Below are 115,343 nucleotides of genomic sequence, written 5' to 3'. Positions count from 1 at the left end.
AGAAATATCACGCCTCAATAAAGGTGAGCAACATCAGGAGTTTATGAACTATCCGCTTTTGGATAGACTTGAAATCTTTTCCTTTCTGGAAGTGGATGTTCAGTATACATTGATTAAATCAATGACAGAACAGGAACTGTCTGAATTGCTGAATAATCTAAAGCCTGATACCCGAAACGAACTGCTTTCTGAACTGCCGGATGAATTGATCAAATATTTGATCAACCTGCTGAATGAGCGTGAGAAACAGATGGCCCTAGAACTTATCGGATATAAGGAAGACAGCATTGCGCGGCTGATGACACCCATGTATGTGCAGGTACGACCATATTATACCGTGGATGATGTTTTCAGACATATTAAGGTGTTCGGAAGGAAAGCGGAGACCCTCAACTTCATTTATGTGGTGGACGAAAAAAATGTATTGATCGATGACCTGAAAATCGGTCAGCTCCTTCTTTCCGATGGCACCACTAAAATTTCAGACCTCATCGATTATAATTTTGCCGCCATCCGGGCCACAACACCGATGGAAGAGGCGTTCGAGATCTTTCAAAAATATGACCGAAGTGCCCTGCCCATCATTACCGATGCCGGCGTGCTGGTTGGAATTGTAACCTTCGACGATGTACTGGATCGGATCGAAGATCGAGATACTGAAGATATACAGCGATTCGGGGGAATGGAAGAGCTGGATCTGGCCTATACGAAGACGCCCTTGTTGCAGCTGATTCAGAAGCGGGCAGGCTGGCTGATTATTTTGTTTTTCAGTGAGATGTTGACGGCTTCGGCCATGGGGTTTTTCGAAGGCGAACTGGAGAAAGCTGTGGTGTTGGCCTTATTTGTTCCGTTGATCATTTCCAGCGGCGGGAATTCAGGTTCTCAAGCGGCTTCATTGATTATCCGTGCAATGGCGTTGGGCGAACTGAAGCTCAAAGACTGGTGGTACGTCATGAAACGAGAGGTGTCTTCCGGTCTGATCCTGGGCGGCATTCTGGGAGCTATCGGTTTTCTGCGCATACTGGCCTGGCATTTTCTCGGCCTGTACGATTATGGCCAGTATTGGGTAGCGATAGGCTTGACAGTGGCTGTCTCCCTGTTATTTATCGTTCTGTGGGGGACCCTTTCAGGTTCGTTTATACCTTTTATTTTGCGCAGGTTCGGTTTGGATCCTGCCACCGCGTCAGCGCCATTTGTTGCGACGCTGGTGGACGTGTCCGGTCTGATCATTTATTTTACCGTTGCCGCATTCTTCTTGCAGGGAAAATTGCTTTAATATTACCGTTAGCTTCAGGCGTCATCTGTGGCGTGCTATAAATTGAGCTTGCGGTATAAGGTTTCCTTTACTCCTCCTTTTTGTGCCTTATAAATACCTTTTTTGCCCGATGATATGAATGCAGCAAAGCAGGCAATGGCGATATACAGTATTGGCTGTAGACCGAACAGCTCATAGCCCATCACCATACAGGCCAGCGGTGTATTGGTTGCCCCGGAGAATACCCCTACAAAGCCCATGGCAGCCAGTAACCCCAATGGCAAGGGAATGACCAGACTTAATGCACTGCCCAGAGTGGCGCCGATAAAAAATAGTGGAGTCACCTCCCCGCCTTTAAAGCCAGCCGAAAGAGTGAAAGTGGTCAGCAATAATTTTAGAATAAAAGCTTCGTCAGGGGAAGGACTCCGAAAGGCCTCCTGAATCATCGGGATGCCCAAGCCAATGTATTTTGTGCTGCCCAACAGTGCAACAGCTATGATAATAACAATTCCACCAACGAAAGGTCTGGCAAGGGGAGATGCAATCCGTTTGAATTGGATGCTAAAAAAGTCACCTGCAAGCGTAAATAGCCACGCTGCCAGACCAAAGAGAACACCAGCAATCATGCTCCACAGGATACCGCTGGCAGAGAGTGCCGGTATTCGTTCATGGATCGGATAATGGGTGTGCGGTATGTTCCAGAGCTGGCAGCTCAGATGCGCAAGGTATGCCGTAACGAGACAGGGGAGGATACCGAGGTATCTTTTTCTCCCGATCAGCAATACTTCTAAGCCAAAAACGGCGCCTGCGAGTGGCGTACCAAAGACCGCTGCAAACCCCGCGCTGATGCCGATAGAAATAAGGATGCGGCGCTCCGTTTTGTCAAAGTCAAACCAACGGTTGAGCTGATCCGATATCGCACCGCCGATCTGCACTGCCGTACCTTCCCGTCCTGCCGAGCCGCCGAACAGATGGGTCAGCAGGGTTCCGAATAGCACGAGCGGTGCCATCACCAGAGGAATCCTTCGCTGCGGGTATAGATACTCCGTGATGAGCAAATTGTTACCTTGGCTTGCTGTATGGCCCCAGCGCTGATAGGATGCTGCAATGACAAGTCCCGCAAGGGGCAGTCCATATATAATCCAGGGCTGAGACTCTCGGTACTGTGTGACCCAGTTTAACGAGAATAAAAAAAAGGCACACACAGACCCCACTGCGAAGCCGATAGCGGCACAAGCAAAGAGCCATTTGAAAAAAAAACGAATAGTGGTGTTGTATTGGACTTTTGCAGCCATAATCTACTTGATATAAATAGTGCTTTTATATTATAAAGTAGACGTCATCAGCTTCTTAGGGCGGTTCAGGGCAGACATCATTGCCAGTATGTGGTACAAAATTATAAAAAACGAAGGATAATCGCAACCCATCCTGCTATCATCAGCAGGCCACCCAGAGGAGTTATAGGTCCCAAAAACTTTAGATTCTTTTTCCAATAAGCGGCAAAAGCCAGAAAATAGATACTTGTCGAAAACAGGAGAGTGCCTAAAGTGATCAGATAGAAGGCAATTCGTTCGGATTGATATTCAAAAGAAAAATTTAGCCCTAGAATTAACAGTGTGATGGCGGTGTACATCTGGTAGCGGACGCCTACTTCAAAAGACTCCAGTTTCTCGGACGGGAGAATCTTTTTGAAGGCATGGGCCCCGAAAGCGCCCAGGATAATAGCTAGGGAGCCTAGTAGGGCAGCAGTGATGATAACGATATTGTTCATAATGTAAATTACTTATCCATAGGTCTGGTCATGTCGATATGCAGAATTCCGTAGTCCGGATAGGGTTCAGAGTTCTGGACAAAACCCAATTTCTGATAAAATGATTTTAAATGGAACTGGGCGCCGATCTGAATTTCATGGGGTCCGAAAACTTCGCGGACCGTCTCAATTGATCTCTGCATCAGCGCCTGGCTTATTCCTGTGCCACGGGCCTCTTTAGCGACAATAACGCGTCCGATGGAGGGCTGCGGATAAGAGAGACCAGGAGGTACCAGACGGGTATAGGCAATGATCTCATAGTCCTGTTCGGTCCAAAGATGAAGACAGTATTGGTCTTTGCCATCCAATTCCGGATACAGGCATTCCTGCTCCAACACAAAGACGTCCTGCCGTAGTTTCAAAATACGATAAAGTTCGGTATTGGTCAGCTCGTCAAATTTCTTAAGTACCCATTGATGGTTGTTCATAGCAGTGAAAGAGTGGGGGACAAATGAAAAGGCTACACTGCAAGCGAGTCTCTCCATTTGTCCCATAGATAGGGATGATAACTATGCTAATAGACTTTTGACCACCTCTGAAATGGTTTTTCCATCGGCCTGACCAGCTAACTTTTGGTTGGCAGCGCCCATGACTTTGCCCATATCTTTAATAGAGGAAGCTCCTGTTTCTGCAATAATATCTTTGATGACTGATTCAACCTCTTCTTTGCTCAGTTGTTTAGGCAGGTAGGTTTCAATCACCTTTTCTTCTTCCAGTTCGATCTGATAGAGGTCTTCGCGATTCTGGCTTCTGTAGATTTCTGCAGATTCACGGCGCTGTTTGACCAGTTTTTGTAATACTTTGATTTCAGCATCCTGACTCAATTCGTCAGCGTGTCCTTTTTCTGTTTTTGCTAGTAGAATTGCCGCCTTAATAGCCCGCAGTCCGCGAAGCTTCGCTGCGTCTTTTGCGATCATTGCGGCTTTGATGTCTTGATTTATTTGAGTTTCTAATGACATAATACGTATTATTTTCGATTGACAATCGTGCCGGTAGCCTGTGCTGTCGGCATTATTAATAGATCGTTGATATTCACATGGGCAGGCCTTGTAATGACAAAAAGGATGGTTTCGGCCACGTCTGTGCCGGTCAGTGGCTGTACGCCGGTATATACCGCCTTGGCGCGGTCTCTATCGCCATGAAAACGCACTTCCGAGAATTCAGTTTCGACCATTCCCGGGTCGATGGAAGTGACTTTGATGCCACTGGAGAGTAGGTCAATGCGCATTGCTTTTGTCAGCGCATCTACGGCATGCTTGGTTGCACAGTACACATTGCCATTAGGATAAACCTCCTTGCCGGCAATAGAGCCTAAATTGACGATGTGTGCACCATTTTCGGTGTCCATCAGCGGTATTACAGCCTTGCTTACATACAGCAGGCCCTTGACATTGGTGTCTATCATTCTGTCCCAGTCGCCAATATCACCCTGATGAATGGGGTCAAGGCCCTGGCTCAGCCCCGCATTATTAACGAGCACATTGATTTTCTTCCATTCTTCCGGTAGACCATTGATCTGCTGTTGCACCTGCTCTGCATCTCTGACATCCAGTTCGAAGGTATGAATGCGAATATGAGGATAGGCTGTATTTAATTTCTCCTTCAACGTTTCCAAACGATTTAACCTACGGGCACAGAGTAGAAGATCATAACCTTCTCTTGCCAGCACTTCGGCACAAGCCTGACCAATTCCTGAACTTGCTCCGGTGATGAAAACTGTTTTTGTCATATGTTTTTACTTAATCCTTTAGACACTTACTTTGTTGCGACATAAATGGTACAGATGCCAAAAGTCTGCGGTCTGACAATCGTGTGGTTAAACCCGGCTCTTCTGTTTATTTCGACAAACTGCTGCCCTTCCGGAAATTGAGCAACCGACTCCGGTAGGTATTCGTAGGCACTGGAGTCTTTCGAGAAAAACTTACCAATGGTGGGTGTCACATATTTGAAATAGAAGTTGTAAAGCTGTTTGATCGGAAATTTTTTTGGATTGGAAAATTCCAGGATAATGGCTTTACCGCCGGGCTTTAGTACGCGGTAAATATCGGACAGCCCTTTTTCCAGGTTTTCAAAATTGCGAACCCCAAAGGCCACTGTGACCGCATCAAATGTGTTGTCGTCGAACTGTAGTTTTTCAGAGTCACCGAGCTGAACTTCAAACTGACCCTCCAGGCCCTTGCTTGCTATTTTCTTTTTGGCTACGTCCAGCATACCCTGGGAGATGTCGACTCCAATGATTTTTTTAGGATTCAATATCTTAATGGATTCAATCGCAAAATCGCCCGTTCCGGTTGCAACATCCAGTATTAGCTGTGGATGGATGGATTTTAGGGCCCTGATCGCTTTTTTTCGCCAGATAATATCAATGCCCAGAGACATGAAATGATTTAAGAAATCGTAGGAATGCGAGATGTTGTTGAACATATCCGCTACCTGTTTTTTCTTGCCGTCATTGGCATCTTTATAGGGTTTCAATGTAGAAGAGTCGTGCGTCATAATCACAAAGATACAATATAAGTCTATTTTTAACACGGAAAATAAGATTTGTTTTTCCGGCGCTTTTCATCACGCTACATCGCCGGAAAACGAATTCATGGCGTCCGCTTTGAAAAATAGTTCACATCCATTCAAGTTATTCACATTTTTTAACAGGTTGACTGTGAGTGTATATTTTTTATTTTCAACATGTTTTCCACACTGGATGTTAAAAAGTGATGTTGTAAAACTGTGTCCTTCAAAGCGTTTTGACAGCTGTCATCTTCGTAGCGGAAAGACCTGTGTGTAATTCATGCCGCTGATGAATTTTATTTTTTATACATTTGTTATCCCATCCTAATTTAGAGGTGGCCGAAGCTATATTTCTGATATAATATCATGATGAACGAGAGCAATTTTGAAACGAATAATACGGACAATAACAAGCGTGGCAATTATGGTGAGCGCCGTACCAAATTAAATAATTTGGTCAGTGGCCTCGGAAAGCTACCGCCACAGGCAGTGGATCTTGAGGAAGCTGTTTTGGGGGCACTGATGCTTGAGAAAAATGCGCTAAGTGAGATTATTGATATTTTAAAACCCGAATCGTTCTACAAAGAAGCTCATCAGAAAATATTTGAGGCTATTTTCGGTCTCTTTCAGAAAACCTCACCAATTGATATTTTAACTGTTACCGCTGAACTTCGGCGAATGGGAGCCCTGGAGATGGTTGGCGGAGCCTATTATATCACGCAATTGACGGACAGGGTCGTGTCGGCAGCAAATATTGAATACCACGCCCGTATCATTTCCCAGAAGTATATACAGCGGGAATTAATTAAGGTTTCCACGGAGATTATCAACAGCTCTTACGATGAAACTTCGGATATATTTGATCTTCTGGATCATGCAGAGAAGAGCCTTTTCGATATTGCACAGAACAACCTGAGAAGAGACTCGCGCAAGATGGACGATATTATGCGTGAAGCGATCTCCAATCTAGAGATGTTGCGCGATCGTACCGACGGGCTTACGGGGGTACCTTCGGGATTAACAGCCCTCGACCGTATGACGTCGGGATGGCAACCTTCTGATTTGGTGATCATCGCTGCGCGTCCGGCCATGGGTAAGACCGCTTTCGTATTATCTGTTGCTAGAAATGCTGCGGTTGAACATGGGAAAGCTGTTGCCGTATTCTCGCTGGAGATGTCCTCTGTACAGCTTGTTAATCGTTTGATCGCGGGAGAGACAGAGATCGAACAGGAAAAATTGAAAAAAGGTAATCTGGCGGACCATGAGTGGCAGCAGTTGCATTCACGGATTGGACGGCTGACCGAGGCGCCGATTATTATTGACGATACACCAGCATTGAACGTATTCGAATTTAGGGCAAAATGCCGCCGGCTTAAAGCGCAGTACGATATACAGATGGTGATTGTGGATTACCTGCAGCTGATGCATGGTAAAGCTGAAGGTAAGGGCGGTGGAAATCGTGAACAGGAAATCGGTAGCATTTCCCGGGCATTGAAATCCGTGGCCAAAGAGTTGAATATTCCGGTATTGGCACTCTCACAGCTGAGCCGCGCCGTCGAATCGCGTCCGGGTAACAGCAAACGACCGATGCTCTCCGACTTACGGGAGTCCGGATCTATCGAGCAGGATGCCGATATGGTGCTTTTCCTGTACCGGCCTGAATATTATGGGTTGACCGAAGACGAAGAAGGGCGGCCGACTGCAGGGGTAGGAGAGGTTATTATTGCCAAACACCGGAATGGTGAAACCGGTATCGTGCCGCTCCGTTTCGTAGGTAAATTCGTGAAGTTTGTCGATCTGGAAGATGAGTTTTCGGGTATGGGTGCGGGAGACGGATTTGGCGATGCGCCTAGTACATTCTCGGCTTCTGCCCTCAATCCCTCACCTAACTTTGGTGATGATTTTGCTGGTGGCGGTTTCAGTGGCGGCATCACAATGCCTTCTCGTATGAATGATATGCCGGATGATGCCCCCTTCTAATGAATATTGAATTCTCATATACCGATTAAATAAAAGCCGAAATCACTGATTTCCGCTTTTATTTAATCGCTGCACCTGTCATGGGATCTGCGTCGTTAGAATTTATACGTGAAGCCAGCACCGACAATCTGCCTAACCTGTAATGCAGAATTTCTTCTTCCAACTTCTTTTCCATCTTCAATGATCGGAAGCGCGGTGTTATCATCGTAAACGAGCTGTACACCAGCATTGACTGTGATAAATCTGTTGACTTTCATAAATAAATTAGCTGTATAGTCGATATCAACATTCTGTGGCTTATCCAGGTAATTCGAATAAAGTTTTAAGATATTCTCGAAAGAGACATTCTCCATCAGATTTACCTTATAATAAGCATCAAAAGATGCGCCGAATTCTGTCCGCAATTTTTTGCCTGCATCTAGTCCATACCGCGTTGAAAGCAGCGTATCGCTCACCATCACCAATCGCACCGCTGCAGGTGATAAGTTGAAGCGTAGGTTGTCGGATCTCTTGTAGGCCAAGCCGGGACCGAAACTCAGATAGGCAGGTGCCAGGAATCGTGAAATACGTTCTTTGGGCTCCTTTGTATAATCATAGCCGTCTGCAAACTGCGTGTTGAAATTTAGGAAAAAGGTATAGAGCCAGTATGTTGAAGCCTGATGTCCCAGTAAACTATTCAATACCAGTCGGTCATCATTTTTGCGCCAGTCCGATTCTTTTTGGAATGTCAGTCCATATGCGGCAAGCGCTTTATTGTCCCAGGACCACTTACCTTTTTTATAATTGAAATCGTAATTGAGGGTGAGGTTTCCCGAAAATGAATTGACGCCCCCCGCGGCCCAGTTGGAAAATGAACTCTGGTTGATGAGAAATGTGTTTTCACCTTTGATTGTCCATGTTTTGCTTGTGTCAGGGTCAATCTCCTGGCTTAATGACCGATAGCTGATCAAACATAATACGATAAGAAAAATAGGGTTTAGCCTTTTGATGTTTGGAAGTTGAATTCTGTGCATAGTTTCTAGAAATAAAGGTTCTATGAATTAACGAATAACTTTCTTTATTGTTTGTGTTTTTTTGCTTACCTAAGTATTAAATAAAATCCGAACTTTGCCATCTGCCAATGGATGCAGGTCATTAGGTGCGCTTTATCGACAGCAGCAGAGTCTGCCCATTGGTTGGGCCAAGATTAATTTTTGTGTAACTGATACGAATGAAAATAACATTACTTTGCATCGGAAAAACCGATGACAGCTACCTGATAGCGGGAATTGACAAATATATCAAAAGGTTAAAATTCTACGTGACGTTTAATCTGCTCGTTATACCCGACATCAAAAACAGCAAAAGTCTTTCTGCTGAGCAGCAGAAAGACAAAGAAGCAGCTCTTATATTGAAGCAGCTGCAGCCACAGGATATGGTGATTTTGCTGGACGAGTTCGGAAAAGAGTTCAGATCGCTGGATTTTTCTGCTTATCTGGAAAAGATGATGGTCAATAGTGTGCAGCATATGGTGTTTGTGATCGGTGGCCCTTATGGTTTTGATCAAAAGGTCTACGACCGTGCCAATGCGAAAATGTCCCTTTCCAAAATGACTTTTTCCCATCAGATGATCCGGCTGTTTTTTACTGAACAGCTTTACAGGGCCTTTACGATTATGAAGGGCGAACCTTATCACCACGAATAATATGGAAAAAAGTCCGTAACTTCATCATGAATAAAAACAGACTTCTATGAATTTACCGAATAAACGTGACTATCACTATAAGAGTGACGAAGGTGAGAAAAATAGCCAATTGAACAAATACATCATGATCATCTGTATCATCATCGTAATTTTGCTAGCATTTTTCTTTGCCTGAAATGATACCCTCTGTTTACGGAATAAGTAAAAGAATAAATCTCTTACTCATATCCGTATGGAGGATATCAGCAGATGATTTTTAATAAAATTTAAAATTGTTTTTGAGGAGAACGCAACTTAGTTTTTTGGAGAAGTTTGGTTCGTTTTGCGCGTTCTTTTAGGTTCAGTGTTGTGGATAAATCCCCAGTTGGTTACATAAAACGACAGGGGAGTGATTTCTAATAATTTTTTCATTTTCTCTTTTTTTACCATATAATATATTATTGATTTATCCCTAAAGTATCAATAATCACGCCAAACTGGTAAAAGTGTCAGATCTACCGCCTAACTCACTATGAGTGCCTTGGTGGCCAACAAGATAGATAGCCCCGAAAGGGGCTATCCGTATGTTATTTTTTGTCTATTTTATATAATCGCCCCATGTCGGTAATGGCGTAAAGTGCCCCATCTTTTCCCTGCGTGATATCTCTAAACCGCTGTCCCTCGCCGGCGAGCAAGCGTTCTTCACCGACGACCTTATTATCTTTTAAGATAATCCGTGCGATATGTGTACTGCTGAGTCCACAGATGAAAAGATTGTTTTTCCACTCAGGAATATTCTGCCCGGTATAGAAAGCGATACCGCTGGGGGAGAGTACTGGATCCCAGTAATAGACGGGCTGCTCAAGGCCTTCTTTTTGCTGAATACCTTCGCCCACCTTGTCTCCTTTATATTCTATACCATAAGTGATGGTTGGCCAACCGTAGTTTTTTCCTGCCACGATTCTATTCAGTTCGTCTCCACCGCGAGGGCCGAATTCAGTCTCCCACAGGTCACCTGTCTCTGGGTGCAATGCTAGCCCTTGCGGATTGCGGTGTCCGTAACTATATATTTCCGGACGGGCATTTCCCTGGCCGGCAAATGGATTTCCGGGCGCCGGCTGCCCATCTTTGGTGATACGCAGAATTTTTCCGAGCGCCGCCTGCAGATCCTGTGCCAGAGGTCGGGTGACCAGATCCGAACGCTCGCCTGTACTAAAAATAAGGTTTCCGTCTTTATCAAAAAGAATACGTCCGCCATAATGCAGATTGCCTTTATGCGCCGGCGTTGCCTGGTAAATAACTTTTGCACCTTCGACCGATTTCTCGTCAGCTGCAAGTTTGCCTTTGCCCACAGCAGTCAGTGTGCCGGAAGGTGTATTATCAGAAAAGACCCAATAAACCATACGGTTGGATGTAAAATCCGGATCTAAAGTTATGCCAAGCAATCCGCCTTGACCACTGGCATTGACAGGTGGAAGTCCTTTTATTGGTTCACCTAATTTTCCGTCCGCAGCGGCAATGCGTAAGCTGCCTTCCTTTTCAGTGATCAAAAACCGGCCGTCAGGTAGGGCGGTAATCCCCCAGGGTGATTTAAGGCCTTCGGCGATAACCTTACCTTCGTAAGGGGTGGCTGTTTTTGCACCCGCAATCCGTGTCTGGCCAGCAAAGGCTGGTTTGTAATCCGTATTTGCTTTTTGGGTCTCTACAGGTGGATAGCTTGTGGTATCCGTTGGTGCTGTTGCGCTGCTGTCTGCGCTACCATTGGGGCCTGCATGCTTGGAGTTGCATGCCGTTAAACCTAATGATATCATTAAGAGGCTTAGTGTCAGTTTGGTTTTCATCGAATGACTTGTTTTTTGGTCTGATTGTCAGCTTGAAGATATTAAAAATTAATGAGATGTCACTTTACGGAATGTAATAAATTTGTTTACCAAGCTGAAGCTGCAGCAAACACAAGATTTACGGTGGTAAAATGAATCATTTTTTATAGGTATCCATTTACAGATTATCTACACAGCGGGCAAGTATCTGCTGCAGCTCACGATCTTTGTTCTCGTAATATTCACTGACTTCCAGTACCGTATTTGTGCTCAAATTATAGATGCACACAGGGACATAGTTGGGCTGGGCCGATGTCTCAAAGGTCTTGAAATAATCGGCGCTTTCCTGAAAGGTTGCGAAATCTTTGGATTCACAGTGGTCTGTTTTCTCGTTATATGCGATGGTTATAAAATTCTTTTTCATTTTACTCTCCTTTACCTGAATAACGAAAAGTAGGCGGCAAAAGTTTTATAAAATCCGTGCTTTTTGCGAAAATAGCTATTTTCGGTAGCGGCCGGCTGTCTTTGATTGACCAGTGACCGTTTCTGATATTCATATAAGCAAATACGGTCAGCTGTCGCGGCAGTTTGTGTTTCTTTGTGGAACTGGTTAAACACTGATATGGCTAGCATCGACCGGCTTTCCGAAGAATATTTGGGCTTTTGTTTCGAAATCCCGAGGATCATCGGTGGTATAAAAAGCCAATTGTCCGTTTTTCGAGCAGGAAGCCTCAACTTCGGCGTGGCGATGCAGATAATCTTGCAGGCTGCCGGCGACGATAGGTCCCTGGGAGATGACCGTAACAGCTTTGGGTACATATTTCTCGATGACGGGCAGCAAAAGCGGATAGTGTGTACAGGCCAATACAATCGTATCAATCTGATCCGATTGTTGCAGGAGCTCGCGAATATCTTTTTGTACAAAATAGTGCGCGCCCTCGGTATTGATCTCGTTATTTTCTACCAGAGGAACCCAAAAAGGACAGTCGTGTTGAAAAACTTCGATTTCGGGATTAAACTTATGGACTTCGATTTTATACGATTCAGATTTAACAGTTCCGGTAGTTGCCAGAATACCAATTTTATTGGTCTTGGTGTAGTTGTGTACGATCTCCGTCGTCGGACGGATAACACCGAGCACTTTCTTGCCTGCCGGAAGGTCATTATGCTGTAAGGTCCGTAAGGCTTTGGCCGAAGCCGTGTTACACGCGAGTATAACCAGGTTGCAGCCCATTTCGAACAATTTAAAAACGCATTGCTTGGTATAATTATATACGGTATCAAAAGAGCGGGTGCCGTAAGGAACACGGGCGTTGTCGCCGAGATAGATATAGTCGTACTGTGGCAGCAGCTGTTGAATTTCTTTGAATACCGAAAGACCGCCATAGCCGGAGTCGAATATTCCGATAGGTCCAGAAGGTGATGTTTTATCCATAACGCAATGCTATAAGTTACTGCCCTTATAACATTGCGTTATAAGTTTAGTTTTTATTGAAGCAAAGATGGTTTTTCCTTGTAGATTTTCCAAACTAATTCACCAAATAATGTATTGGTCCAGGCAAACCAGTGTCTGGTGAATTTTTTTGGATCATTTTTATGAAATGATTCGTGCATGAAGCCAGTACCACCGTGGGTGCTGACCAAGGTTTTGATACAACTGCGGATCTCCTCGTCATCACGTGATGTCTGCGCACGCATAATGATGGACATTGGCCAGATCATGTCACGGCCGATATGGGGGCCACCTATGCCCTCAGCCGCTGTACCTTTAAAGAAGAACGGGTTTTTCTCGGATAGCACAAAGTTGCGGGTGCGTTGGTAGACCTCATCATTCACGTCGACCGCTCCGAGGTAAGGTAAAGCCAGTAAGCTGGGGATATTTGCATCATCCATCATCAGATGACTTGAAAATCCGTCCACTTCAAAGGCATATATCCTGCCCAGTGTCGGATGATCAATAATGCCGTATTTATTGACTGCAGCTTCCACTTCATCGGCCAGTGCTTCCATCTTTCCTGCAAGATTTTGCTCGTTTTTTACTTTTCTTAGGATTTCTGCTGCCTGTCTCAGACTGACAATCGCAAAAAGATTAGATGGAATCAAAAACGAAAAAATCGTCGAATCGTCCGAAGGCCGGAAACTCGAACAGATCAATCCTACCGGATTCACCGGATATCCGTATCCGTCAACCTGCAAGGTATCTGACCCACGGGAGGTCGTTCTTTCAAATTTGTAGGGCCCCAGACTATCTTTGCGCTGCTGTTCCACAAATGTTTGATAAATCTTGTGTTGAGCTTCCAGCCATTCCTCGTTAAACGGGCTGCTGTCATTCGTTTCTTTCCAATAATGGTAAGCCAGACGGATCGGATAACATAGCGAGTCAATCTCCCATTTCCGCTCGTGGATCCCCGGTTTCATGCTGGTATGGTCACTGAACCATTCGCCCTTTTTATTCGGGTCATTATAGAAAGCGTTAGCATAAGGATCAATGTTGATACACTTGCTTTGTTTCTGAATCAAACCTACAATAAGGTCCTGTAGCTTCTTATCTTTCTTCATGAAGGGCAGGTACGGCCATACTTGAGCACTGCTGTCCCTGAGCCACATGGCATCAATATCCCCAGTAATTACATAGGTGTAATTTCTGCCGTTTTGCACATACGGGAACACCGTTGTATCCAATGTATTGGGGAAGCAATTGTTGAATAACCAGGTCAGTTCTTTGTTTTTTACATTTTTCTGGAATTCGGCGATGGCATCTTCAATTACTTTGCTGGAGAAAAGTCTTTTTTCTTTGGGCGTGCGTACCGTCGGAAAGGAATGCTCCTGAGCAAAAGAGTACCTGCCCGCCAATGCTCCAGCGGTCAGTAAGGTTGCATTTTGGATAAATGTTCTGCGTTTCATGCTTATTAGGGCTAGATTTTAGTATACTACGGTTATTTAATAAAATGCAAGATAGAAATATTTTTAGATATAAGGAATAGCAAATACGATTTAGCATTATAAATCTGAACGCGTATTTTCTTTAAGTCATTTTTATTCGGTTAATTTGCAGTTGGAATGCATTTTGCTAGAAGAAATAATCTTGAATTAATTTTATGAGGCTTCATATATCAAAAAAAAATAATTTACTTCGGATAGTATTGGCAGGCATCGGAGTAGGGGTGTCCTTTTCAGGTTTTGGACAAATTAAGAGCCAGCCCTATTCTTATCATTTTTATCAGAAGATGAATGATGTGGTTTATTCGACGGATACAAGGATGCATACTTCAGCCAAACCCTTTGTTATCAAGGATTCGCTGTTGTTGGCGAAGTTCGATTCCATTCAATCCAACAAGCCGGTTTCTTCATCCAACTGGTTTATGCGCAAGATTTTTAATGAGCATTTGGTACAAGTAGACAAAGATGACTACAGTTTTTACGCTGACTTTCTGCCTGATATGTATATCGGAAAGGATCTGCAGGGAGACAAGCGTCGTACATGGATGAACGGACGTGGATTTCAGGTGGGATTGAATGTGGGAAACAAATTTACATTTAATACCTCGGCATTTGAAAGCCAGGCAGTATTTCCGAAATATCTGGACGACTATATCGTTGCCAACAAGGTCATTCCCGGTCAGGGAAACACCAAGTTTCAATCGAAGAACAAGATGGACTGGATGTATGCCACGGCTAGTATGTCATATGACGCGCATAAATATGTGCAGGTTACTTTAGCCTATGATAAAAATTTCATTGGAGATGGCTATCGCTCCATGTTGTTATCTGATTTCTCCTCCAATTATGCCCATTTGAAATTGACGGGAACGATTGGTAATGTTCAATATACCTCCATCTGGGCTTATATGAATGACCCGACACATCCCAGACAGGATCTGACAGGCGTATTTCCGATGGAAGGGCAGAACAATAAACGTCTCGGTGATGGAAAAAAATGGGGCGCCTTCCAATACCTGGACTGGAACGTCACAAACAGACTATCACTGGGATTCTTTCAATCTGTGGTATGGGCTGCTCAGGATGACGGAGGAAAAAGAGGTTTTGATTTCAGCTATTTGAGTCCAATCATATTTATTCGTCCGGTGGAGAGTAACAACCGTACATCTCCGGATAAAATGTTTTTGGGGCTGACTTCAAAATATAAGCTACCATACAATTTAACTGCCTATGGCCAATTTCTTCTGGGCGAATTTACCGCGAAAGAATTTTTTGCTGGAAACGGTTACGCGCACAACAAATGGGGGGCGCAGCTAGGGGTAAGAGGCTATAACATGTTTGGTGTCAAAAATCTAAATTTCCTGGCGGAATATAATACAGCGCGTCCCTATACTTATGCTCACTTCAAGTCATATTCCAACTATAGCAACAATGCCGAACCTTTGGCACATCCAAAAGGCGCCAACTTTAGGGAACTAGTTGGATTAGTCAACTATGCCTGGGACCGCTGGGATTTTTCCCTGCAAGGGATGTATACCCAAAATGGTCTTGACCTACCCGACGGCAGCAATATGGGCGGTAATATTTTTCAGTCGTATAATACAATCCCCAATTTATATGGGAATCATATCGCACAGGGGATCAAAAACAACATTTATTATGCCGATGCGAGAGCCGCCTACGTGCTGAATCCGAAGTACAACCTACGCTTAGAACTGGGGTACATGCAGCGATATGCGAAAGCACAATATGAGACACCTGTGGTCAACAAATCAGGCGTGGTAACTTTTGGTCTCCGCTCGAGCTTCCGGGCTATTTATAACGATTTGTAGCAGCAGGGCAGCATCTATTTGCGACAGAAACAACGATCCTTCGCTCTTCGGGCCAGGATGGTGGTTCAGTCATTACATAAACCGGCCCGGCGTACCGAACTTTGGTATGCCGGGCATTATCAACCATTGAAAATATCCATATACCGATGAAAAAGATCCTTGTATTAAATGGACCAAATTTGAATCTTCTGGGAGTAAGGGAAAAATCCATCTACGGCAGCCGGGATTTTTTGAGCTATTTCGAAGAGCTAAAGCAGCGTTTTGACACTGTTCACCTGGAGTATTACCAGAGCAATTCGGAAGGCGCTCTGATTGATAAAATCCACGCGGTGGGTTTTGAATATGACGGTATTGTCATCAATGCAGGCGCCTACACACATACGTCTGTGGCAATTGGCGATGCCATAGCGGCAATCAACACGCCCGTCATTGAAGTGCACATCAGTAATGTGCACCAGCGGGAGGCGTTCCGCCATCATTCTTTTCTCGCCAAAAACTGCAAAGGGGTGATCTGCGGCTTTGGTCTTGACAGTTATAGACTCGGCATCGAGGCACTGCTGGCCTGATGCATTGTCATAAAAAAAGCGGGACGTCCCGCTTTTTTTATGATTAACCAATGAGTGCTCTTATTTTCACTTCATCTTCCTTGATCTGTGCTTTCATCTCTTCGAGTGAATTAAATCGCTCGTCATGACGGATAAAATGCAGGAACTTGACACGTAAGGTCTTGCCATAGATGTCCTCGTTAAAATCGAAAAGACTGATTTCTATGGCGCGGTTCATGCCGTCCACAGTAGGTCTTGTGCCGATATACCCCATGCCTTTGGCAACCGAAACTGGGCTTTCTTCGTGGTATTCGCCCGTTGTAATATTCTGAATATGGTTGTAAATATGCACTTCTACAGCATAAATCCCATAAGCAGGTATCAATTTATGCGGCTCATGTACCTGCAGATTGGCCGTTGGGAATCCGATGGTGCGGCCGATCTGATCACCACGTATCACCGTTCCGGTCAGCTCAAATGGATAGCCCAGATAGAGATTTGCGGTTTTGATGTCACCCTTGATCAGCGCCTCGCGCACACGGGTTGATGAAACCGCTATATCGTTAATATCCTGTTCCGGTATTTCGTCCACGCTGTAATCAAAAATGGATGCAAATTGTTCTAGATCCTGCAAGGAGCCCTTACGGTCTTTCCCGAAATGGTGATCATAGCCGATAACGATCTTTTTGGTACCCAATTTACCCACAAGCACATTACTGATATATTCTTCAGGAGATTGGTTGGAAAAATCCCGGGAAAAGGGAATAATGATCAGGTGGTCGATGCCGACCTTGCTCAACTGGCTAACTTTTTCTTCAATATCATTGATGAGCCGCAGACTGTCGTCATCCGGATTAATAATTAATCGGGGATGCGGGAAGAAAGTCAGCAATATGGTTTCGCCGTTAATTTTCTGAGCGGCTTCTTTTAAGTGCGCTAATATTTTTTGATGGCCGATATGGACACCATCGAAAGTTCCGATGGTAACGACTGCATTTTCAACGGGGGAGAAATCTTCTAAACTTCTGTAGATTTTCATTTATAGGAGTTTTTGCAAAAATAAGATAAAGAATCAATAAGTCGGGCCGCTCAGGTTATTTAATGATTTCTTTATGACGTTTTATTTCCGCGATGAGCTGTTCAAGGTTCCAGGCATTTTCGACCCGGTAGTCGCCACTTTTTGTGCGTCTTAAGGAACTTAAGTGTGATCCACTGTGCAGCACTTTTCCAAAGTCATGGGCCAGGGAACGGATGTATGTTCCCTTGGAGCAGGATATGCGGAAATGGACCACAGGAAGGTCTATCTTTTCAATGATAAAGCTGTTGATACGTACCAGTCGCGACTTGATTTCCACCTCTTCACCGCGGCGTGCTTTTTCATAGACGCGCTCGCCGTTGATTTTAATGGCTGAGTGCGCCGGTGGGAACTGTTGGATCTCACCTTCAAAGGACTTTGCCGCATCCAGAATCAGCTGTTCTGTAATATGCTCTATAGGAAAGGTTTCATCGACCGCAGTCTCCAGATCATAGGACGGCGTGGTGGCACCTAAGGTAATGGTGCCGGTATATTCCTTGTCTTCAGCCTGATAGCTGTCGATCTTCTTCGTCAGTTTGCCGGTACATACAATGAGCAGTCCCGATGCCAGGGGATCCAAAGTGCCGGCATGCCCCACTTTTAGCTTTAAGGGTTTAAGCGAGTTTCTGATTTTTCCAACAACATCGAAACTCGTCCATGTCAAAGGTTTATCGATCAACAACATTTCACCTTCAGCAAAATTGAATCTTGCTTCGCCTTCACTAACCTCTATATTTTCCATGAATTACTTTAGATAATTTGTAAACTATGGCCTGATAGGAGCAGGGCGAGGATAATAAGTCCGACGACAATTCTATACCAGCCAAAAGCCTTGAATCCATACTTTGTCAAATAACCGATAAACGACTTGATCGCCACGATAGCGACAACAAAGCCAACCAGGTTGCCGATGATCAGCAGATTGAGTTCGTCGCCGGTAAAGGTATTGCCCTCTTTAAAGAATTTCAGTAGTTTAACCACCGAAGCACCAAACATCATCGGCAAAGCCAAAAAGAACGAAAATTCGGCAGCGGCTTTGCGTGTTAGCTTCTCGGCCATACCACCAATAATAGTACTTGCCGAACGTGAGGTGCCCGGAATTAACGCGAGACATTGGTAGACTCCGATCATAAAGGCCTGTTTATAGGAAACATGGTCCGAATCATCCACAGTAGGCTTGTTGAACCATTTGTCGACAAACAATAGGACAACACCTCCGATTACGAGCATGACGGCCACCATTAAGGGACTCTCCAGCAAAGAATCAATGTAGTCGTTGAACAATAGGCCTAATACCGAAGCCGGAATGGCTGCAATGATCAGTTTATAGTAAAAAGAAAGCGATCTAAAGAAACGTTTATAATAAAGTACCAGGACGGATAATATCGTTCCCAGCTGGATGACAATAGTAAATAATTTGACGAAGGCCGAGGGCTGTATACCCATCAGTGCCGTTGCAATAATCATGTGACCTGTGGAGGAGACAGGCAAAAACTCGGTTAATCCTTCGATAATAGCGAGGATAATAGCTTCAATAATAGACATCAGTGCGAAATAAGTTATTCTTCTGTTTTAGTGCTTTTGGGGCGGTAGAGGATGGCTACAAATCCCAGTGCGAATCCCAGGACCACAACAATGGGGGCCAGGGTAATCTTCGTGAAACTATAAATATCTGTTTCTCCCGACATGAGCGCAAAACCGATGATCACCACCACCAGGCTAGCAATAAATAGTTGGTAGTTTACTTTTGTGAATACAAATGAACCTTTATTTCTGGATTCAGTAGATTTCTTTATCTGAGCCATTTTATCTGTATAAATCGTTAGACTGTGCTTTTAAATATTTTGTTACCGCAAAATAGGTACTGAGCCCCGAGATCAAAATACCGAGCAGGATCACACCCAGGAAAATAACGGCAAACTCAAACCAGTTACGTAAAAAGATCAGCTCGGGGATCTGTTGCTGTGCGAATTTGAGGGTTAAGATCAGCAACAGGATGGCGATCAGTGAACCCAGCAGGCCATGAATGACACCATACGTAATAAAAGGCGTGCGAATAAAATTTTTGGTCGCCCCGATCAGCTGCATACTCTTGATCAAAAAGCGTTGCGAATAGATTGCCAGTCGGATGGTATTATTTATTAAAGCCACTGCAATAATTAATAAAATAACTGCAAAGGCCAGTACAATGATACCAATGATACGCACATTTTTATTCACCATGTCGATCAGTGATTCCTGATAGACCACTTCTTTGATCTTGTTATTTTTGGAGATCTTTTCAATAAAGGTCTTAATGCTGTCAGTGTTGGCGTAGTTTTCTTTCATGTACACATCCAATGAAGGAAGCAATGGATTGTGACCGAGATACTGGACGAAATCTTCACCAAGATCTGCTTTCAGGTTTTTTGCAGCTATCTCTTTACTGATATATTCAGAACGGAGCACATAAGGATCTTTGTCCAGATCTTTTTGTAAGGTGAGCACATCGCCTTCGCTCGTACCGTCGTTGACGATGACATTCAGTACGATGTTTTCCTTAACATACTTTGAAAGATTTTTGGCGTGCACCAAAAGCAATCCCAACATACCCGTGACCAACAGGACCAACGCAATACTGATCACTGTGGAGACATATACAGATTTTGTTTTTCTTTTTTGTGTGCTTAATTCGTATTCTGACATAATAAGCAAAAATTTATTTGCGAAAGTAACTATTTGAGCCGAAGATTTCGAATTAATCTTGTAATTACTTTGATAAAATTCAATTCGAATGTCTTTTTTCTACCCACGTTTAATAACTTTTCAATACTATCATTTATTGTTCAAACTACAAAACTTTTATCATATTTCAGTATTAAAATCGTAATTTCGCAAGTCATAAAAATTCCTTACGAATAAAAATGGACTATAATCACAAATCAATAGAGAAAAAGTGGCAAAAGTTCTGGGCGGATCATCAGACCTATAAGACATCAGATTCGCATCAGAAGCCAAAATACTATGTATTGGATATGTTCCCTTATCCCTCCGGTGCGGGGCTACACGTTGGCCACCCACTGGGATATATTGCTTCGGACATCTTTTCAAGATATAAGCGCTTAAAAGGCTTCAATGTACTGCATCCAATGGGTTATGATTCTTTTGGACTTCCAGCGGAACAATATGCGATACAAACGGGCCAGCATCCGGCGGTAACAACCGAAGTCAATATCAAGCGGTATCGCGAGCAGATGGATAACATTGGCTTCTCTTATGATTGGAGCAGGGAAGTACGCACTTCCGATGCTGCATATTATAAATGGACACAGTGGGTTTTTATGAAGTTATTCGATTCCTGGTACAATAAGGAATCGGACAAGGCCGAACCTATTGAGAGCTTGACCGCAAGGTTCTCCGTTACTGGATCGGCCGGTGTTCAGGCTGTTTCGGATGAGGATGTCCTGGAATTCACCGCAGCCGAATGGAACGCCTTTGATGAAGAAAAGCAGCAACGCGAACTGCTAAAATACCGGATTGCTTATCTGCGTGAAAGTACAGTCAACTGGTGTGCCGCTTTAGGCACTGTATTGGCCAACGATGAGGTGATCAATGGGGTGTCTGAGCGGGGTGGCTATCCTGTAGAGCAGAAGAAGATGATGCAATGGTCGATGCGGATTACCGCCTATGCGGATCGGCTGTTGGCGGGGCTGGACAGCATTGACTGGCCCGAACCCTTGGTGGAGATGCAGCGCAACTGGATCGGAAAATCTGTAGGGGCATCGGTGAAGTTCCCCGTTCCACAACTAGATACGACCATTGAAGTATTCACGACACGCGTCGATACCATTTTTGGGGTTTCTTTCCTGGTATTGGCGCCAGAGCACGAACTAGTCAGTGCGCTGACCACGACAGAGCAACAAGCCGAAGTAGAAGCATATATCGAGAAGACTTCCAAAAAATCCGAATTGGACCGCATGGCAGATACCAAGACCGTGTCAGGTGCCTTTACAGGCTCCTATGCCAAGCATCCGATATCCGGTCAGGATGTGCAGATCTGGATTGCAGACTATGTGTTGGCAGGCTATGGGACAGGAGCGGTCATGGCTGTGCCGAGCGGTGACCAGCGGGATTACGTTTTTGCGAAGCATTTTAACCTCGAGATCATTCCGATATCTGATAGCCAGCAGATCGAGGAGCAGGCCGATCCCAATAAGGACGGCCGATATATCAATTCGGGCTTTATCAACGGCATGACGTACCAGGAAGCTGTTCCGGCGCTGATTGCCAAACTGGAAGAACTGAAATTAGGAAAGGCTAAGATCAATTACCGGATGCGTGATGCTATTTTCGGTCGTCAGCGCTATTGGGGCGAGCCGGTGCCTGTATATTTTAAAAATGGCTTGCCGTATTTAATCAAGGAAGAGGAATTGCCTTTGTTGCTGCCGGAAGTGGATAAATATTTGCCTACGGAATCGGGTGAGCCACCATTGGGGCGTGCAAAGGACTGGAAATATGAAGATCAATACGAATATGAACTGAGCACCATGCCGGGCTGGGCGGGCTCCTCGTGGTATTGGTTTAGGTACATGGACCCTAAAAATGAAGAACACTTTGCTTCCAGGGAAGCTGTGGACTACTGGAAAGCCGTAGATCTGTATATCGGTGGTTCTGAACACGCAACCGGCCATTTATTGTATTCACGTTTCTGGAACAAGTTTCTAAAAGATCTAGGCTACCATAATGAGGAGGAACCGTTCCGCAAGCTGATCAATCAGGGAATGATTCAGGGACGTTCCAATTTTGTCTATCGTGTGCTCGATGCGGAAGGCAGAGGTACCAATAAATTTGTATCCTACGGGCTACGGGATGAGTACAATACCATTCCGTTGCATGTGGACGTGAACATTGTGGTCAACGATATCCTGGATCTGGAAAAATTCAGAAATTTCAGACCTGATTTTGCGAACGCCGAATTTGTTCTGGAAAACGGCAAATACATCTGTGGCAGCGAAGTGGAGAAAATGTCCAAGTCGAAGTTCAATGTTGTGAATCCCGACGATATCATTGAGTCTTATGGAGCCGATACCTTACGGCTTTACGAGATGTTCCTCGGACCTTTGGAGCAGGCAAAGCCTTGGAATACCAACGGTATTGAGGGGGTGTACAAGTTCTTGCGCAAGGTATGGCGTTTGTTTCATGATGCCGAAGGTCATTTTACGGTCTCTGATGAAGAGCCTTCAAAAGCAGAATTTAAGGCTTTGCATAAGATCATAAAAAAAGTGGAAGAGGATATCGAACGTTTCTCGTTCAATACCTCGGTATCTGCCTTTATGATCTGTGTCAATGAGCTGACCGATTTAAAATGTAACAAAAGACAGATTTTGGAGCAGCTGATTGTCGTGTTGCAGCCCTATGCGCCGCACATTACGGAGGAGCTGTGGTCCTTGTTGGGGAATGAACCGGGGACTTTGTCGTACGCTGCATATCCAGCCTTCAAACCAGAATATCTGGTCGAGTCCGAGTTTGCCTATCCTGTATCATTCAATGGCAAGATGAGATTCAACCTGCCATTGGCGCTGGATCTGGATCAGAACGCAGTCGAGGATATTGTCAGGGCCCATGTAGATGTGCAGAAGCATTTGGACGGCAAGGCGATCAGAAAGATTATTTTTGTCAAGGGAAAAATAATCAATATTGTCGTTTAAATCCGCTGATATATCAATTAAAAGCCGTTTTATATCAATAAAACGGCTTTTTTATGCTAACACATCCTGAAAAGCAGGCGTCTTGTCGAATATGGATTTGGCGTATGGACATATGGGAATAATTTTGGCGTCATTTTTCCTGGCATAGTCCACGGCTTCGAGAACGAGTTTCTTACCGACGCTCATGCCTTTATATTCATCATATACTTCGGTATGGTCGATGGAAAATTCATTTTCACTCTGCCAGGTATATTCTAGGATTCCAGCTTCTTCCTGTTCAATTTCCGCAATGAAGTTGCCCTTGTCCTCTCTTTCGATATTTTTTACTTCCATAAATTGTTTTTTCAAAAATAACGCCCAAACTGGATTTTTGTTTTACAAAAAAACGCTCTTTTTTCCAAAGTATCCCACCTCTGGTAAATTGGTTTCGTTCCGCTATTGCCATAATGCAGCTTCGGCAGCCACCCCGTATCTAGCCGCGGTATGTTTTATTTCCGCAATATTTTTCGTATCTTTGACATTATCTCCTTAGAACACCTCGCATTTTTATCTTTTCTATAAAGCTCTAAAGGTTCGTAAACTCCTTGGGAACATCTATTTAATCCATTTTGAATGAGCAAAAGCCAAATCACATTTAACAAAAAAGAACGCGAAAAAAAGAAGATGCTGAAGAAGCAGCATAAAATCGAAAAAAAAGAATTCAATAAAACCAATAACGACAAAGGAAAGAGTCTTGAGGAAATGTTTGCTTACGTCGACGAGTACGGGAACATATCCGACAGACCTCCGGTGAAGCTGTCGGAGACTGAGCGGGCGAATTTGTCAGTCGCGCAGGATACCTATTCCCTTGGAAAGGTAGTACACTATAACGAGACGTCGGGCTACGGTTTTATCCGGGACAATGAGACCCAGCAGTCAGTCTATTTTAACGATCGTCTGGTTGGATGGAAGCTGCAGCTGAACCAGAAAGTCAGGTTTAAGTTTAAAACGGCCAAGCAAGGTGCCCAGGTCACCGAAGTTGTGCCCCATGACTCCGGTGAAGAAGCATAATGCGGTAACCGAATAAAGCCCTCATTCGCGCAGCGTACAGGTATGCGCGGATTGGGGGGATTTTCGGAGAGTTGCCGTTTATCTGCTGAATGTTAAGCCATGTTCCTGCAATATCTGTCTAAGTAAAGGAAGCGAAGCTTTGCCGAAGCCGTGCAGTTTAAGCAGCTCTGCCTCGGAGGTCTGGGCAAGCTTTTCGATATCATCGACGCCATGGTTAAGCAGCGCATTTCGTGCAGGGCTGCTCAATGCTTCGAGAAAGCCACCGTCTGTTTTTTTTTCTTTTTCGCATATGGGACAAGTGGGACAGTCTGTACTTTTATAGAAATGATGTCCTTTGGGACATGTTCTTTTTGTTTTGATTCTGCTCATGTCTTTTGGTTTATCTTACTAAGATCCGAATATTTTCTTATATTCCAGGCTCCGCTTTACCCTGCCGATAGGTGGGAGGAGGCTAATCCCTGCTCAGCGGCCGTGTAAGGTGATGCCGCATATATCGGGGCTGGTGACATAGGTAGTAAAACAGTCCGCCCGCAAAATATGCTATCACATCATATATATCAGCCGTATTGTAATCAGTATAGCGGGGCATTATACCTTCGAAAAGTAGTGATGCCAGCGCAGAAATAAGCCAGATCTGGTGCAAAGGGTAACCATATGCCCGGCCTCGGTTAAAGATGAAGCTGCCTGCGACAGCGGAAAAGTGAACGATAATTGGCACAAACACAAAATCGGTCAGCCAGCTGTTCAATAGCGGAATGGGGACGCCGCTCAGCCGGGTAAAACGGATGAAAAACCAGCAGGCCCAGTAAAACAAAAATAAGCCGTCAAAAAGTGCCTTTCCTAGTGCGCAAAAGAAATGGCAATCAACATAGCTATAGCGCCGCATAACATTAAGGTTAGAAACATAAAAAAAGCCGTCTGTTTGCCGAATTTCTTCCATGGACTATCATTGGAACGAATTGGGATCAGTGTCTCTTTTAAGTCCATGTATTGCTTTTTTAGCCAATTTTCATTCTTCATACCCATTAAATTAGTTTTATTGTGTAAAATTAGAACAATTGTTCTAATTTTGTGTCATGAATACGAAAGAAAAAATTATTAGCGTCGCACTGCGTTTGTATAACAAGCATGGTATACGTACCGTTACCACACGACATATTGCGCAGGAAATGGCGATTAGTGCGGGCAATCTGCATTATCATTTTAAGCACACCGAGGACATCGTCCTGAGGATTTTTGAGCAGCTTCAGTCGGAGTACGATCAGATGGTGATTCGCTTTGGGCAAAACGACGCTCCGTTTGAAGAGTTGCTGGATGTATTTATTGAAGGATCTTACCGGCTGATCGACAAGTATACGTTTATCTTTGTCAATTTTGTTGAAATCTGCGCATGGATACCTGCTATTGCTGAGTCTTATAAGCGGCTGGTTGCCCGCAGGGAGCAGCAGTTTATGGTACTTTTTGAACACTACACCGATGCAGGAGTTTTTCGGAGCAATATTCCAGCGTCTGTATGGAGAGGTTTTGTTCGTCAGATTTTCATCGTGTCGGATTTTTGGTGCTCCAGTTTCACGGTACTTGGTGGTCGGTATGAAATGGATGCGTTGTCGGATTATAGGCAAACCATCAAAGTGGCTTTCTATCCCTATCTAGCCTAGTGCCGCTGGTTATATGTTGCAACCGGCAATACGCTGTTTGTTGCTTCATGAGACAGATCACTGATGTTTTAACATGGAAAACAGGTATTTCCCGTCGGGCGTTAAACCGGATAGGATGCTTTTTTCATTGTGTCCTGACCATCCAGTCCGTTTTCCTGATGCACATGTTCAGTACCGTCCATTTTTCATTTCCGATCAAGACTTCGGTCTGTACACCTTCGTTGATCCGGAATCCTACGCTTTCATAACACCTGATGGCATTTGCGTTCCAGGCATACACATTGAGATCGGCGCTATCATAGCTGCTGTCCACAAACAGGAGCTTGAGCAGCGCATTCACAGTTTTCTTTCCGTATCCTTTGTTGCGTTCCGTATTGCTGGCAATCAGTATACGCGACAGGCGGGGGACGGTGCGTTCGAAATTCAGTTCGCAGTGGCCAATAACTTCGCCGTTGTCTGTTCTCACGATCTTATACGGTTGGCGGTTTGGGTCCTCCACATACTTTATGAGCTGTTCGTCCGTCACGGGGAAGGTAAAATAAGGGCCTGCAAATTGCATCAACTGTTCCGGAGACTCGATCCATGACTTGAACCGGTCAAAGTCGGCAGTGTCAAAGGGTAACAATCTAATCATAGTTTACTCGTGTTGTTTGTGTGAAAGCCAGTCAAGTTAGATAATTATTGTAGATTTTCCTAACATGTACGGCACCTTTTATCACATTTATCCTTGACTTCGATGGCTGGGGGAGCTTAACGGTCTTGCATGAAAATGGACAGCTGTGGATTTTCCCTGCGGAGTTGCAACAGCAGAAAATCGAATGCACCTTTCTGATTCAATGTCACATGTCCGATCTTACCCGACTGTGTATAGAAGTGAACACGAAAGCTATTGGGAGCGCGATAGTGGTAAACGACCTTGGTCTCTATATGGCAGAGTGCAGGGATGTGGATGCTCTTACTTGTGATAAATTTAAAAATCAGCAGTTCGTTCCCGCGGAAAAGATAAGGCGTAGTCAATTTTTATACAGCAAAGATAATAGATACCAAGCTATCTTGAATATCTTATTAAATAGTTTAATATATAGTACTTATGATATTGTAAATGAGTTTATTATTTATGTGTTGTTGTCGCGTCTGATAGCGGATGGGAGCCGATATTGGATGTAGGATTGGAGTGTCTGCCCATAACGCATCAAAGATGTTTTGCTGAGATGGGAGGGCGCGTGCAGGTACCTATTATTCGCTTTTCGTTGTCGAAAGTATAGCTGTACGCAGGCGCTATAACCCGGTGACGTACCGGGCAAGCAAGCTGCTGTTGTAACCGCTGCCTGTACTTTACATGGTATGGCTAAAATTTTATCCATATACTTTTTAGCGGATAATGACCATTTTTATGCCTTTTTTGTAGTGTATTTTATGTTTAAATAGGTAGTGTAATATATTCTGATTCAAAAAAATAAAAATTATTTTCACCTGTTTTTTGCGCTACGGCTAATCAACTCGCTCGTTTCCTCAGTCTGACCCAGGTATTCGTGTCCTGTCAGCGTTTTTTAACCTGCAAGAAAGACTGTCTTATCCACTTGCTGACTGATACACCCAATCAAAAAGCAGATGCTATACGGTTTAATGCTTGTTAACAGCTTACCTTCCAGTTAGGTGGACTGCCCCGGGGTAAACTAAAGCGATCTTGGCGCCGCCCTGAGAGCTTCTGGCAGACTATGCGTAGCTCATTCGGTTATAAGCGTAGGCATGGACGTTTCTTCAAAACCGTGTAATCGGGTGTATTATATATATAAATATGGTTTTATCAATGTGTTATTGTTTTTTATATTATGTATTAGTTTATGTTTTACTAAGGAATCTTGTGGTTGCGACAGGCCGGCTCCCGACGCCGACGAGGGATGCGGTGGCTGTTTGAAGTTTGAAAAAAATAGGTATATGGGGTAGCAAATTTAGGTGCACATAGGGAGACCATTGTGGCCTTTGGCCCGTTAGTTTGCGCCCTTGTCGGGGTTAATGTGGTTTTTTGTCAGCAGCATTTTACCTTTGATCAGCTCATCGTTAAACTGACCGACTGTCGTTGTCTGAAGCATCTCTGACAGGCTGTTGCGGATGCTTTTAAACTCATGGTGTAGCGGGCAAGGGTACTGTTCCGAACAAAATTCAAGGCCCATGCCGCAGCCGACGAAAAGATTGTCTCCATCAATTGCTTTGACGACCTCCGATAAGGGCGTGGCCATATCTGCCGCATCCAAGTAAAAGCCGCCGCCAGGTCCTTTCATCGAACGGATGATGCCGGCACGGCTTAGGTTCTGTAATATTTTACCTAGAAAGGCTTCCGGAGAGTGGATATTTTCTGCAATTTCTTTTATGCCCACACGTTTGTTTTCCTGGGAACTTTGTGCAATAAAAAAAACTGCCCTAAGACCGTATTCACATGTTTTGGAAAAAATACCCATAATCTGTACTTGCTTTTTGCAAAGGTACAAAATCAAGTATAGCCATCCGCCTGTGGAAGCGAAAAATACGGATGGCTAAATTGAAGTCTGTCAGTTGAGCTGTAAAGAAGCAGGCCCGAACTCTTCGAAATGAATGTTTGCCGGATCTATGCCCTGAGCCGTGAGGTACTGAAAGTGTTTTTCAATAAATCCGGCTGGTCCACATAGGTAATAATTTGCCTGTTGCGGGAGATGTGCCCTGTCTATTTTGGCCAGATCTACCCAGCCGGCAAAACTGTGGCTATCGGCCTGTGGCTCATCGTAGAACGAGAAGCAGGTCATGGCAGCATGCTGCATTTGCAGCTTCTGAATGCGATTTTTGAAAGCATGGAGTTCGTTGTTCCGACATCCATGAATCCATGTGATCGGCTGTCCAGCTTTTGTGTCTGCCAGATGTTCCAGCATCGCCATCAGCGGCGTCTGCCCGACACCGCCACTGATAAAGACATGGGGCAGTGCATTTTCGATCAAGTGGAACGAACCAGTGGGCGCTGTCAGCTCCAGTTGTTTTCCAACCTCAAAATACTCATGCAGGTAATTGCTGACCATCCCCTGGGGTTTACCGGCAGGTACCTCTTTTTTTACAGAAATGCGAAAATATCGGCCATTGCTAGCATCGGAAAGCGAATATTGCCGTGGCTGGTAAAGATGGAGCTCAGGCAGATACACACGTACGCTTACATATTGGCCGGGTTTGTAGGCAGGCAGTCGTCCGCCGTCTGTCGGTTCGAGATAGATGGACTGAATCTCGGCCGTTTCCGCTACGACCTTTACAATATGAAAAGGTTTCCATCCTGTCCAGCCACCTTCGGTCTGAACCATTGTGTCATAAAGTTGTTTTTCCACACCGATCATGATATCAGCCAGCTGAAAATAGGCGACTTTCCAGGCCTCAATCAATTCTGTTGATGCTGCTTCGCCGAGAACCTCCTGGATGGAAGCCAGCAGATGTTTACCGACAATCTGATAATGTTCAGGCCGAATATGTAGACTGGCGTGTTTTTGACCGATATGTTTAACTGCAGATAGCAGGGCAGCTGGATTATCGATATGTTCGGCATAAGCCAGCACGGCCGTGGCAAGCGCTGTCTGCTGTCTGCTATTTTGCTGGTTGCCCAGGTTGAAGAGATGCTTGAGTTCAGGATTGTGGGTGAACATGCGTTTGTAAAAATGGCTGGTCAAAGCCACACCATGTGCTCTTAGGACGGGAATCGTGCCTTTAATTAAGTCTTTTTGTGCTTCAGTGATCATAATAAAATATTTAAATACCTTTTTATCTTTTATTTGCTAAAAAAAAAGATTTAGAGCTGTTTCTCCTGACGGAGGTTGTTTATATGGATAGGGTACATTTGCAAATGACTATCTGATGCAAAGGTATGAAATAATAATAAAAGACAAAAATATCTTTTATTATTATTGTCAGGAATTTCCGTCAACGATTGCGTAAAGAAACGTAGGATTTTTAGGCCATACCTCATATCTTGGTAAATGAATTCCTTGCGGGGTGGAGCTTTCGGCGTAAAACTTCATCCTGCAGCAGCAAAGACAGCGGGACCTGTCAGGGCCTGTTTAGATTTATTGTTATCGTGTGTGCACCCGAAAGATTTTTCGGGTGCACTTTTTTTGTTCCATTTATTCCCAGGTTTTTAGATTCTTGGGGTAAAAGGTCCATTCCGGGGTGCGAATTATGTCCTGATCGATATCGTACCAAGGACTTAATGCGGGATCGTTCCAGTTATTCAATATCTGAATTTCCTGTGCGGGCATATAGCTTTGTGCCAGTAGCACGATTGTTTTGCCCGCTTTATTTTTTGCTAGGTCGACTACCATAACTGCGTGACCGATCGGGGAGCCTTTCTGTATGAATGTATCCCCGATTTTGACTGCTTCTGTGGATTTTACGGTGGGCAATTGATCGTGGAGGGAGGCTGTGTTGGCGTATGCAAATACATATTCCATGTATTTCCAGTACTTGGTGTAGGAATAGTCGCCTTTTACATAGCTGGCGTATGCTCTGGGCTTTCCGTCAGAGAGGAAGTTGAATTTGATATCCCGATATCGCTTTTGCCGATACAGGTAATCTGCCCGTAGACGCATGACAGCGTCGGCGCACTGATGCAGGTCCCGTATTCCGATATCCAGTTTCACCACGCTGTTGTATATATCATTTCGTGCTTTGATTTTTCCATTGAAATAGTGAACCTCCCTTTCAGCGGGATAAAGAGGTAGGTTCTCCAGAAAAGTACCAAATTCTCTTTCTGTATAAGCCGGACGTTCAAAACCACCCGGTAGCAAGAAGCGGGATTTGATAGTCATACCTGTCGCATCGATAAGTGGCATGCGATCGCTGCCTTTCATCGCGATGGCCTGTTTTTCCGGCTGGGCTTGGGAAACCGCAGTATTCGGCTGGCTGCAGCTGAGCAAAACCTGAAACCATAATACGGTCTTTAATAGTGTTGATACTCTCATATACTGTCTTGTTTTACTAAATATAATCAAAATCCCAAAACATTCTTTTGTAAATCATGGTCCGTACTTTGCCGGATTTTTTTTTCTGGGTAAATTAGCGGAACGGAACGTGCAATGGAGCCGTTCGTCGAAAACCAGCAGCGATGAAGATAGTATCTGCCCTGCAGATGGACAAGATAGACTCGGAAACGATAAAGGAGCAGCAGATCAGTAGTATTGAACTGATGGAACGTGCTGCAACGGCTGTTTTTGAACAGCTTCGGAACAGCTATCCCCGATTGGATCAGCAAGCGTTTTATATTTTTTGTGGCAAGGGCAATAATGGGGGAGATGGCTTGGTGTTGGCCAGATTATTGGAGCAGCAGCAGGCTGAGGTGCACGTCTACCTGCTCGATGCGGAGACCTATTCATCAGACAATCGGGTAAACCGGGAGCGGCTGCCGGATTACCTTATTCGAACCGTGAAACCTGAAGACCGGCTCGATATCCCCAAGAAGGGAATCGTATTGGACTGTCTGTTTGGTTATGGGCTGCGTCGTCCGCTGGCCGTAACATGGGCAAATTTGATCGGATCCATTAACCATTCGGGCGCCTACGTCTACTCCATTGATATGCCCTCTGGTTTGTTGGCGGATAGCCATACGGGGCCGGAAGTTCCCGTCGTACAGGCGGATTGGGTATATACATTTCAGTCACCTAAATTGGCGCTATTGATGCCGGAAAACCAACCTTACGTAAAAGGCTTCTCCGTGCTGAATATCGGACTGAGCGAACGTGCTATTGGTCAGTCCGTCACTCCTTACTTTTATGTTGACGGACCTCTTTTACACTCGTTTTATCGTAAGCGGCAGCGCTTCGGTCATAAAGGTACCTTCGGTCACATTCTGATAATTGGTGGAAGCAAGGGAAAGATGGGAGCAGTGCAGCTGGCGCTGAAGGCTGCCTTACGTGCCGGTTGCGGTTTGGCCACAGCCTATATCCCTGCCTGTGGATATTCGATCGTCCAGACCGCGATACCAGAAGTCATGGTGCTAAACGACAACGAAGAGCAGCTGATTGCACAATTTCCTCAGCTAGCTCCATACCAGGCTGTAGGGATCGGTATCGGTATGGGAACCGGTCAGCAAACAGTCGATGCTTTTAGAGTATTCCTTTCTCGGCGAATCAATACTCCTTTGGTATTAGATGCCGATGCATTGAATATTCTTGCGAAGGACTCTGCTTTATGGTCGTTTGTTCCCAAACACAGTATACTGACGCCACATCCCAAAGAGCTCAGCCGGATTCTGGGGCCTTGGCAGACGGATTTTGAAAAACTTGAAAGAGTAAAAGCTTTTGCCGCCCAATATCAGTTATATATCCTGGTCAAGGGAGCGAATAGTGCCATGGTCACGCCGGGGGGTGAGGTCTATTTCAACAGCACGGGTAATGTTGGAATGGCTTCGGGTGGCAGCGGCGATGTTCTTACAGGCATACTAACCGCTTTATTAGGCCAAGGGTACTCGCCTTTGGAGGCCCTGCTGATGGGCGTGTATGTTCATGGAAGGGCTGCGGATATTGCTGTTCGGTCGATCGGTACGTACTCCTTGTTGCCATCTGACACCATTGATGCTCTTGCGTCTGCATTTTTAGAACTGGAACAGCGATGATGAACGAATGGTAGGTTGAACAGGCTCAAAAAGGGATTCGTTTTAACCAGCGAAACCAAGGAATAGATGTCCGGTACGGGACTTAAAACGTCACATTGTACCCTAGTGACAGCCGCACAAAGGGGTAATCTTTGTCAATATCAGGGTAGTCTTTGAAGTTTCCTTCCAGACGGAAGTAGCCTGAGCTCGCGTTGAGCGAAAAGTTTTTGAGGAGCCTCAAGCTGGCGGAGCCCGAGGCCGTGTGCAGGAAATAATGGGAATCGTTGCCGCTAAGCGTCACAAAGTAGCCTCCATGATAACTCAGCCCAAGCTTCAGTCTTTTCCATACACTGATATCCACAGAGCCGCGTAGGTCTGCACCCGGCCCATAGTTGTAGTTTCGGCTCTCTCCAAACAGCAGGTACGGGTCCGGAACGGCAGCGAGCACAACAGGGCCGCCGCCAATCGTTGTCGTGAATTTGTTATTTTTACCAAATGTGAAATTGGATATAATATTGTAGTTTACACTCTGAGCGCCATAGAAGAAGGCTTCGTTGTGTATAAAATCGTAGTTGGCAGAGACGGTACCCTGATGCCGGCCCGGGAGATTCTTTAATATTCGTTTTCCATAAAGTGATGCATAGACGTTGAGTGCATTCACAAAAGAGCTATCGTCGGATCCGACTTCCAGGTTAACGTAAAAATCATCGAAGGGCTTTTTATGGTCCACCTCTCCGTTGGTATACACGATTTTTAGACGTGCGTACAGATCGTTTTTCCCCTTTTCTATAATATTTCCCTCTCTGGCGTCAAAGCGTTTTACACCAAGATCAAATTCGGCTTGTACACGGGAACTGTCGACCACCTGTCCTCTGACAACACGTCCCCAACGTCCGTCGAGCAAACGGTTAAGGCCGTTCACCGGATTGATCAAAAAGGCCAGGAATTCCTTGCTCTGCCGTTCGGCAAGGGAATGCGTGGGGCGGGAAAGCACATTCTGAGACAGCCGATGGGTCATTTCGCCCAATATGATACCCCCAAAGGATGTGTTGACCAGATCGTTGATGGAAGGGGCCTGTGTTTCACCTGCGGTCTCCCAAAGGAAACTTCCGGCCACAGTGGCCGCCGAGGATTCCCAAAACTTAAAGTTATTGGATCGGAACGCATTAAAATAGAGCTGCCCGTGATAGGGATGGGCGATCTGATTGGTGGCAAAGGCATTGTCGTCCCAGGCCCAGGCTCTGGGATTGAGATGCTTAAACCAGTTGCCGAAACTGATATGCGAATAGGGGTCCTTACGTACAAAATAATTGAATGATGCCGGTAAGGCTTGAAAGGAGAACCATTCTGTGGCGGCACGCACCCACAACCGTTTGGGATTGTGGAATACAGTGTCGGTCTTGATGCCGAGCTGGTAACGTTGGGAAGCACTTTGAGCCTTTGCACATCCAGGCATACAGCAGATCAGATAACAAAATAATGGAATGATAAAATATAAACGCCCAATCATATACAGTCCTAATTCAAAAGCTATCTGACAAAACTAATTGTTTTGAGATTATAGACCCGTTGTTTCCTGGTCGATCTATCGGATTATGACGTTAATTTGATATGCGGTGTTGAATTTAAAAGGCAGTTTCTTGCTCGTAATCGATGCGGTCCATATCGCTGATTTCGCGGATCACACGGCAGGGATTGCCAGCAGCGACCACATTGGGCGGAATATCCCTGGTGACGACTGAGCCCGAACCGATGACCGAATTTTCCCCAATATGTACACCGGGATTGACAACCGTCTGGCCACCGATCCAGACATTGTCCTCAATAGTGATCGGTGCCGTGAATTCCCAGCCCAGGTTTCGGGCTTCAAAATGGATCGGATGACCAGCGGTAAACAGACTGACATTCGGTCCAAAGAGTACATTGTCCCCAATGGTCACTGCAGCGCCGTCCAATATGGTACAATTGTAGTTGCTGTAGAAGTTCTCCCCGATGGAGATGTTATAGCCATAATCACAATGAAACGGGGGCTCAACGAAAAAGCGCGCGCCCGTAGCCTTAAATAACTTCTGGATAATCTGTTTTCTAAATTTGATGTGTTTGGGGTCCGAATCGTTAAACCGCTTAAGCTCCTGCTTTGCATATTGTCTTTCCCTGAACAATTTGCCGTCCGAATCGATATAGGGAATGCCGGCAATCATTTTTTCCTTCGGTGATTTCATCCGTTCCTTTGTGTTAGAATGCTGACAAATCTATTAAATCCTGCCCAATTAAATGCAGTCCGGGAAAACAATTTCGCGCCGAAAAGCATTTAGATAAAGGAGTAGATACACTTACAATCACATTATTTTCAAACGTATATTCCATGAAGATCGCTTACATTAGTACTTACCTGCCCAAAGAATGCGGTATTGCCACCTTTACCTCGGATTTGTTGCATGCCGTTGCTTTACACAATCAGGACCTGACGCAGCACGTGGTCGCCGTTTCGGACCGGGATTACAATTATCCGGGCGAAGTGGTTTTTAAAATCGATCAGCATCAGCAGCTTTCTTATATTGAAGCGGCTAAGTTCATCAATGAAAACGGTTATGACTGCGTTATCCTGGAACATGAATATGGTATCTTTGGCGGCAATAGTGGAATGTATATTCTGTCGCTCATCAATGCACTTCACATCCCACTGCTCGTTAATTTTCATACCATACTGGAAAAGCCCACTGTGGATGAGAAAGCCATCTTAATCGAAATTGTCAAACGTGCTTCGCTGGTGATTGTCATGAGCAATTATGCGATCACCCTGCTTAAAAACATTTATCGGGTCAACACCGGAAAGGTGAGACTTATCCACCATGGCGTGCCCACATTTCCCCTGGATCAGTCAGCAGCGAAGGCCAAGACACACCTCACAGGAAAGAAGGTGTTGATGACCTTTGGCTTTTTGGGCCGCAATAAAGGGATAGAGACTGTTCTGGAAGCGCTGGCGGAGGTGGTCAAGCAGGAACCCGACCTGCTTTACCTGGTCATTGGCAAGACCCATCCCAACGTACTGGCCCACTCTGGCGAGGAGTACAGGCAGTATTTGCAGCAGCTGGTGGACATTTATCAGCTCGAGCCCTATGTAAAATTTGTCAACTCGTTTGTGAGCCAGTCGGATTTGGTGGACTACCTCTGCGCTTGTGATGTTTATATCACCCCCTATATCAATGAGGCGCAGATCACTAGTGGCACCTTATCTTATGCCATAGGTGCCGGAGCGGCAGTGGTGTCTACACCTTACTGGCACGCCAGAGAATTGCTGGCCGAAGGCCGCGGGGTACTGGTGGAATTCAAAAATGCAGCCAATATGGCTGCTGTCCTGACCGAACTGCTGGGGAATCAGGAATATCGGATGACATTACGTGATAATGCCCGTGCGTTGGGGCGCGAGATGACCTGGAAAAATATCGGCCTTCGATATGCGCGTTTATTGGAGAAGGTGATCCCGTCGCCAGACGGCCTGAAGGAAAATACGGCGTTTACCAAAGACGAGCTGCCTAAATTCAGCTGGAAACATATAGACCGTCTAACCAATCAGGTGGGCATCGTGCAGCATGCGACGTATTCACTTCCCAACTATAAGGAGGGTTATTGTCTGGACGACAATGCCAGAGCACTTCTGCTAACCTTGTTGGCGCAACGGGATTTCTCCGACAAGCGTCTGGATCGACGTATCTCGACTTACCTGAGCTATATATATTATCATCAGCGCGAGGACGGGTTGTTTCACAATTTTATGAGCTTCCAAAACCAGTTTCTGGATGAAGTGGGATCCGAAGACTCCTTTGGCAGGACAATATGGGCCTTGGGTGTACTTTTAAGGGAAACGAAATCAACGAGCTACTATCAGCTGGGACGTGAGCTGTTTTTTAGGTCTGTGCCGCACTTTAGGCAACTGCGGTCCAATCGTGCAATTGCCTATACCGTGCTGGGAATTGCCGAATATTTACATCATCAGTCCAACGATGAGGCGATGGTCGAACTGATGCGTGAGTTGATCGGTAGGTTGCAGCACGAATATGACGCCAGTTCGGACGACAGCTGGCAATGGTTTGAACCTGTGTTGGCCTATGACAATGCGATTTTGCCCTATGCGCTACTGACATCCTATCCTTTTCTGAATGACGAGCGCGTGAAACAGCTCGGCTTGACTACCTTAACCTTTCTGGAAAGTATTACCATGCAGAATGGTGCCCTTTCTCTGGTGGGTAACCAGGAATGGGCCAAGCAGGGCAAACACATCAGTAAATTTGGACAGCAGCCCATTGATGTCACTGCTATGGTCTTTATGTACCGGGAGGCCTTTCGCCTGACAGGCAAAAAGGTCTATTTTGCCCGGATGATAGCGGCGTTCCGATGGTTCCTCGGCGAAAATGACCTGAAGCTGGGCTTATACGACGAGGAGACCAAAGGCTGTTGTGATGGACTCGAGTCTTATGGTATCAATAGAAACCAGGGAGCTGAAAGCACACTGTGTTTTTATTTGGCCTACCTTGTGGTCCATCGGGCTTTTACTGATAGCGTTCCGGATTCAAGATAGCCAGCAGCAGTTCCTCAAGCTTGATGGTTGCATAAGTGGATGCATAGTCTGACATCGCGTACGGAAGGATCAGATGGTCGTTGTGAATCAGGGCGCCACAGGAATAAATGACATTGGGAACGTAGCCCTCACGCTCTTCATCGTTGGGGGTCATCAGTGGGCTATGTAGCCGCCCTATTTCTACATGGGGATTGTCAAGATCCAGCAGCGCGGCTCCCAGTACATATTCACGCATCGGTCCGACAGCATGGGTGAGGATCAGCCAGCCATACTGGGTTTCGATTGGCGAACCGCAGTTGCCGATCTGCACATATTCGTAAGCATATTCAGGCTGCTGGATCCGGATGGCTGTTTCCTGCCAGATATTGATGTTGTGGGAATATGCGATATAGTTGTTTTCGCCATCGATACGACACAGCATCGCATATCTACCGTTGATCTTCCGTGGGAATAGCGCCGCTCCTTTGTTGGCAATTTCACCGTAAATCGGCTTTACCTTAAAATGGTAGAAATCTTTTGTGGTCAGCAATTTCGGCAGGATGCTGAATCCATCGTAAGCGGTATAGGTGGCATAATAAATACTTTCCCCTTTTTCATCTTTGAACTGTACAAAACGGGCATCTTCGATGCCCCTTTTTTCTGTATCGGCAATGGGGAAGATGACCCGCTCGGAAATAGAAGTATCCAATGAAAAGGTCATCTCATAATGCGACGAAGCCAGCCACAGGGCCTGTTGCAGAAAGGTGATATTTTCCAGGTTGTCCTCACTGTCGGTCCGGACCTCATCAATGTATCGCTTGAGCTCCTCATAAGTAAAGGTTGGCGTCAGTTTGGTTTCCAATTTGGTCTTCACTTCGGTGGGCGCAGCGTGCAGCTCATTCATTTTCTTTAAAAACGATTCCTTATGGTAGCGATGGTTTTTTACCTGCATGGGTTTATCCAGCAGATTGCCAATGTAATCGATTTGAATGTTGTTCTCCGCATCGATGGTACCCGAACGAAAGACAATGGAGGAGACATGCCCCTCGCCGGTCGCCCTAAAGCTGAGGATCACCCGCTTTTCTCCTTTAAAAAGTTCGGTTTGGTCGGGATGCTCAACGATAGAAGGGTTGAATAAGGCAGCCGACTCTATCGAATATTCCATGGTGAAATATGAACCGATTAGAAGTTTGTCGAGGTGGCTGAGTTTATCTTTAGGGTAGGGAATCCGCTCGAGGAGATGACTGACGCGCTCAAAGTTGCGCTCGAAAATATTGACAATACTACGGTGGCGTTTGGTGTAGCTACGCAGGACCTGGCCAAAGATTTCTTTGCGCTCCAACTCTGTTTGTGCCAAAATACGCTTGATGATTTTAACGGTGCGGTCATCTCCCAGAAAGAAAAACCTGGCTAGCACACGTTTTTTGTCCGGTTTGAAATAAATGTTTTTTCGCTCTACTTTAACTGGTTTGTGCATGTTTATATTGTTTCAAGTTTACACCCTTATTAGAACGATCAGCGGACGGTTTTTGTTTTCAATCAGACCGTGTAAAGACTGTTTATATGGTAAAAATGGAGTAACTTTGGGGATACAAATTTTTAGTTATGGCAGAACATAGTTTAGATACTTTAGAACCACAGGCGATATGGAAGCATTTCGCTGCGTTGAATGCTGTGCCACGCGCGTCCAAAAAGGAGGAGCGGGTCATTGCCTTTATGGTGAATTTCGGAAAATCCTTAGGTCTGGACACGACGGTGGATGAAATCGGCAATGTGCTGATCAAAAAAGCTGCAAGTCCCGGAATGGAAGATCGCAAAACGGTTGTTCTGCAGTCACATCTGGATATGGTTCACCAAAAAAATAATGATACCGTCTTCGATTTCGACACCCAGGGGATAAAGATGTATGTGGATGGTGACTGGGTTAAAGCCGAAGGCACGACCCTCGGAGCCGACAATGGTCTGGGCGTGGCGGCTATTATGTCGATTTTAGCGTCCACAGATATTGTTCATCCAGCTATCGAGGCGCTGTTTACGATTGATGAAGAAACCGGCATGACGGGAGCACTGGGATTAAAAGGTGGCTTGCTGACCGGGGAGATACTCCTCAACCTGGATACAGAAAATGATACCGAAATTGATATTGGTTGTGCCGGAGGTATCGATGTTACAGCTACGCAGGCCTATACTGCTGAAGCATGCCCCACCGGTACGGTAGCCTATGAGATCACCGTCAAAGGTCTCCATGGTGGCCACTCGGGAATGGACATCCATAAAGGCTATGCCAATGCAAATAAAGTGATGAACCGCATGCTTTATAAAGCCAATGAACGATACGGTTTGCGTATTGCGTCGCTGCTTGGTGGCAGCCTCCGCAATGCTATTCCGCGTGAAAGTGTCGCTAAGGTTGTGGTCGATGCAGATAAAACAGCTCTTTTTGTTGAGGAACTGAGCTTGGTGGCCAAAGAGATCCAGCAGGAATTTGCGACCACGGAGCCCGAAATGGAGATTTTCATCGAGCCTAGGGACGCAGCAGGAGAGACCGTGCTCCCACTTGCTGTACAGAAAAACTTAATCAACAGCGTGTATGCCGCGCTTAATGGCGTCTACCGGATGAGTGCTGACTTTGACGATCTCGTCGAAACATCCAATAATATCGCTAAAGTGGAGGTAACTGCTGCACACATTTCCATACAATGCCTGACTCGATCGTCTGTGGAAACCTCTAAGCTGGATCTTGCGCATGCACTGCAGGCTACGTTCGAACTCGGTGGATTTAACGTCCAATTTTCGGGCAGTTATCCCGGCTGGGCGCCGAATCCAAACTCCGAAATTTTGGAAGTGCTCAAATCCGTCTATTACCGACAACACGGAGAAGCACCTGAAGTCGTGGCATGTCATGCCGGCTTGGAATGCGGGATATTGGGAACCAACTATCCGGGTATGGACATGATTTCCTTCGGACCGACCATCTTGGGGGCTCATTCTCCGGCAGAACGGGTTTCCGTATCCTCTGTACAGAAGTTCTGGCACTTTTTGCTTGATATCCTCCGGGAGATTCCGGGTAAATAAGCCGATGGATATCCGTGGCCGGCGTCGCTGACAACTAATTGAAAAGGGGGATTTTTTGTCCCCCTTTTTCAATTATTTTCTATATTCCTTGCAAGAAACGAAAAATAATGCTATTTTGAACATGAAAAAATGATTTTATAGACCAAAGTTTGTTTCGCTTCTCTAGATGGAAGTAAACCTAATTTGATAGCATGACCATCGTCCTCATTGGTATTAGCATCTGTTTGCTTATTCTCTGCATTACTTATCTAAAGATAAATGCATTTCTTTCATTTCTGCTGGTTTCTATTTTAAGCGGGCTTTGCCTGGGCATTGCTCCTGACCAGCTGATCATCACCGTGGAGAAAGGGATCGCCGGCGTCATGGGGAGTCTGACCCTGATTATTGTGCTTGGTGCGATGCTTGGTAAGATTGTCGCTGAAAGTGGGGCTGCCGAAATCATTGCTGTGCAGATGGTGCGTCTCATGGGGGAAAAGTACCTTCAATGGGGGCTGATGCTGACGGGTTTTGTTGTCGGGATACCCTTGTTCTATGGAATAGGTTTTGTCTTGCTGGTGCCTTTGATCTTCTCGATTGCCTACCGGTATAAGCTACCGGCGGTATATATTGGTCTGCCCATGCTGGCGGCATTATCTGTCACCCATGGTTTTATTCCGCCGCATCCCTCGCCGGTGGCATTGGTCGCGCTGTTTCATGCAGACATGGGGCTGACCCTGATTTATGGTCTGCTCATCGCTGTTCCCGCTATTGTTCTTGGTGGTCCGCTATTTGGCCGATACCTTAAAAATATGCGGTCCAGCCATGCATCCATCTTTCAGCCGAAGGAGGAGGCTGCTTCGCAGGAATATAAACAGCCTTCGGTCCGTATAAGCCTGTTGGTAGCTATGCTACCCGTCTTGCTGATTATCCTATTTACCTTGCTTCCTTATGTGCTTGTGACTGATCATGTGACTGTGCTGCAGCTGTTGAAGTTTGTCGGAAGCCCGACAGTGGTCATGGTACTGGCCATCGTGGTGGCCACTTATTTTCTGGGCCTGAAAACCGGACGGTCCATGACCAAAGTGATGGCGATCTACGAATCGGCAGTCAGGGATATTGCCATGATCCTGCTGATCATCGCTGGATCAGGTATTTTTAAGCAGGTCATGGAAGACAGTGGTGTGAGCTTGCTGCTGGCCAATACCCTACAGCAGCTGCCCGTATCGCCATTGCTGCTCGCTTGGCTGATTACGGCGGTAATCCGTGGCTGCGTGGGCTCGGCTACCGTGGCCGCCCTGACGGCAGCAGGAGTGCTGTTGCCTATGGTGGACCGTGGACAGGTTGACCCCAACCTGATGGTACTGGCCATTGGGGCGGGTAGCCTGATGTTTTCGCATGTCAATGACGCCGGATTCTGGCTATTTAAAGAATACTTTGGACTGAGCGTCAAAGATACCATATTGTCCTGGTCAGTCATGGAAACAATTGTTTCTGTGGTCGGGCTACTGGCGGTTTTACTTTTACAATTAGTTTTATATTAGATTTATTTTTAACACTTAAAGATCATAAATGATGTATAATGCAGATGAACAATTCGAAAAATTAGGTTTGACATTACCGCCTGCGCCTGCTCCTAAAGGGGTTTATAAACCCTATGTTATCGACGGAAAGTATCTTTATCTCTCTGGACATGGGCCGGTACAGGACGATGCGTCCCTGATCATCGGACGTATAGGCAGCGATATGAGCCCTGAGGAGGGCAAGCTGGCAGCCAGGCAGGTTGGCCTGACGATGCTGTCAACCATCAAAACAAATCTAGGCTCATTAAATAGCGTAAAACGTGTCATCAAAGTATTGGGAATGGTCAATTGTACTACAGACTTTTTATACCATCCCGGCGTTATCAACGGTTGCAGCGAGCTCTTTGCGGCCGTATGGGGTGAGGAAAACGGTATCGGGACCCGCAGTGCGGTCGGTTTCGGGTCGTTGCCGGATAATATTCCGGTGGAAATAGAAGCTCTTTTTGAATTGTATTAATATTTGGGATGGAAAATTGGTATCGTATAAACAATGCAGAGCAGCTTGATTCTCCAGCCCTGCTGGTATATCCCGACCGCATTGTGCAAAATATTGACCGAGCCATCGAATGGGTGGGGGGTGATGTGTCCAGGTTACGGCCTCACATCAAAACCAACAAATGCAAGGAGGTCTGCCAGCTGCTGCTGCAGCGGGGAATAACCAAGTTTAAATGTGCCACTATTGCCGAAGCCGAACTGCTGGGTCGAATAGGAGCTGCAGATGTGCTCCTCGCATATCAACCCGTTGGACCCAAAGCTGACCGCCTGCTTAAGCTTGCAAAGGCCTTTCCGGACACACGATATGCCTGCCTGATCGACAATGTGGCCGTGGCAGAGCAGCTTTCCAAACAAAGCGTACAAGCGGAGCATCGTCTAGGGGTATACATTGATGTCAATGTCGGGATGGGACGTACTGGGCTGTCTCTTGAGAAGCTGGAGCGCCTCGTGATGGATATACAGCTGCTGGAGGGGATTCAGCTGCTTGGTGTGCATGGTTATGATGGACACATCCACGATGTGGACTATGACCGGCGCAGACAGCAGAGTCAGCAAGCCTACGATCTGCTGGAGACAGCCTACCTCCTCGCACAGGTGTCCACTTCGCTACCGCTCACCAAAATCATCGGTGGTTCGCCAAGTTTTCCTTTCCATGCGCGACGGACCGACGTGGAATGTAGTCCGGGGACTTTTGTGTTCTGGGATTTCGGCTATCAGCAGTATGCGGAGCAGAACTTTCTGCTTGCGGCTGTTTTACTTTGCCGCGTGATCTCCATTCCAGATCAACATCATCTCTGTCTCGACCTGGGCTACAAATCCGTGGCCAGCGAATCGCCTCAGCCACGTGTCCGGTTTTTTGACAACCGGATCCGGGGAATTAAAATGCAGAGCGAAGAACATCTAGTGGTGGAGGTGGATAACAGTACCGATTTTAAAATAGGCGCGGAGTTCTACTGTGTGCCCAGACATATCTGTCCTACTGTGGCCTGCTATAGTGATTTGCATGCAGTCCATCAGGCTGAAGCAGATGAGGTCTGGCCTGTATTTGCGCGCAATAGAAAAATAAATTATTGATATGTATGAAGTAGAAATGCCATTTGTCATTGACGCTCATCTCGATTTGAGCATGAATGCTATGGAATGGAACCGGGACCTCCGTCTGCCAATCGATGAGCTCAACCGGCGCGAAGCGGGGATGAAGGACAAACCCGATAGGGGAAAGGCAACCGTCACGTTCGGAGAGTTGCGCAAAGGTAATATCGGCCTTGTCGTGGCCACGCAGATCGCCCGGTTTGTCCGCCCCGACAGCACCTTGCCGGGCTGGTACTCAGCAGAACAGGCCTGGGCGCAGACACAGGGGCAGCTCGCATGGTATAAAGCCATGGAAGCTGCGGGCGAGCTGCGGATGATCTGTACAAAAGCAGCACTTCGGGAACACCATGCATTATGGACTGATGGTACCCCCAATGCCCGCAAGCCCATTGGATATCTACTCAGTCTGGAGGGGGCGGATTCTCTGGTGGACCTCAGTTATCTTGATACTGCTTATCGGTACGGGCTACGGGCTATTGGTCCGGCCCACTACGGCCCCGGACGGTATGCCAATGGTACCGATGCTTCGGGCAGACTTAACCAACAGGGGGTACAGCTATTGCGGGAGATGGAACGGCGCCATATGATATTGGACGCCACACACCTCAATGACGACGCGTTCTGGGATGCCGTTGAACGTTATGACGGTCCTATTTGGGCAAGCCACAACAACTGCCGCAGGTTTGTCAACCACAATCGGCAGTTCAGCGACGAAATGATCACAGCCCTGATTGAGAAGGGAGCTGTCATTGGTGTGGCGCTGGATGCCTGGATGATGGTTCCGAACTGGATACGGGGCCAATCAGACCCCAGATCCGCCAACTGTTCGTTGGAAATCATGGCCAACAATATTGATCACATCTGTCAATTGGCCGGTAATGTGGACCATGTAGGCGTGGGCAGTGATCTGGATGGCGCCTTCGGCCGAGAGCAATGCCCCTATGATCTGGAGACCATAGCCGACATTCAAAAGGTTTTTGGCCTGTTGCAGCGCCGCGGGTACACGACGGGCGACCTTGAAAAGATCGCCTGTAAGAACTGGCTTCGTTTTATGCTGCATGTGCTGCCCTAGAAGCGGGCGATGCCGTGGGAAGTAAACTTGCGCGATATTGTTTTTTTAACGATAAATAACAATTCTAAACCACCATGACTTCAATATTACGTTTTCAACTGTCCCTGATGATGTTTCTGGAATATTTTATTAAAGGGGCCTGGTTTGTCACGCTAGGGACCTATCTGACCCAGTCGCTACATGCTTCGGGCCTGGAAGTTGCCAATATTTTTTCGACCCAGTCGCTGGGCGCCGTATTTGCACCTTTTTTTGTGGGTTTTGTTGCAGACCGTTATTTTAATGCGGAGCGTGTGCTGGCAGTCCTGCACCTTATTGGTGCGGTCTTGTTGTATGCCATGTCACAGGCGCCGGACGCTAGCCATTTCTATCCCTATGTATTTGTGTATTTTATGGCCTATATGTCTTCACTGTCCCTGTCCAACGGCATCGCGTTCCGACATATTGAAGAAGCCAAACGGTATTTTCCCGCCATACGGGTCTGGGGCACAATAGGCTGGATCTGTTCAGGGCTGGTGATCAGTTATCTTTTCCGCTGGGATGCTCCTGAAGCGATCGCGCAGGGAGCTCTGCATAATACTTTTATTATGGGGGCAGTTTGTTCGCTTCTGCTGGCTCTATTTAGCCTGTTTCTCCCCAAAACTCCACCTAAAATACAGCTTAAAGGTGAACAGTTTAATTTTGGTAAAGCCATTGGTCTGGATGCCCTGAGCTTATTGAAACAGAAAAGCTTCCTGATCTTCTTTGTCACGGCGATCGTCATCTGTATTCCGATATCCTTTTATTATCAGAATGCCAATCCCTTTCTGGTCAATGTAGGCATGCCTAATCCGACAGCGAAAATGGCCTTGGGACAGTTTTCCGAAGCGATCTGTCTGCTGTTGATTCCTTTTTTCTTCCGGCAGCTGGGATATAAGAAAATGATTTTGCTTGGCATTGCTGCCTGGGCTCTGCGGTATCTTTTCTTTGCTTTCGGCGATGGACAGGAGAAAGCCTTTTTATTGATCATCGGTATAGTCCTACACGGCATATGTTACGATTTTATGTTTGTGGTCGGACAGATTTACACTGACCGTATTGCGGGGGAGAAATACAAGGCATCGGCTCAGGGACTGATTACCATCGCCATGTATGGCGTAGGGATGCTGATCGGCTTCTGGGTGGCCGGTGGGGTTTCGGATTACCTGAAAAAGACCTATTCCCAGCAGTTTTGGGAGTATCTCTGGTTTATTCCGGCAGGAATTTCATTGTTCTGCTTATTTTTGTTTGCTCTTTTTTTTAAAGAGGTGAAGAGCGGGCGGCCGGCTTCGGACTGACCCTCGCTTATGTGGCTAGATCAAAAAAAAGGTCAAAACTCGGCAGAAACGAATTTTGACCTTTTTTATGTCTGTATAGAGGACTGATAATTGCTGTCCGTACATGATCCAAAAAGGCGTCACTGTACGGTTGCTGTCAGCCTGCTAGCACAGCAGTAGACTGCGAACAGCTTAAATCATGTTAAACCATTGCTGATATTTTTCGCCGACAAAAGGAAGTGCTTTTTCCTCTCCAGCGAACGCCGCTAGCAGACCCAAGATCAGCGCGACAAGAAGAAGAAGGCCGACCACACTTAAAACGATACCGCTGATCCCCGGAATAAAACGCAACAGCCCGAGAGCAATTCCCGTTACGGTAATGCCGATACTTTGCCTGATATGGAACTGACCCAGCGAAGTTTTGTCCTTATTGTTCATGACAATAGCCACAATGAGTCCGATTAACGTTAGGTATGAAATGATGGCAACCGTTTTGCCATTGTCTGATGATGAGTGCTCTACATGCTTTCTCTCCATGATCTTATCCAAATAAAATGTTTAACTTAAATGTGTAAGACAAATGTAGGAGAGATCCTGCTGCTTTTCTTTAGCGGAATTCAGGGATATTTAAATTTTAGAGGGCATGTTCAGCAGTTAACCTTCTACGCTTTCCAACAATTGCTTTTCATGCAGTTCAAAATACTCACCTTGTTTTTCCATCAATTCGGCATGCGTTCCTTGTTCGATGATCTCTCCTTGATCCATGACGAGAATATGGTCTGCATTTTTGATGGTCGAAATCCGGTGTGCAATGAAGATACAGGTGCGGCCTTTCATGATACGGTTTAACGAACGCAGGATAGTCTCTTCGGTTTTGGTGTCGACAGCGGATAGGCAGTCGTCAAATATGAGTACTTTCGGTTCTTTGATCAACGCACGGGCGATGGACACCCTTTGTTTTTGTCCGCCTGAGAGCGTGATGCCACGTTCACCGACGGCAGTTTCAAATCCTTCTTCAAAGGCGATGATGTTATCATACACGGCAGCATCCTTTGCTGCCTGTTCCACCTGTTCCTGGCTGAAGGAATCCAGGCCAAAGCCGATATTATTGGCGATCGTATCCGAGAACAGGAAAACATCCTGGGGCACAAAACCGATCTGCTGCCTCAGGTTTTTAAAGTTGAAGTCTTTTACATCGATACCGTCAAACTGTATGCTGCCCCCGTCGATATCATACATACGCAACAGCAGATTGGCCAGCGTGGATTTGCCCGACCCTGTTTTTCCGATTATCGCGAGCGTTTTGCCGGTAGGTACCTCAAAGGATACGTTTCTGATCGCCTGTATTCCTGTCTCGGGATAAGTGAAAGAAATGTTCTGCACCTGAATTTTACCAGCAATTTCCTTCTCGGTACTGCCATTGACAATGGGAGATGCGGTTTCTAAAAATTCGTTGATACGTTTCTGTGATGCTGCAGCACGTTGTACGAGGGATGTCACCCAAGCCAGCGACATGGCCGGAAAGGTCAATTGATTGACATAGATAATGAATTCGGCAATATTACCCGCAGTGACGGTGCCCTTGGCCACTTCGATCCCGCCGATATAAATGGTAATCACAGTACTGAGACCGATCAGCAACAAGATGAGTGGGAAGAATATTGCCTGCACTTTGACCAGGTCCAGGGCCGTATTGCGGTAGACGGTGCTTTCCTTTTCAAAATCCTGCATTTTATGCTGTTCCCGGGTATACGTCTTTATCACACGGATGCCGGCAAATGTTTCCTGTACAAAGGAAGACAGCTTGGCAAGCTGTCTTTGAATCTTTAAACTGCGTTTGTTGATAATCTTATTGACGAAGAGAATGATAACCGAAAGTACTGGAATCGGCGCAAGAGCATAAGTTGCTAACCGTGCATTGACGCTATACATGGCATAGATCACCATGATGGACAGGACAATCGTATTGATCGCATACATAATGGCCGGACCGAGGTAGTTGCGTACCTGATTGACATCTTCCGTAGCGCGACTCATCAGGTCACCGGTATTGTTTTTGCGAAAAAAGCCGAAATTAAGCTCCTGATAGTGGTTATATATCTCGTTTTTGAGGTCGTACTCGATATAACGTGAGGTAAGTATAATGGTCTGCCGCATAAAAAACAGAAAGATACCGCGGAGCAGCGAAAGCAGCAGCACGACGAACCCGAAGAACAGCAAGCTCGTGCCAAATACCTGATAAATAAGTTCCTGTCGGTCAAATCCGTCAAACAGCCTATACAGGTAAATATTTTCCTGTACGAGGTCAAAGGCCTCGCGGATTACTTTGGCTGGCAGGACACCGAAATAATTGGATATAATAACGAAAATAACGCCCGGAACCAGCTTCCAGCGGTATTTGTAAAAGTACTTATTTAAGTAGGCGAGATCCTTCATATTACTTTACAAAAGTAGAACTAATTCCGCAAAATGCTCTATAATTCGACGAATTTACTGTCATTCGGAAATCAAATGTTAAGTGTTGGATAAAAAAAGATACTATGCGCAACGAATAAATTTCCTACTTTTGCATCAAGTACCTTAAAAAATTAAAACAAATTAGAGTAGTACATTTTATGTCAACATCTCAAAATTCTATTTTTGAATTGATGAGCCAGTCCGGCCATCAGAACTTATTTTTCTGTAATGATGAATTGGTGGGCCTAAAAGCGATCGTCGCGATCCATGACACGACACTGGGACCTGCGATTGGTGGCGTTCGTATGCTGCCATACGAAACGACAGAAGAAGCTATTGAGGATGCTTTACGTTTATCCAAAGCCATTACGTATAAATCAGCTATTACGGGGTTGAACTTGGGCGGTGGAAGTGCGGTTATCATCGGTAATAGCCGTTTGGATAAATCGGAAGTTTTGTTGCGTCGTTTGGGCCAGTTCATTGAAGGACTGAACGGTAATTTTATTGCTTCTCTTGATGTAGGTACGACCCAACGGGATTTAGAGTATATTTACACCGAAACCACACATGTGGCCGGTTTGCCGAAAGCCATACGTGGCAGTGGTGTCGGCGACACATCGATATTTGCAGCTCAGGGCGTGTATTTTGGTATCAAAGCCTGTCTCAAAGAACTTTACGGTTCGGAAAGTGTTGCAGGCAAAAAGGTGATCGTCCATGGCGTGGGCAGCGTGGGTGAGCGTCTGATCGCTATGCTGCGCGAAGAAAATGCACGTGTTTATGTCAGTGACATTACCGAAGAGAAAATGCTTAAAGTCGCCGCCAAATATAAGGCTGAGCCTATTCCATATAACGAAGTGTTCGATCACGACTTTGATGTGTATTCGCCATGTGCCCTCGGCGGGACCGTAAATCCAGAGTCAGCCCAGAAGATGCAATGCCGTATCATTGCAGGCTCGGCAAACAACCAGTTGAAAGATGAAATTGCCACGAGCACAATCCTTCACCAACGGGGTATCTTATATGCGCCGGATTACCTGATCAATGCAGGAGCACTCATTAGCTGTTATTCGGAAATTCAGAATTATGGTGTTGATCACACTGAATTTGTGATCAAGAATATATATAATGCAACCAGAGAGGTGTTGAAAAAATCAAAAGAGGAGAACATCTCCAGCTTTGACGCAGCCAATCGCATTGCGGAGAAACGTATCCAAGATATTAAAAAAATCAAGAGATAGTCTTCAATCCAAAAATCGTTCTTTATTATTATTTTATAAAAAATCGTTCTTTAAAATTACTATGTTAAACAGGAGACACCTGCGGGTTAAAGTAGTGCAAACGCTTTATGCGTACAGTCTTTCAGAAGACAAAGACATCAAGACATTTGAAAAAGCACTATTAAAAAATGTGGATGAAGTCTATGAGATGTACATCTGGACACTGAATCTATTGGATGAAGTAGCCGATTATGTACTGATCGATGCAGAAGGCAGAGCCAACAAGTTCTTGCCAACTGAAAAAGATCTGTCGTTGACGACCAAATTGAGTACCAATACCTTTATTGAGTCGTTGCGGCAAAATCCGCAATATGCAGAAGGCGTCAAAAAATATAAGATTTCATGGAGCTTTGATCCAGAGATCGTCCGGACAGTATTTTTGCAGTTGAAAGATTCGGAAGCGTATCTGGAATATCTGCAGCAGGAGGACCGTTCGATCGGTACGGAAAAAGATATCATCAAGCATATCTTCAAGAAAATCATTCTGAAATCTCCGGTCATTGAGCAGGTATTTGAAGAGAAATTCATCAACTGGCCTGTCGATAAAGAAGTGTTGCAGGCCTTGATTGCGAAGACTTTTAAGAACTTTAGTTCGGAAGATCCGCGTAAGAACAAGCTGGCTGAGATCACGCAAAACTGGAACGATGACAGTGACTATATTTTGGCATTGCTGGGCAAAACGATCCGCAATACCAATGAATATCAGAAGCTTATTTCGGAGAAAACAAAAAACTGGGAATCCGATCGTATTGCATTGATGGATACGCTGTTGATGCGTATGGCCATCTGTGAGCTAATAAATTTTCCGTCGATTCCGGTAAAAGTGACAATTAATGAGTATATTGAAATCTCTAAGGTATTCAGTACTTTAAAGAGCAATACATTTATTAATGGTATATTGGACAAAATATTGAACGACCTGAATCAGCAGGGTAGGATTCAGAAAGCAGGTCGTGGTTTGAGGGATTAACTAAACATCAACGATGAAGAACTTGAGTAAATATTCGGTTTTAGCGCTGACAGCGGTATTTTTCGTTTCCTGCGGCAATGCACAGAAAGGGAAAGAAGAAGCAAAGGTCAGCAGCGAAGTGGTCGCGTCGGACAGTCTTTCTAAGGCAGCTGCCCAAATGGGGAAAGTGGAGTTTGAGGAGCCGGCGTTTGATTTTGGGCAGGTAAAGGAAGGTGCACAGGTGAAACATACCTTTATTCTGAAAAACACTGGGGATGCCCCAGTTATTCTTTCCAAAGTAACCGCTTCATGCGGCTGCACTCAGCCTGAGTTTTCGAAGAGTCCGATTCTACCGGGGGCAACATCCGAAATCCATGTGACTTTTAACAGCGAAGGACAGGTCGGTAAGCAACAAAAGATCATTACCGTCCAATCGAACGCTTCCAATGGCATGACTACGGTGCAGCTAAAAGGTGAAGTATTAGCGAAATAACAAATTATTAAACGAATAAATAAAAGATGAATACAGTATTATTACAAGCAGCGGGCGGGAATATGATGAGCTTTTTACCCATGGTTTTAATCATTGTGGTATTTTATTTCTTCATGATCAGACCGCAGATGAAGAAGCAAAAGGAACATAAGAAATATATTGAAGAATTGGGTGTAAACTCGAAGATCGTTACAACAGCAGGTATCCACGGCCGCATTGTGGAAGTGTCAGACACAACATTTCTGGTTGATGTAGGTTCCGGTGTAAGAATCCGATTTGATAAATCAGCGGTTGCTTTGGATGCTTCAAAAGCTGCAAATGCAACTGAAAAAAGTGCTTAAACGTAATTTTTCAACGAAATAAAAGGCCAGTCTCCAAAATGGACTGGCTTTTTTGCTCCTCTTCTCTCTTTCAACCCATGTACGATTATGTCGGCTGTCCCGGCTGTTTTCATGCCTCAGCACGTGCTTTGTTTGTTGCTATATTACGCCGCAGTAGGTAGAGTTTGAAAAGGCGCCTTTATATGTATCCCAAATACATACATAGACATGGTAATCGCAATTTTTCCGACTTATCCCATCAAACTGTATTGTGCACGCTCCTTGTTTCACTTCTGCAATTGAGGTTTGCAAATGAGACTCACCATATAAACCCAACAATGCAAGGTTGAGTTTATAGATATTGTCGTCATACTGACCATTGGAGGTCCATTTGAGATCAATCGTATCACCATGAAGGCTAACTTCACAACTGGGCAATGGTGTCAACTGTCCTGCAAACACGATCAGCTTCTCGGGGTTTACAAAAGGATTGTTCTCCGTATCCAGCTCCAGGGCATCCTTGAAAATGTGACGTTGAGCCAATTGGAATGCACCTATGCGACTGCCCTTTTCCGCCATAAACTGGTAGCCAAAATCAAATATCGCCTTATTGTCTCCGGCAAATCTACCAGCAATTTTTTGCTTTTTCCTGTTTAGGAGCTCTGATTCGCTAGGTGGAGAGGTACGTTTTCTTTTTGGCCCACGTACAATATTCTGTCCATTCAGGAGATAAGCACTGACAGAGCCAAATTTTCCGGTAATAGGTCCGTTCGGGCCGTTCTGTAAAATTGCCATAGTCGTTTCTTTATTAGTTTATAATTGCTATCATCAACTTATAACCAAGTTAGTACCAAGTTAATACCAAATTCTCATATAAAGAGGAAGTAACACTACTTTTACACTCAGATAACAGGGGTATAACAGGGATTTACCCCTGTTATACCCCTGTTAACCCCCTGTTATATCCTTGTAATTACCCTATTACTACCGAATTTGGTGTCAATTTAGTCCCGTGATGTCCCCTTATGTGTCGCTCAATACCGTCGAAGCCGCCAGACCTTCTTTCGCTGCTATTTGTAAGACGAGGTTCAGACAATGCCTAAACACATTTGCTGTATACGTATTCCTGCGCTATGTACTTTTCGATGGCAGGTCCGTCTCGTGTAGTTGACATGTAGCTGTCATTACTCTAAACTAACTTTGAATAAAAACACGATATGATAAATACTATAGAGGTATTCGACGGACAACACTGTGAAACAACGGCAACAGGAACATTATTGAAGCATCTAGGAATAACACTCTCAGAACCTATGCTTTTTGGACTTGGTGAGGGGCTGAGCTTCCTTTATTGGAAAATGAAAGGCATGGAATTTCCTTTCCTGGGCGGGCGGATCAAAACAGATCTGCTTACCCGCAATATCTGTAAAAATTTACATCTGGAACTTATGGTCAAGGAAACTTCTTCAAAGGCGAAAGCCTGGAAAGAAGTTAAGCAGCTCCTGGATGACGGACACGTCGTCGGCCTTAAGCTGGATGCCTATCATCTCGAGTATTTTACCCACCCTTTTCATTTTGCGGGTCATTATGCTGCGATTTATGGCTATGATAGCAAGGCTGCTTTCCTGGTGGATACACGCCAGCAGGGGGGGAGGGTCCAAACCTCATTGGACAGTCTGGGCAGAGCCAGGGCGGCCAAAGGTCCCATGGCTTCGAAGAATTTGTACTATCAAATAGAGCGGACTCCTCAGGACATTGATATCGAAATGGCTCTGCGTACAGCACTGATCAACAACGCGCGTGAATACCTGTCACCACCAATTAGCAATGTCGCGTATAAAGGAATTCTGAAGGCGAGCCGCGAGGTCATGCGCTGGTTTGACGGCAGTACCTCCAAAGCTCGCGAATTTGAGATGGCCGCTACCTTTATGGAAAGAGCAGGTACGGGCGGTGCATTGTTTCGGAACCTATATCGTGATTTTTTAAAAGAAAGTTGTCAACTGCTGCAGATCGAACAGCTATATACGGCTTATCAGGCATTTGTTGAAATAGCTTCCTTGTGGACCGCGGTGTCTGAACTTTTTCTTGAAGTAAGCGCTAACGCCAAAAGGAGCGATATAGAAGCTGCTTCTGAAGTGCTTAAGACCTTATCTGCCAAAGAGCGTCAGGCGATGGAAGGGCTAACCGTCATTCAATCGGCCGGTTAGCCGTGTTGCACCCTGGTCTGTTTCCGGATGGTAATGGCGCGCCAAATGAGGGCAAAGGGAGGTCTATAGGAAGTGTGATCCAAGTTTTACAAGTTCCATCGATCATATTTTACGCAAATTGATTAAGTTTGTAACATGGCACATGCAGTTCGACTAAACAAGACCCAGCGGCGCAAGATCAATATCTTTGTGCGCTGTGTTGGAATTTCGTTGTTAGCCTGGTTGTTGTTTTCGATTTCAAACCAGTATACTGTGACGGTCAAAGCGGCGATCGAATATGTCAACCTGCCCGAAAAGCGGGCTTTTCACCCACAGCAATCGGATACCGTGAAGGTCAAGCTGGAGATGACCGGCTGGCAATTTCTGTTTTCCAAAGCTGCACTCGAAACACCAAAGGTTCAGGTGGACCTCAGTTCCCTGAAAACCAAGGACTGGATTGTATTTTCCAACCAGCTGGGGTTTATCAACCGGCAGTTTCCGCACGAGCAGCGCGTGATATCTGTTAGTCCGGATACGCTTTTTTTCGATTTTTCAAAGCAGACACAGCGAAAAGTTCCGGTCAAACCACTCTCCAGTATTTTCTTTAAGCGAGGATATGGCATTATCGCGGATACAAAGGTGACTCCTGCTTATGTGACGATCACAGGACCGTACGAGGATGTGTCCACGATCGAGTATTGGGAAACGGATACAGTACGTGGAAAGGATGTGGAGCGTGATGTACGCACGGTGGCCAACCTGGCCCGCAACCAAAAAGCGAATATTAATGTTTATCCCACCTCCGTGGAGGTGCTGATGCCGGTAGGGGAGCTGACAGAGAAAATTATTGAGCTGCCGATCAAGGTGGAAAACGGTCAGCGCTATAGCTCCGTGCGGCCCAATCCCAGTAAGGTGGTCATCACTGTACTTATGTCGGTCAAGGATTATAACAAGTATACCTCACGTGATTTTGAAGCCGTCGTCGACCTGGCAGACTGGGAGAAGAACGAGGTGCAATATCTTCCGGTCCTTCTGACCAAGGTGCCTGATTATTGTAAGATTATCAGTATAGTGCCACAGAATGTGGATTTCTTTGTACGTAAATAACGAATATTGATGGGATTAAAAATAGGAATAACCGGAGGAATCGGTTCGGGCAAGACCTTCATCTGCAGGCTTTTTCAGATGCTCGGCGTCCCCGTGTACAATGCAGACGAGGAGGCCAAAAAGCTCATGAACACCGACAGCCGTATCAGAGAAAAGCTGGTGGCCCAATTTGGCCAGGCCGTGTATAAGGATGGACAGCTGGACCGAGCATTCTTAGCTCGTGTAGTGTTTTCTGACGCGCAAAAGCTGCAGATCCTCAATAGCATTGTGCATCCTATCGTTATTCAGGAAGCTAAAGACTGGGCAGCACGCCAAAAGACCCGTTACTCATTAAAGGAAGCGGCGCTTTTGTTTGAAAGTGGGTCGTACAAAGAGCTCGATTACACGATATTGGTTACCGCTCCCCTGGATCTCCGTGTTCAGCGGGTGATGCACCGGGACGGGATGACCGAGCAGCAGGTGCGCGAACGCATCAGCAAACAACTGTCTGATGAAGAAAAATTGCAGTTGACCGACTTTGTCATCGTTAACGACGGTATCACACCACTACTACCTCAGGTGTGGACACTACATCAGAAATTTCTTAAATAAGCATATGTCTATGATATTGGCTGACTTCTTGGTCAGAAAACCTGAAGGCTTTTACTGCCGTTATGGCGATTTCTTTATCGATGCCAGTAGTCCCGTACTTCACAATATTGTTTCTCATGCCCATGGCGACCATGCCAGCTCGGGACATGATTACGTTTATTGTACGCATGGTACGGCGCTATTTATGGACTATCGATATAAGCAGAGACGTAAAGATTCTTATCAGGTCAAATTGTTTCGTACGGCTTTTACTATCGGATCGGTAGAGATCACCCTGTTGCCCGCGGGGCATATACTGGGCTCGGCACAGATCCTGATGGTATATAGAGGAGTCCGTTATCTCTATACCGGCGACTATAAGCTGCAGTCAGATGAAACCTGTGAAGCTATTGAAGTGCAGCAGGCTGATGTGCTGATCACGGAGAGCACATTTGCCAACCCCGATATTATACATCCCGATCCAGTGCAGGAGATCCGGAAACTGGAGGGCCATGCCAGTAATATTCTGCTGGGCACCTATGTGCTGGGTAAAGCGCAGCGGATTACTGATCTGATCAACAGCTATTGTCCCGACAAAAAAGTGCTGGTCCACAACGGTATCTTGCCTTACCATCGTCTTTACGACCAACACGGCTTTAAAAAATTGAAATACGAACCCTACAACCGACGTGAAATGAGGCAGGGTGACCAAAATAAAGTGTATCTGGTGCCACCCATGACCTTCAACAGTTATTTTCGGGCGACTAAGGTATTACGGGCGTTTGCCTCAGGCTGGAAGCGGCTGCAGGCACAGAACGATATTGAACTCTATATTTCTGATCATGTAGACTGGAACGACATTCTGCGGTATATTCAGCTCGTCGCTCCCAGGGAAGTATGGACATTGCATGGCGATGGCACTGTATTAAAAAGCTATTTTGACCGGACGCTTGTCGTGCGCGATGTGCTGACGGAATAAGGAGGAAGTGCCCCCTCCTTTGTCATTTCATATTGATAATTTGATCAACAATGTAAACTGTATTGCCGCGCCAAGGCAGTACGCCGTGATATTCCTTATACCGAAGATCAAAATACTTACCACTATTTAATTCAAGCTGACGGAAGACAGAGTCATCTTCGATCGAAAATTCAAATTGGTTGCTGGCAATGCCACCGGTTTTCGCACGGCCAAATCCTTCTTGGATAAGCTTTCCCTCATAGGTTTTAAATACATTTCCTTTTTTGACAGCGTAATTTAAGTATCCGGATTTTACACCTTCACCAAAGACATAGTAGTATTTCCAGTAAACATACGATCCGAATCCCACGATCAAAAATAGCAATAATAGGAACAGAAATTTCTTAAACCCTGATTTCTGTCTTTTTTGTTCCGGTAAATTTTCCATAACTTTTTGTACTGTTTTCTTTTACAATAAACGTTTATTAACTGCTGACCTGTAGTTTAATCCTTCGGCGCGTCATGCTATAAACAATATGCGCCCCATTTAGTTTTAACCCTACGGACTCCTTAATTTCAGCTAAAGATAAAAAATTGACAGCTAACAGTGTGGGCATAAGGAAAAAAGAATCTTGTTAATTTTTGTAAATTTGGCCTATGGATTCGTCACAGGCCCACCGTAAAATTATCCATCTGGATATGGATGCATTTTATGCATCTGTTGAACAGCGGGATTTTCCGGAGTACCGCGGCAGAGCCATCGCTGTGGGCGGCTCGCCAGATGGCCGTGGCGTGGTGGCCACGGCGAGTTATGAAGCCCGTAAATTTGGCGTTCGTTCGGCGATGAGTTCGCGCAAGGCGCTGCAGCTATGTCCAGATCTATTGTTTGTCCGACCACGTTTTGACGTGTATCGGCAAGTGTCCTTCCAGATCAGAGAGATCTTCCACCGTTATACGGATCTGATTGAACCTTTGTCGCTGGACGAAGCGTTTCTCGACGTGACGGTAGATAAGCAGGGGATAGGTTCTGCCATTGAGATCGCAAGGGCAATTAAGAGTGCGATCAGGACGGAACTTGATCTGACTGTCTCAGCGGGGATCTCGGTCAATAAGTTTGTCGCGAAGGTTGCCTCCGATATGGACAAACCCAATGGGTTGACTTTTATTGGTCCCTCAAAAATTATGAAGTTTATGGAGGGGCTGCCTGTGGATAAATTCTTCGGAGTGGGCAAGGTAACGGCCAAAAAGATGCACGAACTCGGCCTGTTTACGGGCTTGGATCTTAAGAAGCAGCGGGAGGATGATCTGGTGCGTTGGTTCGGTAAGTCAGGGCATTTCTTTTACCGTATCGTTCGGGGAATTGACGAGCGGCCGGTAACTCCCAACCGCCTGAGTAAATCGGTAGGCATAGAGGATACTTTTGAGTCGGATATTGGGAGTATCGAACAACTAAATGCGGTCTTACAAAGGCTGAGCCGGCAGCTCTGGACACGGATGGATAAAAAAGAGATTACCGGCAGAACCCTCACCCTTAAGCTAAAATATGCTGATTTTGTGCAGCTGACGCGTAGCATCACCTTGGATAGCAGCTTCGACGCAGAGGACAAAATTTATGCGACGGCGCATAGCCTGCTCACTAAGCTAACCTTGTCCAACAAAGTGCGTCTGCTGGGGATTTCCGTTTCCAATTTCGTGGATGAAAACGAGTTTCCGAAAACGGGTGTGCAGCTCAGATTGTTCGACAATCATTTTTAGAGACGCGTCGAACAGCTGCATAAGCTTGTTACAGCTAAAATTATCGTTATTTACCGCAATTCTTTATCTTAGCCGGAAATAATTAATAAACATATCCAGAATTAATGAATACAGTATCAAGAGTGCTCTTAAGTGCATCTATGGTGTTTTTTGTGCATGATCTTACTATCGCACAGAAGAAATTGGATTTCGCGCAGTCGTGGGGACAGAAGCAGTCGCTGACGGTACGCATAAACCAGTATCCGGGCTGGGCAGATGCAGGTGCTTATCTCGAAAATGACGTTAATGATGGCCATCTGTATCAGGTCAATGTTAAATCGGGGAAGCGAAGCATTTATACCGTTCCGCCAAAGGAGGGAACCGTCGTCTATGTGGAAGATAATGATATTTTTATCAAAAACGGAAATGGTACGGCAAAGAAACTGACTCACTCTCCTGACATTGCCGAACAGAATCCCACCTTATCTCCTGACGGGAAATATGTTGCTTTTACCCGCAAAAGTAATTTATATAGTGTAGACGTGCATACCGGTCAGGAGGCGCAGTACACAACGGACGGGACCGATGTCATATACAACGGCTGGTCTTCGTGGGTGTATTACGAGGAGATTCTGGGACGCCCGACCAAATATAAAGCCTTCTGGTGGTCTCCGGACAGCAAGAAGATAGCCTTTATGCGCTTTGATGACACCAAAGTGCCTATGTTTCCGATTTATTCGTCAAAAGGACAGCATGGTTACCTTGAGGAGACCCGATATCCGAAAGCGGGCGACCCCAACCCCGAGGTAAAGGTTGGTATTGCACATCTTGAGGGTGGCAAAGTAATCTGGGCAGATTTTAACGAAAAAGACGATCAGTATTTTGGGCAGCCATATTGGGCTTTCGATAGCCAGAATGTCATGGTTCAATGGATGAACCGTGACCAGAACAATTTAAAATTTTATCAGGTTGATCCCAACTCAGGCGCTAAAAAAGAAATCTACGACGAGCGTCAGGCATCCTGGATCAATCTGGATCATGATGAGCGCATTACCTATCTGGGGGATAACAAGTATTATATCTTAAAATCAGACAAAACGGGCTGGGCGCATTATTATCTGTATAAACTGGACGGCACTTTGGTCAATCCGATGACCTCAGGGGAATGGCAGGTGACTGAAATCAAACGCATCGATGAGAAAAACAAAGTGCTTTATTTTACGGCACGAAAGGAGAACTCAGCACGTATGGATCTATATCGTGTCGATTATTCGGGCAAAAACCTCAAGCGCCTCACCTTTGGTGAATATTCGCATGACGTTACGGTATCGCCTGACGGAAAGTATTTTATCACACGTTATTCCAACGTAAGCACACCAGACCGCGTTGCTCTTGTGGATAATCAGGGGAAAGTGCTGCGTCAGCTTGCCGACAGCAAAGCGGCAGATTTCAACGATTATGCTTATGGCAAAACTGAATATACGCACATCAAATCGGACGACGGACGGTTTGATCTGCCGCTGACCATCACCTATCCGGCTGATTTTGATCAGTCCAAGGTTTATCCGGTCGTATTCAGTATCTACGGAGGCCCTGATGCGGGGACGGTGAAGGATACCTGGAAAGGCACCAGCAATCAGTATTGGGCCAATGCCGGAATTATTCAGGTTTCGGCCGATCATCGGGCATCGGGTCATTTCGGTAAGCAGGGGGTTGCTTACATGCACCGCAATTTGGGGCATTGGGAGATTATCGATTATTCGACCATTGTAAGATGGTTGAAATCGCAGCCATGGGTAGCAAAAAACAAAGTGCTGATCACGGGACATAGCTATGGCGGTTATATGACCTGTCTGGCGATGACCAAGGCGGCAGACGTATTTGATTTTGGAATTGCCGGAGCTCCGGTGACCTCATGGGATCTGTACGACAGTCATTACACCGAGCGCTGGATGGATACGCCTCAGGATAATCCGGAAGGCTACAAAGCCGGATCTGTATTGAGTTATGTCAACAATTATAAAGGTGTCTTACGTATCATGCATGGCGATATAGATGATAACGTCCACCTACAGAATACCATTCAGCTGGTGGACAGACTGACCGACCGCAATGTACCATTTGAGCTGATGATCTATCCGGGGAGCCGTCATGGTTTTGACCGTTCCAAAAGCAAGTACGACTTTAATGAACGTGCTCGTTTCTACTATCAATACCTATTGGAGAAACCACTTCCAAAAGAGTTTAAATAAAACATTTATGGTGTGGACGAAAAAGCTGTTTCCGACTGTAAAGGGAACAGCTTTTTTTATGAAATATTCAGCTTTCCGGCTGGTTTGCGCAGTGAATCAGCTGATCCCGCTGACGGATATGACAGACCTGCGGATAGAAAATGGTAGGAGATAAGGGGGCGGAGCGTAGCTTACTGAAGTTTCCGGATGCCGTATAAAAAAATGTCATTTTTATGTAGGTGTAAATTGTTGAAGATTAAAAATAATGGCATCTTTGTAGAAGTTTATTCATAAAAAAATGATTCAATTCCTAAAGGAAAGTACTTTTGCCGTAAATGATGTTTTTAATAGATCGTGGGAGCTGCTCAAGAAGCATTATTTTTCTGTTGCCGGGCTGTGCTTTTTATTATTTGTAACATCCGGTTTATCCAATTATCTGGCGACAACAATCAGTGATTTCAATGTTGTGCTGAGCGGCTTTATGGCTTTTTTCTTCATGGTGCTGTATTTTGGACTGAATTTGACCTTGTTCAAATATATACTCTGCCTGATTGATGGCAATCATGATAAAAAATTGATCCACTGTGTTCCGAGCAGTAAGGAACTCGCTTATTTTTTCGGGGCGATGCTCAGCATCATGGTCCTTTCTGTGGCCCTGCTGATGATTCTCGGAGTCGTTTCTTTCCCTTTTCTTTATTTATTTGAAAACGGAGAAAACCGGGCTGAGCTGATGAGCAACTTTACTTTTTTTGTTGTTTTCCTGGCCGCGATATTAACTTTTTTCCTGATTATCCGCGTGGCATTTTACCCCTTTTTCATTATTGATAAACATGCAGGAGCGCTTAAATCGCTGCGTTTTAGTTTTGCATTGACAAAGGGTAACGTGTTTAAGCTGTTGTTGATTTTAGCAGTGTTTGCATTTTTTCAGATATTGCAGGCATATTTTAATTTTTTAGAATATTACATAATTTTTATTATTTTGAACCTTGTGAGTTCTTTTCTGGTGGTGCCTTTGGCATGCATTGTGGTTTCGGTAGCCTATCGCGCGATGATGTCTGATTACCACGGCGGGGAAGATCCAAAGATTTTGAATAATATATTTTAACAAATAGCGAAGGTTTTGAGTAAAAAAGGAATTGCCATTTTAGGGGCAACGGGCAGTGTAGGCACACAGGCCTTGGATGTAATTAGAGCCTTTCCAGACGTGTTTGAGGCGGTCGTTCTGACCTGTGGCAGCAATGGCGATCTGCTGATCAAACAAGCATTAGAGTTTAAACCCAAGTCGGTGGTTGTAACCGATCCGGGTCAATATAACAAGGTCAGAGAGGCCTTACAATATCAGGACATCTCGGTCCTGCTGGGTGAAGAGGGATTGATCGAAGCGGTACAATATCCGGAGATCAGCATCGTTTTGAATGCAATAGTCGGTTCGGCAGGCTTGAGACCTACGGTGACTGCGATAAAGGGAGGTAAAGATATCGCCCTGGCCAACAAGGAAACGCTGGTCGTAGCCGGTGAGTTGATCATGGCACTGGTCAGAGCATATGGAGTGAATATGCTTCCGGTTGATTCGGAGCACTCGGCAATCTTTCAGTGCCTGGTCGGTGAAAGCGATAACCCGATTGAAAAAATTTATGTAACGGCCTCAGGTGGTCCTTTTCGGGGAAAGAAGCGCGAGGAGCTGCTTGTGGTGACTAAAGCCCAGGCGCTCAAGCATCCCAATTGGTCAATGGGAGCTAAGATTACCATCGATTCGGCTTCTTTGATGAACAAGGGCTTAGAGGTGATCGAAGCGAAATGGCTCTTTGACCTCAATATAGACCAGGTGGATGTAGTCGTACATCCAGAGTCCATCGTCCATTCCTTGGTTCAATTTAGGGATGGATCGATGAAAGCACAGATGGGACTCCCGGATATGAAGCTTCCTATTCAATATGCCCTGACCTATCCGGCCAGATTTGAAAATAATTTCCAACGTTTTAATTTTATGGATTATCCGGCATTACATTTTGAACAGGCGGATATGGATACTTTTCGCAATCTCGCGCTGGCCTACGACAGCTTACGTGCAGGCGGAAATAAATCCTGTATTTTGAACGCTGCCAATGAGGTAGTGGTAGAAGCATTCCTGAAAGAGAAAATCGGATTTCTTCAGATGAGCGACATCATCGAGGAGACATTGAGCAAAGTGGATTTTATAGCCAGTCCAACGCTGGAAGATTATCTGGAAACAGACCGGCTGACACGTTTACTAACAAAAGAAATAATCAAAGACTAATATTAGAAAGATACATGGGTGTTTTAATTATGATCGGGCAGGTCATTTTAGGTCTGTCAATTTTAATTGTTCTACATGAGTTAGGGCATTTTTTAGCAGCGCGCGCATTTGGAATTAAAGTGGAAAAATTCTATTTGTTCTTTGATGCCTGGGGAGTGAAGTTGTTTAAATTCAATTATAAAGGTTGTGAATATGGTATAGGTTGGCTACCTCTTGGCGGATATGTGAAGATCGCGGGTATGATCGATGAATCGATGGATACCGAACAGCTGAAAGGCGAACCCCAGCCTTGGGAATTCCGCTCGAAGCCAGCCTGGCAGCGTCTGATCGTCATGCTTGGCGGTATCATTGTCAATATTATCGTCGGTATCCTGGTGTTCTGGATGCTGACCTTTAAAATGGGCAATACGGATATCAAGATGGACCAGCTGGTCAATGGTATCGTTCCGGGCACAATCGGTGAATCCATCGGTCTCAAAGCAGGGGATAAGGTCCTTGCCATTGACGGACATCGCGTGGAGAATTATTCGGAGCTGATCAGTTCCAAAGTACTGATGGGTGGTGTTACGCTTACCATAGAACGTAACGGTGCGACACAGGAAATCAAGGTGCCTGCAGACCTGCTGAATACTCTTTCGGATAAAAAAGGAGAAAAATTTATCGAACCGCGGGTCAAGACAACTCACGTTGTTCAGGTCGCACCGGGGTCGGTAGCAAGCAAGATGGGGTTTGCAGAAGGGGATAGCATAGTTGCTGTTAACGATGTACAGGTACCGTTCTTTGACCAGTTTAGAGCAGTGATCAAAGCGAATATCAACAAGGCGGTTGCAATTAAAGTGATCCGTGCCGGTGCGGAAGTATCCTTAACGGGAAATGTGCCTGCTGATGCCATGTTGGGCATAGGAATCAGTCACGATTATTCCATCAAGCCTTTTACAACAAACTATAGTTTGATGGAGGCTTTTCCCATAGGTGCCAAAAAAGCTTTTACCGTTATCACCGATAATGCTAAAGGATTTGGCAAGATATTCAAAGGCGAGGTGCGTGCCGACAAAGCCTTATCGGGCCCGATCGGTATAGCGACATTATTTGGTACCGAAGTGGATTGGATCCGGTTCTGGTCATTGGTCGGTATGCTTTCCATGGCTTTGGCATTTATGAACTTGCTGCCGATTCCGGCGCTGGACGGCGGCCATGTTCTGTTTTTGCTGATCGAAATGATACAAGGAAAACCATTGAGCGAGAAATTCCTTGAGAAAGCACAGATGGTCGGTTTCTTTATCTTGCTGGCACTGATGGTGTTCATATTTGGTAATGATATTTTTAAGTTATTTAAATAAATATTCCGGCATCAGTTTGGTTTAAATGAATTGAAGCTGGATCCGCTGACCTTCGGGGTGCCGGATGAAAAAGGAGTTTTCGAAATGAGGACTCCTTTTTATTTTTGGGTCTCTTCGTCATAACTTTATACATGGTTTTCATATCGGAAGTGTATTTTTCTTGCATATGAAAAACAATTTATCTAAGTTTGGTTATGGATGGAAGAAATAGAGCGGATGTAAAGCCCGGGATGCTTGTGAATATTATCCTGAAGAAAGATCAGCGGACGGGACGCCTCACGGAAGGTATTGTAAAGGACTTGCTGACATCAGCGCCATACCACTCTCGGGGAATAAAAGTACGCCTGACGGATGGACAGATAGGACGTGTGGCTGAAATCATGGAAGATGATTTCTAATTTTTATTGCGACGGTATTGTTTCTTTTTGCTGTGCCCTGATGGTGGATTTTACTAACCAAATCTTTTTTATTGCTACCTAATGATGTTCTTATTTTGTGATCTCCATAAAACTTAATGAGCCCTTTACGTTTGTTCTTTTTGAAATTTAATTTGCATATTAACATAATTATTGCGAACTTCTTTCGATATTTTTACTTTTATTGCATAGTTATATAATTTTATTGTATTAATTAGTTGAATGAACTCTTTTTCGAATGAATACCCAAATTAAATGTAAGATTGTCTACGCAGACGATGCGATGATTCATCACGTGATGATGAGGGCGATGGCTCAATCTCATTCATTGGAATTAGTTTATTGCGCTGCCAACGGTATGGAACTGATCGACTATCTGTCGGAGCAGGAGCAGGATCTTCCGGGGGTTTGCATATTGGATCTGCATATGCCCAAACTAAATGGTATTGAGACCGCAAAGATCGTTCGTGAGAGGTTTCCTTCCGTTCGTATATTTGGGCTGACCTCGAGCAGCGATGAAAGTGAAAGAGTTCAGATGCTGCAAGCAGGAGCGGAGCAGATTTTTTCCAAGGAAGAAATGGCGGAGTTAATGCAAAAACTCGCGTCCCAAGTATAAAAAAAGCCTAACATCCCGTTAGGCTTTTTCTTTATTTTCCAATGCTGCTTTGAATTTCAGGAGCCTGATCCAGGAAGGACATTTGTTCAGGTCTTTTTTCCATAATCCAACGTGGATAAAACTGGTGCTGATAAATCGCTGCACATCGATTATCTGCATATCCTGCTGAATTTCCAATGTTTGTGGTAAATCAATGGATTCAAAGTACTGTTTTAATTCTTCTGGCGTCATACAGCAAAAATAAACTTTTAAATCTTTATCTCCAACCCCCACCCAAAGAACGGTACAGGTCGACGAAAGCGTCAAGATGCTGTTGGCGGAGTTCAACCAGATCCAGATCGCTATCCAGGGCATTGCTCTGTGCGGTGATGACTTCCAGATAAGTGGCATAACCACTTTTGAATAGCAAGCTTGCATTTTTTACTGCGAGGTGTGCATTTTCGACCCGTTTTTTTGCCAGTTCGAGTTGCTCCCTTTGTTTATCCACCGTGACCACAGCGTTAGATACTTCAGCCACCGCTTCAACCACTTTCTGCTGCAGCTGGATTTCGGCTTTATCCCGCTCGAGCCTCGCCACTTCATACTGTGTCTTCAAGGTTTTGTTTTTGAAGATCGGCGCCGTCAGTCCAGCGCTGATCCCACCCAACAGTGCACCGGGGATGTTAAACCAATTTTTGGGCAGCATTGCATTGACGCCCAGAACGCCACCGATATTAAGGGCAGGATACCGCATGGCTTGCTGAATGTTGGCATTGGCATTGGCTGCCATAAGCTGCAATTCGGACGAGCGTATATCGGGCCGGTTGCGTATGATCTCGATCGGTGAGCCCAGGGAGATATCCTTGCTCTCCGCAAACAGGTGCTCGTAAGATGTACCGCGCCGGATACTGTCGGGAAGTTTGCCTGTCAGTGTCTGCAGGGCGTTTTCCTGGATGACAATCTGCTTCTCCAGTTCGGGTACAAGAGAGGCGGCCAGCAGCCGTTGCGACTCGGTTTGCTGTATAGCCAAGGCGGTAATTTCACCGGCGTTGTACTGCAGCTTGATCATGCGCAGGGTGCTGTCGTTCAATTGTACGTTGCGTTTGGCGACTTCTATTTTGGCATCTAGCATCAATAGGTTGAAGTACCCTTTTGCTACCGAGGTGATGATATTGGTCTGGATCGCATTTTTCGCTTCTTGGGTATCGAGATATTCGGCCAGAAGCTGTTCCTGCTTGCTGCCAATTTTCTTCCAGATATCAATTTCCCAGCTAAAACTGATGTCAGAAGAGAACTGCGACTGGTAGACAAACATATTTTCGGGCGCTTTTTCGCCTTTCCGATCGTAATATTTCGTCAATGGGCCGCTGCCAAAATCTTTTGACCGCCATGTGCGGCTGGCATTGGCGATGTTGGCACTGACGCCCGGCAGGTAATTTGCCTTATTCTGTGCCAGTACGCGATGGGAAATCTGGAGATTGAGCAAAGCGGTCTTCATTTCAAAATTGTTGGCGAGGGCGGAGTCAATCAATAGTTTGAGTGTCGGATCATGGAAAAAGGATTGCCAGTGGATCAGACCCATGCTGGACGTATCGCCAAAATAGTCCAGCGTGTCGCCCCGGAAAGACTCCGGAAGCTTTATCTTGGGCTGAACATAATCTTTTCCGACCTTACAGGCATTTGTCGACAGTAACAGACCCGCTGCTACACATAATCCGGAAATGTATTTTTTTATATTCTGCATTATTCTTCTTCTTTAGCTAGCTTATCGTGTAATTTTTCGTCCAGTTCTTTAAAGACTACGAAGAGAACCGGAATGATAAAAATACCAAAGGCGACGCCCAACAGCATGCCTCCTGCGGCGCTGAAGCTGATGGAATGATTGCCAATGGCGGAGGGGCCGACGGTCCACATCAATGGCACGAGTCCTGCGACAAAGGCAAGGCTTGTCATCAGGATCGGGCGAAGCCTGAGTTTGGCCCCGCTGATGGCAGCATCTACAATGCTTTTGCCGCTATTGCGCTCCTGTACAGCGAACTCCACAATCAGGATCGCATTTTTGGCCAGCAGGCCGATCAGCATAATTAGCCCCACCTGTACGTAGATATTGTTTTGAAGGCCTACCAGATTGATGACCGAAAAGACGCCGATCAGACCAACGGGAATGGACAACAGGACGGCCCAGGGCAGCACATAGCTTTCGTATTGTGCTGAGAGTAGAAAATATACAAACAAGATACTTAGTATAAAGATCAGAATGGTCTGCGACCCCGACTGGCTTTCCTCATAACTCATCCCTGTCCACTCAAAGCCATAATTGCCGGGCAGCTTATCGTCGGCCAGTTTCTGGATGGCCTGCATGGCGTCATCTGTGCTGAATCCCTCGGCAGGTGTCACATTGACCGAAATCGCGTTGTACAGGTTGTAGCGAGTTATTGTTTCCGGTCCGACTGTTTTCTCCAATGTCAGGATCGTATTGATCGGTACCATTTCACCTTTATTGTTGCGCACGAATATCGAGTTAAAAGATTCGGGATCCTTACGGAAGTCAAAGTCAGATTGTACATAGACGCGGTATTGCCGGCCGAATCTATTGAAGTCACTAGCCTGTACCCGCGCGAAATAAGCGCGTATGGTTGACATGAGATCTTTGATCTCGACGCCTAAGGATTTAGCCTTAACAGCATCGATATTGACCTCATACTGTGGGAAATTGGATTTAAAGCTGGTATAGGCGCTACGGATCTCGGGTAGATTGTTGAGCTGACTGATGAAGGTGTCAGCGATGATGTTGAAATCTCTGACATCGCCTCCCATACGGTCCTGCAGGACCATTTCTATTCCGGCGAAATCGCCAAAACCCTGGACGGTGGGTCTGGGGAATACCGTGAACGTCGCTTCATTGATCTGTGACAAGTCATTTCGCACCGTGTCCATAAAAGCGTTGATATTTTTGATATGCTTACGCTTGGCGTGGGGCTTAAGTGTAATATAACCTGCGGCGAAAGCAGGACTCGAGCTGCCATCCAATGCATTGAAACCCGATACGGTGGTCATGCCTTCAATATCCTGCCTTTTCTTCAATATGCTGTCTGCCCGGTGCAGCACTTCGGTTGTCCGGCTGAGCGATGCTCCGGGAGGTAAGGCAATATTGTAGGTAATAAACCCATCATCTTCGGTCGGGATAAAGCTTTTTGGGGTATTGATCATCAAGATCACACCAATGGCGGTGATCAAAACGAGCCCTGCCCAAGCAATACGCTTATGGTTGATCAGTAGCTGCACAACCGATACATAACGCGCTGTCAGCCGGTCGAAGGACGTATTAAACGCTTTAAAGAAGCGATCCTTGAATTGTCCTGCTTTGGACTTGTGCGGGTCTTCTCCACCATGTTTTGGCGCTTTGAGCAATAAGGCGCAAAGGGCCGGACTCAGGGTCAGTGCATTGAGTGCCGAAATTAAAATTGCCGTGGCCAGGGTATAGGCAAACTGCCGGTAGAATATCCCTGCCGGTCCTTCCATAAATCCGACAGGCAGAAAGACGGCAGCCATGACCATTGTGATGGAAAGAATGGCACCCGTAATTTCTGACATGGTCGACAGGGTTGCAGCTTTGGGTTTTAAGCCTGTACTGTGCATCTTCTCATGGATGGCTTCGACCACGACAATGGCATCATCGACGACGATACCAATCGCCAGCACGAGGGCAAACATGGTCAATACATTGAGTGAAAAGCCGAAAAGCTGCAAGAAAAAGAAGGTTCCCACCAAAGAAACCGGGATGGCAATTGCTGGAATCAGGGTCGACCGAAAATCTTGGAGGAAGATAAACACGATCACGAAGACCAGGATAAACGCTTCGAAGAGCGTGTGTTCAACCTGGCTGATTGATTCATCAATTTGATCCCGTACCGAATAGGTCACCTCGTAATGCAGTCCTTTGGGGAAAGACTTGGCCTGCTCCTGCAATACCTTGCGGACAGCAACATCGATGTCATGGGCATTGGAACCACTGGTTTGTGTCAGATTGAGCGTGAGACCGGGATGGCCATTGACCTTATTGTCACTGCTCAGGTTGGTGGCACCGAATTCGACACGGGCTATATCTTTGAGGTAAAGTACAGAGCCGTCGTTATTGGTTTTGATCACTATACTCTGAAATTCTTCGGGCGTGGTAAAACGCCCTTTATGACGGATGACGGTTTCGAAGGCTTCGTCTGAAGTCTCGCCAAATTTGCCGGGTGCAATTTCAAAGTTCTGATCCTTGATTGCATTCATCACATCCTGTGGGACGAGGTTATACAGCGCAAGCTTTTCGGGGTTGAGCCATAGGCGCATAGCGTAATCCCTGGCGCCGAGCCGCGATACTTGGGCCACGCCGTCGACACGCAGCAAAGGCCGCATCAGGTTGATCTGCGCATAGGCCTGCAGGAAAGTTTCGTCATAGGCGCTGTCGGGATGGTCGGAATAAAGATTTATGGTCATAATCACACCCGTCTGCCGCGGCATCACCGTTATCCCAGCTTCATTCACTTCGGCAGGAATGGAGCTGATGGCTTTCGATATCCGTGTCTGCACATTGACGGAAGCAATATCAGGATTTGTCCCTGTCTTAAAATAGACCGACACACTACCCGAACCTGAATTGGAGGCCGAAGATTTGATGTAGGTCATATCTTCGACGCCGTTAATGGCTTCTTCGATGGGGAGAAGGACGCTCTTGGCTACGGTTTCGGCATTTGCTCCGGGGTAGCTGAGCGAGACCAGAACACTCGGTGGGGCAATTTCGGGAAAACGTGATACGGGAAGCAGCTTTAATCCCACCAAGCCCAATATCACCAGAATAATTGAAATAACAGTGGCTAAAACTGGCCTGTTTATAAATGTTTTTAGCATATAATAAAATTCTAGGCCCGCCCCGAAGAGCACGTCCGGGCTCCTTCAAAGCAGGCAACAGGATGAGATAATTAGTTTTGAGATATAGGTGTTACAGGCGAGCCATCGGTCAGTTTATCAAATCCGCTGGTAATGACACGGTCGTTCTCTTCCAGACCCGCGTATACGATGTAATTGCCCTTGCTCTTGCCAGATAGCTGCACGTTGCGGCGCTGCGCTTTATTGTTCTGGTCCAGTACATAGACATAGGTTTTATCCTGCAGTTCGTTGATCGCGATCTGCGGTACCTGCAGCACATCTTTTTTTACCTCTGCAATTTTTAAGGTCCCACTACTGCCCGAACGCAGGATGTTGTCCTGGTTGGGGAAGGTCGCCCTTAAGGAAATAGCGCCTGTGGTACGGTTGATCTGCCCGTTGACAGCATCCACCACTCCTTTTTTTGGATATTCTTCGCCGTCGGCGAGCACGAGTGTGACCTCGGGAAATACCAGTTTATGGTTCTGATTGTATTTTTTGCCTTCGAGACTGTCTTTCTTTGCCTGCGCTTTGGAGAAGTACAGAAAGTCTGACTCATTCATGGAGAAATAAACATAGACCTCCTGAATATCTGAAAGATAAGTAAGCGGCTCCTTGTCACCTTTGGATACCAGGTTGCCGATCCGTTTGGGAATGCGGCCGATATAGCCACTTACCGGCGCTGTGATGATGGTAAAATCTTTGCTGATCTGAGCGGAGCGTACAGCGGCAATAGCCTGATCAAGCGTGGCCTTGGCAACCTGATAATCTGACTTTGCAGAAGCTAATTTTACGTCGGAGATGACGTCGTTCTCCACCAGAGGCTTTAATCTGTCCACCTCCAGCTGGGCATTCTTCAGTTTGGCGCGGGCCACCTGCTCGGTCGCAATCATATTGTTGAGATTTTCCTGATAGGTGGACGGGTCCACCTTAAATAGCTTCTGTCCCTTTTGTACAAAGGAGCCTTCATCAACATAAATTTCCTGAAGCAGGCCTTCAACCTGTGGCCGTACTTCCACATTGACTTTTCCTTCAATGGTGCCCAAATAGTCTTTGATCGTTGTTGCATCTGATTTTTTAACCGTGTAAATAGGCAATGCAACGGGCTTTTCTTTGTTATTTTCTTTAGATGAACTGGAAGAACAACTTACCTGTATGGCTGAGGCTGAACAAATCAATAGGGATACATAGAAAATAGATAATGTTTTTTTCTTCACGATGCTTACTTAAATTTATGATATATGTGCTGTGTAATATTACTATTACAATGTATAACGCCAAATAGTTTAATTATTGTGCAAATTAACATTTGTTAACGTTTCCAATTTATAGTTAATATCTCTCCGGAGGAAAAGTGCGAAAGCCCGCACGTTGTTTTAATACATTGATAGTCAGTTTTTTTTTTGGACGGCATAAGGCTGTGGATAGGCCTAAGAAGGAAAGTTGATGAGATCAGGGGTAATGCAGGATGAAGCGGTCCGACGGTGGGAGGCGACGGGGGATACAAAACAGCGGCCTGGTCAGCTAACCGGGCCGCTGGCTAATGTAGGTGCGGCTATCCTGGAAATAACTCCATGAAGACTGGATTAAAATTTAAGGTGTTTTACGGTAAGCCCATTATTGATCAACTGCTTGAGCGCGTCAATACCGATACTGATATGCGCTTCGACATACTTGGCGGTGACGGTGACGTCGCTGACGGATGTTTTGACCCCTTCGGGCACCATAGGCTGATCCGATACCAGCAATAAGGCGCCGGTAGGTATTTTGTTGGCAAAGCCGACACTAAATATGGTAGCGGTTTCCATGTCGACGCACATGGCCCGGATCGATTTCAGGTATTTCTTGAAGCCCTTGTCATGCTCCCAGACCCTTCTGTTGGTGGTATATACGGTGCCAGTCCAGTAATCCCGTTGATGGTCCCGGATGGTGGTCGAAATTGCCTTTTGCATGGCGAAGGCCGGAAGGGAAGGTACCTCGGGCGGAAAGTAATCGTTGGAAGTCCCCTCACCACGTATCGCTGCAATGGGCAGGATTAATTCACCCACGGGAATCTTCTTCTTTATGCCCCCGGTTTTCCCCAAAAAGAGCACTGCTTTGGGGGCAATGGCAGAAAGTAGGTCCATAATTGTGGCAGCCATGGGGCTGCCCATGCCAAAATTGATGATGGTAATGCCTCCGGCCGTGACCGACTGCATGGGTTTGTCCTCTCCGTAAATCGGTGCATTGTCATGCATTTCGGAAAACAAGTGGATATATTTTGAAAAATTGGTCAATAGAATATATTGGCCAAACTCCTCCAGTGGTCTCCCCGTGTAACGCGGCAGCCAGTTGTTGACGATTTCTTCTTTTGTTTTTAAACCGGGTGTTATAGGGCTATTTACAGTACTTTTTGTTGTTTTCTTTGTCATAGTCATTTCATTTAAGTGCTCAAATCTCTAATCTGTCTGTCAACATTCCGTTATGGCTATGTTATTATTGTAATATAAGCTTTTTAATTCTTTTTTCCATGCAGCAGGTCGATGAACTGCTGTTGGAGTCAAAAAAAAATCCCGTTCATCGAACGGGATTTTTTTAAGCGACTTTAAGCTTTTTCAAGTCGGACTTTTCGAATTTCTTCTTCGCATAGTCCAAGGTGATTTCCAAGGCTTTTTGTCCCGTCTGTTCTTTTGTTGATGGAATTTCAAACATGGCATCCAGCATAATTGCTTCGCAGATGCTGCGCAGCCCTCTGGCACCGAGCTTGAACTCGTCCGCTTTATCCACAATGAATGTATAGACTTCAGGATCAAACTTTAATTCGATACCTTCGTATTCAAACAATTTTTTGTATTGTTTAACCAGTGCGTTTTTCGGCTCTGTCAGGATACTCAGCAAGGTTTCCTTATCCAATGGATTCAGGTATGTCAATACCGGGAGACGTCCGATCAGTTCTGGTATCAGACCGAAGTTTTTAAGATCCTGCGGAGTAATATACTTATATAGATTGTTTAAGTCGATCTCCTCATCTTCTTCCTTCATCTTGTACCCCACGGTCTGCGTCCGTAGTCTGTTGGCAATCTTCTTTTGGATGCCATCAAAGGCCCCACCACAGATAAATAGGATATTGCTGGTATTGACGGCAATCATTTTCTGATCTGGATGCTTACGGCCACCCTGTGGTGGAACGTTGACTACAGTACCTTCCAGGATCTTCAGCAGCGCTTGCTGTACACCTTCACCGGACACGTCCCGTGTAATGGAAGGGTTGTCGCTCTTACGTGCGATTTTATCGATTTCGTCAATGTATATGATCCCCCGTTCGGCTGAAGCTACATCATAATCAGCAGCCTGCAACAGGCGGGTCAAGATACTTTCGACATCTTCACCGACATATCCCGCTTCGGTCAGCACTGTTGCATCCACAATACAGAACGGTACGTTCAATATCTTGGCAACGGTCTTGGCCAGCAAGGTTTTACCCGTACCTGTCTCACCGACGATGATCAAGTTGGATTTTTCAATCTCGATCTCGTCTTTGTCCACTTTTTGATTCAAGCGTTTATAGTGATTGTATACCGCGACCGAAATCACTTTCTTCGCGTCATCCTGACCGATTACATATTGATCCAGGTGAGTTTTAATCTCTTGTGGACGAATAAGTTTCAATGCGGTCTGTAATGTTTTGCTTTTCCGCTGTTTTAATTCTTCTGCCAGAATCTCACCCGCCTGCTGAATACATCTGTCACAGATGTGTGCTCCATTGCCGGCGATAAGCATCTGGGCTTCATTTTTGCTTATCCCACAAAACGAACAGTGAATGTCTCTATCGTTATTCTTCGCCATCTTTATTTAATAATATCCTTCTTCGGAAGTAAAATCTCGTCGATCATACCAAATTCTTTGGCCTCACTGGCACGCATCCAATAGTCACGATCTGAAGATTTTTCTACCCACTCATAAGTTTGTCCGGAGTGTTCCGAAATAATGGTATACAACTCTTCTTTTAATTTCATCATTTCACGCAGGTTGATTTCCATATCTGCTGCCACACCTTGGGCACCGCCGGATGGCTGGTGAATCATCACACGGGAGTGACGTAAAGCTGCACGTTTACCTTTTGCTCCGGCAACTAGCAATACGGCGCCCATGGATGCAGCTATTCCGGTACAGATTGTCGCTACGTCGGGAGTAATGTACTGCATGGTATCGTAGATACCCAAACCTGCATACACACTTCCACCGGGCGAGTTGATGTAGATTTGAATGTCGCGCTGCGCATCAGTGGATTGTAAAAACAACAATTGTGCCTGAATAATATTGGCGACCTGATCATCGATGGCACTTCCCAGAAAAATGATGCGGTCCATCATTAGGCGGGAGAATACGTCCATCTGCGCTACGTTCAGCTGACGCTCTTCAACGATGTAGGGCGTAAGGTTAGTCGGAATGCTGGTCTCAGTACGGGCAATAAAGCTGTCAACATGTTGGCTTCCAATGCGGTGATGCTTTACGGCATATTTTCTAAATTCGTTTTTATCTATATTCATCTTTTTGTTTTTTGCTATTCTGTTGGACTAATATAAAACTATATTTTAAAAATCAAATAAATTGAAAAGATGTTTTACATCTACTTTACATTTTTTCGGTGGGGCTCGCTCCGTATTTTTTATACAGCCTTTATCCACCTTTTGTTTTTATTGGTTCAGGTAGAATGACTTAACCTATTTCCTCATAGGCTGGGATTTCTTCGATAAATTCATAGGATTCCCGGTCAAAGTCCACCTTGCAATAATAGTGATTGATTCCGTTGCTAACCAGCAGATAGGGGATACGATGCACCGAATTGTAGTTAGCGATCTGCTCAAATACTTTTTGCGTGATCTTGACATGTGGTGCCTTAAATTCGGCCAGTACAATTTTATGCCCCTTGCTATTGTAAATCAAAAGGTCGCTCCGGCGTTGTAAGCTGTTCAATCTAAGGCCGCCTTCGATATTCATCAAGGCCTTCGGATAATTTTTGATCATGGACAGATAATTTATCCAATGTTGCCTGACCCATTCCTCCGGCGTCAATACCAGTTCCTTTTTTCGTAGCTCATCAAAAATATAAATAGCATTATTCTTTTTGGATATTCTGGCTTTGAACGGCGGTAAATTGAGCGGAGTCGGTGAAAACATATACAAATTTAGCAAAAATTATAAAATTATACCAGCGTTTTTTTGAGCTGTGCTCACTTACTGCCGTTAGCTGATGGCTCATGCCAAGCGGATTTTTCGGTTTTTTGTGTACACTTTGCCGCTGGGCTTTTGCAGTTAAAATCGTAATTTCGCCTATTATGAATATAAATCCGATCTTATCCGACATAAGAAACAGATCGTTCCAACCGGTCTATCTGCTACAGGGGGAGGAAAGCTACTTTATAGACAGTATTGCAGATATGCTGGAATCCACTGTGCTCACTGATGCACAGAAGGGATTTGACCAGTCGATTTTCTACGGAAAAGATATCGAGATGTCCGCCGTGGTCAATGCCGCCAAACGATATCCGATGATGAGCGAGTATCAGTTGATCATCGTTAAGGAGGCGCAGGAACTCAAGTGGAAGGCGGATACCGAAGAAATATTAACCAAGTATCTGGAGCACCTGACCCCTACAACGATTCTTGTGTTCTGTTACAAGCATGGCAAATTTGACAAGCGCAAAAAGATTTATAAGCTGTTTGAAAAAGCCGGACTGGTGGTGGACGCTGCCAAGCTTTACGATGATAAGGTGGCACCCTGGATAGGCGGCTACCTGAAAGACGCCGGCTGGCGCATTCATCCGCAGGCGGCTGCGCTGATCGCCGATTATCTTGGCAATGATCTGGCTAAGGTATCTAATGAACTGGATAAGCTGATGCTCAATGTCGCCAAAGGTCAGGAGATCAGTATAGATGATGTCGAACGTAATATCGGTATTTCTAAGGATTTTAATGTTTTTGAGCTTAATACTGCGCTTGCAAAACGCAATGCGCTAAGAGCTTACCAGATTGTCGACTACTTTGTCGCCAATCCCAAGAACAATCCTTTGGTCCTGGTCATCGGGCAGGTGGCGACCTATTTTACCAAGATTTTGAAATATCATTACCTCGTTGACAAATCTGCTGCGGCAAAAGAACTGGGAGTGCATCCATTTTTTCTCAAAGAGTATGAGCTGGCTGCGCGCAATTACAACCGCCGCAAGACCTTTGACGTGCTGAATGTGCTGAAGGAGACCGATTTAAAGTCAAAGGGGGTGAATGTGCCCAGCAATTTTAACAGTGAAGAAGTTCTTAAAGAGATGGTCTATAGGATCTTAAATTAGAATTGTGTGCGCAGGAAAACGACTATCCTTTTCGGAATTTTTGCCTGCAGGCCGCGCCTATTCATGAGTTCAATGTAGGTTTGGTAATCACGGGCGGCTTCTTTAAAGAAAAGTTGCCCTTTTTTGAAAAATACATCACCACGGTTTAAATAAGCAACCTCACGTTCAGGAAAGTGCGCAATGACCTTGTCTAAGAAAACTTGTGCTGCTTCCAGCTGATTCTTTTGTTCCAGAAAATAACCGATCTCATTGGCCGTCAGGACATTTTTACCATGAATAGGATTTGTATTCGCAGCTTGGTTTCCTTCCGGCACAGCCTCTATGAAATAGCGCGCATCGGCTTCATTAAAAATTTTGGGCAACAAAAACAGGGTATTTTCGGGAATTTCTTTTAATGAGCGGAGTAAAGCTGCATAATCGCCGGGTCTATAGTAGAGAATGATTCTCTGACTGCTCATTACTGTAGAATCATAAGATAGGGTCTCTGCGTTGTACTCGTCCAGGTATACCGCGGTGTTTTTCGGATAAGTGGTGTATTCGTTGTGGTGTTGGCCGAGGTCATCTGAGCCGGAACTGTAGGTCTGCATCAGCTGCCAACGTTTTAGAGCTGGCCGAAAAATAAAATCATAACGCTCATTTTGGCCAAAATCGTTCGGACCCCAAGAAATTGAGATGCTGACCGTGTCTTTGCTGACAGCCAGGTTGTAGTCACGCATATTATTGCATGATTTGCAGAAGAATGCCTCGTTATTTTTGAAGGACAATAGATAGTCATTTCCTTTTCTGCTGTAAAATGCTAATCCGACACTCGTGTAATTATCCGCTTCAAAGCTCCTGTAAAACTCATGTTTAAAATTAAGGGTGTCAGCTTTTTCATAAGTAACAAAAACGCCGGTAGGGGTCTTGCTGCTACATACCCCAATCAGGCGTACCGTATCTGTATTAAAATATTCCGCAAAATTTTCGGCTGAAACTGCATGCGTAAGTCGTATTTTCCCTGGCTGAGCCCGGGAAAGCAGGGACACGCTTATGAACAGGCTAAGAATGTAAATTTTCAACGAATTACTATTCATGATTAATTGACTGTCTTGTTGTGTATATATGTGCGATCCATTCCGCCTGCTCGAGTGAGAGCCCAGAACGAAATCATTCGAAGTTACATCAATAGGGAGGAAAAACAAACGGCTGCTTTTAAATTTCTGCCTCGCCTATTTTTTTACATAAATTTAATAATTAAACACTTGTTTAAATTAAACGTTTGTTTAAATTTGTCCCGCATTTGGCAGAAACGGGTAATCCCTGTTCCAGATGCACATTGTATTCAAATAAAGGTGGCGGTTTTAAATGGAATTTAACGACAAACAGATTGATATCCTTCTTGCGGCGGAGCGGCTTTTTGCAACAAAAGGGTTTGATGGAACTTCCGTGCGTGACATTGCCAATGAGGCAAATGTCAATGTGGCGATGATCAATTATTACTTTGGTTCGAAAGACAAGCTGCTGGATACCTTTTTTGAGTGGCGTGTGCCTGATTTTATGATTAATGTGGACGAGCTTGATCTCGTGGGCAGTGCGGTCAACAAAATTGACGTCATGGTAGATCGCTATGTCAAATCGATGAATTCGCATCGTAAGCTATACCGTGTTATTGCCATTGAGAGTACGCTGAAGCAGCGCATGCTTATTTCCGATGCGTTTAAGCGACTGAAGATGCATAATTTGGAGGTGATTGCCTCCATTATCAATACGGGGATCGCCGAGGGGGTTTTTAAATCCGGCCATGATCCGGTGCTGATTCATTCGATGATGATGGGGACCTTTATGAACTTTCAGATGAATCAGGTTTTTCTTCAGGACCAATTGGGTATCGCGGATGATGATGGCTACGGCAGATATATTGAAACAACTTTAACAGAATTTATACAAAAAACAATTAAAGCTTTATTGACATATGAAAAATAAGTTGGCCAATTTAAGTGCTTTATTGCTTTTAAGTCCGCTGGGTCTGTTGGCGCAAGACAACAAACATCTGACTTTGGAAGAAATAATTCACATGGCTGCAAACCAGAGTGTGGAAGCCAAAACCGCCGACACGAAGATTCTGGGAAGACAGCTCGAAGTGGAGAGCGCCAAATCGAAGCAGCTCCCTGATGCCAAACTGAGCGGGCAATATATGGCGATGACCACGCCAAACGTAAATTTGAAGCTTGCCCTGGGTGAGGGTGGTTCAGCACCGGATATCGCCGCAAACCAGCTCTGGCTAGGACAGGCGTCGGTGAGCATGCCTTTGTATACTGGGGGTAAGATCAAAGGGGGCATTGCGATTGCAAAAGACGCACTTCAGGCTGAGGAATGGAATGCAGTTGCAAGCAAACAGCAACTCGCTGCACGTGCTATCGCACTTTATTTGAATCTGTATAAAGCGCAGCAGACCAACTTGTTGATCGCTGAGAATATCAGACAGGCAGAGCAGCGTGTATCGGATTTCAAAGCTATGCTCGACAATGGGCTGATTGCTCGTAATGATCTACTGAAAGCGGAATTGCAGCTTTCCAACTATCAGGTGTCGCTGCAGGAGGCGCAAAAAAATATCAAGGTCTTAAATTACCAGCTGGCCAGTTTTCTGAAGATCGATGAGAACACGCAACTGGATCAGATTGATCTGGCTGAGGCGGTAGGGGTAGACCTTGGATTAAGGGGATCCTATGAGACGGCTAAAGCGGTACGTTCGGATCTTAAATCGCTGGAATCACAGCGCAAAGTTGCTGAAGACCAGTTGAAAGTGACCAAATCTGCGAATTTACCGACGGTGTTCGCTTCGGCGGGATATAATGCCTTTGGCCTGCAAAAAGTAGTTACCGTCACCAATGCGGCTTCTGTGGGTGTTGGACTATCTTATGATATCGGTGCGCTGTATAAAAACAAAAAGGAAGTTAATATTGCCAAAAACCGGATCAAAGAAATTGATGAACATCTGGAGATGCTCAACGATAAGGTGAAAGTGGAGGTGCAGCAGGCGAATGAAAACTACATGTTGGCCCAAAAGCAGGATGTGGTTTATCATCAGGCGGTGGAGCAGGCGGTTGAAAATTATCGTATTACAAAAGATAAGTACGATAATGGTATTGCCGATACGGATGACTTGCTGACCGCTGATGTACAGCAGCTGCAAAGCAAGATAAACCTGGCAATAAGCAAAGCAAATACGATTGAGAAATATTATGACCTGTTGTTGGCTAACGGGTCTCTAAACATTAAATAGCAATTAATCTAGACATGGAAAATACAGTTGAAAACGCACCTGAAAAGAAAGGTACAAATAAGAGATTTACAATTATCCTGGCAGCATTGGTGCTCTTCGGCGGGGCTTATGGCGCCTACAAGTACATCCATAGCCAGTCCCATGAAACTACGGACGATGCGCAGGTGGAGAAAAATATGAGCCCGATTATTCCGCGTGTCGGCGGATTTATTGCCAAGGTATATGTGAAGGACAACGACCTTGTCCGAAAAGGGGATACGCTATTTACGATTGAGAGCCAGGATTATCAGGTTCGTGTGGACGAGGCCGAGGCGGCTTTGGCGGCAGCGGAGAGCAGTTTTGCTGTCTCGAAGGCGGATGTGTCTGCTTCTTCTGCGAATGTGGCGATTTCGGATGCGACTATCCAGTCCAATCTGGGCAGTATTGAAGCGGCACGGATCCGTGCTAAACAGGCCAACAATGATTATATCCGTTATCAGAATTTATATAATAATCAGTCTATTACTAAACAGCAATATGAGCAGGCGTTGACTGCAAAGCTGGAGGCTGACAAGCAGGTGGAGATCTTGCAGCAGCAACGTAATGCGAGTGCATCACAGCGCAACGCCATCGTCAGCAAGACGACAGTGGCATCCAAGCAAACCTCGGTGGCCGAAGCGAATATTAAACGTGCCAAAGCCCAGTTGGAAGCAGCCAAATTGAATTTATCGTACACGGCCGTTCTGGCTTCTGTGGACGGTCAGGTCTCCAACATCAAAGTGCAGCCGGGTCAGATGGTCAATCCCGGACAGTCTTTATTTTATATTGTCGACAACAAGGAGACTTGGGTGGTTGCCAACTTTAAGGAGACGCAGCTGCAAAAAATGAAACCTGGTCAAAAAGTGGAAATTAAGGTGGATGCATATCCCAATATCGCGTTTGAGGGCGAGGTAAATTCCTTCTCACCAGCCACGGGTTCACGGTTCTCTTTATTGCCACCGGACAATGCGACGGGTAACTTTGTGAAAACTGTACAACGTCTGCCGGTAAAAATCAAGTTGACACAAGAAAATAAGGCTGAAAATGTGGCACTGCTCAGACCGGGCATGAATGCTGATGTGGATGTGCATGTTCAATAACTATGGAAAATTTAAATCAACAGGATAGTCTGGTTGAATATGGTTTTCGACGTGTGGTCATCACGATTACTGCCGTGCTCTGTGCACTATTGGAAATCGTAGATACCACGATTGTGAATGTCGCGCTCAACGACATGAAAGGTTCGTTGGGAGCGACATTGACCGATGTGGCCTGGGTTATTACCGCCTATGCCATTGCCAACGTCATTGTGATTCCGATGACCAGCTGGCTTTCACAGCAGTTTGGACGGCGCAATTACTTCGCTGCGTCCATTATCATATTCACCGTATCTTCATTTTTATGTGGCAACGCGACCAATATCTGGGAGCTAGTTGCCTTCCGCTTTCTGCAGGGCATGGGCGGGGGCGCCTTATTGGTGACGGCGCAGACTATTATTACGGAAAGCTATCCTAAAGAAAAACGCAGTATGGCCCAGGCCATCTACGGAATGGGGGTTATTATCGGGCCGACTTTGGGCCCGCCGTTAGGGGGGTATATCATCGATAACTTCTCCTGGCCGTACATTTTTTATATCAATGTGCCTCTCGGTATCATTGCGACGTTGCTCACATTATCCTTTGTACGTAGTCCAAAATATAGTCAGAAGCAGTCAGCCCGGGAGGTGGACTGGTTTGGTATGCTGTTCTTGATTTTATTTATCGGTTCACTGCAGTTTGTGCTGGAACATGGACAGCAGGACGACTGGTTTGACGATCCCTTGATCTTAGCTCTGTCTATAGTGTCTGGCTTCGGACTGCTGTTTTTCATCTGGCGGGAACTGGTTTACGACAAACCCATTGTTAACCTCCGTGTGCTTAAAGATAAAAATCTGCAGGTGGGCGTTGTGATGAGCTTTATCTTGGGGTTTGGTCTATTTGGATCAACGTTTATCATTCCGATTTATACCCAGTCGATCTTGGGCTGGACGGCAACGGATGCGGGACTGCTGTTGTTGCCCAGCTCGATCATGACTGGTATCATGATGCCCTTTATCGGCAGGATGATTCAGAACGGTGTGCCCCAGAAGTATATGGTAGCAGTGGGCCTCAGTATTTTCTTTGGTTTCTGTTTTTGGATGTACAGTCTGATGACCAACGATACAGGTTCTGAACACATGTTCTGGCCTTTGATTATCCGTGGTGTGGGACTGGGATTGCTGTTCGTTCCGGTGATGACGCTCTCTTTGTCGACTTTGCATGGCAGGGCGATCGGTGAGGGTGCCGCTTTCACAGGGATGATGCGTCAGCTTGGCGGCTCTTTCGGTATTGCGTTGATCACGACCTTTATCGCGCGTGATTCACAAAAACACCGTGTGGATCTGGTTGCCAATCTGGACCCCAGCAAGTTTGATGTGCAGCAACGGCTGCAGCAGCTACAGCTGAATTTCCAGGCCAAAGGTTTTGCGCCCAACGAGGCGCTGGCCAAAGCACATCAGATCCTGGATATGAGTGTGATGAAGCAAGCTACGGTATTGTCTTATATGGACGTGTTTTTGTATCTGGGTGTCGCATTTCTCGTCTGTGTACCCTTTGTATTGATGATCAAACAGGGGAAATCGCAGGTGGATATGTCCAGTGTACATTAAGGAGTTTTTGAATAGCGCACAGCTATTTTCTGTCGTGCCCCGAACGTGCCTGCCGTTCGGGGCATAATTTGGCTATGCAGTAATCCACAAACTAGCTGCTGTCTATTTCTGTCAGGAAGTACCAGCAGCGAATAATTTGTGAATAGAAAGACCAAAAGAAAAACCCGATTTAAAATTGATTGTTAAATAATAAGAATTGGACTGTAGGTAGCGGGTATATGCTCTTTACCACCCAGATCGAAATGAATTGAGCACCTTTTGATTTCAAATTTGGACTTCATGCAAACAGAGAAACTTAATTTTTTAGCTTTTATTATTCCTTTGTTTTTGTTGTTGATGGTAATGGAGTACGGGTATAGCCTGAAAAAACAAAAACGATATTATACATTTGATGAATCGATTTCCAATCTGAATGTGGGCATTGTCGAGCGGATGTGCGATATGTTTTCTGTCAGCCTGTTCTATTTTTTCTTTGTCTGGATCTACCAGAATTTTGCGCTGTTTCAGATTGAAGCCAATATCTGGACGTGGCTCCTGCTGTTTTTATTCACCGATTTTTTGTGGTATTGGTACCATCGTTATAGCCACGAGGTCAATTTACTCTGGGCTGCGCATGTCGTGCATCATCAAAGTGAAGACTATAATTTCACCGTAGCTGCACGAATAACGATTTTCCAGGCGGTATTCCGTTCCCTGTTCTGGGCCTTTATTCCGCTGTTGGGCTTCCCGCCGTTCATGATGACTGTTATTCTATTGGTCCACGGTGTGTATCCATTTTTTTCCCATACACAGACTATTGGCCATCTTGGAATTCTCGAAAAGATACTGGTAACGCCCTCCCATCATCGGGTGCATCACAGCAGCAATGAGATCTATCTGGACAAAAATTACGGTGACATCCTGATTATCTGGGACAAACTATTTGGTACCTTTATCGAAGAAAAAAAGGAGGAACCCTGTGTGTATGGGCTCACCAAGCCGATTCAGCGCTATACGTTTTTATGGCAGCATTTTCATTACCTATTTGAGATTGGCGTGTCGTTTCAGCGTGCTCGGGGATTTAAGAATAAGATGCGGACAATCTTTGGACGGCCTGACGATATCCAGCCTGAAATCAGAGCGGAGCTGGAGGAGAGGCTGTTTTCGGGAACCAAACAGCAGGTACATCCCAAAGTTCTCAGCCGCTACATCCTTTTCCAGTCTATTCTGACCATGCTGCTCCTTTTCTTCTTTCTGCTCTTTGGCAACTACCTACACATTGGTCAGCTCACTGTAGGCGGTGTATTTATTCTATCGAGCGTGATCTGTATTGGTGGTCTTCTGGAACATGAACGCTGGGTGTTTCCACTCGAAATGACGCGGTTGTTTCTTTTATTGCTCTTTGTGGCTGTCAGCTTTCCATCTGCGATGTTCATGGGCGCCATCCTGAGCGTAGGATTGTTGCAGCTTTGCGCATACCGGATACTCCAGTCCCGTTATACCAGCCTATTGCACCTGCAGCGCAGCTGAGAGGGGGCGGTGGCTGTCCGTCTCAGCGCAGAGATCAATGAACTCCTGGCTATAGGATCGCGCCATGATATCCCAGCTATAATGCTTCAGGGTGTACTCCCGAAATGCTGCGCCGAGCTGCCGATGCCTGTCTGGAGAATCTAGAATTGCCTGTAGCTGGCAGATCCAGGCTGCTGCATCCTGGCTAGGCAGCAGAATTCCATTTTTGTCTTTGCAAATGGCGCTTGTGATGCCTTCCAGTTCGGCCGCCACTACCAGTGCGCCTGCGGTGGATGCTTCCAGGCAAACCAGACCAAAACCCTCCATGTCACCCGCTACCTTAATATTGGGCATTAAAAAAGCCTCCGCCTGTGCAAGAAGCCGCATCAGCTCCTCAGTTGGCACCTTGCCCAGGTGCTGGACTTTGTCGGGATGAGCCTGTAATAATTTCCGGATGGCCTGCTGGTCGGTGGGGTATCCCAAAAATAGTGTTATCAGCTGAAAGAGGCTGGAGGGGAGGAAACTGAGCAGTCGTTCTTTCCAGCGGGGCTTAGAGTCAAATGGCCCCAGCATCAGCAGTTTGAAATCGCCTTTTACAAAAGGGACAACTTCTTTCATGAGCCAGGAGAAACCTTTACGCTTCACGGGCCGGCCCAGCGTAATAAAGTAAGGAACATCGGGTAAGCTGGTCGTTGGCCTTTCGTTTTGGTGGCTTACAGGGTCCACGCCGTTGGGAATGACGGTGACCCTGGATGGATCGATACCAGCCGACCGGGCAGCGTCGGCAGTTGCTTCGCTAACGGCAATAACCCTTTCAAAAGTATTAAATCGCGGGACAATGTGCCGTTTAAAATAAGGAAGAGGAAAAACAATATCCAGCCCATGGATCGTAACTACCTTCTTCAAATGAGCATATCCGGTGTGAAAGGTAGCCAAGGAGGCGATAAGGCCGTCATTAAAATGGATGACACGGATGCGTGGATGTGCTTTAATTTTTTCCATAATGCGACGGTTCAACAAGAAGAAGAAACGCAATATGTTTTCTCCGCCGGTATACAGCAGTGTGTGGACTTTGAGATAATGGGCAACACCATTGATCAGCTCAAAACTCTGTTTTTCCATTCCACCTACAGTTGGTGGATATTTGTGGCTGACAAATAGAATTTCGATTTCAGACGGTTGCATATCGTTTTTTTCGTTTAATACACAGATAAAATACAGCACTTAGCGCTATCCAAAATACCTGGCGTGCACGTCGCAGGATCGATATGCTCAACCAGAGGCTGCCGCCGCCGACTCCGATCATCGTCAGCAGCAGCTTGTTGGATAGCTCTTCAATACCAAGCTGCCCCGGAATAAAAGCTCCGGTACTTTTCAGGATAATAACGCTCATGTCGAGCAGCAGACCATGCATGAGGCTGACGTCGACACCCATAAACGTCAGTAAAAGGTAGAATTCAACACTGCCGGCAAGCCAATGGATGGCAGACAAGAGATATGCATACCAGAACACACGATTCTGCTGCTGGTAGAACTCCCGGATACGCCACAACAGCGTCTCTATACTGACTTTTGTTCTGTTCCAGAAATCCAGCGGTATGTCAGCAGGTTTGGGCGGGGCCTTTGTGGAAATCAGCCAGCAGAATATGACGATGACCAATACGAACAAAACAATGCAGACCCCATATATGGAATTGCCAGTATAGCGCATCACCTCCTTTTTTAAAGGCGAGAACATTAGCCAGAACACAGCTGCCAGAAATAATGTCAGCTGGGATAATACCGCTGTAATGCGGGCGATAGCCACAGCGTCGACAGCTTTCTGTCCCTGTATGCCATACCGGCTCACCAGATCTGCCTTTACCCAGTCCCCGCCGATAACGCTGGCGGGGTTAAAAAGGCCGACAGTTTCGCCGATCTGCCGTATCGCAAAAAGCGCAGGAATACTGATTTTATTTTTCATTTTCCCTAGACAGATCCACCAGGCGAGCGTGCCAAACAGATAGGCCAGCACAGTGGAAAGCAAAACGTATATAAAACGAAAACCAATCTTTCGGAGCTGGCTCCCGATCGCCGATAAATCACTTTGTACCAGAAAAACGGCTATGGAACTGAAGATCAAAAGAGAAAAAACAATTTTGATCAGCTGCCGTGACTGCACTAATTTGCCCATGCCAATGCTGTATCTTGTGTCTTTTCGGCAAGCATGTCAATATCTTTGAAGTACTGTAGGGCGAGGCCGGTCCAGTCGAGCTGTCCGGCATAAGCCAATCCTGCGGTGATCAGGTGCTGTTTTAATCTGCTATCGGAAAGGATCTTGTGGAGGTAGTAAACGTAGCCTGAGGCGTTGTCAGGCTGACACTTGAAGCCGTTTGAGCCATGCTGGATCAGTGATGCTGAGCCGCCTCCATCGGCAATCACGGCAGGCAGGCCGGAGGCCATGGCTTCGATAACAACATTCCCATAAGTTTCCGATACGGAAGGGAAGACAAAAGCATCCGCAGAAGCATAGAGGACGGCGAGTTCCTGATGTGTCTTTTTTCCTAGAAATATTGCGTCTGGCATTTCCTGCATTGCTGTCCCTTTGGCCGTACCTTCGCCGACAACTACGAAATTGTATCCGAGCCCTTGGCGCTGGATTTCCTGATAGATCTCAATCAGTGTGCGGATATTCTTTTCCCAGACCAACCTGCTGACAAAGAGGATGGTCGGTTTATCATTGCCAGTGATTTTCCGCATAAACGAGCGGTCTTTTTTCTGGGGATTAAAAAGCTGCGTGTCTATGCCACGTTGCCATAAGGTCAGTCCATGCTGACGTAAACCTATTTCCCGAAGTTCGGACAGGATCGAGCCGGTGGGTACGTAAACAATGTCACATTTATTGTAGAAATTATTCATTGCTCTTTTCATCCACTGTTCGGTCGGCTTGACCAACGGCAGGATGTTTTTGAAATAATAGGCGATATAGGATATGAAATGGGTATGATAAATGGTGAGTACAGGAATATTTCGGCGTCTGGCATAATTGAGCGCAAAGAATCCGAGCAGGGAGGGTGTTGCAATATGAATGACGTCCGGAGCAAACTCGTCCAGTGACAGTTCCAGTTTCTTTTTGATAAGCTGTGGTATAGCCAGGCAGTAATCGTCATTGACCGGAATGCTGAAGCTCGGTACTTTATAAGAACGAAAATTTCTGAACTGGGCCGGACCGCCGCCATAAATAAAGAAATAATTGAATTGCGCGGGGTCGATGCGATTGATCAGCTGAAACATTGTCCGCGATGCTCCGTCGAAATCCTCAACGAGTATTTCTGTAAAGAAGGCTACCTTTCTCATGTTATTCTTATTAGGGGTTTCGTAAAAATATTCTAAAACTGTAACCCCCATGCTACCTAGATGTTATCTTTCTGTCATGCCAATGTGTATTAATTATGAGCATTTAATGATTTATGAATGATTTATATAAAAACAATTAATTTTTAGTTCAGGATCGGCTCATGTTGGTCTGGTATTTTTGAAATGGACAAAATGTTAAATTCCATGCTATTAGATCTATTGTTCGAAAAGAGATTCAGGTCCGGCGGTGTCCGGAAGATCGTGATTCTGGCGGTCTGCGCATTTGGCGGTCTGACGCTGGGCTTTAAGCTCAAACCCCGAAAACAGCTGAAACTGATGAACATGGTGGACGCCGAAATGCCTGAAAAGAGTCAGGGGAGTCTGCGCCTGCTGACTTATAATATCGCGGGGCTTCCAGAACTGCTGTCGAGTGCCGTCACTGAACGATCATCGAGCATTGCTGTAATCGGCGAGCGTATCAATCCTTTTGATATTGTCAATGTGCAGGAAGATTTCAACTACAACAAGTTTTTGTACAGTAAAAATACACATGCGTACCGAACCGAGAATATGGGAGGCGTCCCATTTGGGGACGGCCTGAGCACCCTTTCCAAATATCCGATCGTGGACTTTGAACGGGTGAGCTGGAGCGCTTGTCATGGAACAGACTGTCTGACGCCCAAGGGATTTACCTTTGCCCGTATTCAGCTGGCGAAGTCCGTGTTTGTCGATGTTTATAATGTACATGCAACGGCGCAGGACGATTTTGAAGCCACCGTAGCTCGCCGGAAAAACTTGGAGCAGCTGAAGGCGTATATCCGTGAACATTCGGCAGGTAGGCCCCTGTTGCTGATGGGCGATTTCAATGCACATTATTCCTTTGCTCTGGACAATGTCACATCGTTTAGGCAGGAACTCGGTCTGACCGATGCATGGGTAGCGCTGAAAAACCAAGGCAGAGTACCGGAGAATCAGGCCAATTTTGTTGCCCAAGCAGCTTTGGAACTGACGGATACCTGTGAGGGCATCGATAAAATCTACTACCGTAACAGCAGCCAGCTTATTTTTAAAGCCAACGATTATAAAGTACACAAGGAGTTATTTCGAAATAGCGCGGGGCAGGATCTGTCCGACCACTGTGCGGTGTCCCTGCAACTGGACTGGATACTGGCCGGTACCAGCAATTAAGACTTTCTCAATTCTTTCATATCAATCGCGATTAGCACTGAGCCCCTTCAGTGCTTTTTTGTGCAAAAAAAGCCCCATAAAAATTTATGGAGCCTTTATAAAATTGGGATAAATGATCTTATTTGTACATTTCTTCGCGCTGAGCTTTTACTACATCGCTATTAATGTACTCATCGTAGGTCATTAACTTGTCGATAATACCTTTCGGAGTCAATTCGATGATCCTGTTTGCTACGGTTTCAGTAAGCTCGTGGTCACGGGAAGTAAAAAGCATGGAGCCTTTGAAATCCAACATTCCATTATTCAACGCTGTGATGGATTCGAGATCCAGGTGATTTGTCGGTTCGTCGAAGATCAGAAAATTGGCTCCCTGAAGCATCATTCTGGAGAACATGCAGCGCATTTTTTCCCCCCCGGACAGCACGGAGACTTTTTTCAAGACTTCTTCACCGGAGAATAGCATTTTACCGAGGAATCCACGGAGGAACTGTTCGTCTGCCTCTGGATTGGTCGTGTAGTCTCTCAGCCAGTCAACTAAATTCTCATTTTTTCCTTCGAAAAAGGCTGCGTTATCGATTGGCATATCGGCAGGAGTGATGGTGACCCCCCATTTAAACTCGCCGCCAAAATCGGTATCACGACCGGTGATAATGTCGTAGAAGGCCGTTGTTACCAGTGAATTCGGTCCTAGGACAGCAATTTTATCGCCTTTATTGATCATGAATGTGATGTCTTTGAAATATACTTCGCCATTCACGGTTTTGCTCAATCCTTCTACCTGCAATGTCTGATCTCCCGGTTCGCGGTTCATCGTATTGAACATGATCGCCGGATACTTACGGTTGGAAGGTTTGATCTCGTCAATATTGATTTTATCCAGTGCTTTTTTACGGGAAGTCGCCTGCTTGGATTTGGAAGCGTTGGCGGAAAACCGGCGGATAAACTCCTGAAGCTCCTTGATTTTATCTTCCATCTTCTTGTTCTGATCGGCGCGCTGCTTCAATGCCAGCTGTGAAGATTCGTACCAGAACGAGTAGTTACCAGTGTAAATGGTCATCTTGCCAAAATCAATATCCACCGTATGTGTACACACAGCATCAAGGAAGTGGCGGTCATGGGATACAACCAGTACGATAGCCTCATAGCTCGCCAGAAAGTCTTCTAACCAAGCAATGGTGTTGATATCCAAGTCGTTGGTCGGCTCATCGAGGATCAGAATATCAGGGTTACCGAATAAGGCTTGCGCCAAGAGCACCCGAACCTTTTGGTTACCGTCAATTTCGGAAACCAGCTTGTAATGCAGGTCTTCTTTGATGCCTAGATTGCTCAGCAAGGTTGCCGCGTTGGATTCAGCATTCCAGCCATCCATCTCAGCAAAGAGACTCTCGAGTTCTCCCGCGCGCTCACCGTCAGCATCCGAAAAATCTTCCTTCATGTAGATGGCATCTTTTTCTTTCATGATCTTGTAAAGTTCCTGATTGCCCATCATGACGGTTTCCAGCACCGAATACTCGTCGAAAGCATAGTGGTCCTGGCTCAATACAGACATACGTTCGCCTGGTGTGAATGAAACAGAACCTGTGGTCGGATCAACTTCGCCGGAGATAATTTTTAAAAAAGTGGATTTACCCGCTCCATTGGCACCGATAATACCATAACAGTTGCCTGGTGTGAATTTTAGATTGACATCTTCGAATAGTACACGTTTACCATAGCGAAGGGATAGATTCGATACATTAATCATGCTGCAAAGATACGTTTTAATCTTGTATTTCTAAGTATTTCCGAAGATCGTCCGCGTATATTAATTCACAAGGCGGCAATGGCACTGTACGTAACAGGTTGGCAAGAGAGAATCACCTGTTTGAGTGTCGTTTAAGTCCAAGTTGATATGGTGGATAGCGGCCGGTAGGATGGGCAGAGGGATAGAAAACGTGTTCCATAAAGTGATGTTAATAAATTGTAAAACTACCATGCTGCGGGCACATTGGCTTCTTTTTTGTTAGAAAAGCTGAAATCAATTTTTATTATGAAAAGAAGACAAGTGACCTATGGTATTGTACTGTGTGCGCTCATGACGTTGAACCTTCAGGGAGCGTCGGCACAATTTGGCGGCCTGCTCGATAAAGCCAGCAAGGCTGTGGCCTCGAAGGGAAGCAAAATGCTGGGCCTGGATAAGCTGATGAAGGAACCGGAGGCTATCAGTACGAATTTCGAAGATGTAAACAGGAAAGGGGAGGAGATGCCTGATTTTGAAGACGCTGCAACCTATAAACCTTTGCAGGACCTCCCTAAGAACGGTGACAATGGCTACCTACTGGAAGCCGGACATTTTGAGATGACTAATAAAAGCTACTGTCTAAAGGCGGGTACGTATGCGCCTTCGAAAGGTGATGGCTATATGTACGCGCCCACCCTTGGCAAAAAGCGGGATGTCGTGATTGCGATACTGAGAAGTGCAGAGAAACATCCTGAAGTTGAGCAGTCCTCTGTACAGATGCTCCTCTGGACCATCATCGCGCGAACAAAGTTTATCGACTACGCGGGGCCTGTAAAAGAAACAGCCTTAAAGTTACTGACACCGGAACAGTTATTACAGCTTGAGGGCGGGGCACTTGGCATATTGCCGTTTGATGTGGTACAAAAGGCAAAGGACCAGATGCCTCCGGCGGTACAGGCTATATTTGAAGCGGAAAATAATATCCGGCAGCTTGTTTCCTCAGGCAATTATTCGTATGCTGAATTTGAAAAATATGCTATTCTGGCGGGAATGGCCGAACCGCGGAGCGATGTTCCAAGCGGTATATGGACGTTGCATCCCGACGGTTACTATGTACGCTATTTTCCGAGCGGTTATTCGGTGACAAAAGTGCAAGTTTATGTACCCGAACAGTTGATCAGCAAATTAAAGGATAAGAAGCTTATTTATGATGCAACAGACGATATTGCCTGTCCTGCCAATACGGGTTCACAGCGTCTGGCGCAGACAAATGAACCTATCCAAAATTAACGGGGTGCTTTAGAATTAAACAAGTGCTTAAAAAGAAAAGGGAGATCATTTGATCTCCCTTATTCATTAAATTTCCTTTTTTGCCTCCTGTATAATATATAGACGATGACAATAATAGCGATAATCGCTAAAATGATGTAATGGGAACCTGATTGTTGTTGTTGGGTTGTATCCTCTGTCGTTTGCGCATATGTAAAATTTGCTACGAAAAGAAGCACCATGAAAATCCACTTCTTGCACATAATAAACGGTTTATTAACTATAGTAGCAAGCTAAGTAATTTTTTGAACAAAGGCAAATTAAATCTTAAAAATGACAATGTTTAATTGCCTGCGGACAATAGTTTCTCTGAGCAGTGGTCTTCGGTCTGCTTCGGGGCGTGGAAAACCTGCGATTTAAGCTGGAATAGTGGTAAGAAAATTGTATCTTGTGAACCTTTTAAGCAATTTAAGATTGTATTGTCATGTCAAAACTTATTAATTTAACTGTCTTTAGAGAATTTTTAAAATCGAGCTTTGCGGGCGGAATCATTCTTTTTTCCTGCGTGATTCTGGCGTTAATTGTAGCGAATACCTCATTGTACACGCCGGTGATGGATTTTCTCATGCGGGAGGTAGGTGTTGAAACAGATCATATTCACTTAAAGTATTCATGGCTCCTTTGGCTCAACGACGGTCTTATGGCCATATTTTTTCTGTTGGTGGGACTTGAAATCAAAAGAGAGATTGTGGAGGGAGAGTTGTCTTCACCCAGTAAAGCTATTTTGCCTATCTTAGCCGCGGTAGGGGGAGCGCTTTTGCCTGCGCTGATCTATTTTCTGTTGAATAAAGATCAGGAGGCTACTGCCCATGGCTGGGGAATACCGATGGCCACGGACATTGCTTTTGCGTTGGCTGTAATCACGCTACTAGGGAATAGGGTGCCTGCAAGCCTAAAGATATTTCTTGCTGCGCTCGCCATCGTGGATGACCTGCTGGCCATACTGGTGATCGCCTTATTCTATAGTAATGGCGTGCATGCGACATATCTCTTTATTGCGTTGGGTATCTTTATATTTTTGATTCTGCTGAATAAGCTAGGGGTAAAAGCATTGTGGGCTTATCTTGTACCGGGATTGTTCATTTGGTATTTTATACACCATTCGGGTATTCACGCGACAATCGCCGGAGTACTGGTAGCGATGACACTGCCGACCACCCCCGATGATCAGGAGTCGCCACTGGAGAAACTTGAGCACATGCTAACCAAGCCGGTGAACTTTTTGATTATCCCTTTGTTCGCTTTTGCTAATACGCTGATTCCCATCCATGCGGAAATGCTGGGTGGTCTGACCTCAACACTAGGTATTGGTATCATTGTGGGTCTGATCGCAGGAAAATCCATCGGCATATTTTTAATCTGTTTTGTTGCAAAACAGCTGAAAATAGCGCAGTTACCTGAAGGAGCGAATTGGAAGCAGCTTTTTGGTGTGGGATTATTGGGTGGTATAGGGTTTACCATGTCCATCTTTATATCGATTTTATCCTTTGACGATGCGCTTTTGGTTGAAGAAGCCAAGTTTGCGGTGCTTGTGGACTCGCTCTGTGCCGGAATATTGGGGTACACGCTGCTCAGGCTGTCAACGGAGAGCGACCATGCGGCGAATGCGGGTATTATCCGATAATACTGGCGCAAGCTGTGGACGCTATCGTTTGGGATAAAGGGCTACGGTCTTTATATATAGAGAAGTTTTCGTAACTTGGGACGTATTTAATAACATTAAAAATTTGAAATTTACTGAATTTGGTTTTGTTCCCACATTGGAAGAGGGGTTAGAAAGTATGATGTTTGAAGAGGCTACGCCTATTCAAGAACAGACTATACCCATTATCAAAGGGGGGGCAGACATGATCGCCTGTGCCCAGACCGGCACAGGCAAAACAGCAGCTTATATGCTGCCAATCCTAGACGCGGTCGCGAAAGACCCCAAAGAGGCCATCCGTGCGATTATTCTGGTGCCGACCCGTGAGCTGGCTCTACAGATCGATCAACAGATCATGGGAATGGCCTATTACACCGGAGCCACTTCTATCGCCATCTATGGTGGCGGCGATGGCATAGGCTACGAACAGCAGAAACGTGCGATTCGGGAAGGTGTCAATATTATCGTAGCTACACCCGGTCGGCTGATCAGCCACCTCAGCTCCATGAAAGTCGACTTGACACAGTTAACGCATTTTGTGCTCGATGAAGCGGACAACATGCTGGACATGGGGTTTCAGGATGACATACTGCGTATCGTCAGCTATCTGCCCAAGAAGAAGCAGATGCTTCTGTTTTCGGCGACAATGCCGATCAAAATCCGCACCTTTGCGAGAAAGATCTTAAATCAGCCGGTTGAAGTCAATATAGCGATTTCGAAGCCATCGGAGGGAATCGACCAGCAGGTGTATTTAGTGTATGATCAGCAGAAGATGAATCTACTGAAAATCATTCTGCAGAATCCCGATTATGCTTCCGTCATTATCTTTGCTTCACAAAAAAGTACCGTTAAAGTGCTTGCGCAGGAACTACAGAAGCTGGGTATTGATGCCGAAGGATTCCATTCTGACCTCGACCAGTCCAAGCGTGAAGATATCATGAGCAGATTTAGGTCGCGTCAGGTACGTGTACTTGTAGGGACAGACGTCATCTCGCGTGGCATCGATATCGTTGGAATCAGCCTGGTGGTAAATTATGATGTGCCACCAGATCCAGAAGACTATGTTCATCGCATCGGGCGTACCGCCAGGGCAGCGACGACAGGAACGGCGATTACCTTTGTCAATGAAAAGGATCAGTACCGTTTTTCGCAGATCGAAAACCTGATCGGCTATCCTATTGAGCAGGTTGCGCTGCCCAACGGATTCGAGTCCGGCCCGGAATATAATCCGAAAAAGAGAGTACATAAGGGCAATGGTACATCAAAGCGGCGACGTTTTAGTAATAACAAGAAGAAGAAAAACAGCAACACTGAAAAGCAACAAAAACGGGCATAATCCTTCACTTAGCCCGTTTTTGTTGCTGTTGCCAAGTATGATAGCAGCTCGGAGGCTTATTCTCTTTTCTTATTGAGCATATGCTGCAGCACAACCGAAAGTGTAACCAGTGCCAGCCCCGCATAAAATGCAAGATTGACCTGTCTGGATTCACCGAAAAACAGAAATGCCAAAACAATCGCGTATACTGGTTCGAGGTTTAAACTCAGGTTAAGTGTGAAAGCAGAGATTTTTTTTAGGATCTCTGTAAAGGCAAGATATACGGCTACTGTGCAGCCCAGAGCGAGCACGATCAGGTAAAAGATATCCTGTATGCGCGGTACAAAGGTGGAAGCTGGATAAAAATAAAGGAAGCAGGGGAGTGCAAGCCCGAGGCCTAGGGTGCCGCCGATCATTTGATAATAATTGATCAGAACGCTATGGTATTTCCGGACCAGTTTTTCGTTGTGAATGGCATATAAGGAGGCAAATGCAGGGGAGATGACACCAAAGGCAATTCCAAGCTGGCGCGTATGCTCAAAATGGAAGATCAGCGCGATCCCCAATAGTGTCAGCGTGCTCAGTAAGAATTCCGATTTCCGGAAAGCTGTCCTGTTGATAAGGGGGGCAAAGATAGCGGTAAAGAAGCTTGCCATGCAATAGCAGACAACAGCAATGGATATATTGGCATATTTGATGCTTGCATAAAACAGCAACCAGGAGGCGGTGATGTATAACCCGTTTTTGGCAATAGCCCATTTCTCACAGCGGCTGACCGTATGGGGGACTTTAGCCCATTTTAAAATTAAAAAAAGCGCTATTGCAGCGAAGAATACGCGAAACCACGTGAGCATTGCCTCATTGAGCTGAATAACTTTGCCCAGTACACCCGATAGGCCCAGACATAGCACAGCAATATGCAGGATGAAATATGAATGTTTCATAAAAAATTGTCTTCCAGCGCGTCTCTAAAGACAGCTGTATGAAAAAATAAGATGTAACTGATGGTTTGAAGCAAGCGAAAATAGCCGATATTACCGGCTCCATGCTTCATTCGTACCTGTAGATATTACGCTCTTGGTGGAGGAAGACAACTTGTTCTATTCATGACATTCGATACTTACACGAATATAACAAAACGCGGTGTATTGTGCAAGTAAATTGCTTTGAAAGTGCAATCTGACAGCGGTATGAGGGGAGTGTCAACGGCTGATGGCGGACGTGAAGTAGGAACGACAGAAAAAAAGGGACAACCTATTAAGATGTCCCCTTTCCGCCAAATCGCCATAGGATATAAACCTGAACAGGTTATTCGCTATCGTTGCCGCCCCCCAATGCACGATATAGCTCAGTCAGGGCATTGATTTTATCCCGTTTCACCGTTATATGTTCGAGGTCATTCTGTAGCGCATTATTTTGCGCTGTGATGACTTCCAGATAGTTTGCCATTCCATTTTTGTAAAGCAGACCGGCATCCGCTGTTGCCTTCGCCAACGATGAAGACTTTGCTTCAAGAAGCTGCAACCGCTCTTCGGTATGCTTTATTTTAGCCAGCGCATCCGACACTTCAGACACGGCGAGCAGGACAGTCTGCTTAAACTGAGTGGCCAACTTATCCCGCTCTATGACTGAAACATCGTAGTTGGTTTTCAAAGCGCCTTTCTGAAAGATAGGCTGTGTGATATTTCCGGCCAGGGTCTTTACGATAGAGCCGGGGAGATCAAACCAGCTTTTGAATTGAAATGAGTTGGTACCTATCGACGGTGTCAGACTGATTGAGGGATACATTGCTGCTTTTGCCAGACCTATTCTGCTGTTTGCTGCCGCTACTGCGTATTCGGCGGCTTTCACATCGGGGCGACGGCTAAGTAGCTCTGCTGGTACCCCTGCTGCAAAGGTCTGGTGGATAACTGCCGCATCGAGGACTGCTGATCGCTGGATCTTGTCCGGAAAATCGCCGCATAATATGCTCAAGGCATTTTCCTCCATGGCAATATTCTGTGCTGCCAGAGGAATTAGTAATTCAGCCGTTTTCTTCTGGGCTTCGGCCTGCTCCACCGCCAGGGAACTGACAAGTGCTGAATTGTACTGCAGCCGGATCATGCTTAGGGTACTATCGCTGAGCTGCACATTTTTCTGAGCGATTTTTAGCTGTTCGTCCAGTGCAATCAAATTGTAGTAGGATTGTATGACCTGGACAATAATGCGGGTCTTCAGTGCAGAAAAGTTTTCTTTCTGGCCAAAGAAATTTGCCAGGGCTTCCTCTTTCTGCATGCTGGCCTTACCCCAGATGTCCGCTTCCCATGACAGTCTGAGTGTAGCGCTGTAATCGTCCATGTAAGAAGTTCCGATAAACTGGTCACTTAAGGAACCATTTAGTGAATTGGTCGATAACCACGTCCTGTTGGCTCCCAAATTAAAGTCAAGCGTGGGCAGCAGTCCTTTTTTTGATTGCTTGTAGGCGAGCTCCAGCTGCTTCATGTTAAGCAGCGCCACACTGACATCAGCGTTTTTGAGCAGCGCTCTCTCGATAAGGGCGGTTAGATCTGGATCTTTCACAAACGAGTGCCACGATAGGGCCAATGTATCAGCCGTTAGGAGTACCTCGTTTTTTCGAAATTCACTGGGCAATTCGAGCTCCTGACGTGCATATTTTTTGCCCAGACTGCAGGACGCCAGCAGGATGGTGGTACTTGCTATAATAATATAAGGATGAAATCTTTTCATTTTACTCATGTGTGTGGTCTGCGTTTTTTTTGCGCGAGACTTTTTCTTGTAAATATTGAAATACTAAATACAATATGGGGATAATGATAACCCCAAGGACGACTCCGCTTAGCATGCCCATTGCCGCTCCGGTACTGATGGAGTGGTTACCAGTAGCTGTACCACCGGTGGCAAACATCAGCGGCACCATGCCTGCGATAAAGGCCAGGGAGGTCATCAAAATCGGGCGGAGTCGCGCGCGTGCACCTTCCAGAGCCGAATCAATAAGCGATGACCCTGCGCGCCTGCGCTGCAGGGCAAACTCGACGATCAGGATCGCGTTTTTAGCCAGAAGACCGATCAACATGATCAATCCAACTTGGACATAGATATTGTTATCGAGCCCAATGGCGCGTGTGCCCAGGAATGAACCGATTATTCCAGTCGGAATCGATAGCAGTACCGCCAACGGCAGCAGATAACTTTCGTATTGCGCGGATAGTAGAAAGTAGACAAACAACAGACTCAGCGTCAAAATGAGCATAGTCTGATTGCCTGACGATTTCTCTTCCAGACTCAATCCAGTCCACTCGTAGCTGTAGTCGCCCGGTAATTTGTTTAGCACATTTTTTTCCAAGGTTTCCATGATGGCCCCATTACTGATACCGGGATTACTGACCACATTAATGGTCAGTGAATTATACAAGTTATACCGCGTTACAGACTCCGGTCCATAAACTTTGCGTAGTGTGACCAGCGTATTTACGGGTAGCATTTCTCCGCGGTTGTTTTTGACAAAAATCTCGTTGAACGCTTCTTTGTCTGTCCGATAAATTCCGTCCGCTTTTACAGCAATGCGATAGAACTTACCAAAGCGGTTGAAATTGAGAGATTGGTCCCCGGCAAAGTAGGTCTGTACTGAGGACAGCATCTCACTGACATCAACGCCCAATTGCGCAGCTTTGTCTTCGTCCACTTCCAGTTCCATTTGCGGATAATCAGCTCTAAACATCGTGTAGGCAAACTGTACACCGGGCTGCTGCATGATCTTTGCGATCACCGAGTCGGACATGGCCTTCAGTTCCACCGGTGATTTTCCCGCACGGTCCTGCAGCACAAGTTCGGCACCGTTCATCATACCGTAACCATCCACTGGGGGAGAACGGAAAGCCATTGCTGTACCTTCCTTGACTGTGGCCAGCTTCTGTGAAATCAGCTGGTGAATCTGGTCGATATCATGCATGTCGCCACGTTTCTTTTTATCCTTCAGGCGGATGAATCCTGTCGCATAGGCGGCACTGGAGTTGTTACCAATCATATTGAATCCAGTGATGCTCGTATGGCTTTCAATAGAGGGGATGCCAGCCAGGAGCTTCTCTATTTTTTCGACTGCTTTCGTTGTCCGGTCCAAGCCTGTTCCCGGAGGCATTTCTAAGCTATAAACAACGAAGTTGTCATCTTCCATCGGCACGAAGCTTTTGGATGTGCTCGTCATCAGATATCCTGCAATCCCAATGGTAGCAATAATCAGAAGGGCTGCAATCCATTTTTTCTTCACAAGGAATTTTAGCGAACCCACATACCGGTTGGTCATATTTTCAAATCCGGCATTGAATGCTGTGAAAAACCGTTGCGAGAATCCGGACTTCCGTGATTGTTCTCCGTGATTTTCGGCATGCGTATTTTTGAGCAGTAAAGCACATAATGCGGGTGTCAGCGTCAGCGCGTTTATGGCCGAAATGACGATTGCAATCACCAAGGTATAGGCAAATTGCTTGTAAAACATTCCGGATGAACCGGTCATGAAACCAATCGGAATGAACACGGCGCACATAACCAAGGTGATGGAAATAACAGCTCCCGTGATTTCACTCATGGCGCTGTGTGTCGCCTGGTTGCCCGTCATACTAGAGGTCTCCATCTTGCCATGAACGGCTTCGACAACGACGATCGCGTCATCGACGACGATACCGATAGCCAATACCAATGCAAAAAGAGTTAAAATATTGATCGTAAAACCAAAGGCCAGCAGGAAGAAAAAGGTACCCACAATAGCGACTGGTACTGCTATGGCAGGAATGATCGTAGACCGCAAGTCCTGTAAAAACAGGAATACCACCAAAAAGACCAGGACAAAGGCTTCGATCAACGTCGAGCGGACCTGAGCAGTACTTTCATCCAGACGCTCTTTGGTACTGACCAGCTTAAAAATTTTGATTCCGGGCGGGAAAGAACGAGCCGCGATTTCAATCTGTCTGTCAATTCCGATTTCGATTTCGTTGGCATTGGAACCCGATGTCTGGAAGATACCGATCGTTACAGTATTCAAACCGTTGTTTTGCGAATTACCGCTATAACTTATCGAACCAAATTCTATTCGGGCGACGTCTTTGAGCCTGACGATCTGAACATCATCATTTTTAACGATGATATTTTCGTACTGTTCTGGCAGATTCTTTTTTCCTTTATATCGAATTACATATTCAAGGGGTGCATCGGATTCCTCACCCAGTTTGCCGGGCGCAGATTCGAGGCTCTGCTTTGATATGGCAGCGATCACTTCCTGAGGTACAAGACTGTAGTTCGCCATTTTTTGCGGATTCAACCATACCCGCATGGAATAATCCTTGGAACCGAAGACCATTGCCTGGCCTACACCCGGTACCCTTTTGATCTGCGGAATCAAGTTGATGTTAACATAGTTTTGCAAAAACAGTTCATCATATTTCTTATTATCGACCGTATAGATATTAAAGATCATGATCATGCTGTTCTGCTGCTTGGAGGTTGTAAGTCCCATGCGTACCACTTCCTGTGGTAAAATGGGCGTGGCCTGTTGTACACGGTTCTGGACGTTCACTGCCGCCTGATCCGGATTCACTCCTGCTTTAAATACAATGCGGACTGAGAAGGTACCATCATTGCTTGCCGTAGATGTGATATACTCCATATCCTCCACGCCATTGATTTGTTCTTCGAGTGGTGTGACGACCGAGCGTAATACGGTCTCACTGTTACCGCCGGGGTAACTGCCGGTCACCTGCACTGTGGGCGGGGCAATGTCGGGAAACCTTGTTTGAGGTAACCGCAAAAGCCCGATTATCCCGAGTATAACAAATATGATCGATATAACAGTCGCCAGCACTGGCCTGTCAATAAATTTTTTCAGCATTTTATTTTAAATTTTATAGGATCTCAAATACAGAATGGATCTTGTTTAGCCGCTTATGCTTACTACAGATAAAATCCAAACCGGGTTACGGTTTTATATGTACTTTGCTTGGCTGCACCTGCATTCCATCATTGAGTACATCAATTCTGTTCATTACGATTTTTTCTCCTGCCGTTAGTCCAGATTTAAGCAGGTATTCGTTGGCCGTATTGCCGGCGATTTCGATCTGTTTCATGGCCACTTTGTTTTTTTCTCCAATGACATAAACAAAGTACCGGTCTTGAATATCTTTAACCGCTGCCATCGGAACCAGCAGCACATCCTCATGTTTCTTTGTCAATACCACCTTGGCCGAACCGCCCGAACGCAATACCTTATTCGGATTCGGGAAGCTTGCTTTCAGGGTTATACTGCCGGTGTTTTTATCAATGTTTCCACTAGCGACTTCCACCTGACCGCTGTGTTCGTATACCGTTCCGTCAGCAAGGATCAGGCTGGCTTTCTGCTTGCCTGTTTTGCCATGTTGATCCCGTACGAATGCGATGAAATCCGCTTCACTTAAAGCGAAGTAAACATTCACAGTATTGATTTCCGACAGGGTGGTCAACGGTATAGCATCATTGGGCGTAATCAGGTTGCCGATGCGGTTCGGTATACGTCCGATGTAGCCGCTCACAGGGGCGTTGATCTGAGTGAAACGTGCATTGATCTCCGATGATCCCAAAGCGGCGCGTGCCTGTGCTACTTGTGCCTTAGCGGCCGCATAGTTTGCTTCAGCCGTTCTGAGCTGAAGTTCAGTATAAACTTTGCCCTCGACCAATGGTTGTATTTTTTCAATCTCCAGCTTTGCGTTCTGTTCGGCGGACAAAGCCGCCTGGTAAGCCGCCTTGCTATTGTTTACCTGCTCATTGTATACATCGGGTTTTATTTTAAAAAGCGCTTGACCAGCAGTGACATAGTCACCCTCTTTTACATAAATCTGATCCAGGTAGCCTGTTACCTGCGCTTTGACATCAACATTGACGGTACCTTCCAGGGCGCCCGGATATTTTTTTTCAGTCTCCGCTTCGGTAGGAGACAATTCGATAAAATCAACAGTAATGGCCTGCTCCTGTGGTTGCTCCTGGTTGCCACCACAGGACGATAATAAGGTAGCTGCTGTAATTAAAGTAAGAAAAGGTTTTAGAGTCATCGTTCTTTGTGCCATATCATCATTTTTTGTAAAGCAAAAGAAAGAATTGTTTTGACGCTCAGGGAGGAAAAATCTACCGAGACGTTACAATTGGCCGCTGAACCGTAGATGTTCTGACCTGAATTTATCATTTAACAGCCAAAAATATGGATCCGGCAACGAGGTATCAGAAAGCTGGACCACGTCAGCGCTAAATGCGTTTGAAGCGTTGTTAAGAGCGGAGGGAAGGTTAGTAGTCCAGCCAATTTTTGAGCAGTTGCGCCTTTTCCCTGCTGACGAGAATTTCGACATCTTCGCTTTGCCTGATTTCTATTTTCAGTTTGCCATTAAAGTGATTGTGCAATCTCTTAATTGCGTCTATATGTATGATAAACTGTCTATTGGCGCGAAAGAAGACCTTGGGATCCAGTTGCTGTTCCAATTCTTCCATGGTCTGGGGGACGATTTCGACCTGTCCGGATTTTAGACGGGCGTGAGTCATTTTAAATTCAGAATAGAAATACAGAATGTCCTCTACGACCACGGTTTTATAGCCGTCTTTATACGGAAGTAAAAAACGTGCCCTAAAATCCTTAGGCGCGATAAAATCGAGCAAACCCTGTAAGGGTACGTGATTTAGCTGCTGAAGCAGCAGATTTTCCAGTTTCTCCAACGCATCTGCGAGTTCTTTCTTCTCTACCGGTTTAAGAAGATAGTCTATGCTATTGAATTTAAAAGCGCGTACGGCATACTCGTCAAATGCGGTTGTAAAGATAATGGGACAATCGATTTTGGCATTTTCCAGGATTTCAAAACTCAGGCCGTCGGAGAGGCGGATATCCATCATCACAAGATCCGGTGTTTCATTGTCGCTAAACCAGCTTATGCTGTCTGCAATATTATCAAGCACATCCAGAATCTGGACGGTGGGTTTGATCTCGCGCAAAAGACGTTTTAAGCGATCGGCGTTCAGTTTCTCGTCTTCAATAATCAATATATTGGTGATACTCATGACGCTTGTTCAATTAGTGGTAAATTAACTTTAAATGTTCTCCCGGTGTTCAAAATCTGAGGTTGCAGGTGGGACAGTAAATCGTACCTTTTGATGATATTGGAGATGCCGAGCCCAGATGATTCCGATACCTGTTCAATAGGTAACAGGGTGTTTTCGACGACGAGCTGGTTTTGTGAGTTGGTATATACTTTAATTCTTAACGGCCGTTTTTTGTTTGTCTGATTGTGCTTGAGCGCATTCTCGACGAGCAGCTGTAGGGTGAGAGGAGGGAGCTGGTAGCTGTATTTGGCCGGATCCACGTTGATCTCAAAATGAACACCGTCGCCGAATCTATTTTTTATCAAAAAAATATAGGAATCGAGAAAATTAAGTTCTTCTTCCAGTGAGATGACATCCTTTTTGGAGTTGACCAACAGATAGCGATATATCTTGGAAAAATTTTCGGCATATTCATAACCCAGCTGCTGATTTTCCAGAATGATTTCGGAGAGTACACTGAGGTTGTTGAAAACGAAGTGGGGGTCAATCTGCAGTTTTAGCGATTGCAGTTCGGTCTCCAAGATAACCTGTCCGAGTTTTGCAGCACGTATGGATTCGTTTTTCCAGTTGTTGATCAGATGAATCCCGATGTTAATTCCCATAATCAGGAGTGCCACCATCACGCTGATTGAGATATTTTGTATGACGCCTCTTTTTTCTTCCAATGATCCCGCCACGGTGATATTCTGCAGTTCATAATAATAGCGGGATATGATATAAACCAAGAGGAGGTTGATCATCAGCACGACGAAAAGATTGATGACGGTCTCTATGATCAGTCTTTCCATGGGGCTGTCTTTCCAGGTAATGACACGGTCCAGCCTGCCGTGCATAAAAATGCTGAATTCGGAAATCGCGAAACTATAAATGATGGTAAATGTCCATTCTCCCAGTATTTCAAAGATATTTCGCTGAAAGTAGCCGTTCCAGCAACTGGCAAAAGGGTCAATAATATAAGCGATAAGATAGATGAGAAGAAAAGACAGGATGGTGAATAATAGCCTTTTCTTGTTTTTACTGATTAAATTTTCATCATTTTTATAGTTGACTTTATCCTGCATTCGTTTTACTTAATATTTACCTTTTGAAATCTACGCAAATTTCGCAATTCATCTAAGGATTGAATGACAATTTTGTGCCGAAGCGTACAAACAGCATTCCGAAATATCATTTTATTATTACCCAATCGTATGTGGCCCACTGCTTAAGAGTGACTGGTTTTCCCTATAAGATAGCGATTTTTTTTGAATTTGTATACCTGGCAGAAAAATATCTTTTTATGCCGGAAATGAAAGGCCGACTTGCAAATCTGAGGGGCATTTGTTCTTTTTTATTCCATCGTTTGAAAGATTTATAAACAAAAAACAGGAGACCCATTAGGTGGTCCCCTGTCGTCCAGATATGTGATATAAAATTAGAAAAATTGCACGTTAATTGTTGCTCCATCCACCGCCCAAGGAACGGTAAAGGTCTACCACGGCCGAAAGCTCCGCTTTGCTGACCTGAGCGAGCTCAAGTTCACTCTGCAGGATGTTGCTCTGTGCGGTAATAACCTCCAGGTAAGTGGCCATGCCGGTCTCGAAAAGGAGGTTGGCGTGTTTGGTCGCCTCTTTTAGCCGGTTGGTCCTGTCCAAGGCGATTTGTTGTTTTTCTTTTAGTTTTTGTATGGAGATCAGTGCATCGGAGACTTCTCCTGCCGCGGCAATGACTTTTTGTTTAAAGATCATTACGTTTTTCTCCTGTTCCACCCGCGCGAGCTCGTACTGCGTTTTCAATTCCTTACGTTGAAAAATAGGCTGGGTGATGCTTCCCGTAATGGCACCAAACAGGGAGGCGGGAATATTGAACCAATTGCTCGCTTTGAACGCATTTACACCTGCTTCGGCGCTGATGATGAGCGAGGGATACATCTTTGCTTTGCTGTACTGCTGATAAGCCTGTGATCCGGTAACTGCAAGTTCAGCCTGTTTGACATCCGGTCGGTAGCTTAATAAGTCCGCTGGGACGCCGGTCGCCAGATTTTCGGGAAAGCGTACATCAGTCAGCTGCTTCACTATGTTGATTTGCGCTGGAAGTTTGCCACTGAGAATCTGGATGGCATTCTCCTGGATACGGATCTGCTGTTCGAAATCAGGAATCAGGGCTGCTGCCGATAAGCGTTGTGCCGCTACCTGCTCTAAGGCAAGTAAAGAAATATCGCCTACTTCATATTGCTGTTTGACAATCCGCAAGGTCGTATCACTGAGCTGCAGATTCTGATTTGCGATATCGCGAAGCGTATAGAGCATCAAAAGCTGATAGTAGCCGTGTGCCACCTGGGCGACCACCTGAGTCTGAATAAGTTTTCGGGCCTCTTCTGTCTGCAGATAGGATGCCAGGGCGACGGCGTTCTGGCTCTTGATTTTACCCCACAAGTCGGCTTCCCAGGAGAGTCCTACTGAGGCGGTATAATCTTCGACATGGTGCTGACCTAAGAACTGGCCGAGACTCAATCCGTTCATGCTGTTATTGGACGGGTTGGTACTATTTGCCCTGATCTGCAACTGTGCTGCCGGAAGGTAACTGGCTTTTGCTTGTTTTAAACTCAGTTGCGCGGCTTCGATATTTTTTAGGGCCAGCTGCATATCAAGGTTATGCTGAATGGCGCTATCTATTAAGCTTTGTAAGGTAGGATCTTTAAAGAATTCCCGCCATGGAATAGAGCCGATGTTGCCTGCTTGCGGTACTGCGCCCTGATCACGATACTGCTCGGGGAGGCTGGGAGCATGTTGTTTGTTGCTCACCAGCTTTTCCGTGCTGCAGGACCATGCGACAAAAGATAAGATCGAAACCGCCAGAAGTTTAGCTTGTCTATTCATATATTTCGTTGTTGTCATGATATGCTAATTATTTGTATGTACCGGAATTTCCAGAGCAGCCGGTTCTTTTGCCTGGTGTTCCTGTGTCGCTGTGCTGCTCAATTTTTCCTGGATAAATTGGAAGAAAATAAAGAGGATCGGAATGATAAAAAGCCCTAAAATAACTCCTGAAAGCATGCCCCCTGCTGCGGCAATACTGATAGAGTGGTTACCCTGAGCTGAAGGCCCTATAGCGAACATCATCGGGATCATACCAACGATGAAAGCTAGGGAGGTCATGATAATCGGTCTTAGACGCAGCTTTGCAGCATTAAGGGCAGCACTGGGTATGGACATGCCCTGTTTGCGGCCCTGAATTGCAAATTCGACGATCAGGATCGCGTTTTTAGCCAGTAACCCGATAAGCATCACCAAGGCCACCTGAACGTAGATGTTATTCGCAATATCAGTAAGACTGATTGCCGCGAACACCCCGAATATACCTGTTGGGATAGACAGTATGACGGCCAACGGAATGATATAGCTTTCGTACTGTGCCGCAAGCAGGAAGTAAACGAAGATCAGACAGAGGATGAAAATGAGCGTAGACTGTCCGCCAGAAACGATTTCCTCTTTGGTCATGCCCGAAAATTCATAGGTGAAGCCCGTGGGTAACTGTTGTTTGGCAACTTCTTCCACCGCGCGGATTGCATCTCCCGAGCTGTATCCGGGTTTAGGGATGGCGTTGATACCAATCGAATTAAATAAGTTGTATCGAGAAGCGGTCTCTGGACCGTAAACACGTTCCAATTTTACTAGGGTATTGATGGGCACCATGTCTCCAAGCCTGTTTTTTACAAAAATACCGTCCATAGCTGTAGGTTCACTACGGTCTTTGGCATCTGCCTGGACCATCACCCGATAATATTTGCCAAACCGGTTGAAGTCTGAAGCCTGCGCACTGCCAAAATAAGCCTGCATGGTCTGCAGAATGCTCTTGGTGCTCACGCCGAGCTGTTCGGCCTTGATGTCGTCCACTTGCAGCTCATATTGTGGGTAATCCGCCTTGAAAGTGGTAAAAGCCATCAGGATTTCAGGCCGTTTCATGAGCTCGCCAATGAAATTCTGTCCGACCGAGCTAAACTTGCCGAGCTGCCCTCCCGTGCGGTCCTGAAGTACCATATCCAGTCCGTCCACGTTACTAAATCCGGGAACAGTAGGGAAGGTGAATACAAAGAAGTTGGCCCCTTTAATATTTGCAAGGCGTTGGTTGACATCGGCCATAATGGCATTGATATCTTTGATCTGGCCCCGTTCTTCGTGCGGTTTAAGCAAGATGAAGGCAACACCTGCAGAAGGGCTGGTGGACTGTGTCAAAATGTTGAAACCGGCAAGTACGTTGAGTGTTTTGGTGAAGTCAGCATGTTGAAGCTGTTTTTCTGCTTCGGCTAATGCTCCCGATGTACGGTCCAGCGATGCTCCGGCAGGCATGGAAAGCGACACGGCGATAAACCCTTGATCTTCTGAGGGAATAAAACCTGTAGGCGTACGACGGATCATGAAAACCGTCAACAGCAAGGTGATGCCCAGGCCAGCAAATGCGACCCATTTGTAACGGATCAAAAAGCGTAAGCTTCCCAGATAGTTTTTGGTGATTCGTTCGAACCCAACATTGAAACCCGCGAAGAAGCGATCTTTAAAGTTGAGTTGCTTCGCTTCACCGTTTGTATGATGTACTGGTTTTAAAAACAATGCACAGAGTGCTGGACTCAGGGTCAGTGCATTGATTGCAGAAATAACAATAGCGATGGCCAGGGTAAAAGCAAATTGCCTATAGAATACCCCTGTCGAGCCCTCCATAAAACCGATGGGCAGAAAGACAGCAGACATCACTAAGGTAATGGAGATAATCGCTCCAGTGATTTCGCTCATGGCGGATGTTGTCGCTAGCTTTGGCGGCAGGTGATTATGTTCCATCTTGGCGTGCACGGCCTCGACTACAACAATGGCATCGTCGACGACGATACCGATCGCCAGCACCAGCGCAAACAAAGTCAGGAGATTGATAGAGAAACCGAATAGCTGCATGAAGAAGAACGTACCCACGATCGCAACAGGTACAGCAATAGCTGGGATCAAGGTTGATCTAAAATCCTGCAGGAACAAGAATACCACTAAGAAGACCAAGATAAAAGCTTCGACCAATGTATGTTTAACCTGATCGATAGACTGGTCAAGTGCATCCTTGGTATTGTATAATACGAGGTATTTCACTCCCTTAGGAAAGCTTAGGGACGCTTTCTCCATAAACTCCTGAATGGCGATCTGAATTTCGTTGGCGTTGGAGCCTGCGAGCTGCATCACACCGATATTGAGTCCAGCCTTCCCATTGATGCGGGTATGGCTGGCATAGGTATAAGATCCAAGTTCCACTCGGGCAACATCTTTAAGTCTCAATACAGATCCATCTGTATTTGAGCGGATAATGATATTTTCATAGTCGCTGGGCTGATTGAGTTTACCTTTATATTTAATTACAAATTCAAAGGCTTCGCGGCTGCTTTCACCGAATTTTCCCGGTGCAGCTTCCACGTTTTTGTCCTGAATGGCAGCCATTACTTCTTCGGGCGTCAGCTTGTAGGTTGCCATCTGATTCGGATTTAGCCATACACGCATCGAATAGTCTTTGCTACCTCCAAACGCCAGTGCTTGCCCAACGCCAGGGATACGTTTCAGTTCGGGAATAATGTTGATCTGCGCATAGTTGGTAATAAAAGTTTGATCATATTTACTCTCATCTTCGGTATAGAGATCCAATACCATGATTAGGCTGTTCTGCTGTTTAGCCGTTGTTATGCCGGCCTGAACCACTTCAGCGGGAAGCTGGCTGGTGGCTTGAGCAACACGGTTTTGTACGTTGACAGCTGCCTGATCAGGATCGGTGCCCAGCTTGAAATAAACGGTAATCATCAGTGAGCCGTCGTTACTTGCCGTTGAGCTCATGTAGCTCATGTTTTCCACTCCATTGATCGATTCTTCCAATGAAGGGGCCACAGCGCGGAGTACAGTCTCGGCATTGGCACCCGGATATAGTGCCGTTACCTGTACCGCTGGGGGAGCAATGTCGGGAAACTGCTGTAAAGGCAGTTTGAGTATACCGATAATTCCCAGTATGACCAGTAATATGGAAATTACGGTGGCAAGTACGGGCCTTTCTATAAATTTCTTAAGCATAATAATGTTTGTCGAGTTATAATATTAATTGATGCTGTCTTTTGAAAAAGCTTGTGGAGTGATTTTCTGGCCATCTTGAAGTAGGTCGATGCCTTTATAGACGATACGATCCCCGGCAGAGATCCCTTTGCTGACAAGATAGTTGGCACCACTTTTTCCGATGACAGTAATCGGTTGTTGCACCACTTTGTTCTCTTTCCCGACGGTGTAAACGAAGATTTTGTCTTGCATTTCCAGCGTTGCTAGCTGAGGAACCAATAGTGCTTGATCGTATTTCTTCTGAAGTCTAACACGGCCGGTGTTTCCATTGCGCAGGACACCCTCTGGATTGCTGAAGGTAGCCCTGAGTGTAATGGCGCCTGTATTTTTATCAAACTGGCCATCCACCATATCTATTTTTCCTTTTTGGTCATAAACGGTCTGATCAGAAAGTACCAGGCTGATGGGGGGAAGGTTGTTTAATTTCTGTTGAAGATTATCGCCTGCTGTATTGTTTTTGAATGCAATGAAATCATTCTCGCCCAAAGAAAAATAAACATGGAGATCTTTAACATTGGAAAGCGTTGTCAGCGGCTGACCGTCCGTAGGTCCTACCAAGCTTCCCTGCTTACGCTGCAGTCTTCCGATATAACCATCGGCCGATGCGCGAATTAAGGTATAACCCACGTTGATTTTTGCCGCTTCTACCGCAGACACCGCCAGCTGTACATTGGCTTTTGCTGCATTGCGGGCACTAATGGCAGATTTCAGCTGAAAATCAGTCAGTACTTTGTTGTTGACCAATTTAGTTTTCTTTTCAACTTCCAGCTCCGCATTTTCCAAGGTCGCTTTTGCAGCCAGCAAGTTTGCCTTGGCTTGGTTTAGCTGCTCTTGATATGGGCGGTCGTTAATCTTGAAAAGTGCCTGACCTTTGCTTACTCTAGCGCCCTCATCGACATAGATCTGTTCGAGGATTCCTTCTACCTGGGGTCTGATTTCAATATTCGATGAAGCTTCTATGGTAGCGGGATATTCTTGGTATACCGTCTCGTTGCCTTGTTCGATAGCGATAACTGGAAGGCTGACAGGAGGAGCATCCATTGGTTTGCTTGTGCCTGTCGAACAGCTGTATAAGAAAATAGCGCTCAGCACATATGCAGTCTTTACGATATTAATTCGTTTAACACTGTTAAGTGCTGGAATGTAAATCTTTTTAAGACTTGGTGATACATTTGTTTTCATGTGATATTAAAATTGAGTTTTGGTTTTATTTAACGGTGTTAGATTTTTTAACGTTGTATATTCTTGTATAAAAAAAATTAATCTTTTAACGAGCGGGTGATGCCGTAAATAGCATCTTTTAGTACCTCCTGATTCGTGCTATCCCCATTGCCTTGGTTGACCAGATTAATGGAGATGAGGCCGTGAATGATCGACCAGTAAGTAAAGTATTTTCTACAGACCAGATCTTCTGAGGGGTCTTTGTCCTTCATGATTTCGCGGATTACATCGCTGATGATTTTGCCATGTGATTCTGCACATTTATAGGTCTTTTCAAATCCGCAGCAGGCTGTACCTACACCAAACATCAGCTGGTATAGTTCACGTTCGTCAAAAGCAAAATCCCAATAGCTAAACCACATGGCTTCCAATTGTTTTTCCAGATCGGTTTCGGTTGATCGTGCTTGCTTTACTTTCTTGGCGAGCAGTAGGTATCCCTGATTGGCGAGCTCGTTTAGGATAGCGTCCTTATTGGCAAAATATTCATAGATCATAGGCGCGGTGTATTCGATGATATCCGCAATCTTACGCATACTCAAGGCCTGCCACCCCTCTTCTTTTACGATTTGAAGTGCAGCATCCAAAATATTGTTTCTGTTCTCATCTTTGAGACGTTGTATGCGTTCCTTGCTACCCATGTTTATTTCATAAATGATTTAACACTGTTAAGCAAAATTGAAACTTTTTATTTTAATTAATGACATCTGAAAGTCATTAATTAAAAATCCATCGCTACGAGGTTATCTGGGGTGTATGGATGGATGCTTCTTCGAGGATCTGACGAATGCGCTTGTTTTCTTTTTCTGACAGCTGAACGGTATTCTGTATGACCGTAAGAACATCGGCGCGCTTATGTGTCTGAAGAACCAGGTCCAGAAAACCTAAGTAGGACTGTACCAATTCGGATTTAACACCATAGAAAATACGGGGTTCGGCTGTATAGATTTCCTGAATGAGTTTCAGAAGAGTTTCTTTCCGTCTTTTGTCCGCTGCTGTCTGATTGTATATTGGCAGGTAGCCCTTTCTTTCCAATTCGTCAAGCTGATTTGCTACTGCGTTTTCATGAACATATTTTTTCTGTTTTCGGTTTAGAAACTCGCGCAGTTCAGCCAATACCTGGCGGTAAACAAGCTGTTTGGCTCTCCCGGTAAACAGGTTTTCATCCATGGATAAGCTGATGTCATCCTGTTTGAACTGATCGAAGAAATTAGAATTGATATAAACCGAGTGGTGAAAACCAATAGCATTGTTGTTGAAGCTGCTGAGTAATTTCGCAACTTCTTTTTTTTCACTATTTAAAAAATAGTAATAGTAGCGGTCGCCAATCTGCCGGTTCCAGCGGATATAGTCCACCTCAAAAACATAAGAGTCGTTGTCGTCAGGGCTGTACATTGTCCAGGTAAGCTGGTCGGTTTCCTGGATCAGGTGATCATATTTCAAGGCTTTACCGTTAATCCGGATGCTATAGTTTGCATGACGGTTTAGATAGAGAAACCAGCCAAACTCCTGCGCCATAAAATCAAGGAAGTCTTCGGATTCCAGCATGGCGGCGTGTACTCCAAAAATTCCCTGTAACTTGACGTCTGTTCCGGTGTCCCGGTTTTTCACGGCTGTGCGCTCACTGATATTATAGTGTTCTTTGCTGTCCCTGTCGATCTGAATCTGGTAGCTGTTTAAGGCGTTGTCTTCGTTGACTACTGTTGTCCAGACTGCCCGTGTGGCGAAGAGCGAAAAAGAGAAGCGCCCTTTACCTTTTTTTCCTCTGGTATAGGAACTCCGTTTAAGGTTATTTTTCTTTACGGAATCCAGAAAATTTCCGAAGGAGTATTCCAGCAGATTGTATGCAATACCTGCGCCGTTGTCCCGGATGCTGATCTGATGAATATAACCCAGATCGTTGCTGTCGACATCGATGTCTATCGCCGTAGCCCCTGCATCAAATCCGTTCCACACATATTCTGCAATCGCATGTTTCGGATCTTTGGGTAGTCCGGCAGACTCGATACTCAGGTTGGTGATTTTTGTGTCTTTTTTCATGGTTTAATCGTTTCGGTGCGTTAAATTTAACGAATAAAATGAATTCTGGCTGCTTATCTCGTTTAATGCCGGAGAGAACCCATTATCCACAAGAATATGTAAAGTAAGGAACTTATGCTTATAAAAACACTAAAGCTTCTGTTTGATAGAGACTTAAAAAGACTTCGGGCGGAAATTGCCCTATATCAGGATGAGCGCAATATCTGGCGGGTGGAAAATCGTATTGCGAATTCCGCCGGAAATTTATGTCTGCATTTAATTGGTAACCTGCAGACGTATATCGGTGCCGAGATCGGAAAAACGGGTTATGTTCGAAATCGGGAACAGGAATTTTCGCTGAAGGATGTTCCGCGTGAGCAGCTTCTGAACAAAATAGACGACACGATCGCTGTCGTTGACAGCGCGCTGGATCAGCTAACAGATGATGTCTTGGCGGATGTTTATCCGTTATTGGTGTTCGAAGAGAAAACAACAACAGGCTATTTATTAGTTCATTTAACTACCCATCTGACTTACCATTTAGGGCAGATCAATTACCACCGTCGGTTGCTGGACATCATCTGAAGTCGGCAGCGTGATAGGCTGTGGGAGTCGGCAGTGGCGTAAAATTATTGGCATGAGAAGAATTTTGACATTGATCGCTTGCTGTGGCATTTTAAATGCACAGGCGCAGCAAGACAGCATAACGGTGGTGATCGCGCCGGAATACGACCAGGTTAGTATGGTTCACCGGTTTTGGCTGGGCGATAGTTACCGCAGGTTGTACAATACGCCTGTCCGTATGCGGATCATGGATCTGCAAAGTGAGCAAGGTGGACTCCGGGTAATCAAGCTGGGGGGAGGCATGCAGACACAGTCCCTTCGGATGGCTGATCCTACAGGAAGGGAATGGGTGCTCAGGTCTATTCAGAAATATCCCGAACGAAGCTTGCCCGAAAGCCTCAGGAAAACATTTGCAAAGGACATCGTCCAAGATCAGATTTCTATCGCACATCCTTTTGGAGCGCTGACGGTTCCGGTATTCAATAGGGCACTGGGGATACCCCATGTAGCTCCGGAGCTTGTTTATGTGGGGGACGATGCCGCGTTTGGTGAATACCGGGACGTTTTTAAGAACAGAGCCTATATGTTTGAAGCACGGACCCCTTTTGAAGATCAGAAAACCGATAACACCGCAAAAGTAATCCGAAAAACATTAGCGGACAATGATACACAGACTGACCAGCTATTAACGTTACGGGCGCGGTTGCTTGATTTTGTACTGGGGGATTGGGATCGGCATGAAGATAATTGGCGATGGGATCCGGAGAAGGAAAAAGGCAAAAGGATCTATACACCTGTTCCACGGGACCGTGACAAGGTATATTATAAAACTTCAGGCGTCTTTCCTGTATTACTTTCTTACCAATGGCTGAAAGCTCACTTGCAGCCCTTCGGACCGCATATCCGGAACATAGCTCATTGGAATTTTAATGCGCGTCATTTTGACCGCTTTTTTTTGAATCATCTCAGTGAGGGGGACTGGAAAGAGCAAATCAGGCTGGTACAGCAAAGTCTTTCAGATACATTGATTCATCAGGCTATGCTGGCGATGCCGGACACCATTGTCAAACTGAGTGCTGCGCAACTGGAAAAAAACATCCGCTCGCGCAGGGATGATCTTATGCAGAGCGGCATCACCTATTACCGTGCATTGGCCCAGGTCGTTGATCTGCCCTTGTCCGCAAAATCAGAATTTATCGATATCGATTATCAGCACGATGGCTCGGTTAAGGTAGATATCCGTAACAAGAAAAAGGATGGTACAGTAGGCCGGAGGCTTATACAACGTACATTCCGGCCCGAAGAAACCAAGGAGATCAGGGTTTATGGAATAGGGGGGGAGGATGAATATAAGCTGCATGGATCAGGACGTTCACCTATTCGGCTAAGACTAATCGGAGGGCAGGACAAGGACCGTTATCGTGTCGGTGAAAAATTTGATAACGGTCGGCAGGTATATATTTATGATTCGAAGGACCAAAGACCGGAATTAGGTCAAGTGGCCAATTCGCTCAGGCTCAAGTTGAGCAACGATAGTACTGTGCATCAATTTGAATATAATGGTTTTGCCTATGACCGCAAAGGCGTCGTTTTTAACATCGACTATGGAGTGGATCGGGGACTGATTTTTGGCTTAGGATATCTGATCGAAAATCAGGGGTTTAGAAAGAAACCGTATGCCTATAGGCATCAGATAATGGGAAGTTATCTGACCGGCCGGGAGTCGTTCATGTTTGATTATAAGGGCAATTATAAAGATCTCATCGGAGGACAGGATCTTTCTGTTCATCTTTCATCGCTCGGCCCCAAAAACCTCAGTAACTTTTTTGGCTATGGAAACAGCACGGTCTTTGAAAAATCGGAAGCAAGAGGTATTTCCTACTATCGCAATAGATTTGATATTGTACAGGCTGACATTCTTTTGGAGAAATTTCTGAAGCCAGAGTTAAAATTGTTCTACGGTTGGTCTTCCGGGTACTATCATAGCAAGGCAATTAATAACGTCGGTCGTTTTTTTGAGGAATTTAATGCGAAATACCCTGCTGAGTCTATCTATGGGAGCAATTTTTTTACAGGCGTCGCTGCTGGCATGGATTACGACACACGGGATCAGACCTCCGCGCCAAAATCAGGCGTGCATATTCATTCACGTCTGGTCTGGAATACCGAACTGGGGGGCGAACAGCGGGGTTATACCAAACTACAGCACAGTATGGCTGTGTATAAAACTGTTGTGAGCGACTATCTTACCTTTGCCAACAGGCTGGGACTGGATGCGGTGTGGGGGAATCCCTATTTTTATCAGCATGCACAGATTGGCGGGGAAATGAGCCTTCGGGGGTACAACTCAAGACGTTTTACAGGAAAGACGGCTCTTTATAATAATTTTGACGTGCGCCTGAAGCTATTCAGTTATTCCTCCTATCTTGTTCCGGGTACGGTAGGAGCGATCGGTTTTTACGATATAGGCCGTGTCTGGATGACCGGCGATCGTTCGGACACCTGGCATATGGGCTATGGAGGAGGGGTCTATTTTATGCCCGGTGATCTATTGATGATTCAGGGTGTGCTCGGGTTTAGCAGGGAAGCGACTTTACCCTATATTCGGGTTGGGCTTTCCTTCTAACTAATAACTGGCCTGCAGCCTGTTGTTGTGGAACAGTCATACTAAAAAATATTGAATGAATAGGCATATGGAATCGGAAGCTAAAAAAAAATTGAACAAATATCTGACAAGCCAGGAACAACGAAACAGCCGTGTCGAACTTTCCATCCTGCACCACTATAAACAATATGCGAAGACTTATGCTGAGATTCACAACGGAATAGCGGTGCTCAGTGACCTTACCGCGAACTGGAGCTACACCTTTATGGGCCAAATCGCACAGCGTTTGCATCTTTCAGAAGCGGAAAGAAAGCTGGAAATCAATAGTATCTGGGAAGATTTTCTGCTAGAACGCGTACACCCCGAGGATCTTGCTGTCAAACATGCGCTCGAACTGCAGTTTCTGGATCTGCTGAAAAGAGTTCCCTTGAAAGAGCGGTTTAATTATCGGGCGAATACCGTATTACGGATCGGCGGAAAGGGGGGGCAAACGTTAGCCATGTCACATCAGATCGTATATCTGAATGCTCCCGGTGCGGTATTTCCGCAGTTAGCACTGTGTTGTTATACTTTGCTTCCGGATACCGAAATCGCAGAAAATAACGGTAGCTATATTTTTAATCAGTTGACAGGTATGCGTTATCCCCTGAATGAGCAGGGGCTGAAAGAAACGATCAGTAACCGGGAAAAACAGATACTGAACTGCATAAAGGAGGGGATGATCAGTAAAGATATTGCCGCGAAACTGGATCTCAGTATCCATACGGTCAACCGGCATCGGCAAAATATTCTTCAGAAATTACAGGTGCGCAATTCGCATGAGGCAGTGCAGGTATTTAGCAGGATGTCGTCACGATAAGGTATCTTATGCTATCTGCCAGTTGAAATTCGGGCAGATAGCATAAGATACTCAGTCGGCGCTGTTTTCCTTCAACCACTTTGTGCGGCGTTGGTCGGGGAGATGTTTTATGCTGAAATGTTCAAATGTGGCCTGAAAACCATTGCCATCCGGCGAAGCCGCCATGACCCCTACC

102 protein-coding genes and 1 riboswitch (2 of these 103 cut by a window edge) are annotated in these 115,343 nt (G+C 45.6%); of the genes, 45 read left to right on the top strand and 57 right to left on the bottom strand.

The annotated features are described in order from the left end of the window. Positions 1 to 1,276, top strand: partial view of a magnesium transporter gene (gene mgtE / locus FGL37_RS23975; RefSeq protein ID WP_028068474.1) — the 3' portion only. It extends 41 nt beyond the left edge of the window; the window shows 1,276 of its 1,317 coding nt (coding positions 42-1,317); its start codon lies off the left edge, out of view; it ends in the stop codon at positions 1,274 to 1,276. Between the two features lie 35 nt (positions 1,277 to 1,311). Here mgtE and FGL37_RS23970 read toward each other — a convergent pair whose 3' ends face one another. The 6 genes from FGL37_RS23970 to ubiE all read right to left on the bottom strand — a co-directional run bounded on the left by FGL37_RS23970 (position 1,312) and on the right by ubiE (position 5,561). After that, positions 1,312 to 2,550 carry a chloride channel protein gene (locus tag FGL37_RS23970; protein WP_037532133.1) on the bottom strand — a complete coding sequence of 413 codons (1,239 nt, stop codon included), beginning with the start codon at positions 2,548 to 2,550 and terminating at the stop codon, positions 1,312 to 1,314. Between the two features lie 31 nt (positions 2,551 to 2,581). Further along, positions 2,582 to 2,644, bottom strand: a riboswitch (Fluoride riboswitch). A 7-nt stretch (positions 2,645 to 2,651) separates the two neighbouring features. Next, entirely contained in the window at positions 2,652 to 3,026 is a 375-nt protein-coding gene (locus FGL37_RS23965) for a DUF423 domain-containing protein (protein WP_028068472.1), read from the bottom strand. Between the two features lie 8 nt (positions 3,027 to 3,034). Beyond that, positions 3,035 to 3,493, bottom strand: coding sequence for a GNAT family N-acetyltransferase (locus FGL37_RS23960; protein ID WP_028068471.1), 459 nt, complete (start codon positions 3,491 to 3,493; stop codon positions 3,035 to 3,037). 81 nt (positions 3,494 to 3,574) lie between these two features. Beyond that, positions 3,575 to 4,024 carry a GatB/YqeY domain-containing protein gene (locus FGL37_RS23955; RefSeq protein ID WP_028068470.1) on the bottom strand — a complete coding sequence of 150 codons (450 nt, stop codon included), beginning with the start codon at positions 4,022 to 4,024 and terminating at the stop codon, positions 3,575 to 3,577. Positions 4,025 to 4,032: 8 nt separating this feature from the next. Beyond that, the gene (locus tag FGL37_RS23950) at positions 4,033 to 4,794 is read right to left on the bottom strand and encodes an SDR family oxidoreductase (RefSeq protein ID WP_028068469.1); all 762 of its coding nucleotides are present in this window, start codon (positions 4,792 to 4,794) and stop codon (positions 4,033 to 4,035) included. A gap of 26 nt (positions 4,795 to 4,820) precedes the next feature. Next, complete coding sequence (gene ubiE / locus FGL37_RS23945; RefSeq protein WP_028068468.1) at positions 4,821 to 5,561, bottom strand: bifunctional demethylmenaquinone methyltransferase/2-methoxy-6-polyprenyl-1,4-benzoquinol methylase UbiE; 741 nt, start codon at positions 5,559 to 5,561, stop codon at positions 4,821 to 4,823. 378 nt (positions 5,562 to 5,939) lie between these two features. Here ubiE and dnaB point away from each other — a divergent pair, with 378 nt between their 5' ends. Further along, on the top strand, positions 5,940 to 7,553 hold the full coding sequence (dnaB, locus tag FGL37_RS23940; RefSeq protein ID WP_028068467.1) for a replicative DNA helicase: 1,614 nt from the start codon (positions 5,940 to 5,942) through the stop codon (positions 7,551 to 7,553). A gap of 95 nt (positions 7,554 to 7,648) precedes the next feature. Here dnaB and FGL37_RS23935 read toward each other — a convergent pair whose 3' ends face one another. Next, entirely contained in the window at positions 7,649 to 8,566 is a 918-nt protein-coding gene (locus tag FGL37_RS23935; protein WP_232048768.1) for a DUF3078 domain-containing protein, read from the bottom strand. Between the two features lie 197 nt (positions 8,567 to 8,763). On the opposite strand from FGL37_RS23935, the gene rlmH reads away from it, so the two are divergent. Together rlmH and FGL37_RS26000 are read left to right on the top strand one after the other, a co-directional pair. Further along, positions 8,764 to 9,237, top strand: coding sequence for a 23S rRNA (pseudouridine(1915)-N(3))-methyltransferase RlmH (gene rlmH / locus FGL37_RS23930; RefSeq protein WP_028068465.1), 474 nt, complete (start codon positions 8,764 to 8,766; stop codon positions 9,235 to 9,237). Positions 9,238 to 9,283: 46 nt separating this feature from the next. Next, on the top strand, positions 9,284 to 9,412 hold the full coding sequence (locus FGL37_RS26000; RefSeq protein WP_262709480.1) for a hypothetical protein: 129 nt from the start codon (positions 9,284 to 9,286) through the stop codon (positions 9,410 to 9,412). A 391-nt stretch (positions 9,413 to 9,803) separates the two neighbouring features. Here the strand turns inward: FGL37_RS26000 and FGL37_RS23925 are convergent, their stop codons facing one another. The 4 genes from FGL37_RS23925 to FGL37_RS23910 all read right to left on the bottom strand — a co-directional run bounded on the left by FGL37_RS23925 (position 9,804) and on the right by FGL37_RS23910 (position 13,940). Beyond that, positions 9,804 to 11,057 (bottom strand): PQQ-dependent sugar dehydrogenase, encoded by a 1,254-nt coding sequence (locus FGL37_RS23925; protein WP_028068464.1) that lies wholly within the window; start codon positions 11,055 to 11,057, stop codon positions 9,804 to 9,806. A 157-nt stretch (positions 11,058 to 11,214) separates the two neighbouring features. Beyond that, positions 11,215 to 11,460: a hypothetical protein gene (locus FGL37_RS23920; protein WP_028068463.1), complete on the bottom strand. Its 246-nt coding sequence runs from the start codon at positions 11,458 to 11,460 to the stop codon at positions 11,215 to 11,217. A gap of 186 nt (positions 11,461 to 11,646) precedes the next feature. Then, positions 11,647 to 12,471 carry a glutamate racemase gene (murI, locus tag FGL37_RS23915; protein WP_028068461.1) on the bottom strand — a complete coding sequence of 275 codons (825 nt, stop codon included), beginning with the start codon at positions 12,469 to 12,471 and terminating at the stop codon, positions 11,647 to 11,649. A gap of 53 nt (positions 12,472 to 12,524) precedes the next feature. After that, on the bottom strand, positions 12,525 to 13,940 hold the full coding sequence (locus FGL37_RS23910) for a glycoside hydrolase family 125 protein (protein ID WP_028068460.1): 1,416 nt from the start codon (positions 13,938 to 13,940) through the stop codon (positions 12,525 to 12,527). 194 nt (positions 13,941 to 14,134) lie between these two features. On the opposite strand from FGL37_RS23910, the gene FGL37_RS23905 reads away from it, so the two are divergent. Continuing rightward, complete coding sequence (locus FGL37_RS23905; RefSeq protein ID WP_037532129.1) at positions 14,135 to 15,808, top strand: hypothetical protein; 1,674 nt, start codon at positions 14,135 to 14,137, stop codon at positions 15,806 to 15,808. 146 nt (positions 15,809 to 15,954) lie between these two features. Next, positions 15,955 to 16,374 carry a type II 3-dehydroquinate dehydratase gene (gene aroQ / locus FGL37_RS23900; RefSeq protein WP_028068458.1) on the top strand — a complete coding sequence of 140 codons (420 nt, stop codon included), beginning with the start codon at positions 15,955 to 15,957 and terminating at the stop codon, positions 16,372 to 16,374. Positions 16,375 to 16,417: 43 nt separating this feature from the next. Here the strand turns inward: aroQ and FGL37_RS23895 are convergent, their stop codons facing one another. Genes FGL37_RS23895 through FGL37_RS23875 form a run of 5 tightly spaced genes read right to left on the bottom strand, consistent with a single transcriptional unit; the run spans position 16,418 to position 20,113 of the window. Further along, positions 16,418 to 17,392 (bottom strand): bifunctional riboflavin kinase/FAD synthetase, encoded by a 975-nt coding sequence (locus FGL37_RS23895; RefSeq protein ID WP_028068457.1) that lies wholly within the window; start codon positions 17,390 to 17,392, stop codon positions 16,418 to 16,420. A 55-nt stretch (positions 17,393 to 17,447) separates the two neighbouring features. Beyond that, positions 17,448 to 18,170, bottom strand: a complete 723-nt coding sequence (gene truB / locus FGL37_RS23890; RefSeq protein ID WP_028068456.1) for a tRNA pseudouridine(55) synthase TruB — start codon at positions 18,168 to 18,170, stop codon at positions 17,448 to 17,450. An 8-nt stretch (positions 18,171 to 18,178) separates the two neighbouring features. Further along, positions 18,179 to 18,973: an undecaprenyl-diphosphate phosphatase gene (locus tag FGL37_RS23885; protein ID WP_028068455.1), complete on the bottom strand. Its 795-nt coding sequence runs from the start codon at positions 18,971 to 18,973 to the stop codon at positions 18,179 to 18,181. Between the two features lie 14 nt (positions 18,974 to 18,987). Beyond that, positions 18,988 to 19,233 carry a DUF3098 domain-containing protein gene (locus FGL37_RS23880; protein WP_028068454.1) on the bottom strand — a complete coding sequence of 82 codons (246 nt, stop codon included), beginning with the start codon at positions 19,231 to 19,233 and terminating at the stop codon, positions 18,988 to 18,990. Position 19,234: 1 nt separating this feature from the next. Beyond that, positions 19,235 to 20,113, bottom strand: a complete 879-nt coding sequence (locus FGL37_RS23875; RefSeq protein ID WP_028068453.1) for a cell division protein FtsX — start codon at positions 20,111 to 20,113, stop codon at positions 19,235 to 19,237. 218 nt (positions 20,114 to 20,331) lie between these two features. Between FGL37_RS23875 and leuS the strand changes: the two genes are divergently transcribed. Next, positions 20,332 to 23,115 (top strand): leucine--tRNA ligase, encoded by a 2,784-nt coding sequence (gene leuS, locus FGL37_RS23870; RefSeq protein WP_028068452.1) that lies wholly within the window; start codon positions 20,332 to 20,334, stop codon positions 23,113 to 23,115. A gap of 51 nt (positions 23,116 to 23,166) precedes the next feature. On the opposite strand, the gene FGL37_RS23865 is transcribed toward leuS, so the two are convergent. Then, positions 23,167 to 23,448 carry a GNAT family N-acetyltransferase gene (locus FGL37_RS23865; protein ID WP_028068451.1) on the bottom strand — a complete coding sequence of 94 codons (282 nt, stop codon included), beginning with the start codon at positions 23,446 to 23,448 and terminating at the stop codon, positions 23,167 to 23,169. Positions 23,449 to 23,727: 279 nt separating this feature from the next. Between FGL37_RS23865 and FGL37_RS23860 the strand changes: the two genes are divergently transcribed. Further along, on the top strand, positions 23,728 to 24,165 hold the full coding sequence (locus FGL37_RS23860; protein WP_028068450.1) for a cold-shock protein: 438 nt from the start codon (positions 23,728 to 23,730) through the stop codon (positions 24,163 to 24,165). Positions 24,166 to 24,243: 78 nt separating this feature from the next. Here the strand turns inward: FGL37_RS23860 and FGL37_RS23855 are convergent, their stop codons facing one another. Together FGL37_RS23855 and FGL37_RS23850 are read right to left on the bottom strand one after the other, a co-directional pair. After that, positions 24,244 to 24,534: a DNA-directed RNA polymerase subunit alpha C-terminal domain-containing protein gene (locus FGL37_RS23855; protein ID WP_028068449.1), complete on the bottom strand. Its 291-nt coding sequence runs from the start codon at positions 24,532 to 24,534 to the stop codon at positions 24,244 to 24,246. A gap of 82 nt (positions 24,535 to 24,616) precedes the next feature. Continuing rightward, on the bottom strand, positions 24,617 to 25,051 hold the full coding sequence (locus FGL37_RS23850; RefSeq protein WP_138097063.1) for a hypothetical protein: 435 nt from the start codon (positions 25,049 to 25,051) through the stop codon (positions 24,617 to 24,619). 190 nt (positions 25,052 to 25,241) lie between these two features. Between FGL37_RS23850 and FGL37_RS23845 the strand changes: the two genes are divergently transcribed. Further along, positions 25,242 to 25,823 carry a TetR/AcrR family transcriptional regulator gene (locus FGL37_RS23845; RefSeq protein ID WP_051606467.1) on the top strand — a complete coding sequence of 194 codons (582 nt, stop codon included), beginning with the start codon at positions 25,242 to 25,244 and terminating at the stop codon, positions 25,821 to 25,823. Positions 25,824 to 25,947: 124 nt separating this feature from the next. Here FGL37_RS23845 and FGL37_RS23840 read toward each other — a convergent pair whose 3' ends face one another. The 6 genes from FGL37_RS23840 to FGL37_RS23815 all read right to left on the bottom strand — a co-directional run bounded on the left by FGL37_RS23840 (position 25,948) and on the right by FGL37_RS23815 (position 30,790). Continuing rightward, a complete protein-coding gene (locus tag FGL37_RS23840; RefSeq protein ID WP_028068446.1) occupies positions 25,948 to 26,457 on the bottom strand; it encodes a GNAT family N-acetyltransferase in 510 nt (169 codons plus the stop codon). A gap of 116 nt (positions 26,458 to 26,573) precedes the next feature. Then, entirely contained in the window at positions 26,574 to 26,840 is a 267-nt protein-coding gene (locus tag FGL37_RS23835) for a hypothetical protein (RefSeq protein ID WP_138097061.1), read from the bottom strand. A gap of 98 nt (positions 26,841 to 26,938) precedes the next feature. Then, the gene (locus tag FGL37_RS25885) at positions 26,939 to 27,187 is read right to left on the bottom strand and encodes a hypothetical protein (RefSeq protein ID WP_138097059.1); all 249 of its coding nucleotides are present in this window, start codon (positions 27,185 to 27,187) and stop codon (positions 26,939 to 26,941) included. Between the two features lie 627 nt (positions 27,188 to 27,814). Beyond that, the gene (locus FGL37_RS23825) at positions 27,815 to 28,282 is read right to left on the bottom strand and encodes an RrF2 family transcriptional regulator (RefSeq protein WP_028068444.1); all 468 of its coding nucleotides are present in this window, start codon (positions 28,280 to 28,282) and stop codon (positions 27,815 to 27,817) included. 90 nt (positions 28,283 to 28,372) lie between these two features. After that, positions 28,373 to 29,572: an NO-inducible flavohemoprotein gene (gene hmpA, locus FGL37_RS23820; RefSeq protein WP_232048767.1), complete on the bottom strand. Its 1,200-nt coding sequence runs from the start codon at positions 29,570 to 29,572 to the stop codon at positions 28,373 to 28,375. Between the two features lie 381 nt (positions 29,573 to 29,953). Next, on the bottom strand, positions 29,954 to 30,790 hold the full coding sequence (locus tag FGL37_RS23815; RefSeq protein ID WP_028068442.1) for a DUF4846 domain-containing protein: 837 nt from the start codon (positions 30,788 to 30,790) through the stop codon (positions 29,954 to 29,956). Positions 30,791 to 30,933: 143 nt separating this feature from the next. On the opposite strand from FGL37_RS23815, the gene FGL37_RS23810 reads away from it, so the two are divergent. Next, positions 30,934 to 32,439 (top strand): bifunctional ADP-dependent NAD(P)H-hydrate dehydratase/NAD(P)H-hydrate epimerase, encoded by a 1,506-nt coding sequence (locus tag FGL37_RS23810; RefSeq protein ID WP_028068441.1) that lies wholly within the window; start codon positions 30,934 to 30,936, stop codon positions 32,437 to 32,439. Between the two features lie 82 nt (positions 32,440 to 32,521). Here the strand turns inward: FGL37_RS23810 and FGL37_RS23805 are convergent, their stop codons facing one another. Together FGL37_RS23805 and FGL37_RS23800 are read right to left on the bottom strand one after the other, a co-directional pair. Beyond that, a complete protein-coding gene (locus FGL37_RS23805; protein WP_160169455.1) occupies positions 32,522 to 33,874 on the bottom strand; it encodes a DUF3943 domain-containing protein in 1,353 nt (450 codons plus the stop codon). Between the two features lie 169 nt (positions 33,875 to 34,043). Further along, entirely contained in the window at positions 34,044 to 34,640 is a 597-nt protein-coding gene (locus tag FGL37_RS23800) for a sugar O-acetyltransferase (protein WP_028068440.1), read from the bottom strand. Positions 34,641 to 34,783: 143 nt separating this feature from the next. On the opposite strand from FGL37_RS23800, the gene FGL37_RS23795 reads away from it, so the two are divergent. Beyond that, on the top strand, positions 34,784 to 36,997 hold the full coding sequence (locus tag FGL37_RS23795) for a glycosyltransferase family 4 protein (protein WP_028068439.1): 2,214 nt from the start codon (positions 34,784 to 34,786) through the stop codon (positions 36,995 to 36,997). Here FGL37_RS23795 and FGL37_RS23790 read toward each other — a convergent pair. Further along, positions 36,969 to 38,453, bottom strand: a complete 1,485-nt coding sequence (locus FGL37_RS23790; protein WP_037532125.1) for a glycoside hydrolase family 130 protein — start codon at positions 38,451 to 38,453, stop codon at positions 36,969 to 36,971. The genes FGL37_RS23795 and FGL37_RS23790 overlap by 29 nt on opposite strands. 128 nt (positions 38,454 to 38,581) lie before the next feature. Between FGL37_RS23790 and FGL37_RS23785 the strand changes: the two genes are divergently transcribed. From FGL37_RS23785 to FGL37_RS23760, 6 genes are all read left to right on the top strand, one after another. Then, the gene (locus FGL37_RS23785; protein WP_028068437.1) at positions 38,582 to 40,048 is read left to right on the top strand and encodes an aminoacyl-histidine dipeptidase; all 1,467 of its coding nucleotides are present in this window, start codon (positions 38,582 to 38,584) and stop codon (positions 40,046 to 40,048) included. Positions 40,049 to 40,239: 191 nt separating this feature from the next. Then, positions 40,240 to 41,568: a GntT/GntP/DsdX family permease gene (locus FGL37_RS23780; RefSeq protein WP_028068436.1), complete on the top strand. Its 1,329-nt coding sequence runs from the start codon at positions 40,240 to 40,242 to the stop codon at positions 41,566 to 41,568. A 28-nt stretch (positions 41,569 to 41,596) separates the two neighbouring features. Continuing rightward, the gene (locus tag FGL37_RS23775; protein WP_028068435.1) at positions 41,597 to 42,064 is read left to right on the top strand and encodes a RidA family protein; all 468 of its coding nucleotides are present in this window, start codon (positions 41,597 to 41,599) and stop codon (positions 42,062 to 42,064) included. Positions 42,065 to 42,072: 8 nt separating this feature from the next. Then, complete coding sequence (locus FGL37_RS23770) at positions 42,073 to 43,176, top strand: D-TA family PLP-dependent enzyme (RefSeq protein WP_028068434.1); 1,104 nt, start codon at positions 42,073 to 42,075, stop codon at positions 43,174 to 43,176. A 1-nt stretch (position 43,177) separates the two neighbouring features. Beyond that, positions 43,178 to 44,266 carry a dipeptidase gene (locus FGL37_RS23765; protein WP_232048766.1) on the top strand — a complete coding sequence of 363 codons (1,089 nt, stop codon included), beginning with the start codon at positions 43,178 to 43,180 and terminating at the stop codon, positions 44,264 to 44,266. Positions 44,267 to 44,340: 74 nt separating this feature from the next. Then, complete coding sequence (locus FGL37_RS23760; RefSeq protein ID WP_028068432.1) at positions 44,341 to 45,579, top strand: MFS transporter; 1,239 nt, start codon at positions 44,341 to 44,343, stop codon at positions 45,577 to 45,579. Between the two features lie 171 nt (positions 45,580 to 45,750). Here FGL37_RS23760 and FGL37_RS23755 read toward each other — a convergent pair whose 3' ends face one another. Both FGL37_RS23755 and FGL37_RS23750 read right to left on the bottom strand, forming a co-directional pair. Continuing rightward, positions 45,751 to 46,095, bottom strand: coding sequence for a magnetosome magnetite crystal formation protein family (locus tag FGL37_RS23755; RefSeq protein WP_028068431.1), 345 nt, complete (start codon positions 46,093 to 46,095; stop codon positions 45,751 to 45,753). A 117-nt stretch (positions 46,096 to 46,212) separates the two neighbouring features. Next, positions 46,213 to 47,994, bottom strand: coding sequence for an ABC transporter ATP-binding protein (locus tag FGL37_RS23750; protein ID WP_028068430.1), 1,782 nt, complete (start codon positions 47,992 to 47,994; stop codon positions 46,213 to 46,215). Positions 47,995 to 48,173: 179 nt separating this feature from the next. Between FGL37_RS23750 and FGL37_RS23745 the strand changes: the two genes are divergently transcribed. The 4 genes from FGL37_RS23745 to yajC all read left to right on the top strand — a co-directional run bounded on the left by FGL37_RS23745 (position 48,174) and on the right by yajC (position 51,075). Further along, positions 48,174 to 49,253, top strand: a complete 1,080-nt coding sequence (locus FGL37_RS23745; RefSeq protein ID WP_028068429.1) for a Glu/Leu/Phe/Val family dehydrogenase — start codon at positions 48,174 to 48,176, stop codon at positions 49,251 to 49,253. A gap of 61 nt (positions 49,254 to 49,314) precedes the next feature. Then, a complete protein-coding gene (gene nusB, locus FGL37_RS23740; RefSeq protein WP_028068428.1) occupies positions 49,315 to 50,262 on the top strand; it encodes a transcription antitermination factor NusB in 948 nt (315 codons plus the stop codon). A gap of 13 nt (positions 50,263 to 50,275) precedes the next feature. Beyond that, positions 50,276 to 50,734 carry a DUF1573 domain-containing protein gene (locus FGL37_RS23735; RefSeq protein WP_028068427.1) on the top strand — a complete coding sequence of 153 codons (459 nt, stop codon included), beginning with the start codon at positions 50,276 to 50,278 and terminating at the stop codon, positions 50,732 to 50,734. Positions 50,735 to 50,760: 26 nt separating this feature from the next. Continuing rightward, on the top strand, positions 50,761 to 51,075 hold the full coding sequence (gene yajC, locus FGL37_RS23730; RefSeq protein WP_028068426.1) for a preprotein translocase subunit YajC: 315 nt from the start codon (positions 50,761 to 50,763) through the stop codon (positions 51,073 to 51,075). 138 nt (positions 51,076 to 51,213) lie between these two features. Here the strand turns inward: yajC and FGL37_RS23725 are convergent, their stop codons facing one another. Continuing rightward, positions 51,214 to 51,849, bottom strand: a complete 636-nt coding sequence (locus FGL37_RS23725) for a hypothetical protein (protein ID WP_028068425.1) — start codon at positions 51,847 to 51,849, stop codon at positions 51,214 to 51,216. A 422-nt stretch (positions 51,850 to 52,271) separates the two neighbouring features. On the opposite strand from FGL37_RS23725, the gene FGL37_RS23720 reads away from it, so the two are divergent. The 4 genes from FGL37_RS23720 (at position 52,272) to FGL37_RS23705 (ending at position 55,896) form a co-directional block, all read left to right on the top strand. Further along, positions 52,272 to 53,261, top strand: coding sequence for a BtrH N-terminal domain-containing protein (locus FGL37_RS23720; protein WP_028068424.1), 990 nt, complete (start codon positions 52,272 to 52,274; stop codon positions 53,259 to 53,261). Positions 53,262 to 53,396: 135 nt separating this feature from the next. Further along, positions 53,397 to 54,347 (top strand): CdaR family protein, encoded by a 951-nt coding sequence (locus FGL37_RS23715; RefSeq protein ID WP_028068423.1) that lies wholly within the window; start codon positions 53,397 to 53,399, stop codon positions 54,345 to 54,347. Between the two features lie 9 nt (positions 54,348 to 54,356). After that, positions 54,357 to 54,938, top strand: a complete 582-nt coding sequence (gene coaE / locus FGL37_RS23710; protein ID WP_028068422.1) for a dephospho-CoA kinase — start codon at positions 54,357 to 54,359, stop codon at positions 54,936 to 54,938. A 4-nt stretch (positions 54,939 to 54,942) separates the two neighbouring features. Next, entirely contained in the window at positions 54,943 to 55,896 is a 954-nt protein-coding gene (locus FGL37_RS23705) for an exonuclease (RefSeq protein ID WP_317132252.1), read from the top strand. Between the two features lie 22 nt (positions 55,897 to 55,918). Here the strand turns inward: FGL37_RS23705 and FGL37_RS23700 are convergent, their stop codons facing one another. Next, positions 55,919 to 56,323: a hypothetical protein gene (locus FGL37_RS23700; protein WP_028068420.1), complete on the bottom strand. Its 405-nt coding sequence runs from the start codon at positions 56,321 to 56,323 to the stop codon at positions 55,919 to 55,921. A gap of 209 nt (positions 56,324 to 56,532) precedes the next feature. Between FGL37_RS23700 and dinB the strand changes: the two genes are divergently transcribed. From dinB to FGL37_RS23665, 7 genes are all read left to right on the top strand, one after another. Next, entirely contained in the window at positions 56,533 to 57,630 is a 1,098-nt protein-coding gene (gene dinB / locus FGL37_RS23695; protein WP_028068419.1) for a DNA polymerase IV, read from the top strand. A gap of 104 nt (positions 57,631 to 57,734) precedes the next feature. Continuing rightward, entirely contained in the window at positions 57,735 to 59,861 is a 2,127-nt protein-coding gene (locus tag FGL37_RS23690) for a S9 family peptidase (RefSeq protein WP_051606463.1), read from the top strand. 277 nt (positions 59,862 to 60,138) lie between these two features. After that, a complete protein-coding gene (locus FGL37_RS23685; RefSeq protein WP_028068417.1) occupies positions 60,139 to 60,945 on the top strand; it encodes a hypothetical protein in 807 nt (268 codons plus the stop codon). A 15-nt stretch (positions 60,946 to 60,960) separates the two neighbouring features. Next, the gene (locus FGL37_RS23680) at positions 60,961 to 62,118 is read left to right on the top strand and encodes a 1-deoxy-D-xylulose-5-phosphate reductoisomerase (RefSeq protein ID WP_037532119.1); all 1,158 of its coding nucleotides are present in this window, start codon (positions 60,961 to 60,963) and stop codon (positions 62,116 to 62,118) included. Positions 62,119 to 62,132: 14 nt separating this feature from the next. Next, on the top strand, positions 62,133 to 63,458 hold the full coding sequence (gene rseP / locus FGL37_RS23675; protein ID WP_028068415.1) for an RIP metalloprotease RseP: 1,326 nt from the start codon (positions 62,133 to 62,135) through the stop codon (positions 63,456 to 63,458). Positions 63,459 to 63,652: 194 nt separating this feature from the next. Continuing rightward, entirely contained in the window at positions 63,653 to 63,856 is a 204-nt protein-coding gene (locus FGL37_RS23670) for a YwbE family protein (RefSeq protein ID WP_028068414.1), read from the top strand. Between the two features lie 256 nt (positions 63,857 to 64,112). Further along, a complete protein-coding gene (locus FGL37_RS23665) occupies positions 64,113 to 64,490 on the top strand; it encodes a response regulator (RefSeq protein WP_051606461.1) in 378 nt (125 codons plus the stop codon). Between the two features lie 18 nt (positions 64,491 to 64,508). On the opposite strand, the gene FGL37_RS23660 is transcribed toward FGL37_RS23665, so the two are convergent. The 8 genes from FGL37_RS23660 to FGL37_RS23625 all read right to left on the bottom strand — a co-directional run bounded on the left by FGL37_RS23660 (position 64,509) and on the right by FGL37_RS23625 (position 74,540). Continuing rightward, the gene (locus tag FGL37_RS23660) at positions 64,509 to 64,721 is read right to left on the bottom strand and encodes a DUF6965 family protein (protein WP_028068413.1); all 213 of its coding nucleotides are present in this window, start codon (positions 64,719 to 64,721) and stop codon (positions 64,509 to 64,511) included. A 25-nt stretch (positions 64,722 to 64,746) separates the two neighbouring features. Beyond that, positions 64,747 to 66,213: an efflux transporter outer membrane subunit gene (locus FGL37_RS23655; RefSeq protein WP_028068412.1), complete on the bottom strand. Its 1,467-nt coding sequence runs from the start codon at positions 66,211 to 66,213 to the stop codon at positions 64,747 to 64,749. Further along, the gene (locus FGL37_RS23650) at positions 66,213 to 69,365 is read right to left on the bottom strand and encodes an efflux RND transporter permease subunit (protein WP_028068411.1); all 3,153 of its coding nucleotides are present in this window, start codon (positions 69,363 to 69,365) and stop codon (positions 66,213 to 66,215) included. Before FGL37_RS23650 ends, FGL37_RS23655 begins: the two co-directional genes overlap by 1 nt. A gap of 71 nt (positions 69,366 to 69,436) precedes the next feature. After that, complete coding sequence (locus tag FGL37_RS23645; RefSeq protein WP_028068410.1) at positions 69,437 to 70,597, bottom strand: efflux RND transporter periplasmic adaptor subunit; 1,161 nt, start codon at positions 70,595 to 70,597, stop codon at positions 69,437 to 69,439. 369 nt (positions 70,598 to 70,966) lie between these two features. Beyond that, entirely contained in the window at positions 70,967 to 71,791 is an 825-nt protein-coding gene (locus tag FGL37_RS23640) for an AMP nucleosidase (RefSeq protein WP_037532113.1), read from the bottom strand. A 163-nt stretch (positions 71,792 to 71,954) separates the two neighbouring features. Beyond that, positions 71,955 to 73,205 carry an ATP-dependent Clp protease ATP-binding subunit ClpX gene (clpX, locus tag FGL37_RS23635; protein ID WP_028068408.1) on the bottom strand — a complete coding sequence of 417 codons (1,251 nt, stop codon included), beginning with the start codon at positions 73,203 to 73,205 and terminating at the stop codon, positions 71,955 to 71,957. A 2-nt stretch (positions 73,206 to 73,207) separates the two neighbouring features. Beyond that, entirely contained in the window at positions 73,208 to 73,909 is a 702-nt protein-coding gene (gene clpP, locus FGL37_RS23630; protein ID WP_028068407.1) for an ATP-dependent Clp endopeptidase proteolytic subunit ClpP, read from the bottom strand. Between the two features lie 169 nt (positions 73,910 to 74,078). Further along, on the bottom strand, positions 74,079 to 74,540 hold the full coding sequence (locus FGL37_RS23625; protein ID WP_028068406.1) for a type I restriction enzyme HsdR N-terminal domain-containing protein: 462 nt from the start codon (positions 74,538 to 74,540) through the stop codon (positions 74,079 to 74,081). A 158-nt stretch (positions 74,541 to 74,698) separates the two neighbouring features. Between FGL37_RS23625 and holA the strand changes: the two genes are divergently transcribed. Continuing rightward, positions 74,699 to 75,706, top strand: coding sequence for a DNA polymerase III subunit delta (gene holA / locus FGL37_RS23620; RefSeq protein ID WP_028068405.1), 1,008 nt, complete (start codon positions 74,699 to 74,701; stop codon positions 75,704 to 75,706). Here the strand turns inward: holA and FGL37_RS23615 are convergent. Then, positions 75,703 to 76,779, bottom strand: a complete 1,077-nt coding sequence (locus tag FGL37_RS23615) for a tetratricopeptide repeat protein (protein WP_028068404.1) — start codon at positions 76,777 to 76,779, stop codon at positions 75,703 to 75,705. The genes holA and FGL37_RS23615 overlap by 4 nt on opposite strands. A gap of 271 nt (positions 76,780 to 77,050) precedes the next feature. Between FGL37_RS23615 and FGL37_RS23610 the strand changes: the two genes are divergently transcribed. The 5 genes from FGL37_RS23610 (at position 77,051) to FGL37_RS23590 (ending at position 83,181) form a co-directional block, all read left to right on the top strand. Continuing rightward, the gene (locus FGL37_RS23610; RefSeq protein WP_028068403.1) at positions 77,051 to 77,668 is read left to right on the top strand and encodes a TetR/AcrR family transcriptional regulator; all 618 of its coding nucleotides are present in this window, start codon (positions 77,051 to 77,053) and stop codon (positions 77,666 to 77,668) included. Next, positions 77,658 to 78,968, top strand: coding sequence for a TolC family protein (locus tag FGL37_RS23605; RefSeq protein WP_028068402.1), 1,311 nt, complete (start codon positions 77,658 to 77,660; stop codon positions 78,966 to 78,968). The genes FGL37_RS23610 and FGL37_RS23605 overlap by 11 nt, the downstream gene beginning before the upstream one ends. 14 nt (positions 78,969 to 78,982) lie before the next feature. Beyond that, positions 78,983 to 80,086 carry an HlyD family secretion protein gene (locus FGL37_RS23600; protein WP_028068401.1) on the top strand — a complete coding sequence of 368 codons (1,104 nt, stop codon included), beginning with the start codon at positions 78,983 to 78,985 and terminating at the stop codon, positions 80,084 to 80,086. Between the two features lie 2 nt (positions 80,087 to 80,088). Beyond that, a complete protein-coding gene (locus FGL37_RS23595; RefSeq protein WP_028068400.1) occupies positions 80,089 to 81,672 on the top strand; it encodes an MDR family MFS transporter in 1,584 nt (527 codons plus the stop codon). Positions 81,673 to 81,951: 279 nt separating this feature from the next. Further along, positions 81,952 to 83,181, top strand: coding sequence for a sterol desaturase family protein (locus tag FGL37_RS23590; RefSeq protein WP_028068399.1), 1,230 nt, complete (start codon positions 81,952 to 81,954; stop codon positions 83,179 to 83,181). Here the strand turns inward: FGL37_RS23590 and FGL37_RS23585 are convergent. The 3 genes from FGL37_RS23585 to FGL37_RS23575 are packed head-to-tail and all read right to left on the bottom strand — an operon-like array spanning position 83,158 to position 86,496. Next, positions 83,158 to 84,345: a glycosyltransferase family 4 protein gene (locus FGL37_RS23585; protein WP_051606458.1), complete on the bottom strand. Its 1,188-nt coding sequence runs from the start codon at positions 84,343 to 84,345 to the stop codon at positions 83,158 to 83,160. The genes FGL37_RS23590 and FGL37_RS23585 overlap by 24 nt on opposite strands. Next, positions 84,332 to 85,333 carry a lysylphosphatidylglycerol synthase transmembrane domain-containing protein gene (locus FGL37_RS23580; RefSeq protein ID WP_028068398.1) on the bottom strand — a complete coding sequence of 334 codons (1,002 nt, stop codon included), beginning with the start codon at positions 85,331 to 85,333 and terminating at the stop codon, positions 84,332 to 84,334. The genes FGL37_RS23585 and FGL37_RS23580 overlap by 14 nt, the downstream gene beginning before the upstream one ends. Then, positions 85,321 to 86,496, bottom strand: coding sequence for a glycosyltransferase family 4 protein (locus FGL37_RS23575; RefSeq protein ID WP_028068397.1), 1,176 nt, complete (start codon positions 86,494 to 86,496; stop codon positions 85,321 to 85,323). Before FGL37_RS23575 ends, FGL37_RS23580 begins: the two co-directional genes overlap by 13 nt. Before the next feature lie 204 nt (positions 86,497 to 86,700). Between FGL37_RS23575 and FGL37_RS23570 the strand changes: the two genes are divergently transcribed. Then, positions 86,701 to 87,684, top strand: a complete 984-nt coding sequence (locus FGL37_RS23570; RefSeq protein WP_160169453.1) for an endonuclease/exonuclease/phosphatase family protein — start codon at positions 86,701 to 86,703, stop codon at positions 87,682 to 87,684. A gap of 118 nt (positions 87,685 to 87,802) precedes the next feature. On the opposite strand, the gene FGL37_RS23565 is transcribed toward FGL37_RS23570, so the two are convergent. Next, positions 87,803 to 89,428, bottom strand: coding sequence for an ABC-F family ATP-binding cassette domain-containing protein (locus tag FGL37_RS23565; RefSeq protein WP_028068396.1), 1,626 nt, complete (start codon positions 89,426 to 89,428; stop codon positions 87,803 to 87,805). A 285-nt stretch (positions 89,429 to 89,713) separates the two neighbouring features. Between FGL37_RS23565 and FGL37_RS23560 the strand changes: the two genes are divergently transcribed. The 3 genes from FGL37_RS23560 (at position 89,714) to FGL37_RS23550 (ending at position 93,711) form a co-directional block, all read left to right on the top strand. Next, positions 89,714 to 90,694 carry a hypothetical protein gene (locus FGL37_RS23560; RefSeq protein WP_138097057.1) on the top strand — a complete coding sequence of 327 codons (981 nt, stop codon included), beginning with the start codon at positions 89,714 to 89,716 and terminating at the stop codon, positions 90,692 to 90,694. 463 nt (positions 90,695 to 91,157) lie between these two features. Beyond that, positions 91,158 to 92,357: a Na+/H+ antiporter NhaA gene (nhaA, locus tag FGL37_RS23555; protein ID WP_028068393.1), complete on the top strand. Its 1,200-nt coding sequence runs from the start codon at positions 91,158 to 91,160 to the stop codon at positions 92,355 to 92,357. 103 nt (positions 92,358 to 92,460) lie between these two features. Continuing rightward, positions 92,461 to 93,711 (top strand): DEAD/DEAH box helicase, encoded by a 1,251-nt coding sequence (locus FGL37_RS23550; protein WP_028068392.1) that lies wholly within the window; start codon positions 92,461 to 92,463, stop codon positions 93,709 to 93,711. A 56-nt stretch (positions 93,712 to 93,767) separates the two neighbouring features. Here FGL37_RS23550 and FGL37_RS23545 read toward each other — a convergent pair whose 3' ends face one another. From FGL37_RS23545 to FGL37_RS23495, 11 genes are all read right to left on the bottom strand, one after another. Beyond that, complete coding sequence (locus FGL37_RS23545) at positions 93,768 to 94,634, bottom strand: DMT family transporter (RefSeq protein ID WP_028068391.1); 867 nt, start codon at positions 94,632 to 94,634, stop codon at positions 93,768 to 93,770. A gap of 364 nt (positions 94,635 to 94,998) precedes the next feature. Then, positions 94,999 to 96,426 carry an efflux transporter outer membrane subunit gene (locus tag FGL37_RS23540; protein ID WP_232048765.1) on the bottom strand — a complete coding sequence of 476 codons (1,428 nt, stop codon included), beginning with the start codon at positions 96,424 to 96,426 and terminating at the stop codon, positions 94,999 to 95,001. Beyond that, positions 96,419 to 99,568, bottom strand: a complete 3,150-nt coding sequence (locus FGL37_RS23535; RefSeq protein WP_028068389.1) for an efflux RND transporter permease subunit — start codon at positions 99,566 to 99,568, stop codon at positions 96,419 to 96,421. The genes FGL37_RS23540 and FGL37_RS23535 overlap by 8 nt, the downstream gene beginning before the upstream one ends. 85 nt (positions 99,569 to 99,653) lie before the next feature. Then, positions 99,654 to 100,775, bottom strand: a complete 1,122-nt coding sequence (locus tag FGL37_RS23530; RefSeq protein ID WP_051606454.1) for an efflux RND transporter periplasmic adaptor subunit — start codon at positions 100,773 to 100,775, stop codon at positions 99,654 to 99,656. 214 nt (positions 100,776 to 100,989) lie between these two features. Next, positions 100,990 to 101,751, bottom strand: a complete 762-nt coding sequence (locus FGL37_RS23525; RefSeq protein WP_028068387.1) for a LytR/AlgR family response regulator transcription factor — start codon at positions 101,749 to 101,751, stop codon at positions 100,990 to 100,992. Next, positions 101,748 to 102,854: a sensor histidine kinase gene (locus FGL37_RS23520; RefSeq protein ID WP_028068386.1), complete on the bottom strand. Its 1,107-nt coding sequence runs from the start codon at positions 102,852 to 102,854 to the stop codon at positions 101,748 to 101,750. Before FGL37_RS23520 ends, FGL37_RS23525 begins: the two co-directional genes overlap by 4 nt. Before the next feature lie 369 nt (positions 102,855 to 103,223). Further along, positions 103,224 to 104,669 (bottom strand): efflux transporter outer membrane subunit, encoded by a 1,446-nt coding sequence (locus FGL37_RS23515; RefSeq protein ID WP_232048764.1) that lies wholly within the window; start codon positions 104,667 to 104,669, stop codon positions 103,224 to 103,226. Between the two features lie 6 nt (positions 104,670 to 104,675). Then, positions 104,676 to 107,864 carry an efflux RND transporter permease subunit gene (locus FGL37_RS23510; RefSeq protein ID WP_028068383.1) on the bottom strand — a complete coding sequence of 1,063 codons (3,189 nt, stop codon included), beginning with the start codon at positions 107,862 to 107,864 and terminating at the stop codon, positions 104,676 to 104,678. Between the two features lie 24 nt (positions 107,865 to 107,888). Beyond that, a complete protein-coding gene (locus FGL37_RS23505; protein ID WP_028068382.1) occupies positions 107,889 to 109,085 on the bottom strand; it encodes an efflux RND transporter periplasmic adaptor subunit in 1,197 nt (398 codons plus the stop codon). Positions 109,086 to 109,162: 77 nt separating this feature from the next. Beyond that, a complete protein-coding gene (locus tag FGL37_RS23500; protein ID WP_028068381.1) occupies positions 109,163 to 109,762 on the bottom strand; it encodes a TetR/AcrR family transcriptional regulator in 600 nt (199 codons plus the stop codon). Between the two features lie 94 nt (positions 109,763 to 109,856). Continuing rightward, positions 109,857 to 111,161: an ATP-binding protein gene (locus tag FGL37_RS23495; RefSeq protein ID WP_028068380.1), complete on the bottom strand. Its 1,305-nt coding sequence runs from the start codon at positions 111,159 to 111,161 to the stop codon at positions 109,857 to 109,859. Between the two features lie 114 nt (positions 111,162 to 111,275). On the opposite strand from FGL37_RS23495, the gene FGL37_RS23490 reads away from it, so the two are divergent. The 3 genes from FGL37_RS23490 to FGL37_RS23480 are packed head-to-tail and all read left to right on the top strand — an operon-like array spanning position 111,276 to position 115,168. Then, on the top strand, positions 111,276 to 111,725 hold the full coding sequence (locus tag FGL37_RS23490; protein WP_028068379.1) for a DinB family protein: 450 nt from the start codon (positions 111,276 to 111,278) through the stop codon (positions 111,723 to 111,725). A 52-nt stretch (positions 111,726 to 111,777) separates the two neighbouring features. Then, positions 111,778 to 114,330, top strand: a complete 2,553-nt coding sequence (locus tag FGL37_RS23485; RefSeq protein WP_037532105.1) for a BamA/TamA family outer membrane protein — start codon at positions 111,778 to 111,780, stop codon at positions 114,328 to 114,330. A 55-nt stretch (positions 114,331 to 114,385) separates the two neighbouring features. Then, on the top strand, positions 114,386 to 115,168 hold the full coding sequence (locus FGL37_RS23480; protein WP_081817768.1) for a helix-turn-helix transcriptional regulator: 783 nt from the start codon (positions 114,386 to 114,388) through the stop codon (positions 115,166 to 115,168). A 51-nt stretch (positions 115,169 to 115,219) separates the two neighbouring features. On the opposite strand, the gene FGL37_RS23475 is transcribed toward FGL37_RS23480, so the two are convergent. Then, a protein-coding gene (locus tag FGL37_RS23475; RefSeq protein ID WP_037532102.1) for a DUF1349 domain-containing protein crosses the window boundary here: on the bottom strand, positions 115,220 to 115,343 show its 3' portion. The gene runs 539 nt beyond the window's last position; 124 of the gene's 663 nt are visible here — the last part of the coding sequence; the start codon falls outside the window, past its right edge; the stop codon is at positions 115,220 to 115,222.

The sequence above is a fragment of the Sphingobacterium thalpophilum genome, assembly GCF_901482695.1.
Classification (GTDB): domain Bacteria; phylum Bacteroidota; class Bacteroidia; order Sphingobacteriales; family Sphingobacteriaceae; genus Sphingobacterium; species Sphingobacterium thalpophilum.
This window is presented reverse-complemented; position numbering and strand designations above follow the sequence as displayed.

Coding starts and splice junctions, on each gene's coding strand:
- FGL37_RS23970 (WP_037532133.1), bottom strand. CDS start 2,550: ATGGCTGCAAAAGTCCAATACAACACCACTATTCGTTTTTTTTTCAAA.
- FGL37_RS23965 (WP_028068472.1), bottom strand. CDS start 3,026: ATGAACAATATCGTTATCATCACTGCTGCCCTACTAGGCTCCCTAGCT.
- FGL37_RS23960 (WP_028068471.1), bottom strand. CDS start 3,493: ATGAACAACCATCAATGGGTACTTAAGAAATTTGACGAGCTGACCAAT.
- FGL37_RS23955 (WP_028068470.1), bottom strand. CDS start 4,024: ATGTCATTAGAAACTCAAATAAATCAAGACATCAAAGCCGCAATGATC.
- FGL37_RS23950 (WP_028068469.1), bottom strand. CDS start 4,794: ATGACAAAAACAGTTTTCATCACCGGAGCAAGTTCAGGAATTGGTCAG.
- ubiE (WP_028068468.1), bottom strand. CDS start 5,561: ATGACGCACGACTCTTCTACATTGAAACCCTATAAAGATGCCAATGAC.
- dnaB (WP_028068467.1), top strand. CDS start 5,940: ATGATGAACGAGAGCAATTTTGAAACGAATAATACGGACAATAACAAG.
- FGL37_RS23935 (WP_232048768.1), bottom strand. CDS start 8,566: ATGCACAGAATTCAACTTCCAAACATCAAAAGGCTAAACCCTATTTTT.
- rlmH (WP_028068465.1), top strand. CDS start 8,764: ATGAAAATAACATTACTTTGCATCGGAAAAACCGATGACAGCTACCTG.
- FGL37_RS26000 (WP_262709480.1), top strand. CDS start 9,284: ATGAATTTACCGAATAAACGTGACTATCACTATAAGAGTGACGAAGGT.
- FGL37_RS23925 (WP_028068464.1), bottom strand. CDS start 11,057: ATGAAAACCAAACTGACACTAAGCCTCTTAATGATATCATTAGGTTTA.
- FGL37_RS23920 (WP_028068463.1), bottom strand. CDS start 11,460: ATGAAAAAGAATTTTATAACCATCGCATATAACGAGAAAACAGACCAC.
- murI (WP_028068461.1), bottom strand. CDS start 12,471: ATGGATAAAACATCACCTTCTGGACCTATCGGAATATTCGACTCCGGC.
- FGL37_RS23910 (WP_028068460.1), bottom strand. CDS start 13,940: ATGAAACGCAGAACATTTATCCAAAATGCAACCTTACTGACCGCTGGA.
- FGL37_RS23905 (WP_037532129.1), top strand. CDS start 14,135: ATGAGGCTTCATATATCAAAAAAAAATAATTTACTTCGGATAGTATTG.
- aroQ (WP_028068458.1), top strand. CDS start 15,955: ATGAAAAAGATCCTTGTATTAAATGGACCAAATTTGAATCTTCTGGGA.
- FGL37_RS23895 (WP_028068457.1), bottom strand. CDS start 17,392: ATGAAAATCTACAGAAGTTTAGAAGATTTCTCCCCCGTTGAAAATGCA.
- truB (WP_028068456.1), bottom strand. CDS start 18,170: ATGGAAAATATAGAGGTTAGTGAAGGCGAAGCAAGATTCAATTTTGCT.
- FGL37_RS23885 (WP_028068455.1), bottom strand. CDS start 18,973: ATGTCTATTATTGAAGCTATTATCCTCGCTATTATCGAAGGATTAACC.
- FGL37_RS23880 (WP_028068454.1), bottom strand. CDS start 19,233: ATGGCTCAGATAAAGAAATCTACTGAATCCAGAAATAAAGGTTCATTT.
- FGL37_RS23875 (WP_028068453.1), bottom strand. CDS start 20,113: ATGTCAGAATACGAATTAAGCACACAAAAAAGAAAAACAAAATCTGTA.
- leuS (WP_028068452.1), top strand. CDS start 20,332: ATGGACTATAATCACAAATCAATAGAGAAAAAGTGGCAAAAGTTCTGG.
- FGL37_RS23865 (WP_028068451.1), bottom strand. CDS start 23,448: ATGGAAGTAAAAAATATCGAAAGAGAGGACAAGGGCAACTTCATTGCG.
- FGL37_RS23860 (WP_028068450.1), top strand. CDS start 23,728: ATGAGCAAAAGCCAAATCACATTTAACAAAAAAGAACGCGAAAAAAAG.
- FGL37_RS23855 (WP_028068449.1), bottom strand. CDS start 24,534: ATGAGCAGAATCAAAACAAAAAGAACATGTCCCAAAGGACATCATTTC.
- FGL37_RS23850 (WP_138097063.1), bottom strand. CDS start 25,051: ATGCGGCGCTATAGCTATGTTGATTGCCATTTCTTTTGCGCACTAGGA.
- FGL37_RS23845 (WP_051606467.1), top strand. CDS start 25,242: ATGAATACGAAAGAAAAAATTATTAGCGTCGCACTGCGTTTGTATAAC.
- FGL37_RS23840 (WP_028068446.1), bottom strand. CDS start 26,457: ATGATTAGATTGTTACCCTTTGACACTGCCGACTTTGACCGGTTCAAG.
- FGL37_RS25885 (WP_138097059.1), bottom strand. CDS start 27,187: ATGGATAAAATTTTAGCCATACCATGTAAAGTACAGGCAGCGGTTACA.
- FGL37_RS23825 (WP_028068444.1), bottom strand. CDS start 28,282: ATGGGTATTTTTTCCAAAACATGTGAATACGGTCTTAGGGCAGTTTTT.
- hmpA (WP_232048767.1), bottom strand. CDS start 29,572: ATGATCACTGAAGCACAAAAAGACTTAATTAAAGGCACGATTCCCGTC.
- FGL37_RS23815 (WP_028068442.1), bottom strand. CDS start 30,790: ATGAGAGTATCAACACTATTAAAGACCGTATTATGGTTTCAGGTTTTG.
- FGL37_RS23810 (WP_028068441.1), top strand. CDS start 30,934: ATGAAGATAGTATCTGCCCTGCAGATGGACAAGATAGACTCGGAAACG.
- FGL37_RS23805 (WP_160169455.1), bottom strand. CDS start 33,874: ATGCCTGGATGTGCAAAGGCTCAAAGTGCTTCCCAACGTTACCAGCTC.
- FGL37_RS23800 (WP_028068440.1), bottom strand. CDS start 34,640: ATGAAATCACCGAAGGAAAAAATGATTGCCGGCATTCCCTATATCGAT.
- FGL37_RS23795 (WP_028068439.1), top strand. CDS start 34,784: ATGAAGATCGCTTACATTAGTACTTACCTGCCCAAAGAATGCGGTATT.
- FGL37_RS23790 (WP_037532125.1), bottom strand. CDS start 38,453: ATGCACAAACCAGTTAAAGTAGAGCGAAAAAACATTTATTTCAAACCG.
- FGL37_RS23785 (WP_028068437.1), top strand. CDS start 38,582: ATGGCAGAACATAGTTTAGATACTTTAGAACCACAGGCGATATGGAAG.
- FGL37_RS23780 (WP_028068436.1), top strand. CDS start 40,240: ATGACCATCGTCCTCATTGGTATTAGCATCTGTTTGCTTATTCTCTGC.
- FGL37_RS23775 (WP_028068435.1), top strand. CDS start 41,597: ATGATGTATAATGCAGATGAACAATTCGAAAAATTAGGTTTGACATTA.
- FGL37_RS23770 (WP_028068434.1), top strand. CDS start 42,073: ATGGAAAATTGGTATCGTATAAACAATGCAGAGCAGCTTGATTCTCCA.
- FGL37_RS23765 (WP_232048766.1), top strand. CDS start 43,178: ATGTATGAAGTAGAAATGCCATTTGTCATTGACGCTCATCTCGATTTG.
- FGL37_RS23760 (WP_028068432.1), top strand. CDS start 44,341: ATGACTTCAATATTACGTTTTCAACTGTCCCTGATGATGTTTCTGGAA.
- FGL37_RS23755 (WP_028068431.1), bottom strand. CDS start 46,095: ATGGAGAGAAAGCATGTAGAGCACTCATCATCAGACAATGGCAAAACG.
- FGL37_RS23750 (WP_028068430.1), bottom strand. CDS start 47,994: ATGAAGGATCTCGCCTACTTAAATAAGTACTTTTACAAATACCGCTGG.
- FGL37_RS23745 (WP_028068429.1), top strand. CDS start 48,174: ATGTCAACATCTCAAAATTCTATTTTTGAATTGATGAGCCAGTCCGGC.
- nusB (WP_028068428.1), top strand. CDS start 49,315: ATGTTAAACAGGAGACACCTGCGGGTTAAAGTAGTGCAAACGCTTTAT.
- FGL37_RS23735 (WP_028068427.1), top strand. CDS start 50,276: ATGAAGAACTTGAGTAAATATTCGGTTTTAGCGCTGACAGCGGTATTT.
- yajC (WP_028068426.1), top strand. CDS start 50,761: ATGAATACAGTATTATTACAAGCAGCGGGCGGGAATATGATGAGCTTT.
- FGL37_RS23725 (WP_028068425.1), bottom strand. CDS start 51,849: ATGGCAATTTTACAGAACGGCCCGAACGGACCTATTACCGGAAAATTT.
- FGL37_RS23720 (WP_028068424.1), top strand. CDS start 52,272: ATGATAAATACTATAGAGGTATTCGACGGACAACACTGTGAAACAACG.
- FGL37_RS23715 (WP_028068423.1), top strand. CDS start 53,397: ATGGCACATGCAGTTCGACTAAACAAGACCCAGCGGCGCAAGATCAAT.
- coaE (WP_028068422.1), top strand. CDS start 54,357: ATGGGATTAAAAATAGGAATAACCGGAGGAATCGGTTCGGGCAAGACC.
- FGL37_RS23705 (WP_317132252.1), top strand. CDS start 54,943: ATGTCTATGATATTGGCTGACTTCTTGGTCAGAAAACCTGAAGGCTTT.
- FGL37_RS23700 (WP_028068420.1), bottom strand. CDS start 56,323: ATGGAAAATTTACCGGAACAAAAAAGACAGAAATCAGGGTTTAAGAAA.
- dinB (WP_028068419.1), top strand. CDS start 56,533: ATGGATTCGTCACAGGCCCACCGTAAAATTATCCATCTGGATATGGAT.
- FGL37_RS23690 (WP_051606463.1), top strand. CDS start 57,735: ATGAATACAGTATCAAGAGTGCTCTTAAGTGCATCTATGGTGTTTTTT.
- FGL37_RS23685 (WP_028068417.1), top strand. CDS start 60,139: ATGATTCAATTCCTAAAGGAAAGTACTTTTGCCGTAAATGATGTTTTT.
- rseP (WP_028068415.1), top strand. CDS start 62,133: ATGGGTGTTTTAATTATGATCGGGCAGGTCATTTTAGGTCTGTCAATT.
- FGL37_RS23670 (WP_028068414.1), top strand. CDS start 63,653: ATGGATGGAAGAAATAGAGCGGATGTAAAGCCCGGGATGCTTGTGAAT.
- FGL37_RS23665 (WP_051606461.1), top strand. CDS start 64,113: ATGAATACCCAAATTAAATGTAAGATTGTCTACGCAGACGATGCGATG.
- FGL37_RS23660 (WP_028068413.1), bottom strand. CDS start 64,721: ATGACGCCAGAAGAATTAAAACAGTACTTTGAATCCATTGATTTACCA.
- FGL37_RS23655 (WP_028068412.1), bottom strand. CDS start 66,213: ATGCAGAATATAAAAAAATACATTTCCGGATTATGTGTAGCAGCGGGT.
- FGL37_RS23650 (WP_028068411.1), bottom strand. CDS start 69,365: ATGCTAAAAACATTTATAAACAGGCCAGTTTTAGCCACTGTTATTTCA.
- FGL37_RS23640 (WP_037532113.1), bottom strand. CDS start 71,791: ATGACAAAGAAAACAACAAAAAGTACTGTAAATAGCCCTATAACACCC.
- clpX (WP_028068408.1), bottom strand. CDS start 73,205: ATGGCGAAGAATAACGATAGAGACATTCACTGTTCGTTTTGTGGGATA.
- clpP (WP_028068407.1), bottom strand. CDS start 73,909: ATGAATATAGATAAAAACGAATTTAGAAAATATGCCGTAAAGCATCAC.
- FGL37_RS23625 (WP_028068406.1), bottom strand. CDS start 74,540: ATGTTTTCACCGACTCCGCTCAATTTACCGCCGTTCAAAGCCAGAATA.
- holA (WP_028068405.1), top strand. CDS start 74,699: ATGAATATAAATCCGATCTTATCCGACATAAGAAACAGATCGTTCCAA.
- FGL37_RS23615 (WP_028068404.1), bottom strand. CDS start 76,779: ATGAATAGTAATTCGTTGAAAATTTACATTCTTAGCCTGTTCATAAGC.
- FGL37_RS23610 (WP_028068403.1), top strand. CDS start 77,051: ATGGAATTTAACGACAAACAGATTGATATCCTTCTTGCGGCGGAGCGG.
- FGL37_RS23605 (WP_028068402.1), top strand. CDS start 77,658: ATGAAAAATAAGTTGGCCAATTTAAGTGCTTTATTGCTTTTAAGTCCG.
- FGL37_RS23600 (WP_028068401.1), top strand. CDS start 78,983: ATGGAAAATACAGTTGAAAACGCACCTGAAAAGAAAGGTACAAATAAG.
- FGL37_RS23595 (WP_028068400.1), top strand. CDS start 80,089: ATGGAAAATTTAAATCAACAGGATAGTCTGGTTGAATATGGTTTTCGA.
- FGL37_RS23590 (WP_028068399.1), top strand. CDS start 81,952: ATGCAAACAGAGAAACTTAATTTTTTAGCTTTTATTATTCCTTTGTTT.
- FGL37_RS23585 (WP_051606458.1), bottom strand. CDS start 84,345: ATGCAACCGTCTGAAATCGAAATTCTATTTGTCAGCCACAAATATCCA.
- FGL37_RS23580 (WP_028068398.1), bottom strand. CDS start 85,333: ATGGGCAAATTAGTGCAGTCACGGCAGCTGATCAAAATTGTTTTTTCT.
- FGL37_RS23575 (WP_028068397.1), bottom strand. CDS start 86,496: ATGAGAAAGGTAGCCTTCTTTACAGAAATACTCGTTGAGGATTTCGAC.
- FGL37_RS23570 (WP_160169453.1), top strand. CDS start 86,701: ATGCTATTAGATCTATTGTTCGAAAAGAGATTCAGGTCCGGCGGTGTC.
- FGL37_RS23565 (WP_028068396.1), bottom strand. CDS start 89,428: ATGATTAATGTATCGAATCTATCCCTTCGCTATGGTAAACGTGTACTA.
- FGL37_RS23560 (WP_138097057.1), top strand. CDS start 89,714: ATGAAAAGAAGACAAGTGACCTATGGTATTGTACTGTGTGCGCTCATG.
- nhaA (WP_028068393.1), top strand. CDS start 91,158: ATGTCAAAACTTATTAATTTAACTGTCTTTAGAGAATTTTTAAAATCG.
- FGL37_RS23545 (WP_028068391.1), bottom strand. CDS start 94,634: ATGAAACATTCATATTTCATCCTGCATATTGCTGTGCTATGTCTGGGC.
- FGL37_RS23540 (WP_232048765.1), bottom strand. CDS start 96,426: ATGAGTAAAATGAAAAGATTTCATCCTTATATTATTATAGCAAGTACC.
- FGL37_RS23535 (WP_028068389.1), bottom strand. CDS start 99,568: ATGCTGAAAAAATTTATTGACAGGCCAGTGCTGGCGACTGTTATATCG.
- FGL37_RS23530 (WP_051606454.1), bottom strand. CDS start 100,775: ATGGCACAAAGAACGATGACTCTAAAACCTTTTCTTACTTTAATTACA.
- FGL37_RS23525 (WP_028068387.1), bottom strand. CDS start 101,751: ATGAGTATCACCAATATATTGATTATTGAAGACGAGAAACTGAACGCC.
- FGL37_RS23520 (WP_028068386.1), bottom strand. CDS start 102,854: ATGCAGGATAAAGTCAACTATAAAAATGATGAAAATTTAATCAGTAAA.
- FGL37_RS23515 (WP_232048764.1), bottom strand. CDS start 104,669: ATGACAACAACGAAATATATGAATAGACAAGCTAAACTTCTGGCGGTT.
- FGL37_RS23510 (WP_028068383.1), bottom strand. CDS start 107,864: ATGCTTAAGAAATTTATAGAAAGGCCCGTACTTGCCACCGTAATTTCC.
- FGL37_RS23505 (WP_028068382.1), bottom strand. CDS start 109,085: ATGAAAACAAATGTATCACCAAGTCTTAAAAAGATTTACATTCCAGCA.
- FGL37_RS23500 (WP_028068381.1), bottom strand. CDS start 109,762: ATGGGTAGCAAGGAACGCATACAACGTCTCAAAGATGAGAACAGAAAC.
- FGL37_RS23495 (WP_028068380.1), bottom strand. CDS start 111,161: ATGAAAAAAGACACAAAAATCACCAACCTGAGTATCGAGTCTGCCGGA.
- FGL37_RS23490 (WP_028068379.1), top strand. CDS start 111,276: ATGCTTATAAAAACACTAAAGCTTCTGTTTGATAGAGACTTAAAAAGA.
- FGL37_RS23485 (WP_037532105.1), top strand. CDS start 111,778: ATGAGAAGAATTTTGACATTGATCGCTTGCTGTGGCATTTTAAATGCA.
- FGL37_RS23480 (WP_081817768.1), top strand. CDS start 114,386: ATGAATAGGCATATGGAATCGGAAGCTAAAAAAAAATTGAACAAATAT.